Origin of the sequence: Pseudomonas sp. Leaf58, assembly GCF_003627215.1 — a bacterium.
In the GTDB taxonomy this organism is placed as follows: domain Bacteria; phylum Pseudomonadota; class Gammaproteobacteria; order Pseudomonadales; family Pseudomonadaceae; genus Aquipseudomonas.
The window spans coordinates 3,881,282-3,996,624 of sequence record NZ_CP032677.1 but is presented as its reverse complement, the minus strand read 5'-3'; the positions used below and the strand labels follow the sequence as shown (position 1 = coordinate 3,996,624).

General features: G+C 63.7%; 84 protein-coding genes and 1 pseudogene (1 of these 85 cut by a window edge). 45 read left to right on the top strand and 40 right to left on the bottom strand.

Translation table 11 applies throughout. The features are described from left to right. The 3 genes in view from DV532_RS18490 to DV532_RS18480 are tightly spaced (each overlapping or abutting the next) and all read left to right on the top strand, a layout consistent with a single transcriptional unit that may run on beyond the window. Positions 1-704 carry the 3' portion of a 5-oxoprolinase subunit PxpA gene (locus DV532_RS18490; protein ID WP_056804755.1) on the top strand. It extends 76 nt beyond the left edge of the window, so the window shows 704 of its 780 coding nt (coding positions 77-780); its start codon lies off the left edge, out of view; it ends in the stop codon at positions 702-704. Then, positions 701-1,387: a 5-oxoprolinase subunit PxpB gene (gene pxpB / locus DV532_RS18485; RefSeq protein ID WP_056804758.1), complete on the top strand. Its 687-nt coding sequence runs from the start codon at positions 701-703 to the stop codon at positions 1,385-1,387. The genes DV532_RS18490 and pxpB overlap by 4 nt, the downstream gene beginning before the upstream one ends. Then, positions 1,384-2,301 carry a biotin-dependent carboxyltransferase family protein gene (locus tag DV532_RS18480; protein WP_056804761.1) on the top strand — a complete coding sequence of 306 codons (918 nt, stop codon included), beginning with the start codon at positions 1,384-1,386 and terminating at the stop codon, positions 2,299-2,301. The genes pxpB and DV532_RS18480 overlap by 4 nt, the downstream gene beginning before the upstream one ends. Before the next feature lie 87 nt (positions 2,302-2,388). On the opposite strand, the gene DV532_RS18475 is transcribed toward DV532_RS18480, so the two are convergent. From DV532_RS18475 to DV532_RS18465, 3 genes are all read right to left on the bottom strand, one after another. Next, positions 2,389-3,567: a VWA domain-containing protein gene (locus DV532_RS18475; protein WP_056804763.1), complete on the bottom strand. Its 1,179-nt coding sequence runs from the start codon at positions 3,565-3,567 to the stop codon at positions 2,389-2,391. Positions 3,568-3,580: 13 nt separating this feature from the next. Then, complete coding sequence (locus tag DV532_RS18470) at positions 3,581-4,426, bottom strand: MoxR family ATPase (RefSeq protein WP_056804766.1); 846 nt, start codon at positions 4,424-4,426, stop codon at positions 3,581-3,583. A gap of 158 nt (positions 4,427-4,584) precedes the next feature. Next, positions 4,585-5,658 carry a DUF748 domain-containing protein gene (locus DV532_RS18465; protein ID WP_056804768.1) on the bottom strand — a complete coding sequence of 358 codons (1,074 nt, stop codon included), beginning with the start codon at positions 5,656-5,658 and terminating at the stop codon, positions 4,585-4,587. A gap of 134 nt (positions 5,659-5,792) precedes the next feature. Here DV532_RS18465 and cysK point away from each other — a divergent pair, with 134 nt between their 5' ends. Both cysK and DV532_RS18455 read left to right on the top strand, forming a co-directional pair. Next, on the top strand, positions 5,793-6,767 hold the full coding sequence (cysK, locus tag DV532_RS18460) for a cysteine synthase A (RefSeq protein ID WP_056804770.1): 975 nt from the start codon (positions 5,793-5,795) through the stop codon (positions 6,765-6,767). 172 nt (positions 6,768-6,939) lie between these two features. Further along, entirely contained in the window at positions 6,940-7,875 is a 936-nt protein-coding gene (locus tag DV532_RS18455) for an aspartyl/asparaginyl beta-hydroxylase domain-containing protein (protein ID WP_056804773.1), read from the top strand. A gap of 58 nt (positions 7,876-7,933) precedes the next feature. Here the strand turns inward: DV532_RS18455 and DV532_RS18450 are convergent, their stop codons facing one another. The 3 genes from DV532_RS18450 to azu form a co-directional block, all read right to left on the bottom strand. Beyond that, positions 7,934-9,091 (bottom strand): hypothetical protein, encoded by a 1,158-nt coding sequence (locus DV532_RS18450; protein ID WP_056804779.1) that lies wholly within the window; start codon positions 9,089-9,091, stop codon positions 7,934-7,936. 157 nt (positions 9,092-9,248) lie between these two features. Next, positions 9,249-10,901, bottom strand: coding sequence for a cyclic peptide export ABC transporter (locus DV532_RS18445; protein WP_056804781.1), 1,653 nt, complete (start codon positions 10,899-10,901; stop codon positions 9,249-9,251). 34 nt (positions 10,902-10,935) lie between these two features. Beyond that, positions 10,936-11,385 (bottom strand): azurin, encoded by a 450-nt coding sequence (gene azu, locus DV532_RS18440; protein ID WP_056804784.1) that lies wholly within the window; start codon positions 11,383-11,385, stop codon positions 10,936-10,938. Between the two features lie 180 nt (positions 11,386-11,565). Between azu and DV532_RS18435 the strand changes: the two genes are divergently transcribed. The 4 genes from DV532_RS18435 to DV532_RS18420 all read left to right on the top strand — a co-directional run bounded on the left by DV532_RS18435 (position 11,566) and on the right by DV532_RS18420 (position 40,623). Then, complete coding sequence (locus DV532_RS18435) at positions 11,566-12,549, top strand: TauD/TfdA family dioxygenase (protein ID WP_056804785.1); 984 nt, start codon at positions 11,566-11,568, stop codon at positions 12,547-12,549. Between the two features lie 706 nt (positions 12,550-13,255). After that, on the top strand, positions 13,256-19,723 hold the full coding sequence (locus DV532_RS18430; protein ID WP_056804788.1) for a non-ribosomal peptide synthetase: 6,468 nt from the start codon (positions 13,256-13,258) through the stop codon (positions 19,721-19,723). Position 19,724: 1 nt separating this feature from the next. Continuing rightward, positions 19,725-32,042 carry a non-ribosomal peptide synthase/polyketide synthase gene (locus tag DV532_RS18425; RefSeq protein ID WP_120715363.1) on the top strand — a complete coding sequence of 4,106 codons (12,318 nt, stop codon included), beginning with the start codon at positions 19,725-19,727 and terminating at the stop codon, positions 32,040-32,042. Positions 32,043-32,112: 70 nt separating this feature from the next. Next, positions 32,113-40,623: an amino acid adenylation domain-containing protein gene (locus tag DV532_RS18420; protein WP_372340003.1), complete on the top strand. Its 8,511-nt coding sequence runs from the start codon at positions 32,113-32,115 to the stop codon at positions 40,621-40,623. A 72-nt stretch (positions 40,624-40,695) separates the two neighbouring features. On the opposite strand, the gene DV532_RS18415 is transcribed toward DV532_RS18420, so the two are convergent. Next, complete coding sequence (locus tag DV532_RS18415) at positions 40,696-43,155, bottom strand: TonB-dependent siderophore receptor (RefSeq protein ID WP_056804796.1); 2,460 nt, start codon at positions 43,153-43,155, stop codon at positions 40,696-40,698. A 126-nt stretch (positions 43,156-43,281) separates the two neighbouring features. Further along, positions 43,282-44,142 (bottom strand): formylglycine-generating enzyme family protein, encoded by an 861-nt coding sequence (locus tag DV532_RS18410; protein WP_177339544.1) that lies wholly within the window; start codon positions 44,140-44,142, stop codon positions 43,282-43,284. Positions 44,143-44,610: 468 nt separating this feature from the next. Here DV532_RS18410 and DV532_RS18405 point away from each other — a divergent pair, with 468 nt between their 5' ends. After that, positions 44,611-45,492, top strand: coding sequence for a DMT family transporter (locus DV532_RS18405; RefSeq protein WP_056804801.1), 882 nt, complete (start codon positions 44,611-44,613; stop codon positions 45,490-45,492). A gap of 3 nt (positions 45,493-45,495) precedes the next feature. Here the strand turns inward: DV532_RS18405 and DV532_RS18400 are convergent, their stop codons facing one another. Further along, complete coding sequence (locus tag DV532_RS18400) at positions 45,496-45,954, bottom strand: DUF4265 domain-containing protein (protein WP_056804803.1); 459 nt, start codon at positions 45,952-45,954, stop codon at positions 45,496-45,498. Between the two features lie 12 nt (positions 45,955-45,966). Further along, positions 45,967-46,842, bottom strand: a complete 876-nt coding sequence (locus DV532_RS18395; RefSeq protein ID WP_056804806.1) for a DMT family transporter — start codon at positions 46,840-46,842, stop codon at positions 45,967-45,969. Between the two features lie 248 nt (positions 46,843-47,090). Here DV532_RS18395 and aceK point away from each other — a divergent pair, with 248 nt between their 5' ends. Next, a complete protein-coding gene (aceK, locus tag DV532_RS18390) occupies positions 47,091-48,806 on the top strand; it encodes a bifunctional isocitrate dehydrogenase kinase/phosphatase (RefSeq protein ID WP_056804809.1) in 1,716 nt (571 codons plus the stop codon). Positions 48,807-48,852: 46 nt separating this feature from the next. Here the strand turns inward: aceK and DV532_RS18385 are convergent, their stop codons facing one another. Then, positions 48,853-49,713: a DUF6279 family lipoprotein gene (locus tag DV532_RS18385; protein ID WP_056804812.1), complete on the bottom strand. Its 861-nt coding sequence runs from the start codon at positions 49,711-49,713 to the stop codon at positions 48,853-48,855. A gap of 131 nt (positions 49,714-49,844) precedes the next feature. On the opposite strand from DV532_RS18385, the gene DV532_RS18380 reads away from it, so the two are divergent. Continuing rightward, positions 49,845-50,681, top strand: a complete 837-nt coding sequence (locus DV532_RS18380) for a S1 RNA-binding domain-containing protein (RefSeq protein ID WP_056804815.1) — start codon at positions 49,845-49,847, stop codon at positions 50,679-50,681. A gap of 5 nt (positions 50,682-50,686) precedes the next feature. Here DV532_RS18380 and DV532_RS18375 read toward each other — a convergent pair whose 3' ends face one another. Continuing rightward, on the bottom strand, positions 50,687-51,067 hold the full coding sequence (locus tag DV532_RS18375; protein WP_056804818.1) for a hypothetical protein: 381 nt from the start codon (positions 51,065-51,067) through the stop codon (positions 50,687-50,689). 186 nt (positions 51,068-51,253) lie between these two features. Here DV532_RS18375 and DV532_RS18370 point away from each other — a divergent pair, with 186 nt between their 5' ends. From DV532_RS18370 to def, 3 genes are all read left to right on the top strand, one after another. Beyond that, positions 51,254-51,433, top strand: a complete 180-nt coding sequence (locus DV532_RS18370) for a CsbD family protein (RefSeq protein WP_056804821.1) — start codon at positions 51,254-51,256, stop codon at positions 51,431-51,433. A gap of 179 nt (positions 51,434-51,612) precedes the next feature. Further along, the gene (locus DV532_RS18365; protein ID WP_056804824.1) at positions 51,613-52,572 is read left to right on the top strand and encodes a YihY/virulence factor BrkB family protein; all 960 of its coding nucleotides are present in this window, start codon (positions 51,613-51,615) and stop codon (positions 52,570-52,572) included. Then, positions 52,569-53,105, top strand: a complete 537-nt coding sequence (gene def, locus DV532_RS18360) for a peptide deformylase (protein ID WP_056804827.1) — start codon at positions 52,569-52,571, stop codon at positions 53,103-53,105. Before DV532_RS18365 ends, def begins: the two co-directional genes overlap by 4 nt. Here def and DV532_RS18355 read toward each other — a convergent pair. After that, complete coding sequence (locus DV532_RS18355) at positions 53,060-53,428, bottom strand: GNAT family N-acetyltransferase (RefSeq protein ID WP_056804830.1); 369 nt, start codon at positions 53,426-53,428, stop codon at positions 53,060-53,062. The two genes, def and DV532_RS18355, sit on opposite strands and share 46 nt — an antisense overlap. Before the next feature lie 354 nt (positions 53,429-53,782). On the opposite strand from DV532_RS18355, the gene DV532_RS18350 reads away from it, so the two are divergent. The 7 genes from DV532_RS18350 (at position 53,783) to DV532_RS18315 (ending at position 59,434) form a co-directional block, all read left to right on the top strand. Continuing rightward, on the top strand, positions 53,783-54,040 hold the full coding sequence (locus DV532_RS18350; protein WP_056804833.1) for a DUF2790 domain-containing protein: 258 nt from the start codon (positions 53,783-53,785) through the stop codon (positions 54,038-54,040). Positions 54,041-54,266: 226 nt separating this feature from the next. Then, on the top strand, positions 54,267-54,908 hold the full coding sequence (locus DV532_RS18340; RefSeq protein ID WP_056804835.1) for a LysE family translocator: 642 nt from the start codon (positions 54,267-54,269) through the stop codon (positions 54,906-54,908). 318 nt (positions 54,909-55,226) lie between these two features. Further along, positions 55,227-56,599 (top strand): IS3 family transposase gene (locus DV532_RS18335; RefSeq protein WP_372339974.1). Its coding sequence is split into 2 segments (ribosomal slippage): positions 55,227-55,692 and positions 55,692-56,599, totalling 1,374 coding nucleotides; the frame shifts between segments, so codons are not numbered across the junction. A 277-nt stretch (positions 56,600-56,876) separates the two neighbouring features. Further along, positions 56,877-57,302 carry a nuclear transport factor 2 family protein gene (locus DV532_RS18330; protein WP_056804840.1) on the top strand — a complete coding sequence of 142 codons (426 nt, stop codon included), beginning with the start codon at positions 56,877-56,879 and terminating at the stop codon, positions 57,300-57,302. Positions 57,303-57,346: 44 nt separating this feature from the next. Beyond that, positions 57,347-57,691 carry a YciI family protein gene (locus DV532_RS18325; RefSeq protein ID WP_056804843.1) on the top strand — a complete coding sequence of 115 codons (345 nt, stop codon included), beginning with the start codon at positions 57,347-57,349 and terminating at the stop codon, positions 57,689-57,691. Positions 57,692-57,710: 19 nt separating this feature from the next. After that, positions 57,711-58,196 carry an SRPBCC family protein gene (locus tag DV532_RS18320; protein ID WP_056804846.1) on the top strand — a complete coding sequence of 162 codons (486 nt, stop codon included), beginning with the start codon at positions 57,711-57,713 and terminating at the stop codon, positions 58,194-58,196. Further along, entirely contained in the window at positions 58,196-59,434 is a 1,239-nt protein-coding gene (locus DV532_RS18315; RefSeq protein WP_056804849.1) for an RNA polymerase sigma factor, read from the top strand. Before DV532_RS18320 ends, DV532_RS18315 begins: the two co-directional genes overlap by 1 nt. An 83-nt stretch (positions 59,435-59,517) precedes the next feature. On the opposite strand, the gene DV532_RS18310 is transcribed toward DV532_RS18315, so the two are convergent. Together DV532_RS18310 and DV532_RS18305 are read right to left on the bottom strand one after the other, a co-directional pair. Then, positions 59,518-59,988 carry a MaoC family dehydratase gene (locus DV532_RS18310; RefSeq protein WP_056804852.1) on the bottom strand — a complete coding sequence of 157 codons (471 nt, stop codon included), beginning with the start codon at positions 59,986-59,988 and terminating at the stop codon, positions 59,518-59,520. 34 nt (positions 59,989-60,022) lie between these two features. Beyond that, positions 60,023-60,967 (bottom strand): alpha/beta hydrolase, encoded by a 945-nt coding sequence (locus DV532_RS18305; RefSeq protein WP_056804855.1) that lies wholly within the window; start codon positions 60,965-60,967, stop codon positions 60,023-60,025. 221 nt (positions 60,968-61,188) lie between these two features. On the opposite strand from DV532_RS18305, the gene fadD2 reads away from it, so the two are divergent. Next, positions 61,189-62,877, top strand: a complete 1,689-nt coding sequence (gene fadD2 / locus DV532_RS18300; RefSeq protein ID WP_056804858.1) for a long-chain-fatty-acid--CoA ligase FadD2 — start codon at positions 61,189-61,191, stop codon at positions 62,875-62,877. Positions 62,878-63,167: 290 nt separating this feature from the next. Then, a complete protein-coding gene (gene fadD1 / locus DV532_RS18295) occupies positions 63,168-64,865 on the top strand; it encodes a long-chain-fatty-acid--CoA ligase FadD1 (RefSeq protein WP_056804860.1) in 1,698 nt (565 codons plus the stop codon). Positions 64,866-64,992: 127 nt separating this feature from the next. Here the strand turns inward: fadD1 and DV532_RS18285 are convergent, their stop codons facing one another. After that, entirely contained in the window at positions 64,993-66,300 is a 1,308-nt protein-coding gene (locus tag DV532_RS18285; protein WP_056804863.1) for an FAD-binding oxidoreductase, read from the bottom strand. Positions 66,301-66,324: 24 nt separating this feature from the next. Next, positions 66,325-67,689: a glutamine synthetase family protein gene (locus DV532_RS18280; protein WP_056804866.1), complete on the bottom strand. Its 1,365-nt coding sequence runs from the start codon at positions 67,687-67,689 to the stop codon at positions 66,325-66,327. Positions 67,690-68,213: 524 nt separating this feature from the next. On the opposite strand from DV532_RS18280, the gene hrpA reads away from it, so the two are divergent. Beyond that, a complete protein-coding gene (gene hrpA, locus DV532_RS18275) occupies positions 68,214-72,119 on the top strand; it encodes an ATP-dependent RNA helicase HrpA (protein WP_056804870.1) in 3,906 nt (1,301 codons plus the stop codon). A 218-nt stretch (positions 72,120-72,337) separates the two neighbouring features. Continuing rightward, on the top strand, positions 72,338-73,459 hold the full coding sequence (locus DV532_RS18270) for a beta-ketoacyl-ACP synthase III (protein ID WP_056804873.1): 1,122 nt from the start codon (positions 72,338-72,340) through the stop codon (positions 73,457-73,459). Between the two features lie 186 nt (positions 73,460-73,645). Here the strand turns inward: DV532_RS18270 and DV532_RS18265 are convergent, their stop codons facing one another. After that, complete coding sequence (locus tag DV532_RS18265; RefSeq protein ID WP_056804876.1) at positions 73,646-74,890, bottom strand: putative porin; 1,245 nt, start codon at positions 74,888-74,890, stop codon at positions 73,646-73,648. 264 nt (positions 74,891-75,154) lie between these two features. On the opposite strand from DV532_RS18265, the gene DV532_RS18260 reads away from it, so the two are divergent. Beyond that, on the top strand, positions 75,155-76,282 hold the full coding sequence (locus DV532_RS18260; protein ID WP_056805409.1) for a GNAT family N-acetyltransferase: 1,128 nt from the start codon (positions 75,155-75,157) through the stop codon (positions 76,280-76,282). A 105-nt stretch (positions 76,283-76,387) separates the two neighbouring features. Here DV532_RS18260 and DV532_RS18255 read toward each other — a convergent pair whose 3' ends face one another. The 4 genes from DV532_RS18255 to DV532_RS18240 all read right to left on the bottom strand — a co-directional run bounded on the left by DV532_RS18255 (position 76,388) and on the right by DV532_RS18240 (position 80,584). Continuing rightward, a complete protein-coding gene (locus DV532_RS18255) occupies positions 76,388-78,220 on the bottom strand; it encodes an ABC transporter ATP-binding protein (protein ID WP_056804877.1) in 1,833 nt (610 codons plus the stop codon). A 63-nt stretch (positions 78,221-78,283) separates the two neighbouring features. Further along, positions 78,284-78,841, bottom strand: a complete 558-nt coding sequence (locus DV532_RS18250) for a peptidylprolyl isomerase (protein ID WP_056804879.1) — start codon at positions 78,839-78,841, stop codon at positions 78,284-78,286. Continuing rightward, positions 78,835-79,647, bottom strand: coding sequence for an alpha/beta fold hydrolase (locus DV532_RS18245; RefSeq protein WP_056804882.1), 813 nt, complete (start codon positions 79,645-79,647; stop codon positions 78,835-78,837). The genes DV532_RS18250 and DV532_RS18245 overlap by 7 nt, the downstream gene beginning before the upstream one ends. Positions 79,648-79,660: 13 nt before the next feature. After that, entirely contained in the window at positions 79,661-80,584 is a 924-nt protein-coding gene (locus tag DV532_RS18240; protein ID WP_012273620.1) for a LysR family transcriptional regulator, read from the bottom strand. Between the two features lie 48 nt (positions 80,585-80,632). On the opposite strand from DV532_RS18240, the gene DV532_RS18235 reads away from it, so the two are divergent. The 4 genes and pseudogenes from DV532_RS18235 (at position 80,633) to DV532_RS18220 (ending at position 83,221) form a co-directional block, all read left to right on the top strand. Further along, positions 80,633-80,947 (top strand): hypothetical protein, encoded by a 315-nt coding sequence (locus DV532_RS18235; protein WP_056804885.1) that lies wholly within the window; start codon positions 80,633-80,635, stop codon positions 80,945-80,947. Positions 80,948-81,055: 108 nt separating this feature from the next. Beyond that, positions 81,056-81,655 carry an FMN-dependent NADH-azoreductase gene (locus DV532_RS18230; protein WP_056804889.1) on the top strand — a complete coding sequence of 200 codons (600 nt, stop codon included), beginning with the start codon at positions 81,056-81,058 and terminating at the stop codon, positions 81,653-81,655. Between the two features lie 114 nt (positions 81,656-81,769). Then, positions 81,770-82,072, top strand: a pseudogene (locus DV532_RS18225) (group II intron maturase-specific domain-containing protein); the annotation flags it as partial. Positions 82,073-82,345: 273 nt separating this feature from the next. Next, positions 82,346-83,221 (top strand): carboxylate/amino acid/amine transporter, encoded by an 876-nt coding sequence (locus DV532_RS18220; protein WP_056804894.1) that lies wholly within the window; start codon positions 82,346-82,348, stop codon positions 83,219-83,221. A 47-nt stretch (positions 83,222-83,268) separates the two neighbouring features. On the opposite strand, the gene DV532_RS18215 is transcribed toward DV532_RS18220, so the two are convergent. Further along, positions 83,269-84,570 (bottom strand): mechanosensitive ion channel family protein, encoded by a 1,302-nt coding sequence (locus DV532_RS18215; protein WP_056804897.1) that lies wholly within the window; start codon positions 84,568-84,570, stop codon positions 83,269-83,271. A gap of 103 nt (positions 84,571-84,673) precedes the next feature. On the opposite strand from DV532_RS18215, the gene DV532_RS18210 reads away from it, so the two are divergent. After that, positions 84,674-86,032 carry a DEAD/DEAH box helicase gene (locus DV532_RS18210; RefSeq protein WP_056804900.1) on the top strand — a complete coding sequence of 453 codons (1,359 nt, stop codon included), beginning with the start codon at positions 84,674-84,676 and terminating at the stop codon, positions 86,030-86,032. Positions 86,033-86,091: 59 nt separating this feature from the next. Here DV532_RS18210 and DV532_RS18205 read toward each other — a convergent pair whose 3' ends face one another. Then, positions 86,092-86,364, bottom strand: coding sequence for a hypothetical protein (locus DV532_RS18205; RefSeq protein ID WP_056804903.1), 273 nt, complete (start codon positions 86,362-86,364; stop codon positions 86,092-86,094). Between the two features lie 212 nt (positions 86,365-86,576). On the opposite strand from DV532_RS18205, the gene DV532_RS18200 reads away from it, so the two are divergent. Both DV532_RS18200 and DV532_RS18195 read left to right on the top strand, forming a co-directional pair. Beyond that, complete coding sequence (locus DV532_RS18200; protein ID WP_056804906.1) at positions 86,577-86,972, top strand: hypothetical protein; 396 nt, start codon at positions 86,577-86,579, stop codon at positions 86,970-86,972. 106 nt (positions 86,973-87,078) lie between these two features. Next, positions 87,079-88,005 carry a DMT family transporter gene (locus DV532_RS18195; protein ID WP_056804909.1) on the top strand — a complete coding sequence of 309 codons (927 nt, stop codon included), beginning with the start codon at positions 87,079-87,081 and terminating at the stop codon, positions 88,003-88,005. An 85-nt stretch (positions 88,006-88,090) separates the two neighbouring features. On the opposite strand, the gene DV532_RS18190 is transcribed toward DV532_RS18195, so the two are convergent. Next, positions 88,091-89,257 (bottom strand): MFS transporter, encoded by a 1,167-nt coding sequence (locus DV532_RS18190; protein ID WP_056804911.1) that lies wholly within the window; start codon positions 89,255-89,257, stop codon positions 88,091-88,093. A 106-nt stretch (positions 89,258-89,363) separates the two neighbouring features. Between DV532_RS18190 and DV532_RS18185 the strand changes: the two genes are divergently transcribed. Continuing rightward, positions 89,364-90,257 carry a LysR family transcriptional regulator gene (locus DV532_RS18185; RefSeq protein ID WP_056804914.1) on the top strand — a complete coding sequence of 298 codons (894 nt, stop codon included), beginning with the start codon at positions 89,364-89,366 and terminating at the stop codon, positions 90,255-90,257. 124 nt (positions 90,258-90,381) lie between these two features. Continuing rightward, positions 90,382-90,510 carry a PA1414 family protein gene (locus DV532_RS30975; RefSeq protein WP_009683677.1) on the top strand — a complete coding sequence of 43 codons (129 nt, stop codon included), beginning with the start codon at positions 90,382-90,384 and terminating at the stop codon, positions 90,508-90,510. A 107-nt stretch (positions 90,511-90,617) separates the two neighbouring features. On the opposite strand, the gene DV532_RS18180 is transcribed toward DV532_RS30975, so the two are convergent. Both DV532_RS18180 and speB read right to left on the bottom strand, forming a co-directional pair. Next, on the bottom strand, positions 90,618-91,997 hold the full coding sequence (locus tag DV532_RS18180) for a sodium:solute symporter (protein ID WP_056804917.1): 1,380 nt from the start codon (positions 91,995-91,997) through the stop codon (positions 90,618-90,620). 150 nt (positions 91,998-92,147) lie between these two features. Next, a complete protein-coding gene (gene speB, locus DV532_RS18175) occupies positions 92,148-93,098 on the bottom strand; it encodes an agmatinase (protein ID WP_056804919.1) in 951 nt (316 codons plus the stop codon). Between the two features lie 225 nt (positions 93,099-93,323). Here speB and DV532_RS18170 point away from each other — a divergent pair, with 225 nt between their 5' ends. The 3 genes from DV532_RS18170 to DV532_RS18160 all read left to right on the top strand — a co-directional run bounded on the left by DV532_RS18170 (position 93,324) and on the right by DV532_RS18160 (position 96,585). After that, entirely contained in the window at positions 93,324-94,217 is an 894-nt protein-coding gene (locus DV532_RS18170; RefSeq protein WP_056804922.1) for a LysR family transcriptional regulator, read from the top strand. Between the two features lie 137 nt (positions 94,218-94,354). Beyond that, entirely contained in the window at positions 94,355-95,920 is a 1,566-nt protein-coding gene (locus DV532_RS18165) for a PAS domain-containing methyl-accepting chemotaxis protein (RefSeq protein ID WP_056804926.1), read from the top strand. 65 nt (positions 95,921-95,985) lie between these two features. Further along, positions 95,986-96,585, top strand: coding sequence for a tRNA-uridine aminocarboxypropyltransferase (locus DV532_RS18160; protein WP_056804929.1), 600 nt, complete (start codon positions 95,986-95,988; stop codon positions 96,583-96,585). Positions 96,586-96,718: 133 nt separating this feature from the next. On the opposite strand, the gene DV532_RS18155 is transcribed toward DV532_RS18160, so the two are convergent. The 3 genes from DV532_RS18155 to DV532_RS18145 all read right to left on the bottom strand — a co-directional run bounded on the left by DV532_RS18155 (position 96,719) and on the right by DV532_RS18145 (position 99,365). Continuing rightward, positions 96,719-98,092 carry a TolC family outer membrane protein gene (locus DV532_RS18155; RefSeq protein ID WP_056804932.1) on the bottom strand — a complete coding sequence of 458 codons (1,374 nt, stop codon included), beginning with the start codon at positions 98,090-98,092 and terminating at the stop codon, positions 96,719-96,721. A gap of 312 nt (positions 98,093-98,404) precedes the next feature. Next, on the bottom strand, positions 98,405-98,770 hold the full coding sequence (locus DV532_RS18150; RefSeq protein ID WP_056804935.1) for a YbaN family protein: 366 nt from the start codon (positions 98,768-98,770) through the stop codon (positions 98,405-98,407). Between the two features lie 7 nt (positions 98,771-98,777). After that, positions 98,778-99,365, bottom strand: coding sequence for a YecA family protein (locus tag DV532_RS18145; RefSeq protein ID WP_056804938.1), 588 nt, complete (start codon positions 99,363-99,365; stop codon positions 98,778-98,780). A gap of 246 nt (positions 99,366-99,611) precedes the next feature. Between DV532_RS18145 and recQ the strand changes: the two genes are divergently transcribed. Together recQ and DV532_RS18130 are read left to right on the top strand one after the other, a co-directional pair. Then, positions 99,612-101,759: a DNA helicase RecQ gene (gene recQ / locus DV532_RS18135; RefSeq protein ID WP_056804941.1), complete on the top strand. Its 2,148-nt coding sequence runs from the start codon at positions 99,612-99,614 to the stop codon at positions 101,757-101,759. 150 nt (positions 101,760-101,909) lie between these two features. Further along, positions 101,910-102,347 (top strand): MarR family transcriptional regulator, encoded by a 438-nt coding sequence (locus DV532_RS18130; RefSeq protein ID WP_056804943.1) that lies wholly within the window; start codon positions 101,910-101,912, stop codon positions 102,345-102,347. A gap of 113 nt (positions 102,348-102,460) precedes the next feature. Here the strand turns inward: DV532_RS18130 and DV532_RS18125 are convergent, their stop codons facing one another. Beyond that, positions 102,461-104,647 (bottom strand): patatin-like phospholipase family protein, encoded by a 2,187-nt coding sequence (locus tag DV532_RS18125; protein WP_056804945.1) that lies wholly within the window; start codon positions 104,645-104,647, stop codon positions 102,461-102,463. A 67-nt stretch (positions 104,648-104,714) separates the two neighbouring features. Here DV532_RS18125 and DV532_RS18120 point away from each other — a divergent pair, with 67 nt between their 5' ends. Further along, on the top strand, positions 104,715-104,996 hold the full coding sequence (locus DV532_RS18120) for a SelT/SelW/SelH family protein (RefSeq protein WP_003259082.1): 282 nt from the start codon (positions 104,715-104,717) through the stop codon (positions 104,994-104,996). A gap of 1 nt (position 104,997) precedes the next feature. On the opposite strand, the gene DV532_RS18115 is transcribed toward DV532_RS18120, so the two are convergent. Both DV532_RS18115 and DV532_RS18110 read right to left on the bottom strand, forming a co-directional pair. Further along, entirely contained in the window at positions 104,998-105,888 is an 891-nt protein-coding gene (locus DV532_RS18115) for a DMT family transporter (RefSeq protein ID WP_056804948.1), read from the bottom strand. 215 nt (positions 105,889-106,103) lie between these two features. Further along, a complete protein-coding gene (locus DV532_RS18110) occupies positions 106,104-106,871 on the bottom strand; it encodes an AraC family transcriptional regulator (RefSeq protein WP_056804950.1) in 768 nt (255 codons plus the stop codon). Between the two features lie 127 nt (positions 106,872-106,998). Between DV532_RS18110 and DV532_RS18105 the strand changes: the two genes are divergently transcribed. Next, entirely contained in the window at positions 106,999-107,796 is a 798-nt protein-coding gene (locus DV532_RS18105) for a UDP-2,3-diacylglucosamine diphosphatase (protein ID WP_056804953.1), read from the top strand. Between the two features lie 74 nt (positions 107,797-107,870). Here the strand turns inward: DV532_RS18105 and DV532_RS18100 are convergent, their stop codons facing one another. Then, positions 107,871-108,182 carry a DUF962 domain-containing protein gene (locus tag DV532_RS18100; protein WP_056804956.1) on the bottom strand — a complete coding sequence of 104 codons (312 nt, stop codon included), beginning with the start codon at positions 108,180-108,182 and terminating at the stop codon, positions 107,871-107,873. 153 nt (positions 108,183-108,335) lie between these two features. Here DV532_RS18100 and DV532_RS18095 point away from each other — a divergent pair, with 153 nt between their 5' ends. Next, the gene (locus tag DV532_RS18095; protein WP_056804958.1) at positions 108,336-109,397 is read left to right on the top strand and encodes an AraC family transcriptional regulator; all 1,062 of its coding nucleotides are present in this window, start codon (positions 108,336-108,338) and stop codon (positions 109,395-109,397) included. Here DV532_RS18095 and DV532_RS18090 read toward each other — a convergent pair. Next, positions 109,354-110,808, bottom strand: coding sequence for a TrkH family potassium uptake protein (locus tag DV532_RS18090; protein ID WP_056804960.1), 1,455 nt, complete (start codon positions 110,806-110,808; stop codon positions 109,354-109,356). The two genes, DV532_RS18095 and DV532_RS18090, sit on opposite strands and share 44 nt — an antisense overlap. Positions 110,809-110,989: 181 nt before the next feature. Between DV532_RS18090 and DV532_RS18085 the strand changes: the two genes are divergently transcribed. Beyond that, positions 110,990-111,547, top strand: coding sequence for an NAD(P)H nitroreductase (locus tag DV532_RS18085; RefSeq protein ID WP_056804963.1), 558 nt, complete (start codon positions 110,990-110,992; stop codon positions 111,545-111,547). Between the two features lie 130 nt (positions 111,548-111,677). Here DV532_RS18085 and DV532_RS18080 read toward each other — a convergent pair whose 3' ends face one another. The 5 genes from DV532_RS18080 to DV532_RS18060 form a co-directional block, all read right to left on the bottom strand. After that, the gene (locus DV532_RS18080; RefSeq protein ID WP_056804965.1) at positions 111,678-113,018 is read right to left on the bottom strand and encodes a HAMP domain-containing sensor histidine kinase; all 1,341 of its coding nucleotides are present in this window, start codon (positions 113,016-113,018) and stop codon (positions 111,678-111,680) included. A gap of 60 nt (positions 113,019-113,078) precedes the next feature. Next, a complete protein-coding gene (locus DV532_RS18075) occupies positions 113,079-113,495 on the bottom strand; it encodes a Spy/CpxP family protein refolding chaperone (RefSeq protein WP_056804968.1) in 417 nt (138 codons plus the stop codon). A 113-nt stretch (positions 113,496-113,608) separates the two neighbouring features. Next, positions 113,609-114,286 carry a response regulator transcription factor gene (locus DV532_RS18070; RefSeq protein WP_056804973.1) on the bottom strand — a complete coding sequence of 226 codons (678 nt, stop codon included), beginning with the start codon at positions 114,284-114,286 and terminating at the stop codon, positions 113,609-113,611. Between the two features lie 143 nt (positions 114,287-114,429). After that, positions 114,430-114,729 (bottom strand): YciI family protein, encoded by a 300-nt coding sequence (locus tag DV532_RS18065; RefSeq protein ID WP_015271283.1) that lies wholly within the window; start codon positions 114,727-114,729, stop codon positions 114,430-114,432. 1 nt (position 114,730) lies between these two features. Next, the gene (locus tag DV532_RS18060; RefSeq protein WP_056804975.1) at positions 114,731-115,324 is read right to left on the bottom strand and encodes a septation protein A; all 594 of its coding nucleotides are present in this window, start codon (positions 115,322-115,324) and stop codon (positions 114,731-114,733) included. Positions 115,325-115,343: the final 19 nt, after the last annotated feature.

The following is a 115,343-nucleotide window of genomic DNA, read 5'->3' as shown; positions in this document are numbered from 1 at the left end:
GGCGCATGGGCCTGGATGCCGAGGTAATGCCCTACATCGATTGCGCCAACATTGCCTGCGGCTACCACGCCGGCGACCCCAGCATCATGCGCCGCACCGTGGCGTTGGCGCTGGAGCACGGGGTCACCCTGGGTGCGCACCCGGCCTACCCGGACCTGGTCGGTTTTGGCCGCCGTTCGATGGCCTGCAGCCCGGAAGAAATCCGCGACCTGCTGCATTACCAGATCGGTGCGTTGGACGGCATCTGCAAGGTGCTGGGTGGCCGGGTGGCCTACGTGAAACCGCATGGCGCGCTGTACAACGACATGATGGCCGACCCGCTCAAGCTGCGTACCGTAATGGAGGCCATGGCCGCCTATGGCGGCGACCTGCCGCTGATGCTGATGGCCACCGCCGACAACCGCGCCGCCCAGGCGCTGGGCGACGAAATCGGCGTGCCGCTGTGGTTCGAGGCGTTCGCCGACCGTGCCTACACCGCCACAGGCCACTTGGTGGCGCGGCGCTTACCGGGTGCGGTGCACCATGACCCGGCGCTGGTGGTGCAGCAGGCCGTGCGCCTGGCGCGTGGCGAAGCGCTGGTGGCCGACGATGGCAGTGCGTTGCAGTTGGCAGCCAGCACCCTGTGCGTGCATGGCGACAACGACAGTTCGGTGGCAGCGGTGCGGCAGATCCGCCAGGCCCTTGATGCGCTGGGGGCGCGATGAAAGCGCGCATAGAAGTGGTGGCCATCGACAGCCTGATGGTGCGCCTGTTCGAGGGTATCGACGAGGCCAACATGCCGTGGGTGCTCGCTGCCAGCCAGCGCCTGCGTGCGGTGTTCGGCGCGCACTTGCTCGACCTGGTGCCGTCCTACACTACGCTGATGGTGCAGTTCGACCTGCCACCGGCGGCGGCCAGGGCGTTGATCCGCCAGGCGCTAGACGGTTTGCAGGCAGATGCCGGTAGCGGCGGTCGCTGCCATGAAATCCCGGTGTGGTACGACGCCAGCGTCGGCCCGGAACTGCCGGTGCTGGCGGCCCGCTGCGGCGTGACTGAAGCCGAGGTGATCCGCTTGCACAGCCAGCGCGAATACCCAGTGTTCGCCCTGGGTTTTGCCCCCGGTTTCGGCTTCATGGGCCTGGTCGACGAACGCCTGGCCAGCCCGCGCCTGAGCACGCCACGCAAACGCGTGGCAGCCGGCAGTGTCGGCATTGCCGAGCGCCAGACGGCCGCCTACCCAGCAGTATCACCGGGTGGCTGGAACCTGATTGGCCGTACCCCGGTGCGCTTGTTCGAGCGTGAACGCGAGGGCTACAGCCTGTTGCAAGCCGGTGATCGGGTGCGCTTCGTGCCCATTTCGCGCAGTGAGTTCGTGGCCTTGGGCGGTGATGTGGAGGCGCAAGGATGAAGCAGTTGAAGATCGAGGCCAGTACACCGCTGTGCCAGTTGCAGGACGCCGGGCGCTTTGGCGTGCGTCACCTCGGCGTGACCCAGGGCGGGGCGTTGGATTGGGTGGCGATGCACTGGGCCAACTGGCTGCTGGGCAACCCGCTAGCGGCGCCGGTGGTCGAGGTGGCGCTGGGTGGTTTTTGCCTGGTAGCCGAACAGGATTGTGTGCTGGCCCTTGCCGGTGCCGACCTGGAGGCGCGGGTTGATGACCAGCCGTTGGGGCCCTGGCGTAGCTTTGCCCTGGCCAAGGGGCAACGCTTGAGCTTGAGGCAGCCGAAGCAGGGTGTGCGGGCTTATCTGGCGGCACCTGGCGGGTTCCTTGGCGAGGATGTGCTGGGCAGTTGTGCCACGGTGGTGCGGGAAGCACTGGGTGGTATCGATGGCCTGGGTGCTGCACTCGGTAAAGGCCAGGCGCTGACATTTGCGGGTAGTGCAGCAACCCTGCGCGAAGTACCCGCGAAACTGCGTCCGCAGTATGCGTCAAAACCCGTGCTCGACCTGGTAATGGGCGCGCAGATCGGTGATTTCAGCGGCAGCAGCCTGTTCGAAGCATTTAACCGCGATTGGACGCTGGACAGCCGGGCTGACCGCATGGGCATCCGCCTGCTGGGGCCGCAACTGGTGTACCAAGGCGCGCCGATGATTTCCGAAGGGATTCCACTGGGGGCGGTGCAGGTGCCGCCGGATGGGCAGCCGATCGTACTGCTCAATGACCGGCAGACCATTGGCGGCTATCCGCGGTTGGGGGCGTTGACGCCGTTGGCGCTGGCGCAACTGGCGCAGTGCATGCCGGGGGCGCTGGTGCGGTTCAGGGCGGTGGTGCAGGACGAGGCCTACCGGGAGCAGCAGGCATACCTGAACCGTTGGCGGTAAGGCGACGGGCCTGTTCGCGGGTAACCCCGCACCTACACATACCCTGTAGGTGCGGGCTTGCCCGCGAACAGGCCGGTACCGGCAACATCACTTGGACAGGTAACGCATCCCTTCTTCCAACCCCTGCAAGGTCAGCGGGTACATCTTGTCCTCGATTAAATCCCGCACCAAATGGGTCGATGCGGTGTAGTCCCAAGCCTGCTTCGGGTACGGGTTGATCCAGATGATCTTCTTGAATTTCTCCATGAAGCGCTGCATCCACACATACCCGGCCTCTTCGTTCCAGTGCTCCACGCTGCCACCCGGCTGGGTAATCTCATAGGGCGCCATGGCCGCATCGCCGACGAACACCACTTTGTAGTCATCGCCATACTTGTGCAGCAAGTCGAAGGTGGAATACCGCTCCGAAGTGCGGCGCAGGTTGTTCTTCCACACCGACTCGTAGACGAAGTTGTGGAAGTAGTAGTACTCCAAGTGCTTGAACTCGGTCTTGCACGCCGAGAACAGCTCTTCACAAACCTTGACGTGGGCGTCCATCGAGCCGCCGATGTCGAACAGCAACAGCAGCTTCACCGTATTGCGCCGCTCGGGGCGCATCTGGATGTTCAGCAGCCCGGCGTCCCGCGCGGTGTGGTCGATGGTGCCGTCGATGTCCAGCTCTTCGGCAGCGCCTTCACGGGCGAACTTGCGCAGCCGGCGCAGGGCCAGCTTGATGTTGCGTGTGCCCAGCTCTACCTGGTCGTCCAGGTTCTTGTATTCGCGTTGGTCCCACACCTTCACCGCCTTGCCCTGGCGTTTACCGGCCTCGCCCACGCGGATGCCTTCGGGGTTGAAACCGCCCGAGCCGAAGGGGCTGGTGCCGCCCGTGCCAATCCACTTGTTGCCACCGGCGTGGCGTTCCTTCTGTTCTTCAAGGCGCTTCTTGAATGCTTCGATCAGCTTGTCCAGGCCACCCAGCGACTGGATCTGCGCGCGCTCTTCATCGCTGAGCGAACGCTCGAACTCCTTGCGCAGCCAGTCATCTGGGATCAGCGCCTCAATGTGCCGATCGAGGTTTTCCAGGCCTTTGAAGTAGGCGCCGAAGGCCCGGTCGAACTTGTCGAAGTGGCGTTCGTCTTTCACCAGGATGGCGCGGGCGAGGTAGTAGAACGCGTCCATGTCGGCGAACACCACGTGCTTTTGCAGGGCCTGGTGCAGGTCGAGCAGTTCACGCACCGACACCGGCACCTTGGCCGCACGCATTTCATTGAACAGGTTGAGCAACATGGCCCGGCTCCCGTCAGCGGTTGCCGCGCCGGCTCATGAAGGCCAGGCGCTCCAGCAGTTGCACGTCCTGCTCGTTCTTCACCAGCGCACCAGCCAGCGGCGGGATAGCCTTGGTCGGGTCGCGTTCGCGCAGTACCGCTTCACCGATGTTGTCGGCCATCAATAGTTTGAGCCAGTCGACCAGTTCGGAGGTTGAGGGCTTTTTCTTCAAGCCCGGCACTTTGCGCACGTCGAAGAACACGTCCAGTGCCTCGCTGACCAGCGTTTGACTGATGTTCGGGTAGTGCACGTCGACGATCTGCTGCAGGGTGGTGCGGTCGGGGAAGGCGATGTAGTGGAAGAAGCAGCGACGCAGGAAGGCGTCCGGCAGCTCTTTTTCGTTGTTGGAGGTGATGATGATGATCGGGCGCTGCTTGGCCTTGATGGTCTCGTCGATTTCGTAGACGTAGAACTCCATCTTGTCGAGTTCTTGCAGCAGGTCGTTGGGGAACTCGATGTCGGCCTTGTCGATTTCATCGATCAGCAAAATGACCCGCTCTTCGGCCTCGAAGGCTTCCCACAGCTTGCCCTTTTTCAGGTAGTTGCGCACATCGTGGACTTTTTCGGTGCCCAGCTGCGAATCCCGCAAGCGGCTGACCGCGTCATACTCGTAAAGGCCCTGGTGGGCCTTGGTGGTGGACTTGATGTGCCAAGTGATCAGGCGCGCACCGAACGAGGCCGCCAACTGCTCGGCGAGCATAGTCTTGCCAGTGCCAGGCTCGCCCTTGACCAACAACGGGCGTTCGAGGGTGATGGCCGCGTTTACCGCCAGTTTCAGGTCGTCTGTGGCGACGTAGTCGCGGGTGCCTTCGAACTTCATGGGTCTGTCCTCTGCTATCAGCCTGGCTGGGCGTCTTCGCGGGCACGCCCGCGAAAGGCCCAGCACCGGTTTTCGATTTGTTACCGACTATAACGCGGGGTTTGGCGGCTGGAAACGCAGACCGGGTATTCAGTCCCTGAATGCCCCGTCACGCCTGCTCAGTCAGACTTCGGCTTCGGTTGCTCGTACTGCGCATTGAACGCCTGGATAAACCCATTGCGCAGGATCTGCAAAAACGCCTCGAAGGCGCTGATGTCCTGCTTGTGCACGCTGCCACTGAGTTCCACGCGGGTGGCGAACTGGTTTTTCGGTTGGTTCTTCAGCACCGACTGGGTTGCGCCCACCAGCGCCTCCCACACCGAGCGGAAAAAGCCTTTGTCCTTCTCTTGCACATCCTGCTGCCAGTTGAACACGTCGACATCGCGCAGCAACGGTTTTATATAGCCGGTAAGCCGGCCGTTCTGGGCTTGGGCTTCGATTACCAGGTCACCGTGCCCGGCATTGAAGTCGAACTTGCCGTAGGCGCTGGAAAAGTCATTGAGCTTGCGCAGTTCGATGCCCGTGGCGCGCAGGCGGAACTGGAAGTCGTCAAAGTCGCTGAACGGGTCGAAGGTGGCACGGCTTTCTACCTTGGCATCGCCCAGCAGCAGGGCGCTGGCGTCCAGGCTGGCGTCGCGCCGGCCCTTGTTGTTGCGCACATTGGTCAGGTTGCGGATGTTGGCATCCAGCTGGGTGGCCTTGAGATGGACCGGTGGCTTGGCGTTGAAGTTGTGGAAGTTCAGCACGCCGTTGTCGATACGCACTTCGTTGAGGGTGATTGGCAGCAGTTTCTCCAGCTGTTGCCGCCAGTCTGTCCCCTGGCCGGTCTGTGACGTCTGTTTGCTAGCGCCGTCGACAAAGTTCAACTCGGGGCGCACGAAGGCCACCTCGGCCACCACGGCGCGGTCATACCACAGCGAGTGCCAGCTCACCGACAGGTCGATCAGCGGTGCGTCAAGGAAGGGTACTGGCACCTTGCCGCTGGTCTTGACGATCTTCAGCCCGTTGATCTGGTAGGCGCCACGCCACCAGGCCAGGTCCACGTCGGCCACCTGGCCACGGTAGTCGCCCATGTCGGCCAGTTTGTCGTTGAGGTAGTCGCGCACCAGATAGGGCAGGGCCATGTGCAGCGCCACCAGCACCACCACCAAGCTGGCCAGGCCGATCATTGGCCAGCGATAACGGGCTCTCATCGGGGTGTCTCCAATGTGGGATGTGCGGTTGACCGCAATGCGCCCGGCGGAGTTCGAACAGGCTTTACTGGCCACTGGCCCAGGCTTACCCTTGAGGTCTTTCCCTGCTTGTTTTCATGCCTAGGACCCCTGCCATGAGCCGTATCTTCGCAGACAACGCCCACTCCATCGGTAACACCCCGCTGGTGCAGATCAACCGCATTGCCCCGCGCGGCGTGACCATCCTGGCCAAAATCGAAGGGCGCAACCCGGGCTATTCGGTCAAATGCCGCATCGGCGCGAACATGGTCTGGGATGCCGAAAGCAGCGGCAAGCTCAAGCCGGGCATGACCATCGTCGAACCCACCTCGGGCAACACCGGTATCGGCTTGGCCTTCGTTGCCGCCGCCCGTGGCTACAAGCTGATGCTGACCATGCCCGCCTCGATGAGCCTGGAGCGGCGCAAGGTGCTGAAGGCGCTGGGCGCCGAACTGGTGCTGACCGACCCCGCCAAGGGCATGAAAGGCGCCATCGAAAAGGCCAACGAAATCGTCGCCTCCGACCCGGCCCAGTACTTCCTGCCGGGCCAGTTCGAAAACCCGGCCAACCCGGCGATCCACGAGAAGACCACCGGCCCGGAAATCTGGAACGACACCGATGGCGCGGTCGACGTGCTGGTGGCGGGTGTGGGTACCGGCGGCACCATTACCGGTGTATCGCGCTACATCAAGCACACCCAGGGTAAGGCGATCCTGTCGGTGGCCGTCGAGCCAGTGTCCTCGCCGCTGATCAGCCAAACCCTGGCCGGCGAAGAACTCAAGCCCAGCCCGCACAAGATCCAGGGCATCGGCGCCGGCTTCGTGCCGAAAAACCTCGACCTGTCGATTGTCGACCAAGTGGCGACGGTAACCGACGAAGAGTCCAAGGCCATGGCCATCCGCCTGATGCAGGAGGAGGGCATTCTTTGCGGCATTTCCTGCGGCGCGGCAATGGCAGCAGCCGTACGCCTGGCCGAAAAACCGGAAATGCAGGGTAAGACCATCGTCGTAATTTTACCTGACTCGGGTGAGCGTTACCTGTCGAGCATGCTGTTCGCCGACATGTTCAGCGAGCAGGAAAACCAGCAGTAATCGGCGTTGCCGCTGATCCGGCGCAACGTTTGCTGGCTGGGTTCATTGCAAAATCGTCATGACTGAGTTGCCGCCCAGGTTGTTTTTACCCCGGCGGCATCAGTTTATGATGGCAGGATGATTTACAGGAGAGCCGTGCGCGTGGCGTGGCTTTTCCTCAAGGAGTGAATGCATGACCTTTTCCTTTGCAGCCAAGGCGGGTGTCTTGCTGGTGTTTTTCGGCAGCGTGCTGTTCGTGCACCTGCGCGGCAAGGCCCGCCTGCCGGTGTTGCGCCAGTTCGTCAACCATTCGGCGTTGTTCGCCCCCTACAATGCCTTGATGTATTTGTTTTCCGGCGTGCCGTCCAAACCCTACCTGGACCGCCAGCGCTTCCCCGAGCTGGATGTGTTGAAAGACAATTGGCAGGAAATCCGCGAAGAGGCCATGCGCTTGTTCGATGAGGGCTACATTCGTGCCGCCGAGAAAGACAACGACGCCGGCTTTGGGTCGTTCTTCAAAAAAGGCTGGAAGCGCTTTTACCTGAAGTGGTACGACAAACCGCTGCCGTCGGCCGAAACCCTGTGCCCGCGCACGGTCGAGCTGGTTAGCAGCATCCCCAACGTCAAGGGCGCGATGTTTGCCCTGCTGCCGGGTGGCAGCCACCTCAACCCGCACCGCGACCCTTTCGCTGGCTCGCTGCGCTATCACCTGGGGCTGTCCACCCCCAACTCCGATGCTTGCCGCATCTACGTCGATGGCGAGGAATACGCTTGGCGTGATGGCGAGGATGTGATGTTCGACGAAACCTACGTGCACTGGGTCAAGAATGAAACCGACGTCACCCGGGTGATCCTGTTCTGTGACATCGAGCGCCCGCTGAGTAGCCCGCTGATGGCCCGCGTCAACCGCAACGTCAGTGCCTTCCTCGGCCGCGCCACTGCCCCGCAGAACACCGACGACGAGCGCGTGGGTGGGATCAACCAGGCCTATGCCTGGAGCAAGCGCTTCAGCAACAAGGTCAGTGGCCAGGTGAAGCAGTTCAAGCGTGCCAACCCCAAGGCCTACCGTGTGCTGCGACCGGTGCTGGCGGCGGCGGTGGTGTATTTGTTGTATCACTGGTTGTTCTGATTCCAGTTTGCTCACAGCGCCAGGTTGGCCTGGCGCTTACGAGCAGATCCTGGCCTACTCAAGCAAGACCTTCCAGCAAACCATCGGCGCGCACTAGATCGACTATCACCTGTTCATCTACCGCGTACACCCCCCGCGATGCTTTCCACACCAGGTTCTTGTCCTGCAAGGCGATGAGAGCTTGCTGTACCCCCGGCACCTCGGCCTTTACTTCGCTTGCGTCCACGCCTGCCTGTTCCATCGCCTTGGCGTACAGTGCCAGGGTTGGGGCCTCGAACGGCGCGTAGTCGTTACCCTTGACGCACATGACACGCAACACAGCAGACTGAATAGGGGTGAGGCTATGGATCACTTTTCTCATGTTTGCGTTCAAGTCACTGGCTTGTGCCTGAACAAGTTCGCTGAATCGCGCCGGAATGGCCTCGGGCGCAATGCTGAAGTCGAAGCGGATTTCATCCGCTGCTGCGCCCAATAGTTCTGGGCGGTAGCCGCTTTCGCGGAACAGTTGGAATACCTCCGCGGGGTCGAGTGCGCAGGGCAAGTCGATATTGGCGCAAAGCCAATCGATGAAGTCCTGGTCCAGCGTTGGGAACTGCACCATGGAAGCACCGAAGAATGCCTGATCCTTGCTGTTGCGCAGCATGGCCAGCTTGTCCCGGTTTGAACCCGTGCAGACGACGCGCAGGCCATGATGCTTCGAACTGTTGAGTTCGTCTCTGGCTGCCTTGAGGGCGAACAGGGCTGCTATGCCTTGTTCCGTGGTGATTGCATGCTGCGCTTCGTCGATGATCAGGACGATGATCCTGCGGGACTCATCAGAGAGCGCCACCAGGGCGGTGGTCAGGTCGATATCTTGCCCGAGTCCGATCTTGTCCAGGCTGAAGTTCAGCCCGCCGACAGTGACTTTTTCCATACCTGACGACTTTGCCAGGCGCGTGATGAAGCCTTCGTTGCGAGCGACCGCTTCACGCACAGCTTCCACGATGACCTGGCCTGGGTCTTTGGTCAGGTCTTTCCACAGGTCGGCATACAGCACTATTGCCCCGGCTGCTTCGAGGGCAGGGCGCAGGTCTTCGCGGGCAAAAGTGGATTTACCGGTGCGTCGTGGCGCAGCGAGAAACACACCTGAGCTTGCTGCACTGCCCACGGCGACTTGCAGGATCAGTTTCGACAGGCGGGAGGCGAGGGCCGGGCGGTGGTAGACGGTTTCAGGCATTTCTGCCCCTCCACTAGAATTTATAGCCAATTATAGAGTGATTATAGGGATATTATAGACTTCCCCGGGAGCGTTGTTTATAGCGAATTATAGAAAGATTATAGAGTGATTATAGGCGGTGGTTGATGAAGGGGCTGCGCAGCAACCCCTGGCTGTTTCAGGCTGGCTCCACCGCCTCGACCACCTTCCCACGGCTAAGGTGCACCACCTTGTCCGCCGTATCGAAATACCGGTCGTCATGCGAAATCACGATGATGGTCTTGCCCATGCGCTTCAGGTCCGGCAGCAGTTCGGTGTAGAACACCCTGCGGAAGGTCGGGTCTTGGTCCGCCGCCCATTCGTCGAACACCAGCACCGGCCGCCCGTCCAGCCAGGCATTGACCAGCGCCAGGCGCTTGCGTTGCCCGGTGGACAGGTCGGTGGTGGTGAAGGCGCCGTCGCGCACGCTCACCTTGTGCGCAATCTCCAGCCGTTCCAGGTAGCGCGTGGCATCACTGGGCAGGCTGTGTTCGTGGTCGGGCAGGTCTTCGAACAGGTAATAGTCGGCGAACACCGTGGTGAACAGCTGGCGGTAGTCATCCAACGCCTCTGGGCCGACGGCCGTGCCGTTCAGGCGCACTTCGCCGCGCTGCGGGGTGTACAGGCCCAGCAGCAGCTTGATCAGCGAGGTCTTGCCGCAGCCGTTTTCGCCGACGATGAACAGGATCTCGCCCGGCGCGATGCTCAGGTTCACCGGCCCCACGCGGAACGGCTCGTTGCCGTCCACCGGCGGGTAGGCGTATTCGACGTTGTGCAGCTCCAGGTGCGCAGTAGCCGGGGCGGTACGCGTGACCGGCGGTGCCAGCAGCAGGTGCGGCTCGGGTGAGGCGAAGCGCTCGGACAGGTCGGCAATGCGGCGGAACGCAATCTGCGCGCGGCCGAGAATCGGCAGGTTGCCGATCAGGGTTTCCAGCGGGCCCTTCATGTACAGCAGCACCAACACGAAGCCGCTTATCACCGCCGGGTCGTTGCTCGGCCACAGCGACTGCAAGGCCAGAGTCAGGCCGATGACCACGAAGAACAGCATCGACCCTAGGCTTTTGGCCGCGACGAAGATATTGATGGCGCGGATATGCGTGTTGGCAATGAAGTCGGCGGTGCCCTGAATGTTACGCGTCAGCATGGTGTGGCGGCGGCGGCGGTCGATGCGCAGTTCCTTGGCCCCTTCGGCGATGGCCGAGTAGTGCTTTTGCAGGTTGTCTTCGGCGTCGCGCGCGGCGTTGAAACCGGCCACGCCCTTCTGCCGGGCGATGTACTGCACGCCGCTACCGATGCCAATGGCTGCCAGGGTGATGAGGAAGATCGGCCACGACAGCCAGGCCAGGTAGGCCATGCAGCCGGTCACCGTGGTCAGCGAGATGGCCAGCGGGGCAAAGGCGAAGGCGAAGTCGCTAATGGTGTCGACATCGCGGGTCAGCACCGGGATCAGGCGGTGGCTGCGGTAGCGCTCGATCTGTTCGATGGGCGCCGACAACACCTTGGCGCCCAAGTCCTTGCGCAGCCTTGCGATGACTTTCTGGCCGACGTAGTTGGTACCGCTGTCGGCAGCCACGCTACTGACCAGGGCCAGCACGCACAGGCCGGCGAAGGCCAGGATCACGCCGTGGCTCATGCCGCCTGCCGCGTGCAGGCCTTGGTTGACGGTGGCTAGCAAGGCGGTCACGGCCAGGCCGCCGACCATGCCCAGCAGTACCGAGCCGATGACCGCCGGGCGGTAGGGTTTGAGCAGGCCCAGCAATTCGCGGATGGCCCCAGGGGAGGAGGTTTTCATGAAGCATGATCTCGCTGGTGGAGTGGGGGCGGGGTCAGCTGCCGAGGGTCAGGGTGCCCTTCATCAAGGTGCTGTGGAACGGGAACGAGCAGTAGAAGCTGTAGGCGGTACCGCCTTTCAGCGCTCGAGTGTCAAGGGTGACGCTGGCCTGTTCGCCGCCGCCGATCAGGCGCGTGTGGGCGATGACGCGGGCGTCGCCGGGCTTCACGTAGCCCTGCGCCTCACCGGCTTTCTGGCCGTCGTCGAGCACGCCCTGCATGTCGGCCTGGGTGCTCAGCACCCAGTTGTGGCCCATCACGTTCTTCGGCATGTCGCCAGGGTGGGTGAGGGTGACGGTGAACGCGGTGCAGGCCGTGGGCACGCTGATGGCAGCCTTGTCGAAAGCCATCTGGTCGGTGCCATGGATTTCCACGGCGCATGGCTGCGCCGACCAGGCGGCAGGGGCCGCGGCGAGCAGGGCGAGGAGCAGGAGCTGGCGAGTCATGTACGGTTCCTGGGCGATAAAAGGGTGCACATCGTTCAGACGAACCGAGCCGCCGCGGCTTTACCTGGGTGAGCTGCCCGGGTGAATTTCCCGCTGGCCTGCTCGTTCACCTAGTCAGGCGCTGCCATGGCGCACATCCGATTTTGCCGCCAACGCGGCCCTGGCTTGAGGTGACCGTACATGAGTGAACTGCTGCGCTTTGCGATCGAACCGCTGGATGCCGCGCGCGGCAACCTGCCGCTGCTGGTGCGTGCGCCAGCGCCGGGTATCGACTTGTTGCAAGCCTTTGCTGAGTTGCAGCCGCTGGTGGAGCGGCACCTGCTGCAGGCTGGCGGCATTCTGTTCCGCGGCTTCGAGGTAGGTGGTGCCGAGGCTTTCCGCCAGTTCGCCGGTGCTTTCGGCCACCCGCTGCTCAACTACGAGTTCGGCTCTACCCCGCGCAGCAACGTGACCCAGGGCGTGTACACCTCCACCGAGTACCCGGCGCACCAGAGCATCCCCCTGCACAACGAGCAGGCCTACACCTTGGAATGGCCAATGAAGATCTGGTTTTACAGCGTGATCCCCGCCCAGACCGGTGGCGAAACGCCGATTGCCGACAGCCGCGAGGTGTACCGGCGCATGCCGGTGCGCATTCGCCAGCGGCTGGAGGAGAAGGGCCTGATGTATGTGCGCAACTACGGCAACGGTTTGGATGTGGAGTGGTCGCAGGTGTTCAACACTGAAGACCCACGCCAGGTCGAAGCCTATTGCCGGGCGCATGCCATCGAGTGCCTCTGGAAGGATGACGGTGAACTGCGCACCCGCCAGCGCTGCCAGGTAGTGGCCCGGCACCCGGTGACCGGGGATGACGTGTGGTTCAACCAGGCGCACCTGTTCCATGTGTCGAACCTGCAGGCAGAGGTGCGCGAGTCGTTGATGGACATTGTCGAGGAAGAGGATCTGCCGCGTAACGTGTATTACGGCGATGGTTCGATCATTGAGGACTCGCTGCTCGATGAAGTGCGCGGGGTGCTGGATGAATGCACCATCAGCTTCCCCTGGCTGGCGAACGATGTGTTGATGCTCGACAACATGCTGGCGGCGCATGCGCGGTCGCCGTTTACCGGCAGGCGCAAGGTGGTGGTGGCGATGGCGCAGGGGTATTCCGAGGTGTTGCGCTGATTTTTTTTGGGGGGGTGTATTAGGGCCAGCAGGTGTCGGGGATTGGATTGGGGTAGGGCATCAGGTGTCCGGCATTGGATTGGGTTAGGGGCATCAGGTGGTAGGCATTGGATTGGGTTAGGGGCATCAGGTGTCCGGCATTGGATTGGGTCAGGGCCACCAGGTGTCCGGCATTGGATTGGGTCAGGGCCACCAGGTGCCTGCCTTGAGAGGTGTAGCGCCTGTGAGATCGAGCGCCGCCCGCGCGGCGCTTCGCGGGGCAAGCCCGCTCCTACGTTTGTTTCGGGCCAGTCCATCCTGGGCCAGCGCGCGCGACCGCCTTGGCGCATGGCGCGATATTGGATGTCACAAACAAGGCGGCCGCGCGCGCATGTCACAGGCGTTACTGGCCCGAAACAAACGTAGGAGCGGGCTTGCCCCGCGAAGCGCCGCGCGGGCGGCGCTCGATCTCATAGGCGCTACACCTCTCAAGGCAGGCACCTAGTGGCCCTGACCCAATCCAATGCCGGACCCCGGACCCCGGACCCCGGACCTCGGACCCCGGACCCCGGACCCCGGACCCCGGACCTCGGACCCCGGACCCCGGACCCCTGATGCCCCTGACCCCATCCAGCCCCAGGCACCTGTCCCCCCAGCCAATCCCCTAAATCATCCCCCCACACCTTCGTCTGACAGTTACCGCTCGACTGCCAGGACACCGCTCGACATGAACGCCGATCAAACGCTCAAGCTCGCCCGCCGCTTCATCGAACTCAGCCCCGACAAGCGCCGCCTGTTCCTCAAGGCGCTGCAGGGCGAGGGCATGGACTTTTCCGTGCTGCCGATCGCGCCCGGCGTGGCGGTGGCCGAGCGCGACCAGCTGTCGTACGCCCAGCGGCGCATGTGGTTCCTCTGGCAGCTCGACCCGCAGGGCGCGGCGTACAACCTGCCGATGGCGGTGCGCCTGCACGGTCCGTTGGACCTGGCCGCCCTGCAGCACGCCTTCGATGCCCTGGTGGCCCGCCACGAAACCCTACGCACCCGCTTCGTCGCCGACGGCGATGATGTGCGCCAGCAGGTAGACGCCGTCGCCGCACCACTGCAACTGCGTCAGGACAGCCTGATCCACCTGGATGAAAACGCCTGTCAGGCCGCCATCGAAACCCTCGCCGAAGCCGAAGCCCTGGCCCCGTTCGACCTGGCCAGCGGCCCGCTGCTGCGCGTGCGCCTGCTGCAATTGGCGACGCAGGAGCACGTGCTGCTGCTAACCCTGCACCACATCGTCGCCGACGGCTGGTCGATGAACGTGCTGATCGACGAGTTCCTGCGCCTGTACGACGCCGCCGTGGCCGGCACCGAAGCCACCTTGGAGCCGCTGCCGATCCAGTACCGCGACTACGCCCTGTGGCAGCGCAGCTGGCTGCAAGCCGGCGAGCAGGAGCGCCAGCTGGCTTACTGGCAGGCACGCCTGGGCGACGACCATTCACCGCTGGAACTGCCACTGGACCGCACCCGTCAGGGCCGGCCCAGCTACCGTGGCGCGCGCCACACGTTCCCCATCGCCGCCGATGTCGCCGAGCGCCTGCGCGGCCTGGCCCGCAAGCACAACGTCACCCTGTTCATGGTCCTGCTGGCTGCCTTCAAGCTGTTGCTGCAGCGCTACAGCGGCCAGGCGGCGATCCGCGTCGGTGTGCCTATCGCCAACCGCAACCGTGGCGAAAGCCAGGGCCTGATTGGCTGCTTCATCAATACTCAGGTGCTGCACACCGAGATCGACCCGCTGCTGGATATCGCCGGCCTGCTGCAGCGCGTGCGGGAAACCGCCGTGGGCGCGCAAAGCCACCAGGACTTGCCGTTCGAACAGCTGGTCGAAGCCCTTGAGCTGCCACGCAGCAGCGACAGCCCGTTGTTCCGCGTGCTGTTCAACCACCAGGCGCAGGTGGCGGATGTGCAAGCCCTCGAGACCCGCTCTGGCTTGAGCCTGGCACCGATCGAGCTGGCTAAGCACAGCGCCCGCTTCGACCTGGCACTGGATACCCACGAGCGCGCCGGGCAATTGCAGGCGGCGTTCACCTACGCCACCGATGTGTTCGACACAGCCACCGTCGAAGCCCTTGGCGAGCAGTGGCTGGCGCTGGTGCAGGCCCTGGCCGCTGAGGCAGCTGGCGCCGTTGGCGAGCTGGCCTTGCCGGGCCTTGCCCCTGCCATTGCCGCGCCGGTGCAGGCGGACCCATCGCTAATGGTGCAGCAACGCTTTGCTGCTGCAGCCAGCCGTCACCCTGAACGCACTGCAGTGATGGCTGCGGGCGAGCAGGCCAGCTTCGCCGAACTCGATGCCCGCGCCGAGGCCATCGCCAACCGCTTGGCCGCAGCCGGCGTGGGGCCGGACACACCGGTCGGCGTGCTGGCCGACCGCAGTGTCGGCATGCTCGCCAGTATCCTCGGTGTGCTCAAAGCCGGTGGCGCCTACCTGCCCCTGGAGCCTGAGCAGCCTGCCGAGCGCTTGGCCTACATGCTGGCCGACAGCGGCACACGCCTGGTCCTGGCCCCCGGCAACTGGCAGGCCGCGCTGCCCGGCCAGGTGCAGCACCTGGATTGGGCGCAAGCCGGCAGTCGCAGCGCCAGGCGCATCGCCCCGCTGCCGGCCAACCTGGCCTACGTGATCTACACCTCCGGCACCACCGGCCAACCCAAGGGCGTGGCGATCAGCCACGCTGCCTTGGCCAACTATGTCGACGGCATCACCGCACGCCTGCCGGTCGAGCGCATCCGCAGCATGGCGCAGGTCTCGACCCCGGCAGCAGACCTTGGCCACACCATGCTGTTCAGCGCCTTGTGCGGCGGCCACACCCTGCACCTGCTGCTGCGTGAGCAGGTGCTGGATGCCGAAGGCTTTGCCGCTTACCTGGCCGAGCACCAGGTGGATGCGTTGAAGATCGTGCCATCTCACCTGGAGGCCATGTTGGTGGCAGGCCGTGCGGCCTTGCCGGCGCAGTGCCTGGTGCTCGGTGGCGAGGCCATCAGCCCGGGCCTGCTGGGCAAGCTCCGCCACCTGGCGCCGGCGCTCAAGGTGTTCAACCACTACGGCCCGACCGAGACCACCGTCGGTGTACTGGTCGCTGAACTGAACGCGCAGCCCAGCCTCGGCCAGCCGCTGGCCAACACCCACGTCGCCGTCCTCGACCGCTGCCTGCAAGCGCTGCCGGCCAAGGCCAAGGGCGAACTGTACATTGGCGGTGCCGGCCTGGCCCGTGGCTACCTGAACCGCCCGGCACTCACCGCCGAACGCTTCGTCCCCGACCCGCACGGCAGCCATGGCCAGCGCCTGTACCGCAGCGGTGACTGGGTGCGCCAAGGCCGCGAGCTGCACTTTGCCGGGCGTATGGATGGCCAGGTGAAAATCCGTGGTTACCGGGTGGAGCTGGGCGAAATCGAAAACCAGCTGCGCGCACTGGACGGCATCGCCAACGCTTTGGTGCGCGTGCATGGCCAGGCGCCGCAGCAGCAACTGGCCGCCTGGTTGGTGCCCAGCCAGCTGCCAGTAGACAGCCAGGCCTGGTTGGACACGATTCGCGCCACCCTCAAAGGCCTGCTGCCCGAGCACATGCTGCCGAGCCAGCTGATGCTGCTGAAGCACTTGCCGGTGACGGCCAATGGCAAGGTCGACGTCAAGGCATTGCCAGAGCCGGTTGCCAGCCAGGCTGGTTATCAGGCGCCGCAGACGCCGCTGCAGGTGCAAGTGGCGCAGATCTGGGCCGAAGTGCTGCACGTGCCGCAGGTCGGCCTGAGCGACAACTTCTTCGCCCTCGGCGGGCATTCGCTGCTGGCCACCCAGGCCGTGTCGCGGGTGCGCAAGCAGTTGGGCGTGGATATCCCGCTGCGCACCCTGTTTGACACCGTCGACCTGCAGGCCTTCGCCCTGGCAGTGGCCGAAGGTGAGCAGGGCGCGGGCCTGGACATCGAAATCCTCGACCGCCAGCAGCCATTGCCGGTGTCCCGTTCGCAAAACCGCCAATGGCTGTTCTGGAAGCTCAACCCCAAAAGCTTGGCCTACCACACGCCGCTGGCCGTGCGCATGCAGGGCCACCTCGACCACACCGCCATGCAGGCCGCGCTGGACGCCTTGGTGGCCCGCCACGAATCGCTACGCACGGTGTTCGTCGAAGCCGATGGCTTGCCCTGGCAGCGCATCCTGCCAGCGGCCACGGTACCGATCGGCTTCGACGACCTTAGCGGCCAAGACCACGCCGCGCAGTTGCGCAGGTTGGAAGCCGAAGCCTTCGTGCCGTTCGACCTGGAGCACGGCCCGCTGCTGCGTGCGCGCCTGTTCAAGGTGCATGCGCAGGAACACCTGTTGTCGCTGACCTTGCACCATATCGTCTCTGACGGCTGGTCGATGAGCCTGCTGGTGCGCGAGTTCGCCGCCGCCTACAACGCCGCTGCCACTGGCCAGGCGCAAGCCATCGAGCCGCTGCCGGTGCAGTACGCCGACTTCGCTGCCTGGCAACGCAAGTGGTTGGCCGAGGGGCAGATGCAGGCGCAGATCGACTACTGGAAGGCCCGCCTGGAAGACGACTTCGAAGTGCTGGAGCTGCCCGCCGAGCGCATTCGCCCGCAGGTCAAGAGCTACCAGGGCAGCCGCTTCGACGTGCGCCTGCCGCAGGCCCTTACCGAGCGCCTGCGCGCACTGGCGGTGGCGTCCAACGCCACGCTGTTCCATGTATTTCTGGCGGCCTATGCCATTGTGCTGTCGCGTTACAGCCGCAAGGGCACGCTGAACATCGGCGTGCCGGTCACCAACCGCAACCGCCTGGAGCTTGAAGGGCTGATCGGCTTCTTCATCAACGTGGTGGTAGCCCGTATCGCTGTCGACCCCAGCCAGCCGTTCCCGCAACTGCTGGCTGCCATCAAGGAGACCACCTTGCAGGCCCAGGCCAATAAGGACGTGCCGTTCCTTGAAGTGGCCGAAGCGCTGTACCCGGACCGCGACCAGGGCGTGAACCCGTTCTTCCAGGTGCTGTACAACCACCTGCGCGACCTGGGCGAGCAGGTGTCCAGCGATGCCCTGCATGGCCTGCAGGTCAGGGAAGTGGACTTGCTGGAGCCGGGCGCGCAGTACGACATCTCGCTCAACACCCTGGAGCGCGCCGATGGCGTGACCGCTTCGTTCAACTATTCCACCGACCTGTTCGACGCAGCGCGGATCGAGCGCATGGCCGGGCACTGGCAGGCGCTGCTGGAAGCCATCTGCGCCCAGCCGCAGCGCTGCATTGCCGAGCTGGACTTGCTCGGCCGCGCCGAACGCCAGCAGTTGACCCACGGCTGGAACCCCGTGCCCCAGGCCAACAGTGGCCTGTGCGCACACCAATTGCTGGAGCGCCAGGCGCATGAACGGCCAGGCGCGCTAGCGTTGATTTTCGACCACCAGCAAATGACCTACGCCGAGTTGGACCGCAGCAGCAACCAGTTGGCGCACCGCCTACGGGCGCTGGGCGTGGGGCCGGATCGCCTGGTTGGTGTGGCTGTCGAGCGCGGCCTGGGCATGGCCTTGGCGCTGATCGCGATTCACAAGGCCGGGGGTGCCTACGTGCCGCTGGACCCCGATTACCCGCAAGACCGCCTGGCCTACATGGTCGAGGACAGCGGCATCGGCCTGCTGCTGGCTGACGCGCCTTCGCGTGAGCGCCTGCAACTGGGCAAGCAACTGCCCTGCGTGGTGCTGGAGCCCGGCACCGAGTGGCTGCAAGCCTGGCCTGGCGAGCCGCTGGTGAACCTGGCGGCGCCGCAGCACCTCGCCTACGTAATCTACACCTCCGGCTCCACCGGCATGCCCAAAGGCGTGGCCATCGATCACCACGCCCTGTCGATGTTCTGCCAGGTGGCCGCCGACTATTCGCGCCTTGGCCCGGACGACCGCGTGCTGCAGTTCGCTACCGTCAGTTTCGACGGCTTCATCGAGCAGTTCTTCCCGCCGCTGGCCCAGGGCGCCTGCGTGGTGCTGCGCGACCTGCGGCTGTGGGACACCGCCACCTTGCTGGCCGAGATCAACCGCCACGGCGTGACCGTGGCCGACCTGCCGGCAGCTTACTGGCGCCTGCTGGCGCTGGAGCGCCGCACGCCCGAGGCCTATGGCCGGCTGAAGCAGATTCACGTCGGCGGTGAGGCGGTGCCGGAAGACGGCCTGCGCGCCTGGCTGGCCGATGGCCCGCCAGCGGTGCGCCTGCTGAACACCTACGGCCCGACCGAAGCCACCGTGGTCGCCAGCACCTATGACTGCTCGGCGATGACCGTGGTGCAGCTCAGCCAGGGCGGCGTACCGATCGGCCGCGCCTTGCCAGGCCGTACCCTGTACGCGCTGGACGATGGCCTGGCGCCTACCCCGGTGGGCGTGCCCGGCGAGCTGTTCATTGGCGGCGCGGGGTGCCTGGCGCGTGGTTACCACCAGCGGCCGTCGCTCACTGCCGAGCGCTTCATCCCCGATCCATTCGACCCGGTTGGCGGTGGCCGCCTGTACCGCACCGGCGACCTTGGCTGTTACGACGAAAACGGCCAGCTGGCCTATCGCGGCCGGGTCGACCACCAGGTGAAAGTGCGCGGTTTTCGCATCGAATTGGGCGAGATCGAGCAGTACCTGCGGGCCCACCCGGGCGTGCGTGAAGCCACCGTGCTGGCCATCGACCTGCCCGGTGGCAAGCAGCTGTGCGCCTACGCGGTACCGGCGGAGGGCCAGCGTGGCGACCTGCGCCTGGCCTTGAAGCAGCACCTCAAGGCCAGCCTGCCGGACTACATGATCCCGTCTTATCTGGTGACCCTGCCGAGCATGCCGTTAACCCCCAGCGGCAAGCTCGATCGCAAGGCCCTGCCGCTGCCCGAGCCGAGCCAGCCGCAACAGGACTACCAGGCGCCACAGACCGAGCGGCAACAGCAGCTGGCGAGCATCTGGACACAGTTGCTCAACGTTGCCCGGGTCGGCCTGAACGACAACTTCTTCGAGCTGGGCGGCCACTCCCTGCTGGCTGCCCAGGCGGTGTCGCGCATTAACGTAGAGCTGGGGCTGGACGTGCCGCTGCGGCTGATCTTCAGCCACCCCGAATTGCGCGCGTTCGCCCAGGCGCTGGACGAGCAGGGGCTGTCGCTGAGCGATGACGGCTTGAGCGATATCGAACACATGATGAACGCATTCTCAGAGGCCTGACATGGAACTCACCGCAGCACAACGCATCGCCCAACGTTTCGTCGGCCTTCCCGTCGAGCAACGCCAGCAGATCCTGGAAAAGATGCAGGCCAGCGGGCAGAGCTTCCGCCTGCTGCCCATCGTACCGGCGCGTCAGGGCCTGGCGCGCATTCCGCTGTCGTATGCCCAGCAGCGCCTGCTGTTCCTCTGGCAGCTGGAGCCTGACAGCTCGGCCTACAACGTGCCGCTGGCCGTGCGCCTGAAAGGCGCGCTGGACCAAGCGGTGCTGCAACAGGCACTGGACGCGCTGGTGCAGCGTCACCAATCACTACGGACGCGCTTCGCCGCGCAAGAGGGTGAATTCCACCAGGAAATTCTCGACCACTGCCCGCTGCCGATCGAGCTGGTGATGTTCGACGGCGCTGCCGATGAAGCCACGCTGAGCGTGGCCGTGGACGCGGCCCTCAAGCAGCCCTTCGACCTGCTGTCCGGCCCGCTGCTGCGGGTGACCCTGCTGCGCGTCGAGGACCAGCACCATGTGCTGGCGCTGAGCATGCACCACATCATTTCTGATGGCTGGTCCAGCGATGTGCTGGTGCAGGAGTTCATCCAGCTGTACACCGCCTTGGCCGAAGGCAGGCAGGCCGAGTTGCCAGCGTTGCCGATTCAGTACGCCGACTACGCGATCTGGCAGCGCGCCTGGCTAGAGGCCGGTGAAGCGCAGCGCCAGTTGGCCTACTGGCAGGCCCAACTGGGCGATGAGCAGCCGGTGTTGAGCCTGCCGCTGGACTTCCAGCGCCCAGCCACGCCCAGCCAGCGCGGTGCAGTGGTGCGCGTGGACATCGGCGCCGAGCAGGCCGAGGCCCTGCGCAGCCAGGCGCGCAAAGCTGGCCACACGCTGTTCGTGTTGGTGCTGGCGGCCGTGGCGGTGGTGCTGTCGCGCTACAGCGGCCAGGCCGACATCCGCATCGGCGCACCCAACGCCGGGCGCAACCGCAAGGAACTGGAGGGCCTGATCGGTTTCTTCATCAACACCCAAGTGCTGCGCGTGCAGGTGGACGAGCGCGCCACCTTCGCCGCGCTGCTGGCGCAGTGCAGGGACGTGATCGGTGGCGCCCAATCGCACCAGGAGCTGCCGTTCGAGCACCTGGTCGATGCCTTGCTGCCCGAACGCAACCTGGCCCACAACCCGCTGTTCCAGTTCAAGATCAACCAGCACGTGGCCGCCAGTGACACCGGCCGCAAGCGCCTGGGCCCGCTGGAAGTGGCAGGTTTTGCCCGGGACGGTGGCGATGCCCGCTTTGACCTGGCGTTCGACTTCTCCGACAAGGCCGATGGCATCGAAGGCTACTTCACCTACGCTACCGACCTGTTTGAACGGGCTACCATCGAGCGCATGGCTGGCTCACTGCGCCAGGTATTGAACGCGCTGATCTGCGACCCGCAGCAAGCCATTGTCGACTGCCGGGAAATGGCCGCTGCGCTGCCGGCCACCACGCGCAGCTACCCGTGCAGTGACTTCCTCGCCCTGTGGCGCCAGGCAATGGCGCCAGGCCAGGCCAGCGGCGGTGTGCGTGCCGGTGAGCGGTTCATGACCCAGGCCGGGCTGGAGGCAGGGTCCAACCGCCTGGCCGACTACTTGCGCCAGCGTGGCGTCGGTGCGGGTAGCATCGTTGCCCTGTGCCTGCCGCGTTCCATCGAGTGGGTCAGTGCCTTGCTGGCGGTACTCAAGAGCGGCGCCGCCTTCTTGCCGCTGGACACCCAGCAACCGCAGGAGCGCCTGCAACAACTGGTCACCGACAGCGGTGCCGTGGTGCTGCTGCACGAACCGGGTGATGACCGCTTCGCCGGCCTGAAGGGCGTGCAGGTGATAGCCTGCGACCCGGCCAACTGGGCTAGCTGCAGCGAGCGCCCGGTCGAGCTGGCCATTGTCGCCGAACAACCGGCTTACCTGATCTACACCTCAGGCTCGACGGGCCAGCCGAAAGGCGTGGTGGTCAGCCACGGGGCGTTGGCCAGTTACACTCAGGCGATGCTCGAACGCCTGCAACTGCCGGCTGCGGCAAGCATGGCGATGGTGTCCACCACGGCTGCCGACCTGGGCCACACCGTGCTGTTCGGCGCCCTGGCCTCGGGCCGCCTGCTGCACCTGCTGCCACAGGAACTGGCGTTCGACCCGGATGGCTTCGCCAGCTACATGGCGCAGCATCAGGTCGGCGTGCTGAAGCTGGTGCCAAGCCACCTGCAAGGCCTGCTGCAAGCAGCTCGCGCGGCTGAGGTGCTGCCTGCCGAAGCGCTGATCCTGGGTGGCGAAGCGTGCAGCTGGGGGCTGTTGGAAAAGGTCCGCGAACTGCGCCCAAATTGCCGGGTCATCAACCATTACGGGCCGACCGAAACCACCGTCGGGGTGCTCACCTTCGAGCCGGCTCAACCACTGCCAGGCTGCCGCACGGTGCCGGTCGGGCGCCCGCTGGGCAATGCCTGCGCGCAGCTGTTGGACGGTTACCTCAACCCGTTGGCGGCGCAGCTGGCCGGTGAACTTTACTTGGGCGGGCAGGGCGTCGCTCAAGGCTACCTGGGCCAGCCAGCGCTGACCGCCGAACGCTTCGTGCCCACCGCGGGCGGGGCCCGCTTGTACCGCACCGGCGACCGTGCGCGGCTGACCGCCGATGGCTTGATCGAGTTCATTGGCCGCGCCGACGACCAGGTGAAGATCCGCGGCTACCGGGTAGAGCCGGGTGAAGTCGGCCGGGTGTTGGCCGGCCTGCCGGGTGTCAGCGAAGCGGTGGTGCTGGCATTGCCGCTGGAAGGTGACGCCGAGCGCCTGCAACTGGTGGCTTATGCCGTGGCCGCTGGCGGGGTGACTGTGCAGCAGTTGCAGGCGCAACTGCAAACACGCCTGCCGGACTACCTGGTGCCGGCGCAGATGCTGCTGCTGGAGCGCCTGCCGCTGACCGCCAACGGCAAGCTCGACAAGCGTGCGCTGCCGACGCCAGGCGCGGTCAGCCGTGGCTATGTGGCGCCGGTCGGTGCAGTCGAGGAAGCCCTGGCCGCGGTGTGGGCCGATGTGCTCAAGCTGGAACGGGTTGGCAGCAGCGACAACTTCTTCGAACTGGGTGGCGACTCGATCCTTAGCCTGCAGATCATCGCCCGGGCCAAGCGCCAGGGCATCAGAATTACCCCCAAGCAACTGTTCGAGCAACAGACCATCGCCCAGCTGGCCCAGGTGGCCAAGCGTATCGAGGCCAAGCCGGCAGTCGCCATGGACGCCGCCATCAGTGGCGAGGCCCTGTTGTTGCCGGCGCAGGCGCGGTTCTTCGAGATGGATATTGCCCACCCGGCGCACTGGAACCAGTCGGTGTTGCTCAAACCGGCCAGCCCGCTGCAGGTGCAGCAGCTGGAGGCAGCCCTGCATGCGGTGGTCGCACAGCACGATGCCCTGCGCCTGCGCTTCAGCGCTGGCGATGGGCAATGGCAGGCACGCTTCCAGCCGTTGGATAGTGCACCGCTGCTGCACCAGCGCCACCTGGCCGCGCTGGACGAACTGGACGCCGCTGGCAATGAGCTACAAGCCAGCCTGAACCTGCAGCATGGGCCGCTGCTGCGCGCCGGACTGTTCGATTGCGCCGATGGCCAACAGCGTCTGCTGCTGGTGGTCCATCACCTGGTGGTCGATGGCGTGTCGTGGCGTGTCCTGCTGGAAGACCTGCAGGCAGCCTACCAGCAGTTGCTGAACGGCCAGGCCGTGAACCTGCCGGCCAAGACCACCCCGGTAAAAACCTGGGCCGAGCGCCTGGCCAGCCACGCCGGTAGCCCGGCGCTGCACGCGCAGCGCGACTACTGGTTGCAGGCGCTGGCAGGCGACACTGCCGAGCTGCCGCGGGACAACCCGCAGGGCAGCCTGGACAACCGCCATGCCCGTACCGCTGCCACGCGGCTGGATGCCGCGCGCACCGCCAAGCTGCTGAAGCAGGCCCCGGCCGCCTACCGTACGCAAATCAACGACCTGCTGCTGACGGCGCTGGCACGCACCCTGTGCCAGTGGGGCGCACAGGACAACGTGCAGGTCCTGCTGGAGGGCCACGGTCGCGAAGACCTGTTCGACGACCTCGACCTCAGCCGCACCGTGGGTTGGTTCACCAGCCTGTTCCCGGTGCGCCTGACGCCAAGCCACGACCTTGGCCAGTCGATCAAGGCGATCAAGGAGCAACTGCGCGCGGTGCCGGACAAAGGCCTCGGCTATGGCCTGCTGCGCTACCTGGGTGATGCCGAGGTGCGTGGGCGACTTGCGGGTGCCAGCCAGGCCCGCGTCACCTTCAACTACCTGGGCCAGTTCGATGCCAGCTTCGCTGCCGAGGCCGGCGCACTGTTCACCCCTAGTGGGGAAAGTGCAGGCCGCAACCAATGCGCCGGCGCGCCGCTGGGTAACTGGCTGAGCATCACCGGCCAGGTGTATGGCGGCGAGCTGTTCCTGGAGTGGACCTACAGTACCGATATGTACCAGCCGGCCACCATCGAACAGCTGGCCAAAGCGTATGAGCAAGCCTTGGCAGAACTGGTCGAGCACTGCTGCGATGCCCGCCACCAAGGCCTGACGCCGTCGGACTTCCCGCTGGCCGCGCTGACCCAGGCGCAACTGGACAGCCTGGCGCTGGAGGCGGCGCAGATCGCCGATGTCTACCCGCTGTCACCGATGCAGCAGGGCATGCTGTTCCATACCCTTTACGACCAGCAGGCCGGCAACTACATCAACCAGCTGCGCGTGGAGGTGCATGGGCTGGATGTGCAGCGCTTCAAGCAGGCTTGGCAGGCCACGCTTGATACCCATGCCATCCTGCGCACTGGTTTTGTCTGGCAGGGCGAACTCGAGCAAGCCGTGCAGGTGGTGCGCAAGGCCGTCGAGCTGCCGTGCAGTGAGCATGACTGGCGAGGCCAGCCAGCGCTGGCGCAGGCCCTGCAGACGCTGGCCGAAGATGAGCGCCAACGCGGCTTCGACCTGGCTGCCGCACCGCTGTTGCGCCTGGTGCTGGTGCGCACGGGCGATAGCAGCCACCAGCTGATCTACACCAACCACCATATCCTCATGGACGGCTGGAGCACCTCGCGCCTGCTGGGCGAAGTGCTGCAGCGCTATGCCGGCCTGGCACCGCAGGCCCCGGCCACGCATTACCGCGATTACATCGCCTGGCTGCAAGGCCAGGACGCGGCGCTTGCCGAAGCCTTCTGGAAGGCCCAGCTCGCCGGCCTGGACGAACCGACCCGCCTGGCCCAGGCCATCACCGGCAGTGCGGGCGCGAGCGGCGCCGGTTACGGCGACCACCGGCTGGCCTTCGACCGCGAACAGACCGCGCGCATCGCAGCCTTCGCCCGGGCCAACCGGGTCACGGTCAACACCCTGGTGCAGTCGGCCTGGTTGCTGCTGTTGCAGCGCTGCACCGGCCAGGCCAGCGTGTGCTTTGGCGCCACTGTAGCCGGGCGCCCGGCTGACCTGCCGGGGGTGGAAGAACAGATCGGCCTGTTCATCAACACCCTGCCGGTGATTGGCGCGCCGCGTGCTGAACAGCGCGTGGCCGAGTGGATCGGCCAGGTGCAGGCCGGCAACCTGGCCCTGCGCGAGTTCGAGCACACCCCGCTGTACGACGTGCAGCGCTGGGCCGGGCAGGGCGGTGACGCCTTGTTCGACAGCATCCTGGTGTTCGAGAACTACCCGGTGGCCGAAGCGCTGCAACAGGGTGCGCCCGGTGGCCTGCGCTTTGGCGAGGTAACCGTACAGGAGCAAACCAACTACCCGCTGACCCTGGTGGTAGAACTGGGCGCGACGCTGTCGATGCAGTACAGCCATGACCGCACGCTGTGGAGCGACGAGACCATCGGCCGCCTGGCGGGCTACTTTGCCAACTTGCTGCAAGCGCTGGTGGAAAATGCTGACAGGGTAGTCGGTGAGTTGCCGATGCTGGGCCAGCCGGAACAGCAACAGATGGTCGAAAGCTGGAACCACACTCAGGCGGCATACCCTGACGCGCGCAGTATTCATCAGCTGATCGAAGCCCAGGTGTTGGCCACCCCGGATGCGCCTGCGCTGGTGTTTGGCGAGCAAACCCTGAGCTATGCCGAGCTCAACCGCCGGGCCAACCAGCTGGCGCACAAGCTGCGCGAACTGGGCGTGGGGCCGGACGTATTGGTGGGCATCGCCATGGCGCGCAGCCTGGAAATGGTCATCGGCCTGCTGGGTATCGTCAAGGCCGGTGGCGCCTATGTGCCACTGGACCCGGAATACCCCCAGGACCGCCTGAGCTACATGTTCGAGGACAGTGGCATCGCCTTGCTGCTGACCCAGTCACACCTGCGCGCAGCCCTGCCGATTCCGAGCGGCCTGCGCAGCCTGGACCTGGACACCGAGCGCCTCGACGGCTACCGCGATGCCAACCCGAACATCGACGTGGCGCCGCTGAACCTGGCCTACGTGATCTACACCTCCGGCTCCACCGGCCGCCCGAAAGGCGCCGGCAACAGCCACCAGGCGCTGGTCAACCGCCTGTGCTGGATGCAAAAGGCCTACGGCCTGGGCGCCCGCGACAGCGTGCTGCAGAAAACCCCGTTCAGCTTCGACGTGTCGGTGTGGGAGTTCTTCTGGCCGTTGATGGCCGGTGCGCGGCTGGTCATGGCCCAACCAGGGGCGCACCGCGACCCGCAGCTGCTGGTCGAAACCATCAACCACTACGGCATCAGCACGCTGCACTTCGTGCCGTCGATGCTGCAGGCGTTCATGACCCACGAAGCGGTCGAGAGTTGTGTCAGCCTCAAGCGCGTGGTGTGCAGCGGTGAAGCGCTGCCCGCTGAGCTGGCCCGGCACACCTTGCAACGCCTGCCCACGGTGGGCCTGTACAACCTGTACGGCCCGACCGAAGCGGCGATCGACGTTACCCACTGGACCTGCCAGGCGGACGAAAGCATCAGCGTGCCGATCGGCCAGCCGATCGACAACCTGAAGACCCATATCCTCGACGCCAGCCTGCAACCGGCGGTGCGCGGCAGTGCCGGTGAGCTGTACCTCGGTGGCGTTGGCCTGGCGCGTGGTTATCACCAGCGCCCGGCGCTGACCGCCGAGCGCTTCGTGCCAGACCCGTTCAGCGCCCACGGCGGGCGTCTGTACCGCACTGGCGACCTGGCGCGCTACCGCGGCGACGGCGTGATCGACTACGCCGGGCGCATCGACCATCAGGTGAAGATACGTGGCCTGCGCATCGAGCTGGGCGAGATCGAAGCGCGCCTGCTGGAGTTGCCGAGCGTGCAGGAAGCGGTGGTGCTGGCCCAGGACGGGCCGAGTGGCAAGCAACTGGTGGGCTATGTGGTGCCTGCCCATAGCACGCAAGACGAAGGCGCAGTGCGCGACAGCCTGCGCGAAGCCCTGAAGGCTAGCCTGCCGGACTACATGGTGCCGGCGCACCTGTTGCTGCTCGACAAGCTGCCAGTGACGCCGAACGGCAAGCTGGACCGCAAGGCCCTGCCACAGCCGGATGCCAGCCAATTGCAGGGCGAGTACATCGCCCCGCAGAGCGCGCTGGAGCAGCAAATCGCGGCGATTTGGGCGGATGTGTTGAAGTTGGAGCGGGTCGGCCTGAACGACAACTTCTTTGAGTTGGGCGGCGACTCGATCATCTCGTTGCAGGTGGTTAGCCGTGCACGCCAGGTGAATATCCAGTTCACGCCCAAGGAGCTGTTCGAGGCCCAGACGGTGCGCGGGCTGGCCAGGCTCGCCAGCCGCGGTGAATGTGGCGTGATCGATCAGGGCGCAGTCACGGGCGCGACACAGCTCACACCTATCCAGCACTGGTTCTTCGAACAGCCCATTGCCGTGCGCCATCACTGGAACCAGTCGGTGCTGCTCACGCCAGCTGAAGCGCTCGACCCCGCGACGCTCGATGCCGCATTGCAGGCATTGCTGGGGCACCACGACGCCCTGCGCTTGCGCCTGTTCGGCCATGGGGCGCACTGGCAGGCGGAATTTGCCGAGACAGGTTACACCCAGCTGTTGTGGCATCGCGATTTCGCCAGCGTCGAGCACCTGCAGCAAAGCGCCCGTGAAGCCCAGCGCAGCCTCGACCTTGAGCACGGTCCGTTGCTGCGGGCCATGCTCGCCGCGCTGCCTGACGGTAGCCAGCGGCTGCTGTTGGTCATCCATCACCTGGCGGTAGACGGTGTGTCGTGGCGTGTGCTGCTGGAAGACCTGCAGCAGGCTTACCAGGCACTGGCTGCCGGGGAGCGGTTGCAACTTCCGGCCAAGACCAGTTCGTACAAGGCCTGGGCCGAGCGTTTGCAAACGTATGCCGCTGCACCACAGCTTCGGCAGGAACTGGGTTATTGGCAGGCGCAATTGCACGGGGCCAGCGAAGTGCTGCCCTGTGACAACCCACAAGGCAGCCGGCAACTGAAGCATGCTGCTTCGGTCAGCACGCGCCTGGATGTGGAAAGCACCCGACGGCTGTTGCAGGAATGCTCGGCGGCCTATCGCACGCAGATCAACGACCTGTTGCTGACGGCGCTGGCGCAGGCGGTCAGCCGCTGGAGCGGCCAGCCTGAAGTGCTGGTACGCCTGGAAGGGCATGGCCGCGAAGACCTGTTCGCAGGTATCGACCTGACGCGCACGGTGGGCTGGTTCACCAGCCTGTACCCGGTGAAGCTGAGCCCGCAGGCGGACCTGGCAAGTTCAATCAAGACCATCAAGGAGCAGCTGCGCGCCGTGCCTGATAAAGGCCTGGGCTATGGCGTTCTGCGCTACCTCGGCGATGCGGTGAGCCGCGAGGCCCTTGCCGCGTTGCCTGTAGGGCAGATCGTTTTCAACTATCTCGGGCAGTTCGACGGCAGCTTCGATGGTGAAACAGGGTTGTTCACCCCCGCCAGCGAGAACCATGGTGCCAGGCAGGACGCCGAAGCACCGTTGGCCAGCCTGTTGACTGTCAACGGCCAGGTGTATGGCGGCGAGCTACGCCTGGAGTGGACCTTCAGCCAGGACGTACATCGCCGGGAAACCATCGAGCAATTGGCCCAGGCTTACCAGCAGGCCTTGGCTGCGATCATTGAGCATTGCTGTAACGGTGGGCATCGCGGCCTGACCCCATCGGACTTCCCGTTGGCCAACCTGAGCCAGACACAGCTCGACCAGTTGCCGGTTGCCGTGGCGGAGATCGCCGATGTCTACCCGTTGTCGCCGATGCAGCAGGGCATGCTGTTCCACAGCATCTATGAGCAAGGCAGCGGCAACTACATCAACCAGATGCGCGTGGATGTGGATGGCCTGGATGTACCGGCCTTCAGGCAGGCCTGGGCTGCTGCCCTGCAGGCCCACGACATCCTGCGTAGCAGCTTCATCTGGCAGGGTGACCTGGGCCAGGCGGTGCAGGTGGTGCGCAAGCAGGTGACACTGCCGTTCAGCGAACATGACTGGCGTGCCGAGAATGAGCTGGCACGGGCGCTGAGCAGCCTGGCGGAGGCCGACCGGCAGCGTGGCTTCGAGCTGGTCGAGGCGCCCTTGTTGCGCCTGGTGCTGGTGCGTACGGGGGCGGCACGTCATCACCTGATCTTCACCTGCCATCACATCCTGATGGATGGCTGGAGCACCTCGCAGTTGCTGGGTGAAGTGCTCCAGCGTTATGCCGGTCAGCCTGTGCGGGCAGCGGCGGGCAGCTACCGTGACTACATCGCCTGGTTGCAGCGCCAGGATGTACTGCAGGCCGAAACCTTCTGGCGGGGCCAGATGGCCGAGTTCCACGAACCGACGCGCCTGGCCCAGGCCGTGCGCAGTGGTGAGCATGAGGGCCAGGGCCACCAGGTGCATCACCAGCTGTTCGATGCCGGGCTTACCGCGCGAGTCGAAGCCTTTGCCCGCGCCCAGCGCGTCACCGTCAACACCCTGGTACAGGCCACCTGGCTGTTGTTGATGCAGCGTTATACCGGGCAGTCTGCGGTCTGCTTCGGCGCCACGGTCGCGGGCCGGCCGGCGCAACTGGCGGGCGTGGAAGCGCAAATCGGCTTGTTCATCAACACCCTGCCGGTGGTCGGTGCAGCGCAGTGCGAGCAAAGCGTCGCGCAATGGATCGGGCAGGTGCAGGCGAGCAACCTGGCCATGCGGGAATACGAACATACACCGCTGTACGACGTGCAGCGCTGGGCCGGCCTTGGTGGTGAAGCGTTGTTCGACAGCCTGGTGGTATTCGAAAGCTATCCGGTCTCCGAAGCCCTGCAGCAGGGCATGCCAGGTGGTTTGGCGTTTGGCGCTGTCGAGGTCCGCGAGCAGACCAACTACCCGCTGACCCTGTTGGTGAGCCTTGGCGACAGCCTGGCGATCCAGTACCGGCATGACCGCGCGTACTGGCGTGGCGAGGCGATCGAGCAGTTGGCCCATCACTTCGCTACGCTGCTTGACGCCATGGTGAGCGACCCAGCTGCTGCCGTGGGCGATCTGCCGCTGCTCGATGCCGCCCAGCATCAGCTTATCGTGCAGGACTGGAACCAGACGGCGGCCAGTTACCCGGCCGACCGTTGTATCCACCAGCTGTTCGAAGCCCAGGTGGCTGCCGCACCAGGCGCCGTTGCGCTGATCCATGGTGAGCAGACCCTCAGCTATGCCGCGCTCAATGCACGGGCCAACCAACTGGCACACAAGCTGCGCGAAGCGGGTGTGGGCCGGGAGGTGCTGGTGGGGGTGGCCATGGAGCGTGGCCTGGACATGGTGGTGGCGCTGATGGCGATCCTCAAGGCGGGTGGCGCCTATGTGCCGCTCGACCCGGGCTACCCGCAGGAGCGCCTGGTGTACATGCTGGAAGACAGCCAGGCGATCCTGCTGCTGTCGCAATCACACCTGCGCGAACGTGTACCGGCCAGCTTCCAGGCGCGCACGCTGCTGGTCGACCAACTGCAGCTTGGTGGCTACGAGGTGAGCGACCCGGTGTGTGTGACCACACCGGACAACCTGGCGTACTGCATCTACACCTCTGGCTCCACCGGCAAGCCCAAGGGGGTACAGATCGAACACCGCAGCGCTGTGGCAATGATCGGTTGGGCGCAGTCGGTGTATAGCCAGCAGGACCTGTGCGGCGTGTTGGCGTCGACGTCGATCTGTTTCGACCTGTCGGTCTGGGAGCTGTTCGTCACCCTCGGCTCGGGTGGTTATGCGGTGCTGGCGGCCAATGCCCTGGAGTTACCGCACCTGCCGGCCAGGGACCAGGTGCGCCTGGTCAACACGGTGCCCTCGGCCATCAAGGTATTGCATGAGACCGGTCAGTTGCCGCCCAGCGTGCGCATCATCAACCTGGCGGGGGAGGCGCTCAAGCAGGGGCTGGTCGACGCGCTGTACGGCACTGGGCATGTGCTCAAGGTGTACGACCTGTATGGGCCCTCGGAAGACACTACCTATTCCACCTTTGCCCTGCGTACGCAAGGTGGCCGAGCGAATATCGGCCGGCCGCTTTCCAACAGTGCCGTATACCTGTTGAGCGAGGCCGGGGCGCCGCTGCCGATAGGGCTGGTGGGGGAGCTGTACATGGCGGGTGCGGGCCTGGCTCGTGGGTACCTGGCGCGGCCTGGGCTTACCGCCGAGCGCTTCATCCCCGACCCGTTCGGTGGGCACGGTGGCCGCCTGTATCGCACCGGCGACCTGGCGCGCCAGGACGCCGACGGGGTCATCGAATACGTTGGGCGCATCGACCATCAAGTGAAGATCCGCGGCTTCCGTATCGAGCTCGGCGAGATCGAGGCGCGCCTGCAACACCTGGATGCGGTCCGCGAAGCGCTGGTGCTGGCGCTTGATGCAGCGGGCGGCCAGCAACTGGTGGGCTACGTGGTGCCAGCTGATGCGCTGTCAGTCGCTGACGAGGCGGCCCAGGCAGCGCTGCGCGAAACCCTGCGCGCCGAGCTGAAGGCCAGCTTGCCGGAGTACATGGTGCCTGCGCACCTGTTGGTGCTGGAAAGCCTGCCACTGACCCCGAACGGCAAGCTGGACCGCAAGGCCCTGCCGCAGCCGGACGGCAATCAGCGTCAGGCGGGCTACAGGGCGCCGGAAACCGAACTGGAGCGTCGGATCGCAGCGATATGGGCTGAAGTTCTGTGCCTGGAAAACGTCTCTCTTACCGACAACTTCTTCGAGCTGGGGGGCCACTCCTTGCTGGCAACCCAGGCGGTAGCACGGCTGCAGATCGAACTGGGGACGAACCTGCCACTCGCGTTGTTGTTCCAGACAGAGAACCTGCAGGCCTTTGCACAAGCGGTCGGCAGTCTCGGTACCCGAAACGACGGAGACCTGGATGAGCTCCAGGACTTCATGGCAGAGCTCGAGGCGGTTTGAGATGCACACGGACAACAGAAACGCAGACTTGGTTTATCGCTTTATCCGTCTGCCCCAGGCACAGCAGAAAGTGTTTCTCGAAAAACTGGCGTCCAAGGGCGTCACGCTCGCGCAACTGCCCATCCCGGTGGTCAGGAACGACGTCGAGCGCCCTGTGCTGTCCTATGCCCAGCAACGCCAGTGGTTTCTCTGGCAGCTGGAGCCGGCCGGCTCGGCCTACAACATTCCGACCGCGCTCAGGTTCAGGGGGGCGCTCGACTTGGCTGCCGTGCAACGCAGCTTCGAGACGCTGATTCAACGCCATGAAGCCCTGCGCACGACCATTGGCGAGGAAGATGGCCAACTGATGCAGGTCATCCACCCGAGCCTGCCGTTCCAGTTGGCCCGCCAGGCCCTGGGGGCAGTGGACGAGCAGGCTTTGCAGGCGCAGGTTGCGTGGGAAGTTCAGCAGCCGTTCGACCTGGTCCATGGGCCGCTGTTGCGGGTGAAATTGCTGGAGCTGGTGCAGGATGAGCATGTGTTGGTGCTCACCTTGCACCATATCGTTGCTGATGGCTGGTCGATGCCATTGCTCATCGATGAATGGGTGCGCCTTTATGAGGGCTATAGCCAAGGCCGTGAGGTGGTGCTGGCCGAACTGCCGATCCAGTACGCAGATTATGCGATCTGGCAGCGTGCCTGGATGGACGCCGGCGAGCGCGAACGGCAGTTGGCGTACTGGACGGCGCAGCTCGGTGATGATCACCCGGTGTTGGAGTTGAGCACTGACAGGCCGCGCCCGGCGCTGCAAAGCTACCGGGGCGAGCGGGTCAACGTTGAGCTTGGCGAGGCGTTGAGCCAGTCCCTCAAACAGCTGGCGCAGCGCCAGGCGGCGACACCCTTCATGCTGCTACTGGCGAGTTTCCAGGTGCTGTTGCACCGTTACTCTGGGCAGGCCGAGGTGCGCGTGGGTGTGCCCATCGCCAACCGTAACCGGGTAGAGACCGAGCGGCTGATCGGCTTTTTCGTCAACACCCAGGTGATGCGCGCCGAATTCGACACGCAGCTGACCTTTACCGAGCTGTTGGCGCAAGTGCGGCAACGAGCCTTGGACGCGCAGGTGCATCAGGACCTGCCATTCGAACAGCTGGTCGATGCCTTGCAGCCTGAGCGCAGCCTGAGCCACAGCCCGTTGTTCCAGGTGATGTACAACCATCAGACCCGAGGCAAGGGTGAGCGCCGCAGCTTGCCTGGCCTGGAGGTGGAGAGCCTGCAATGGAACGTGCATGCAGCGCAGTTCGACCTCACGCTGGACAGCTTCGAGCATGAGCAGGGCATCAGCGCCACACTGACCTTTGCAACCGACCTGTTCGATGCCTCGACCATCCAGCAGATGGCGCGGCACTGGCTGAACCTGCTGCACGGCATCGTCGCCAACCCTGGCCAGCGGGTGGCCGAGCTGCCATTACTGGATGACGGTGAGCGGCAGCAGATCGTGCAGGGCTGGAATGACACCCAGGCGGCATACCCGGACGAGCGCGGCATTCATCAGCTGATCGAAGCCCAGGTAGTCGCCACCCCGCATGCCCCGGCGCTGGTATTCGGCGAGCAGACCCTGACCTATGCCGAGCTCAATCGCCGCGCCAACCGCCTGGCGCACTGCTTGCGCCAGCAGGGCGTGGGCCCGGACGTGCTGGTGGGTATCGCCATGGCGCGCAGCCTGGAGATGGTCGTCGGCCTGCTGGGCATCGTCAAGGCCGGCGGCGCCTATGTGCCGCTGGACCCGGAATACCCCCAGGACCGCCTGCGCTACATGTTCGAGGACAGCGGCATTGCCTTGCTGCTGACCCAGTCACACCTGCGCGAAGCCCTGCCGATTCCGAGCGGCCTGCGCAGCCTGGACCTGGACACCGAGCGCCTCGACGGCTACAGCGATGCCAACCCGAACATCGACGTGGCGCCGCTAAACCTGGCCTACGTGATCTACACCTCCGGCTCCACCGGCCGCCCGAAAGGCGCCGGCAACAGCCACCAGGCGCTGGTCAACCGGCTGTGGTGGATGCAGAAGGCCTATGGGCTGGACGCCAGCGACAGCGTGCTGCAGAAAACCCCGTTCAGCTTCGACGTGTCGGTGTGGGAGTTCTTCTGGCCGCTGATGACCGGCGCGCGCCTGGTCGTGGCCCAGCCGGGGGCGCACCGCGATCCGCAGCTGCTGGTGGAAACCATCAACCACTACGGCATCAGCACGCTGCACTTCGTGCCATCGATGCTGCAGGCGTTCATGACCCACGAAGCAGTGGAGAGCTGCCGCAGCCTCAAGCGCGTAGTGTGCAGCGGTGAAGCGCTGCCCGCCGAGCTGGCCCGGCACACCTTGCAACGCCTGCCCGCGGTGGGCCTGTACAACCTGTACGGCCCGACCGAAGCGGCGATCGACGTTACCCACTGGACCTGCCAGGCGGACGAAAGCATCAGCGTGCCGATCGGCCAGCCGATCGACAACCTGAAGACCCATATCCTCGACGCCAGCCTGCAACCGGCGGTGCGCGGCAGTGCCGGTGAGCTGTACCTCGGTGGCGTTGGCCTGGCGCGTGGTTATCACCAGCGCCCGGCGCTGACCGCCGAACGCTTCGTGCCAGACCCGTTCAGCGCCCACGGCGGGCGCCTGTACCGCACTGGCGACCTGGCGCGCTACCGCGCCGATGGCGTGATCGACTACGCCGGGCGCATCGACCACCAGGTGAAAATCCGCGGCCTGCGCATCGAGCTGGGCGAGATCGAAGCGCGCCTGCTGGAACTGCCGAGCGTGCAGGAAGCGGTGGTGCTGGCCCAGGACGGGCCGAGTGGCAAGCAACTGGTGGGCTATGTGGTGCCTGCCGACAGCACGCAAGACGAAGGCGCAGTGCGCGACAGCCTGCGCGAAGCCCTGAAGGCTAGCCTGCCGGACTACATGGTGCCGGCGCACCTGTTGCTGCTCGACAAGCTGCCAGTGACGCCGAACGGCAAGCTGGACCGCAAGGCCCTGCCACAGGCGGATGCCAGCCAATTGCAGGGCGAGTACATCGCCCCGCAGAGCGCGCTGGAGCAGCAAATCGCGGCGATTTGGGCGGATGTATTGAAGTTAGAGCGGGTCGGCCTGAGCGACAACTTCTTCGAGTTAGGCGGCGACTCGATCATCTCGTTGCAGGTGGTTAGCCGTGCACGCCAGGCGGACATACGGTTTACCCCCAAGCAGCTATTGCAGCATCAGACCGTGCAGGGCCTGGCCTCGGTCGCCCGGCGCAGCGAAGTTCAAGCGCTGGAGCAGGGCGCGGTCAGCGGGCCTCTGCCACTGATTCCGGTGCAGCAGTGGTTCTTCGAACAGGCGCTTGCCGTACGTGACCACTGGAACCAGTCGGTGCTGCTCGAGCCTCGCCAGGCACTGGATGCACGCTTGTTGAGCATGGCGCTGGGCAACCTGCATGCACATCACGATCTGCTGCGTCTCAATGCCTGGCAGCGTGATGGCCACTGGCAAGCCGCGATTGGCGCGCCGGTATCGACCGAGCTGCTGTGGGTACGTGAATGCGCTGATGGCGAGGCGCTGGAGCGCTTGGCTGGTCAGGCCCAACGCAGCTTGAGCCTGGCTCAGGGGCCACTGTTGCGCACCGTCCTGGCAACGCTGGCAGACGGCAGCCAACGGCTGCTGCTGGTCATTCATCACCTGGTAGTGGATGGCGTGTCATGGCGGATTCTGCTCGAAGACCTGCAACAGGCCTACCAGGCGCTGGCCCTCGGGCAGCCTGCGCGGCTGCCGGCCAAGACCAGTTCATTCAAGGCTTGGGCCGAACAGCTACAGGCCTACGCCGCCAGCCCAACGCTGCAACATGAGCTGCACTACTGGCGTGATCAACTAACAGACGCCAGCGACGCCTTGCCTTGCGATCACCCACACGGCGAAAACCGCCAGAAGCATGCTGCAACCGTCAGCACCCGCCTGGACCCAGCCTGGACCCGCAAGTTGTTGCAACAGGCACCCGCGGCTTACCGTACGCAGATCAACGACCTGCTGTTGACCGCGTTGGCCCGTGTGGTCAGCCGTTGGACCGCGCAGCCGCAGGTGCTGGTGCGCCTGGAAGGCCATGGCCGCGAAGACCTGTTCGACGGTATCGACCTGAGCCGCACGGTGGGTTGGTTCACCAGCATGTACCCGGTCAAATTGAGCCCACAGCCGGAGCTGGCAAGCTCGATCAAGACGATCAAGGAGCAACTGCGCGCTGTACCCAACAAGGGGCTTGGCTACGGTGTGCTGCGTTACCTGGCGGCTGGCGAAGGGCAGGAGAGCCTGGCAGCGCTGGCCAAGGGCGCGATCGTCTTCAATTACCTGGGGCAGTTCGACGGTAGCTTCGACCAGCAGGCCAGTCTGTTCAAACCGGCCAAGGAGAGCGCTGGCCAGAACCAGGATGAGGACGCGCCGTTGAGTGGCCTGCTGGCGCTGAACGGCCAAGTGTATGGCGGCGAGCTGACACTGGGCTGGACGTTCAGCCGTGAGGTCTTCGACCCTGCGACCATCCAGCACCTGGCCGATGCCTATGCAGAGGAACTCCAGGCCTTGATCGGCCATTGCTGCCAGGCTAACACCCGGGGCCTCACGCCATCGGACTTCCCCTTGGCCCGCCTGAACCAAGTGCAACTGGACTGCCTGCCGGTACCCGCTGCACAAATAGCCGACATCTACCCGCTGTCGCCGATGCAGCAGGGCATGCTGTTCTACACCTTGCAGGAGTCTGAAGCCGCGCTGTACATCAACCAGACGGCAGTCGATGTACAGGGCCTGGACATCGACCGTTTCGTCGCGGCCTGGAACCAGGTGATTGCCCGCCACGACATCCTGCGCACGGTCTTCCTGACATCGGCCCAGTGGGCCGAGCCGCTGCAGGTGGTGTTACATCAGGCCCGTCTGCCGCTGCGCGTGCTCGACTGGTGTGGGCGTAAGGTGAGCAGCGACGCCTTGCAGGCGCTGGCAACCGGAGATGCCGTCGAAGGCTTCGATCTGGCCTGTGCGCCGTTGATGCGGTTGACCGTGGTTCAACTGGATGAGCAGCGCCTGCACCTGATCTGGTCGCGCCATCACATCCTCATGGATGGCTGGAGCAATTCGCGGTTGCTGGGTGAGGTGTTGCAGGTTTATCACGGCCGGCCTGTCAACCATGCGGGGGGGCGCTTTGGCGACTACATACGTTGGCTCGGCGAACAGCCGATGGGCAAGTTGGAGCAGTTCTGGCGCGCGCAACTGCAGGCCCTGGAGGGCCCGACGCTGTTGGCCGACAGTGTTACCCCGCAAGCGGACGGCAAGCTTTCCGGCCACCATGCGCTGTACCTGCGTTGGGATGCGCAGCGCACGCAACTGCTGCGTGACCAGGCCCGGCGCCTGAGGGTCACCCCCAATACCTTGGTCCAGGCCGCCTGGCTGTTGCTGCTGCAACGCTACACCGGCCAGGCCACCGTGTGCTTCGGCGCCACGGTGGCCGGGCGCCCTGCCAGCCTGGCGGGTGCAGACGAGATGCTGGGGCTGTTCATCAATACGTTACCGGTGGTGCAGGCACCGCAACCCCAGCATATTGTCAGCGACTGGTTGCATCAGCTGCAGCAGTACAACCTGGAGCTGCGCGACCACGAGCACGCGGCGCTGGCCGATGTGCAACGCTGGGCCGGGCGGCCAGGGCAAGCGCTGTTCGACAGCATCGTGGTGTTCGAGAACTACCCGGTTGACGACCGCTTGCGCGAGGGCGGCGGAGGCACGTTGCGCTTTGGCGAAGTACGCAATCGCGACGTCACCAACTATGCCATGGACCTGGCCGTTCAATTGGGCGACACCTTTTCGGTGGAGTTCCTGTACCTGCGCAACCGCTTTAGCGAAGCCGCTGTCGAGTGCTTGCGCGGCAGTTTCGAAAGCCTGCTGAGTGCCATGCTAGACAACCCCCAGGCCACGCTGGGCAGCCTGGGCATGCTGACGCCGCTGCAGGTACGGCAGGCCGACCTGCGCAACCAGCTGGCCGCACCTGGTTGCGAGCAGCCGCTGCTCGCCGCGCGTATCGCCGGGTATGCCCGTGAGCGCGGTGAGGCCGTGGCGGTGATCTGTGGCGGCCAACAGTTGACCTATGCCCAACTGGACGCGCGCGCCAACCGTCTTGCCCAGCACTTGATCGCCCAGGGCGTACGCCCGGAAACCTGCGTAGGTATCGCCCTGGAACGGTCGGTAGAGGTGATCGTGGCCTTCCTGGCGGTGATGAAGACCGGCGCCGCTTATGTCCCCTTGGATATCGACTACCCGCAGGAACGCCTGCAGTGGATCGTCGAGGATTCGGCGATGCACCTGCTGGTCACCAGCAGCAGCCTGCGCCAGCGCTTTACCCAGGTAACGCAGTGCGTCGAACTCGACCAGCAAGCGCTGGACCATTTGCCAGCAACCGTACCTGAACAGCACGCCTGCGCGGATAACCTGGCCTACCTTATCTACACCTCGGGCTCTACCGGCAAGCCCAAAGGCGTGGCGGTGAGCCACGGCCAGATTCGCATGCACTGCCGGGCAATTGCCGGCCTGTACGAGATGGACCTGCAGACCCGCGAGCTGCTGTTCATGTCGTTCGCCTTCGACGGCGCCCAGGAGCGCTGGCTGTCGACGTTGTCCGCGGGCGGTTGCCTGGTGGTGCGCGACAACCGGCTGTGGACGGCCGAGGAAACCTGGCAGACCTTGCATGCGCAGCGCATCGATATCGCCTGCTTCCCGCCGGCCTACCTGCAACAGTTGGCCGAATTCGCCGAACGCCAGCAGCAACCCGCGCCTGCGGTGCGGGTGTACTGCTTTGGCGGCGATGCGGTACCGGATGCCTTGTTCGAACAGGTCAAGCGCACGCTGCGTCCGCGCTGGTTGACCAACGGCTACGGGCCGACGGAAACCGTGGTCACGCCGCTGCTGTGGAAAGTGCCCGCGCAGCAAACCTGTGGGGCGGTGTATGCGCCGATCGGTAACCGCGTGGGCGAGCGCACACTGCACGTGCTGGACCCGCACCTCAACCGGCTGCCCGATGGTGTGGCCGGTGAGCTTTACATCGGCGCAGAGGGTGTGGCGCGTGGCTATTACCAGCGCGCGGCACTCACGGCGGAGCGTTTCGTGGCCGACCCGTTTACCCAGGGTGGCCGCCTGTACCGCACCGGCGACCGGGTGCGTCGCCGCGCCGATGGCGTCATCGACTTCCTCGGGCGGTTGGACAACCAGCTGAAGATTCGGGGGTTCCGCATCGAACCTGGGGAAATCGAGGCCCGTCTGCGCAACCTGGCTGGGGTGCGCGATGCCGTGGTGGTGGCGCGTGACATCAGTACGGGCAAGCAACTTGTCGGTTATGTGGTGACGGCCAGCACCGATATCCGTGCCGAGCACTTGCGCGATGCTTTACGCGCCGACCTGCCGGACTACATGGTGCCGGCACAGCTGGTGCTGATGCCGGCGCTGCCGCTCACGCCCAACGGCAAGATCGATCGCAATGGCCTGCCGGCACCGGAGTTCGCTACAGGGCGGGCGTGGGTGGCCCCGCGCAATGCCATCGAGCAGGCGCTGGCGGAGATCTGGCAACAAGTGCTGGAGGTGGAGCAGGTGGGGGTCGATGACAACTTCTTCGAACTGGGTGGGGACTCGCTGCGCGTGCTGAAGATGTTGTCCAAGGTGCGTGCCCGCGAGGATTTGCCTATCGAACTGAAACTGCGTGATGTGATTGCCCGGCCGACCATCGCCGAGTTGTCGGGTTATGCCGCTAACGACGCCAGCCTGGACCCGCTGTTGCTGCTCAGCAGCCGAGTGAACGCAAGTACGCCGCTGTTCTGCCTGCATGCCGGGTTCGGCACGGTGTTCGATTACGAGCCATTGGCGCGCCGGCTGGACGGCCGTTGCACGGTTTATGGCCTGCAATGCCGGATGCTGTTGGATCATGCCTGGGTGGACGATTCGCTCGAAACGATGGCTATCGATTACGCACAATACATTCGTCAGAAGCAACCCGAAGGCCCTTATCAGCTGGCCGGTTGGTCGCTTGGCGGCACCTTGGCGGTGTTGGTGGCCAAAGAGTTGGAAAGCCAGGGGCAGCGGGTTGCCGTGCTGGCCTTGGTGGACAGCTTTGTACCCTCGGCCGGGCAGGCCGTGCAACAGGGGGACTGGAGTGCCGACCTGCGCGGCTTCCTGGCAGTGATTTTTGGGGTGTCGGCTGATGCCCTGGCCCTGCCGGCGGTAACGCCAGGCAGTGCTCAGGAGGCCCTGGAACGCGTGATCGAAACGGCACGTGCCAGCCAGGCTGCAGCGTCGGCCTATGCCGAGATTGGCAACGCTGAGCTGGCGCAGACCTTTGTCGTGGCCATGAAGCTCAAGGACCTGTCGCGGCAGTTGCGCCAGCTACCGGCTACCGAGGCAGCCGCGAGTTGCTGGTGGGCGGGAGAGGGCGCGCACGTGGGGAGCATTGCAGGTAGCTGCCAGGACATCGGTGTCGATGCGGGGCACTATGACATCCTTGAGCATGCGGATGTCCTTGAGGGGATGACTGCCAGGCTGTTGCTGGCAGACACGGTCAGCCAGTAAACCCGCCTTGAACATGCAGACAGTGCAGGCATGAAAACGGCGACCCTGAGGTCGCCGTTTTCATTTCTCCGATCAGAAATCGTAGCGCAGGTTCAGCGTCGCGTTTCGCGGCGCGCCATAGTGGCCATAGTTACCGGCCAGGCCCGCGTAGTACTTCTTATCGAACAGGTTGTCCACGTTCAGCGTGGCGGCCAGGTGCTCGCTGATCTTGTAGCGGGCCATCAGGCTGGCCACGGCATAGTCTTCCTGGGTTATACGGGTGCTGTAGCGGGTGGCCAAGGATTGCTCGGAGTTCCAGTTGACCCCACCACCGACGGTCAGGCGCTCCCATTCGCCGGGCAGGCGATAGGTGGTCCACAGGCGGAACGTATCCAGCGGCAATTGCGAGGTCATGCGCGTGCCGTTGGCATCCTCCGTGCGTGAATGGCTGTAACCGGTATGCAGTTCCAGCCCGCGCGCCACTTCGCCGGACAATTCAAGGTCAATACCCTTGGTTTCGGCACCGCTTACCGCGCGGTAAGCCGTGGAGTTAGGCACGCCCGGTACACCGAAACCGGTGTCTTCCTCGGCAAGGTTGTCGCGCTTGATCAGGTAGATCGCAGCGCTGGTGTTCAGGCGGCCATCGTAGAACTCACCTTTCCAGCCCATTTCATAGTTCTGCCCAATGACCGGGTCAAGCACTTTGCCGGTACGGTCGCGGCTGGTCTGGGGCTTGAAGATATCGGTGTAGCTGGCGTACACCGATTGCTCAGCGGTCAGGTCGTAGATCAGACCGGCATAGGGTGTTACTTCTCCGCGCTCCTGCAAGTGCGAGGGGTTGCCGGCGCCAGTGGTCAACACGACTTGGTCGGAGTCTGAACGGTAACTGGTGGTGCGGGCACCGAGGATCATGTGCAGGTCGTCGGTGAAGTTGAGCCGGGTGGCAATGAAGTAACCGGTCTGGCGGACGAACAGGTCATAGTCCAGCAAAGGCGAATAGCTGCCAGGTTGCGGTATGCGGTTGCCCCAGGTGTAGAAGTTGAAGTCGACGGCACCGGCCGTTCCAGTGAAGTGGTTGTTTTCATAATCCATGTAGTCGAAGCCGGTGACCAGTTCATGGGTCTGGCCTAACAGCTCGAAAGGCCCCTGCAGTGTGACGTTCATGCCACGTTGAACCTGGTGGGCATCGACTTGCAGCAGGTCGGACTTGGCATTGCCGGTGGCCTGGTCGAGCGTGGATACCCCCGCACCGGTGCGGTAGAACGCCGACAGCGAGTCGCGATCGACATCCATGTAGTTGCCCGCCACTTTCAACTGCCAGCCATGACCCAGCTCTTGGTCCAGGCCGAAGGAGTAGTTCTTGGTGGTGTAATCTTCATACATCCAGCGCGGGCCAGAGCTGGTCGAGCGGGAGAAATTGGTGGGTTGGCCATTGCTGAAAAACAGCGGCACGCCCGGTGCCCCGTTGGCGTCGTAGGTTTGGTAGTCCATGCCCAAACGCACGGTGGTAGTGTCGGTCAGGTCTGCCTCGAGCACGCCGTAGACCAGGTCACGGTCCTGGCTGTACCAATCCATGTAGCTCTGGTTGCTCTGCTTGGCAGCCACCAGGCGGCCTCGCAGCTTGCCGCTTTCGATCAGCGGGCCGGACACGTCGGCCTCGGTGCGGTAGTAGTCCCACGAGCCCACTCCAGCCTGCACATAGGACTGGAATTCACGCGTGGGGCGCTTGCGCACCATGTTGACCACACCGTTGGGCTCGCCGGCGCCGGTCATCAGGCCAGTGGCGCCGCGCACGATTTCGATGCGGTCGAACATGGCCATGTCCATCAGGGTGTTGGGCATGTTGCGCGTCAGATAGTCCTGCGTGGTGTTCACCCCATCAAGCTGGTAGGTGCTGATTTCCGAGCCGCGCGAATAGATGTGAAAGCGCTCGCCACCGTCCTGGGACATGGTGATGCCCGGGTTCTGCTTGAGCACGTCGGTAATGGTCGCCAGGTGCTGGTCGTCCATTTGCTGGCGGGTGATGACGCTGATGCTTTGCGGTGTTTCGCGAATCGACAGGTTCATGCGCGTGGCGGTGCTGGTCACGCCGGTGGTGTAGGACCCTGTGCCTTCGGTAGTGGCGCCCAGGCCCACGCTATTGACGTTGGTCGCCGAAAGCTCGACCTGGCCGTCCTTTGCGGCAGAACCCGCTGTGATGGTCACGCTGTTGCCGTCGATCTGGTAACGCAGCCCGCTACCACCGAGCAGGATGCGCAGTGATGTAGCAAGGTCGTGGCGCCCTTTCAGTGCGGCGGAACGCAGGCCGCCGATATCTTCTGGGCTGTACAGCAGCTGGGTATCGGTTTGCTTGGCCAGAGCCTGTAACGCCGAATTCATCGACTGCGCGGGAATGTCCAATGTCCACTCCTGTGCCTGCACCTGGGCTACTAGCGCAGCGGACATCGCCAGGCCCAGGCCGGCGCGTGTCAGCGCGCGCTGGGGGCGAAGGGAATGACGGATCAGTAATGCTTTGGCGAGCGGGTTGAGCGGGCCGGGAAGGGACTTGGACATCTATTGCGGTCTCGTTGGCAGAGGGGTTTTTTCTATGTCAGCTATAGGACGCAGCACCTGTGAAAAACCGGAACGATTCTTATTGGCGGCTTTTTTAGCGGGTGCTGCGTTAACCGCGTCACACCTTCACAGCGCGCGTGCTACGCGAAAGCCGAGGAAGTCACCACGCGTGGTTTTGAGGCGGTCGTTGCGGTTGGCCGAGCGGGAGAAAATCGGCGGCTCGCCCCAGTCATTGCCACGCATGTGCGCGCGGATGCAGGTCGGGTCTTGGACCCAGGCGCTGCCGTCACTGGGGGCGCCCTCGTAGCTGTCGTGGTAGCAGTCGGCGACCCATTCGTAGACATTGCCGTGCATGTCGTACATGCCGAAGGCATTGGGCGGGTAGCTGCCCACCGGGGCGCTGAAGGCATAACCGTCCTTGGGGCCGTAGGTGTTGGCGTGCTGGCTGATCTCGTACTTGCCCGGTGCGTCGAAGGGGAACGGGAATGGGCCGCTGGAGCCGCCGCGGGCGGCGTATTCGCGTTCCGCCTCGCTGACCATGCGATAGGGCTTGCCGGTGGTCTTGGCCAGCCACTGGGTGTAGGCCTGCACTTCGTCGTAGTCCACGCATACCGCCGGTTGGCGGGGGCCTTGCGGGTAACTGGGCTTGCTGGCCTCGCACCAGCGACCGGGGCGGTCGTCGCCACTTTTGATGACGGTGCCGGTGGCCTTGATGTAGGCGTCCAGTTCGGCGGCGGTGACCGGGTAGCGGCTCATGGCGAAGGGCTTGGCGAAGGTCACGGTATGCAGCGGGCCTTCGTCGGGCTGGCGACCGACTTCGTCGTCGGGGGCGCCCATCACATAGCTGCCGGCGGGCAGCACGACCATCTCGGGGCAGTCCTTGCAGTCTTTGAACACCTCGCCTGGCTTGGCGGCGTGGGCGTAGGCGCTGACCAGCAGCAGGCAGGTGACCTGGGCTGGCCGGTAGAGCCAGGTGGAAACGTTCATCGGCGGTCCTCGGGAAGGGTGAATGCGGGCTGCGTTTCGCATTCAGACGAGTTGGGGCGGTGAAAAATTAGCCAGTGGATGTTCAAGCGCCGCGCCTACACGGGATCGTGTCTGGCGGGGGAGGTTGCCTGGCAGGAAGTACCGGGCTATATTCCAGGCCACTGTTCTCTTCCTGAAGACCTGCTCATGCCAGCCAGCCCTTCCACCACCTGCTTTGCCATCGCGCCAGTCGCGGGCATGGTCGTGCGTGGCAGCCAGCAGCCGGCCATGATCAGTCACGCTCCACCACCACCTGTCAGTGGCGTCGTAGGCGGCGTAGCTCCGCCTCCTTGCGTGGTCGTACTGGGCTGAACGGCTTCTAGGCCGCCCCCTTTCGCACACGCAACCTACTGAACACGGTCGGCGACTTCCCACACTGAAGCGCACGCCCTCCGTTTGGCTTTTTCGCCTTACATCAGGTGGCAATACATGTCTGTCTTTAACAAAGCATCCGTGGCCTCGGCGGCCACTACCAGCCTGTTCGTCCTGCTGTGGAGCAGCGGCGCGATCGTCTCCAAGCTGGGCCTGGCACAGGCCAGCCCGTTCGCCTTCCTGCTGTTGCGCTCGGCCCTGGCCCTGGCCGGCCTACTGCTGATCGGCCCGCTGCTGGGGCTGCGCTGGCCACGCCGGCGTGGGGCCGTCCTGCGTGCCCTGGGCACTGGCTGTGTGCTGCTTGGCGCCTACCAGATCTTCTACCTGCTGGCACTCAACACCCATGTCACCCCCGGCGTGATGGCCACGGTGATGGGGGTACAACCGATCCTCACCGTGGTGCTGATGGAGCGCCAGCGCTCGTGGAGCCGCTTGTTCGGCTTGGGCTTGGGGCTGGGTGGCTTGATCATGGTGGTTTACCAGGGCATCAACCTGGGCGGGGTGTCGCTGGCGGGCATGCTGTTCGCCCTGCTGGCGCTGGCCAGCATGACGCTGGGCTCGATCCTGCAGAAGCGCATCACCGACAACCCTATGGGCACGTTGCCGCTGCAGTACCTGGCCGGCTTTGCCCTGTGCGCACTGTTCGCGCCGCTGCAGCCGCTGCAGGTGCAGTGGAGCGGTAGTTTTGTCGGCGCGCTGCTGTGGATGGGCCTGGTGGTCTCGCTGCTGGCGACCCTGCTGCTGTACCGGCTGATCGCCAAGGGCAACCTGGTCAATGTCACCAGCCTGTTCTACTTGGTGCCGGCAGTGACCGCGGTGATGGACTTGATGATCTTCGGTAACCGCCTGGCACCGCTCAGCCTGCTGGGCATGGGGCTGATCGTGGTCGGCTTGCTGTTCGTGTTCCGCAAGCCCGTCGCGCGCCCGGCCGAGGCCTGAGGCTTAGCGGAACTCTTCGGGGATGGCGTGGCGCAGTACGCCTTCCTCGAAGTCCAGCAGGCCGGCTTCGCGCTGGGTGAGCAGGTAGTACAGCAAGGTGTCGAGCGAGCGCTGCGGCGGGAGCTCGACCGCCAGCATCTTCACTGCCTGCTCGGTTTCGCAATTGCAGCCGAAGTCCAGCAAGGCCGCGCGTACCTGGTCCAGGGTTTCCGGCGGTTTGACGACCACCCGGAACACCGAGCTGCCGCTGCTGCTGCGTAGTTCGGTGAACCAGGTTTCGCCGGCTTGTTCATGGGTGCCGATGACGTCGCCCGGGGCGATGCCGTAGACATGGAAGGGAATGTTGTCGACGGCATAGCCGCCTGCCACGGCCTTTGCCCACAGCCCCTCGACCGAGGCCGGTGGGTAGCCGTTTGCGTCCTGTTCCAGGCGGAACAGGACCTTTTTGTACGCGCTGTCCATCGTGTACCCCCTTCAGCTACGCGCTGGGCGCAGCACCAGCCACAATGCCATGCCAATCAGCAGGCCGCCGTACAGGTGCGCCATCGACAGCGGTTCGTCCAGCAGCCACGCCCCCCACAATACGCCGAATACCGGAATCAGAAAGGTCACGGTACTGGCCTTGACCGGGCCGATTTCTTCCAGCAGGCGGAAGTACAGGATGTAAGCGAATGCCGTACACAGCAGGCCCAGGCCCAGCAGCGACAGCCACACCTGCCAGCCGCCCCAGCTGGCGGGCGGCTGGCTCAGTGCGCTCCAGGCGAACAGCGGGCTCAGCATCAGGGTGGCGCCGAGCATGCTGCCCAGTGCCGACAGGCGGCTGTCCAGGCCGCTGACCCAACGGCGCGCGAGGAAGCCGGCAAAGCCGTAGCAGGTGGTGGCCGCCAGGCAGGCGAGCGCGCCTTGCAACAGGGCCATGTCCAACGCCACCGGCCCGGCGCCGCTGAGGATGCCGACGCCGAACAGGCCCAGGAAGATGCCGCAGAGCTTGGCCAGGGTCATCGGTTCGCGGAAGAACAGCACGCCGACCAGCACGCCCATCAGCGGTGTAGTGGCGTTGAAAATGGCTGAGTAGCCGGCCGGCAGCACTTGGGCGGCGACGGAATAGAAGGTGGCGGGGATGCCGGAGTTGATCATGCCCAGCACCAGGCAGGCGCCGAGCTTGCCCTGGAAGTCCCAGCGTACACGGGCGGCGGCGAGCAGCGCGACCAGGCCCAGGCAGGCGATGGACACGCGCAGGAACGCGGTCGGCACCGTGCCCAGCTCGGGGGCGATGATACGCATGAACAGAAAGCTCGCCCCCCAGACGGCGGCAAGGGTCAACAGGCGGGCTAGGGCGATGGGGCTCACAACGGTCTCCGGGGTAGGGCAGGGGCGCGAGTGTACGCCAGGGGGCGGGGGGATTCTTGTGCTTTCTTGCGCTGTAAACCTGCTTTGGCCCAATCGCCGGCAAGCCAGCTCCCACAGGATCACCGCAGGGCTGAATACTGTGGAGTACTTGTGGGAGCTGGCTTGCCGGCGATTGGGACAGTACAGCCACCGAAAAACCCAAGGGACGGCTAAGCTCTGTATTTCGCCCAGCACCCGAGGCCCCCCGCATGCCCCAGCCCTGGCCCGCCGTCGAAATCGCCCGGATGATCCTCGCCGGCTTCGACGATTACCGCGACCACTTCCAGCGCATCACCCTCGGTGCTCGCCAGCGCTTCGAGCAGGCGCGCTGGCAGGATATCCAGCGCGCCGCCGCCGCACGTATCAACCTCTATGAAGAAAAGGTCGCGGAGGTCAACGGCTGGCTACGCCAGGGCTTTGCCGAAGACGTGCTGCTGGCCGTTGAGCAATGGCCGCTGGTGAAGAACGCCTACATCCACCTGATCGACCCGCGGCTGGACGACGAGCTGTCCGAGACCTGGTACAACTCGCTGTTCTGCAGCTTGTTCAGCCACGACCTGATCAGCGATGGCTGCATGTTCATCCACACCACCCGGCCCTCCCTGCGCAGCCGCGAGCGCGCCGCGCAAACCCGCACCTACCGGCCAGACGCTGGGCTCAAGGGCCTGCTGCGGGCGGTGTTCACCGATTACCCGTTCGATGTGCCCTACGGCGACCTGGAAGGCGACCTGACGCGCTTGGAAGAACACCTGCGCGATTGCCTGCCCGACTGGGTGTGCAAGGACCCGTCCCTGGCGGTGGAGCTGTTTTCGCCGGTGCTGTACCGCAACAAGGGCGCCTACCTGGTCGGCCGGCTATTCAACAGCGATGAGCAGTGGCCGCTGGTAATCCCGCTGCTGCACCGTGAAGGGCACGGCATCGAGGCCGATGCACTGATCACCGACGAGGCTGAGGTGTCGATCATCTTCTCCTTCACCCGTTCGTACTTCATGGTCGATGTGCCGGTGCCGGCGGAGTTCGTCAACTTTCTCAAGCGCATTTTGCCGGGCAAGCACATTGCCGAGCTGTACACCTCCATCGGCTTCTACAAGCATGGCAAGTCGGAGTTTTACCGGGCGCTGATCAACCACCTGGCCAACAGCGACGACCGCTTCATCATGGCGCCCGGGGTGCGCGGCATGGTCATGAGCGTGTTCACCCTGCCGGGCTTCAACACCGTGTTCAAAATCATCAAGGACCGCTTTGCGCCGTCGAAGACGGTCGACCGCGCCACGGTGATCGACAAGTACCGGCTGGTGAAAAGTGTCGACCGCGTCGGGCGCCTGGCCGATACCCAGGAGTTCGCCGACTTTCGCTTCCCGCGCAGCAAGTTCGAGGCGGAGTGCCTGGCCGAACTGCTGGAGGTGGCGCCATCGACCGTGGCGCTGGAGGGCGACACGGTGTTGATCCGCCACTGCTGGACCGAGCGGCGCATGACGCCGCTTAACCTGTACCTGGAGCAGGCCAGCGAGGGCCAGGTGCTGGAGGCGCTGGAGGATTACGGCCTGGCCATCAAGCAGCTGGCAGCAGCGAACATCTTCCCTGGCGACATGCTGCTGAAGAACTTTGGCGTTACCCGGCATGGCCGGGTGGTGTTTTACGACTATGACGAAATCAGTTTTTTGACCGAGGTAAACTTCCGCCACATCCCACCGCCACGTTACCCGGAAGACGAGATGTCGGGCGAGCCGTGGTACTCGATTGGGCCGCATGACATGTTTCCTGAGGAGTTCCCGCCGTTCCTGTTTGCCGATATCGGCCAGCGGCGATTGTTCAGCCGGTTGCATGGGGAGCTGTATGACGCGGATTACTGGAAGGGGTTGCAGGCGGCGATACGCGAGGGGAAGGTGATCGATGTGTTCCCGTATCGGCGCAAGGTGCGGTGATCTTGTTTTAGCAAGCCTGCGGAGAGGCGGGGCCTGCTGTTCACCGTCACCCCTTCAAACACTTCATCTCACTGAAATCCGTGCGCACCTTGCTCAACCGCTCCTGCAAAAACCGCCGCTGCTGCGGGGTGCTCTGCTGCACCAGGTCCACCAGCAAGCTGCGTGCCTGTTGTTCGGTATTCTGAAACGCCGCCCGGTACGCTGGCGTCCACAAACTTTCCTTGCGCTGCAGCAACGTTGCCAGGCGCGGCTCGAAGCTGGCGTCGTTACGCTGGTTCATCGCCAGCAGCAGTTGCTGCTGCCAGTGAGCACGGTTGGCGATCGATTCGCGGTTCTGGTCGCCCAACGCCTGGGACCAGGCCTGCACCCGCTGCTGCTGCACCGAGGTCAGCTCGCCAAACCACGGGGTGAGGCGTTTTTCCATGCGTTCGGCGCGGCGCGCAATCTGTTTGGACAACGGCGTGTCCAGATAAAGTTTCTGCCGTTCGTTGATGTCGTCGCGGAACGCGTCGCGCATCTCCGCCACCTGGGCGTCGCTCATGCCGCGCAGCAATTCAGTGGCTGATGGGGTGATTTCCTCGGCCACCCGGCCTATCGCCTCGCGGGCTTCGCGGGTGCGTTGCTGCAGGGCCTGGTCGGTCACCTGGCCGTCGGCGACCATGGCGCGCACCCGGTCCAGCCAGTCGAGATAGCCGGGCAGCTGGGTTTTGCAATGCCAGGCCAAGTGTTGGCGCAGCCGGTCGTCGAGCAAGGCCTTCTGCTCCCGGTTCATGGCCAGGTAGTCACCCAGTGACCACGGCACCAAGCGGTCGAGGTTGCGGTAGGCCAGGTCGATACGGCTGCAGGCGGCCAGTGCCAAGGCCAGGCCGATGGCGATGAGCAGGGCTTTGGGCAGGCGTAGCGGCATGTGCTGTTCCTTGCTGAGGCAGGCCAGACGGTAGACGCAAGGGGGAGGCTAGCGGTTCCACTGCATCAGCGGTCGGGCGGTGTGCTGGCTTCAGGTGTAGAATAGCCGCCTTGTCTTGAGGATCATCGGAAATGGCTCTGCTTGGGCGTTACAACAGTTTGCAAATCGTGAAACACGTGGACTTCGGCCTGTACCTGGACGGCGGCGCCGACGGCGAGATCCTGCTGCCCGGGCGCTACATACCGAAAAACGCCGAAACCGAAGTCGACGACTGGCTGAACGTGTTCATCTACCTGGACAGCGAAGACCAGCTGATCGCCACCACCGAGAAGCCCAAGGTGCAGGTCGGTGAGTTCGCCAGCCTTAAGGTCAAAGACATCAACGGTGCCGGTATTTTCCTGGACTGGGGCTTGTCCAAGGACCTGCTGATGCCGTACTCGGAAGAGGCCCGGCAGCTGAAGGTCGGCGATTACTGCGTGGTGCACGTGTACCTCGACAAGCGCACCCGTCGCATCACCGCCACCTCGCGCCTGGACCGTTACCTTGACCTCACCCCAGCCGACTACAAGGTGGGGCAACCGGTTGAACTGCTGGTGGCCGGCGAAACGCCGATGGGCTTCAAGGCCATCATCAACAACCGCCACTGGGGCCTGATCCACAAAAACGAGGTGTTCAAGTTCCTGCGTTCAGGCATGCACGAGAACGGCTTTATCAAGGAGCTGCGCCCGGACGGCAAGATCGCCTTGAGCCTGCAACCGGTGGGCGCGGCCCTGGCCGACAGCCTGCAGGAACAAATCATGGCGCGCCTGGAAGCCGAAGGCGGGGTGCTGGGGGTGTGCGACAAGAGCGACCCGGCGCTGATCAGCAAGCTGTTCAACGTCAGCAAGGGCAACTTCAAGAAAGCCATTGGCGGCTTGTTCAAGCAGGGCTTGATCGTCATCCATGACGATCGCATCGAAAAGGCCTGATCGGCTCAGGCCTGTACGAAGGTACGGAAGTCCAGCTGTTCGCCACCCGGGCGGGTGTCGCGCAGCAGCGAGTCGCGGTCGGCGCTGAGGGCCAGGCTGATGGTCGAACGGCGCTTGCCAGGCTTGCGCACTTCCATCTGCTCCAGGTGAGCCTTGAGGAAGTTGGTGGGCACCTTCAGGTGCTGCAGTTCATCGCTTTCTGGCGTGTGCAGCAACAAGTTGACCCAGTCGGCCTGGCCCTTGCCCAGCAGCGCCACCGGCACTTCGAACCACCACAGGTTGCGTTTGTTGTCCAGGATGGCGAACAGCGTATTGCTGCTGGTCAGCACCGGGCGGGCCAATGCTTGGTTGCGCCGGGCGATGGCGGCGGGTTTGTCGAGTTTCATGCAGGTTCCTGCGGGTTGACGCTATGAAGGCCTGCATTGTGAGGGGTGGCGGGTAGCGGGGCAAGGTTCGCACGCAATTCTGCCGCTCGGCTTATGGGCGAAAAATCCGTTGAAACTCCTGGCGAGGGCGGTTGGTCCACCGACTGTCGACACGGTCCACGTGTCTCCCATTGCAGGAGTTTTGCCATGAGCGGTACTAAAGACAAAGCGAAGGGGCTGGCCAACGAAGCGATCGGTAACATCAAGCAGGGCGTTGGCAAGGTGACCGACAACGACAAGCTGCGGGCCGAGGGCAAGGCGCAGGAGCTGAAAGGCGAGGGGCAGCAGATCAAGGGCGATGTGAAGGACGCGGTTAAAAAGCCTTGATGTGAGCTAGCCAGTACCGGCTTCTTCGCGGGCAAGCCCATGCCATAAGGGCGAGCTTGCTTGGGAAGAAGCCGGAACGGGCGTAAGTAAATTCTTGCTGCATGGCTGGGAGCAGTACAGCGCCGGCAGGGTCTATTAAACTTGTCTGTTGTATCGATCAAGCGGCGAAAGGAGACGCTATGATTTTCCCCGACCTGCGCGGCCTGCCCCTGCACCGCGTGCTGGTACGCACCGTCAAGGAATTCCTTGATGACGAGATGTCTACCTATGCCTCTGCGCTGGCGTATCAAGCGCTGTTCTCGCTGTTCCCTTTCCTGCTGTTTCTGATCGCCCTGATCGGTTTCCTGCACCTGCCGGATTTCTTTTCCTGGCTGCGCCTGCAATCCGAGCTGGTGCTACCGCCCCAGGCGCTGGAGCAGGTGAACCCAGTGATCGACCAGTTGCAGCAATCCAAAGGCGGGCTGCTGTCGGTCGGTATCGTGATTGCCCTGTGGACGGCCTCGGCCGGCGTGCGGCTGATGATGAGCGCGATGAACGCTGCCTATGACGTGCCCGAAGGCCGCCCGGTGTGGAAGCGCTTTCCGCTGTCTATTTTTTACACCATTGGCTTGGCCGGCATGTTGCTGGTGGCCGCAGCGCTGATGGTGCTGGGGCCGCAGGTGATGGAGTGGATTGCCGCCCAGGTCGGCATGCAGGAGTTCATCGTCACGGTGTGGACCATCCTGCGCTGGCCAGCGATCATCATCCTGATGATGGTGGCAGTGGCGCTGATCTACTACGTGATGCCCGACGTGAAGCAGCAGTTTCGCTTCATTACCCCAGGTTCGGTGCTGGCGGTGGTGGTGTGGATCGTCGCCTCGCTGGGCTTTGCCTACTATGTGAAGACATTTGCCGACTACAACGCCATGTACGGCAGCATTGGTGCAATCATCGTGCTGTTGCTGTATTTCTATATTTCCGCTGCGGTGTTGCTGTTGGGTGCGGAAATGAACGCGGTGATCGAGCATATGTCCAGCGAAGGCAAGAACCCTGGCGAAAAGGATGTCGGTGAGCACAAGCCTCACGAAACCATTACCGTGCTAGGCCATGAACACCCGATACCGAGCGAGCCTCAACCTTCCGAGCCGAACCCCCGATGATCCGTGACATTCTCAAAATGGGCGACGAGCGCCTGCTGCGCTGCGCCCCACCGGTGCCTGAACACATGCTCGGCAGTGCCGAACTGCAGCAGCTGATCGACGACATGTTCGAAACCATGCAGCACGTCGGTGGCGTGGGCCTGGCCGCGCCGCAGATCGGTGTCGACCTGCAACTGGTTATTTTCGGCTTCGAGCGTAGCGAGCGTTACCCCGATGCCGAGGCGGTGCCGCAGACCATCCTGCTCAACCCAGTGATCACGCCCACGTCCACCGAGCTCGAGGACGGCTGGGAAGGTTGCCTGTCGGTGCCCGGCCTGCGCGGCGTGGTGCCACGCTTCAAGCATATCTGTTACCAAGGCATCGACCCTCAGGGCAACCCGATCAACCGCTTTGCCGACGGCTTCCACGCACGGGTGGTGCAGCATGAGTGCGACCATTTGATCGGCCGGCTGTACCCGTCGCGCATTCAGGACTTTGCCAGGTTCGGCTATACCGAGGTGCTATTCCCCGGGCTCGACGTCAGCGACGACTGACCCCGCTGCAGCGCTACCAAGCGTTTGCTGCGCTGGTAGCGCTGCAGGCGGCCCGCCAGGGCTTCCGGCAGTCGCCCGGCCATGTCGAAGCCCTGGCGTTGGTAGAAGGGCACGAGGTCCGGGTGGCAGAACAGCCAAGTGGGCCCGCCAGCCTGTGCCAGCGCCGCCTCGATCAACTGCCCGGCCACACCCTGGCCGCGCCGCTGCGGGTCGACCAACAGCCCGGTCAGCCAGAAGCCCTCGCCCACTGCGCTCAGGCTCAAGCCCGCAATGATGCCTGGGCCCCGCGCCACCCACAGCTCAGCATCGCCTGCGGCACGCATTCGCGAACCGTGCTGGCGGTAAAAGTGATCCAGTAGCCGGCGTTCTGTGTGCGAGAGTTTTGAACAATACAATTTTTCAGAAATGGCGCGTGCTCCACTGCAAGGCGTCGAGAGGCTCTGGGCCGATGTTTTGCGGTCAATTTGTCGCAGATTGTTGCATATCCGACAAGGGTGAATGTCCGAGTTCGGGGTTCAACTATTAGCCAGCGGGAGTAGACTTTTAAGCGTCCCCCCTGGCAGTACGAAGCGGGATCGGTACTTCGTGCCATCTTCAGCGTCGATGGCAACTTCTCCGCGCCGGTTACGGCATTAGAAGTCAATCGATCAGCTTGAATGCTCAAAAGGCAAACCCACATGAAACCATTACTGATTCTTGCATTGGTCGGTATGTCCTCGTTCGCCCTTGCCGATGAGGCCAAACCTGTCTCCAACGAGCCTGTGGCCCAGCAGTACGACTACTCCATGAACTTGGACATCAAGCGGGTGATCCACCTGTCGACCATCCCCAACGTCTGCGAAGTGGTGCCTGCGACCATGACCTACGAGGACCATCAGGGCCAGGTGCACACCATCCAGTACCGGGCCATGGGTGAAGGTTGCCAGCAGGGTTGAGCCCACTTGCGCAAACGCTTGAAGCTCATTCAAACCCCTGTAGGAGCGGCTTTAGCCGCGAACACCGGCGCAGTCGGTGCCAGCCACGGCGGTGGCGGGTTCGCGGGCAAGCCCGCTCCTACAGGCTATTGCATAGCGGCAATGGCCTGAATCCGCCGCACTTCCCATCCGCTGCGCACTCATGGCAGGCTCTACGCCGCCCTCTTGAACCGCAGTCGAGCCTTCAATGCCTTTCTCCAACGGTTTCCTTCTCAGCCTGTCCCTGTGCCTGGATATCGGCATCGCCAATATCGCCATGATCACCCTGGCCATGCAGCGTGGTTTTCTGCAGGGCTTCTGGCTGGGCCTGGGTACCTGCGTGGGCGACCTGTTGTATGCCATCGCTGCACTGGCCGGGATGACCGTGCTGCTGCAGTTCGAAAGCGTGCGCTGGGCGCTGTGGCTGGGTGGTTCGGTGCTGCTGGTGTGGTTCGCGGTGAAAATGCTGCTGGCTGCGTGGCGTGGCGGGCATATGGAGGCACGGAGCGAGGTCGTGGTGGAGCCGGGTTGGCGCGAATTCTTGCGTGGCATTTTCCTGGCCATGTCGTCGCCCAGCGCCATCCTCTGGTTCGCCGCAGTCGGTGGCGTGCTGATCTCCCGTTCCGGGGGTGGCAGCCTGCTCGACGCCGGGCTGTTTCTCGGTGGCTTTTTCGCGGCCGGGTTGGTGTGGTGCATCAGCTTGTGCGGCATTGCCAGCCACGGCGGGCGCTTGCTGGGTGACCGCTTGCTGACCTGGTCGTACCTGCTGTCGGCGGCGATTTTCTGCTATTTCGCGGTTTATGTGATTGTGTCGGGTTATCGGGAATTCATTGTCGCTGGGGCGGGGTGATTGAGAGGGGCATGCCTGGCGATGGCGTCAGGGCGGCCATGTGCCTGCCACAGTATTTTCAGCGCCTGTGAGATCGAGCGCCGCCCGCGCGGCGCTTCGCGGGGCAAGCCCGCTCCCACATCTGTTTCAGGCCAATGAGTCCTGTGCCAGGTGGGTTGCAGCCTTGGTGCATGGCTGAAGATTGATAAGCAGCAGCGGCGTCCCCCTCGATATCGAATGGAACAAACAAGGCGGACAGAGGTGAACTCACAGGAGTGACTGGCCTGAAACTGAACTGCGCCCCAGATGTTGGACACCCGTCCATCTTCTGGGGATTTTATGAGCAAATATCCAAAGCAGTTCAAGCTGTCAGCCATCCAGGCATTTCTCGATCGCGGGCGAGGCTTTCGCCACATCGCCGCGCAGTTCCAGATGGACCCGACCCTACTTCGCCGCTGGGTCGTGGCCTACCGCGTGCACGGTGAGGCCAGCCTGGAGAAACCAGGCGGCCAGTACAGCGTCGAATTCAAACTTTCCGTTATCCATCGCAAATGGCGCGAAAACCTCTCGTTACGCGCCACGGCAGCGCTTTTTAACCTCGGCAACTCGACGCTGGTTCGCAGGTGGGAAGAACAGTATTACAGTGGCGGGCGTCAGTCCCTGTCCACCCGTAAAGAGATGTTGGTCACCGCGATGTCCAAAGCCCCACGCAAGCCTGTAGAAACTGCGTCCAAGCCCATTGAGGAACTCACCCGTGCGGAGTTGCTGGTCAGGCTGGGTCAGCTTGAAGCGGAGAACGCCTACCTAAAAAAGCTCGAGGAGCTAGACGAGGAGAAGGCGCGGCTGAAGAAAGCCAGGAAAAAACCCGGCTAGTGGCGGCACTGCGTAAGCGTTACTCGCTTACTTGGCTGCTCAAGGCTGCCGAGCTGCCGCGCAGCACTTACTACTACCAGCTTGGCGTGCTTGCGGCCGGGGATCGGTGTGCCTCGCTCAAGGCCTCGATCCAGGACATCACTCACCGGCACCGAGGCCGCTATGGCTATCGGCGAGTCACCTCTACGCTACGTAGCGAAGGGCAGCTGGTTAACAGTAAAAAGGTACGCCGTCTGATGGCTGAGCTGGACCTCAAAAGCACCGTGCGCCCCAAGAAGTACAAGTCTTATCGGGGGCTAATGGGGGAAGCGGCACCGAACATTCTAAAACGCGGCTTCCAGGCCGAACGGCCTAATCAGAAATGGGTGACAGACGTCACCGAGTTCAAAGTGGCGGGTGAGAAGCTGTACCTCTCTCCAGTGATGGATCTGTACAACGGCGAGATCATTGCGTACCACACCGACACCCGGCCACGCTTCACACTGGTAGGGGAGATGCTGGAAGCGGCGATTAATCGGCTTCCAGCCGGTAGCAGCCCGCTTTTGCACTCCGATCAAGGGTGGCACTACCGGTATCCCGATTACTGTAAGCGGTTAAAAGAGGCAGGGCTTGAGCAAAAAAGCATGTCACGTAAGGGCAATTGCCTGGACAACGCCGCGATGGAGAGCTTTTTCGGGACGCTCAAATCGGAATACTTCTACCGGGAGCGCTTCGGAAATGTCGCCGAGCTTAAGGCGGGACTGGATGAATACATCCATTACTACAACCATGATCGGATCAAAATGAAACTCAACGGCCTGAGCCCTGTGGCTTACAGGACTCAGGCTGAGCTAGGCTAGCGCCGACTGTCCAACATCTGGGGCGCAGTTCAAACAGATGTGGGAGCGGGCTTGCCCCGCGAAGCGCCGCGCGGGCGGCGCTCGATCTCACAGGCGCTGAAAATGTTGTGTCAGGCACCCGGCAGCCCTGGTGCGTTCCCAGGCCTGCACCTCCAAGCCATCAAAAACCAGAAAAAATCACCAAGCCCTGTCGATTCCTCCGGCCCCCGTTCGACCATAGGTGAAGGCACGCAGCACCGTGTGCCTAACCACCTATGACCTGTCGGAGGAGTCCCCGATGAGCACCGCAGCCGAAACCGAGATCCGCCAACTGATCGAGCGCTGGATGCAGGCCGTGCGCGACCGCGACATCCCCAACATCACCGCCCCCTATGCCGACGATATCGTTGCTTTCGACGCCATCCAGGCACTGCAATTCAAAGGCAAGGCCACCTACACCGCGCACTGGGAAATGTGCATGGGCCTGTGCCCCGGCGCCATGGTCTTCGAGCTGGCCGAACTGACCGTGCACGCCTCTGGCGACCTGGCCCTGGCCCACTGGCTGAACCGCTGTGGCCCGGCAGACGACCAAAGCCAGTGCGGCTTCATGCGTGCCAGCGTGGGCTATCGTCGTCAAGGTGGCCAGTGGCAGGTAATCCACGAACACTGGTCGGCGCCGTTCGACATGGCAAGCCAAAAAGCCCTGTTCGATCTCAAACCCTGAGCCGTTATCGCCAAACGCACGTTGCCAATGCCCTGGAGGCGACCATGAAATACCTGTGCCTGGTCTATTGTGACGAGGGGCTGCTGCACAGCCTGCCCGACAGCCCGGAAGATGCCGAATGCATGGCGTACGCCGAATCCATCCACGGCTCTGGGCGAATGCTGGCGGCCGAGGCGCTGAAGTCGGTGCAGACCGCCACCACGGTGCGCATGCGCAACGGGCACATGAGCCTGACCGACGGCCCGTTCGCCGAGACCAAGGAGCAACTGGCGGGCTTCTACCTGGTAGAGGCCCGCGACCTGAACGAGGCACTGAACATCGCCAAGGGCATCCCCGCCGCACGGGTTGGCAGTGTCGAGGTGCGGCCGGTGCGCGAACTGCAACCCTGACCGAAGGAGAACCACCAGCATGAGCCTTGCACCCCCTGCGCAAGCGCAACACGAACTGTCGATAAACCGCCTGATCGACGCGCCACCGGCCAAAGTGTTCCGCGCCTGGACCGACCCGCAGTGGTTGATGCAGTGGTGGGGGCCGCATGGCATGACCACCCCGGAGTGCGAAATGCAGTTGTGGGCCGGTGGCCTGTTCCGTACCTTGATGCGTGCACCGGATGGCAGCGAGTACCCGAACCAGGGCGTGTTCCTGGAAATTGCCGCACCGCACCGGCTGGTGTTTACCGATGCCTTTGGCCCAGGCTGGGTACCTTCGGACAAGGCCTTCATGACCGCTGTGATCAGTTTTGACGAGGAGCAGGGTAAAACCCGCTACACCGCGCGCGCCTGGCACTGGAGCGCCAGCGACTGCCTTGCCCATGAAGAAATGGGCTTCCACCAGGGCTGGGGAGAAAGCCTGGACCGCCTGGTGGAGGTGGTGACCCTGCGGATGCCCGACTGATGACGGCAGGGGCGCAGGTACGTGCCGAGGTCGAGGCGGTTTACCGGCGGGAGTCACGGCGCATCCTGGCGACGCTGATCGGCCTGCTGGGCGATTTTGATTTGGCCGAGGAGGCCATGCACGATGCCTTCTTCATTGCCGTCGAGCGCTGGCAACGCGACGGCATCCCCGCCAACCCACGGGCGTGGCTGGTGTCCACTGGCCGCTTCAAGGCCATTGATGCCCTGCGCCGGCGTGCCCGTTTCGACCGCTCCCAGGCAGACCTGAGCATGCTGCTCGAAGCTCAGGCACAGGGCCCCAGCGAAGAGCAACTGTTGGCGGACGACCGCCTGCGGCTGATCTTCACCTGCTGCCACCCGGCTCTGGCGGCCGATGCCCAGGTGCCGCTGACCCTGCGCGAAGTCTGCGACCTGACCACCGAGCAGATCGCTCGCGCTTTTTTGCAAAGCCCGGCCACCATTGCCCAGCGCATCGTGCGTGCCAAGGCCAAGATCCGCGATGCCGGTATCCCTGACCAAGTTCCAGAGCTGAACGAGCTGCCCGAGCGCCTGGAGAGCGTGTTGCGGGTGATCTACCTGGTGTTCAACGAAGGCTATTCGGCGTCGTCGGGCGAGGCGCTGTTACAGCAGGCGTTGAGCGATGAAGCCATTCGCCTGGCGCGGCTGCTGGTGCAGCTGCTACCCGACCCGGAGGCGGTCGGCTTGCTGGCCTTGATGTTGCTGCAGGCGTCTCGGCAGCGGGCGCGCACCGACGCCGAAGGCAACTTGGTGTTGCTGGAGCAGCAGGACCGTAGCCTGTGGGACCGGCAACGCATCGACGAAGGCTGTGAGCTGGTGCGCCAGGCCCTGCAAAGCCGGGGCTTTGGTGCTTATACCGTGCAGGCGGCGATTGCCGCGGTGCATGCCGAAGCGGCGACGGCCGAGGCTACCGACTGGGCGCAGATCGTTGGGTTGTATGACGTGCTGCAGCGGCATTGGCCGTCAGCTGTGGTGGAGCTTAACCGGGCGGTGGCGCTGGCGAAGCGGGATGGGCCGGCGGCTGGTTTGCGGGCCGTCGAAGCGATTCTGGCGCGGGGGGAGTTGCTGGATTATCACTTGGCGCATGCGGCGCGGGCCGAATTGCATTACCAGCTGGGGCAGGTGGAGCAGGCACGTGCGGCATGGCGGCAGGCACTGGCGCTGACCCAGCAGGCGCCGGAGCGGCGGCATATCGAGCGGCGGCTACAGGCCATTGAGTGATGTTGCGGGCAAGTACGCTCTTACAAAGATTGTTGTAGGAGCGGGCTTGCCCGCGAAGCGGCCGGTACTGGCTACATCAATCTTCAGCTAGCCACGAAATTCGGCGGCGACACCAGCTCGACGGTCTGCTGCTTGCGCGGCGCCAGGATTTCGGCCTCACCCTCGACCACCAGCTCATCGTTCTGGTTGTACACATTGGTGGCGATACGCACCTTGAACTTGGGCAGCTTCTCGAGAATCTCCAGGCGCACAGTCAGCGAGTCGCCGATCTTCACCGGCTTCTGGAAGCTCATTTTCTGGCCCAGGTAGATGGTGCCCGGGCCTGGCAGGGTGCAGGCCACTGCAGCACTGATCAGCGCACCGCTGAACATGCCGTGGGCGATGCGCTCGCGGAACATGCTCTTGGCAGCGAATTCGGCATCCAGGTGCACCGGGTTGTGGTCACCGGACATGGCGGCGAACAGCTGGATGTCGCGTTCTTCGACGGACTTTTTGTATTCGGCCTTCTGACCTACTTCGAGGGCTTCGTAAGGCGTGTTGGTGACCTGGGACATCGTGGCTTCCTTAAGCGGTAGGCGAGGGTGGCTATCATTCATTGCGCACAGAGCGGCCAAGGGCCAGTGCCTGTTCAAGCCAGCCGAGAATATCGGCGATGACCTCGTCACGGTTGGTTTCGTTGAGTACTTCATGGCGCGCTTCAGGGTAGACGCGCAGTTGTACATGCCGGTTGCCGGTCGCGCGCAGGGCGTCGGCCAGATGGGTGAGACGCTTGCCGGCACTGACCGGATCACATTCCCCACCAATCACCAGCAGTGGCAGGTTCGGATCGATCTGCGCGAGGTTACTCGGCTGGCTGATTTGCGCCAAGCCTTGCAGCAGGTCGAGCCACAATTGGTTGCTGCAACGAAAGCCGCACAACGGGTCGTCGACGTACAGGTCGACCTGTGCCGGGTCGCGGCTGAGCCAGTCGAACGCCGTGCGGTTGGGTTTGAACGCCTTGTTGAACGACCCGAACGACAACCATTCGATCAGTGCACTTTTACCCAGCGGCCCTTGGCGCCAGGCTTCCAGCCGGGCAATTAGCCGCGCCACGCGGTACAGCGCCGCCGGCTGGTAGTTGGAACCACTGAGAATCGCCCCATGCAAGCTGCCGCTGTGGTGCAGCAGGTAGGCCTGGGCGATGTAGCTGCCCATGCTGTGGCCGAACAGGAACAGCGGCGTGCACGGGTACTGCTGGCCGATGTGCTGGGCCAGCAACCCAAGGTCGTTGACTACGGCATTCCAGCCATGGTTGCGGGCGAACAGGCCGAGGCTGCCGAGCTCGGCGGTGCGCCCGTGGCCGCGTTGGTCGGCGGCGAACAGGGCAAAGCCCGCCTCGCTCAGGGCGTGGCCCAAGCGTTGGTAGCGCCCGGCATGCTCGGCCATGCCGTGGGCCAGCAACACCGCGGCTTTTACCGGCGTGGCCGGCAGCCATTGGTGTACATACAGGCTGCAGTGCTCACTGGCGGGCAGCCAGAAGGCGTCGTGAGGCATGGCGGGTCCTTGTGCGCGCAGGTACCCGAACAGTGTATGCACAACCGGCCGAATTGCAGGAAGGGCACAAATAAGATTCACAATGTTAATGGCGGCACTTGGCGTATATGCCACCTTGGGCTTACCTGCTAACGTCGGGTCAACGCCTTTTCGCTTTCGCCGCGAGCAGGTCAAAGGACTATAAGGACACCCAGCGGGTCCAGGCAGAGGAACAATAATAAATGCAAGCCGACTTCTGGAATGACAAGCGCCCGGCGGGCGTGCCTTCCACCATCGACATCAATGCCTATACCTCGGTGGTCGAGGTGTTCGAGCGCTCCTGCAAGCGCTTTGCCGACCGCCCGGCCTTCAGCAACTTGGGGGTGACCCTGACCTATGCGGAGCTGGAGCGCCATTCGGCGGCCTTCGCCGCCTGGTTGCAGCAGCATACCGACCTCAAGCCGGGGGAGCGCATCGCGGTGCAGATGCCCAACGTGCTGCAGTACCCCATTGCCGTGTTCGGGGCCCTGCGCGCAGGCCTGATCGTGGTCAACACCAACCCGCTGTATACCGAGCGCGAGATGCGCCACCAGTTCAAGGACAGCGGCGCGCGTGCGCTGGTGTACCTGAACATGTTCGGCAAGCGCGTGCAGGAGGTGCTGCCCGACACCGGCATCGAGTACCTGATCGAGGCCAAGATGGGCGACCTGCTGCCCACTGCCAAGGGCTGGCTGGTAAACACTGTGGTCGACAAGCTGAAGAAGATGGTGCCGGCCTACCAGTTGCCCCAGGCGGTGCCGTTCAAGCAGGTGCTGCGCCAAGGCCGCGAGCTGTCGCACAAGCCGGTGCCGCTGAGCCTGGACGACATCGCCGTACTGCAATACACCGGCGGCACCACTGGCCTGGCCAAGGGCGCGATGCTTACCCACGGCAACCTGGTGGCCAACATGCTGCAGGTGCTGGCGTGTTTCTCGCAGCACGGGCCGGACGGGCAAAAACTGATCAAGGACGGCCAGGAGGTGATGATTGCCCCGTTGCCGCTGTACCACATCTATGCCTTTACCGCGAACTGCATGTGCATGATGGTCACCGGCAACCATAACGTGCTGATTACCAACCCTCGGGATATTCCCGGCTTCATCAAGGAGCTGGGCAAATGGCGTTTCTCCGCCTTGCTGGGCCTGAACACGCTGTTCGTCGCGCTGATGGATCACCCGGGCTTCCGCCAGCTGGACTTCTCGGCGCTGAAGGTCACCAACTCGGGTGGCACGGCGCTGGTCAAGGCTACCGCTGAGCGCTGGGAAGCACTCACGGGTTGCCGCATCGTCGAAGGCTACGGCCTGACTGAAACCTCGCCGGTGGCCAGCACCAACCCTTATGGCACCCAGGCGCGCCTGGGCACGGTGGGCATCCCGGTGGCGGGCACCGCGTTCAAGGTGATCGACGACGACGGCAACGAGCTGCCGCTGGGCGAGCCGGGCGAGCTGTGCATCAAGGGCCCGCAGGTGATGAAGGGGTACTGGCAGCAGCCCGAGGCCACGGCCCAGGCCATGGATGCAGAGGGTTGGCTCAAGACCGGTGACATCGCGGTGATCGACCCGGACGGCTTCACCCGCATCGTCGACCGCAAGAAGGACATGATCATCGTCTCGGGCTTCAACGTGTACCCCAACGAGATCGAGGACGTGGTGATGGGCCACCCCAAGGTCGCCAACTGTGCAGCTATCGGCGTGCCGGACGAGCGTTCCGGCGAAGCGGTGAAGTTGTTTGTGGTGCCGCGCGAGGGCGGCTTGAGCGTCGATGAGCTCAAGGCCTACTGCAAAGCCAACTTCACCGGCTACAAGGTGCCCAAGCACATCGTGCTACGCGAGTCGCTGCCAATGACGCCGGTGGGCAAGATTCTGCGGCGGGAACTGCGGGATATCGCTTGAACCCGCTTCACGACTCAAGCGACAAGTCAGCGCCCTGGACACGCTCTAGCTTGCCGCTTGAAGCTCAAAACGCGGGGGTCTAATGTAAATACTCTAAAAATGACCCGTATTCTTCATTGAGTCATTTTTGTGACCGTGAGGCCGGTTTTGGCCTCTAGGCGACCCTAGGCAAAGCTGTTACTCTCGGCCCGCTTTCAGATGATCCGGTTTGCAACGAGCCGGCATCTCATATCAATAATAAGCGCATCGACGCGTATCGAACTTCGCTGTTGCTGAAGGAGTGGGCTTCCATGATCGAAAATTTTTGGAAGGATAAGTACCCAGCCGGGATTACGGCGGAAATCAATCCTGATGAATTCCCCAATATCCAGGCGGTACTCAAGCAATCCTGCCAACGCTTTGCAGACAAACCGGCCTTTAGCAACCTGGGCAAGACTATCACTTATGGCGAGCTGTATGCGCTGTCTGGGGCGTTTGCCGCCTGGCTACAACAGCATACCGACCTCAAGCCGGGTGACCGCATTGCCGTGCAGCTGCCCAATGTATTGCAATACCCGGTAGCGGTGTTCGGCGCTATGCGTGCCGGGCTGGTCGTGGTCAACACCAACCCGCTGTACACCGCGCGGGAGATGGAACACCAGTTCAACGACGCCGGTGCCAAAGCCCTGGTGTGCCTGGCCAACATGGCCCACTTGGCGGAAAAGGTGGTGCCCAAGACCCAGGTCAAGCACGTCATCGTCACCGAAGTGGCCGACTTGCTGCCGCCACTCAAGCGCCTGCTGATCAACAGCGTGATCAAGTACGTGAAGAAGATGGTACCGGCCTACAACCTGCCGCGCGCTGTGCGCTTCAACGATGCGCTGGCGCAGGGCAAGGGCCAGCCGGTAACCGAGGCCAACCCGCAGGCCAACGACGTGGCGGTGTTGCAGTACACCGGTGGTACCACCGGCGTGGCCAAGGGGGCGATGCTGACCCACCGCAACCTGGTGGCCAACATGCTGCAGTGCCGGGCACTGATGGGCTCCAACCTGCATGAAGGTTGCGAAATCCTCATCACCCCGCTGCCGCTGTACCACATCTATGCCTTTACCTTCCATTGCATGGCGATGATGCTGATTGGCAACCACAACGTGCTGATCAGCAACCCACGTGACCTGCCGGCCATGGTCAAGGAGCTGGGCAAGTGGAAGTTCAGCGGCTTTGTCGGCCTTAACACCCTGTTCGTTGCCTTGTGCAACAACGAGGCTTTCCGTGCCCTGGACTTCTCGGCGCTGAAAATCACTTTGTCTGGCGGCATGGCCTTGCAACTGAGCGTGGCTGAACGCTGGAAGGCCGTGACCGGCTGCGCCATCTGCGAAGGCTACGGCATGACCGAGACCAGCCCGGTGGCGGCGGTGAACCCGTCGGAGGCCAACCAGGTCGGCACCATCGGTATCCCGGTGCCTTCCACCCTGTGCAAGGTCATCGACGACGCCGGCCACGAGTTGGCGCTGGGCGAGGTGGGCGAGCTGTGCGTCAAGGGCCCGCAGGTGATGAAGGGCTACTGGCAGCGCGAGGACGCCACTGCCGAGATCCTCGACAGCGAAGGCTGGCTGAAGACCGGCGACATCGCCTTGATCCAGCCGGACGGCTACATGCGTATCGTCGACCGCAAGAAGGACATGATTCTGGTCTCGGGCTTCAACGTGTACCCCAATGAACTGGAAGACGTGCTGGCGGCCCTGCCCGGCGTATTGCAATGCGCGGCTATCGGCGTGCCGGACGAGAAGTCCGGTGAAGTGATCAAAGTGTTCATCGTGGTCAAGCCGGGCATGACCGTGACCAAGGAGCAGGTGATGGAGCACATGCGCGCCAATGTGACCGGCTATAAGGTGCCGCGCCAGATCGAGTTCCGCGATTCGTTGCCGACCACCAACGTGGGCAAGATCCTGCGCCGCGAGCTGCGTGATGAAGAGCTGAAGAAGCAGGGCTTGAAGAAGATCGCCTGATCTTCTGAATCTCGGCTGGCTTTACTGGCCTCTTCGCGGGTGAACCCGCTCCCACAGGTTCTGTGCAACTCTCAAGGGTTGTGCAATACCTGTGGGAGCGGGTTTACCCGCGAAGAGGCCAGTGAAATCAGCGCAGTTTCTCAAGCATCTGGTAATACCACATCCCCGCCGCCAGCAGCGGGTTGCCCAGCAAGTCCCCCATCGGCACCCGCACATGTTTGCATTGGGCAAAGGTGTCGAACTTCTCCAGCGTCCCGGTCAACGCCTCGGCCATGATCTCGCCCATGATGTGGCTGGTGGCTATGCCGTGCCCCGAGTACCCCTGGCAATACCACACGTTGTCCGACAGCTTGCCCAACTGCGGAATGCGGTTGACCACGATGCCCATGGCGCAGCTCCACTGGAACTCGATCGGTACGCCTTTCAACAGCGGGAAGGTACGTTCGATGCATGGGCGCAGTTCGCCTTCGATGTCCCGTGAATCGCGGCCGGAATAGTTGGCACCACCGCCGAACAGCAGGCGCTTGTCGGCGGTCAGGCGGTAGTAGTCGAGGACAAAGCGGCAGTCGTACACCGCCAGGTCCTGCGGGTTGATTTGCTCGGCCAGGTCACCCAGGGGGGCGGTGGTGACGATGCCGCCCATGGCCGGGAAGATCTTGCCCTTGAGCTGGCGTTTTTCCAGTTTGTGGTAAACATCGCCGGCCAGCATTACCTGGCGCGCCTCGACCCGGCCGTGGGCGGTGACTACCGCTGGGCGTGGGCCGTGGACGATGTCCAGCACTTCGGAATTTTCAAAAATCAGCGCACCCAGGCTGTGCGCAGCCCGGGCCTCGCCCAGGCACAGGTTGAGCGGGTGCAGGTGCAGGTTGCGCAGGTTCTTCAGCGCGCCCAGGTACAGCGGGCTGTGCAGGTGCTCGGCCACGGCATTGCGGTCCAGCAACTGCACCTGTTCGCCCATGCCCCGGCGCCGGGCTTCAGCCTCGAATGCGCGCAGCTCGTCCATGTGCGAGGGCTTCATCGCCGCATGCAGGTGGCCGTGCTTGAGGTCGCAGTCGATGCCATAGCGCGCCACGCGCTGCTCGATCACTTGGTGCCCGCGCCAGCGCAGGTGCCAGATGAAATCGTCGACCTCGGCACCCAGCCGGTTGCGCATCTGCGTGCGCATGGCTTCGTCACCCGACAGGCTCCCGGTAACCTGGCCGCCATTGCGCCCGCTGGCGCCCCAGCCGATCCGGTTGGTTTCGACGATGGCCACCTTCAGGCCCCGCTCGGCCAACTCTACAGCGGTGGCCACGCCGGTGAAGCCGCCGCCGATGATAGCGACATCTACCTGCACCGTGCCTTTGAGCTGCGGGTACTCGGTATGGTCGTTGAGGGTGGCGCTGTAATAGGACGGCGCGCGCTGCGCCGGGCCTTTGTTCAATGCTGCATTCATGGGTGTTCCTTGTTAGGTAGGGGCTCAGGCCTGGTGCAGGTACCAGCGCCAGTCCTGCTCGCTGACTTCGGCCATGAACTGGCGGTACTCGGCGCGCTTGACCTTCAGGTACACGCCCAGGAAGTCTTCGCCCAATGCTTCGCGAGCCCAGCTGGAATGCTGCAGGGCGTCGAGGGCCGTCAGCCAGTCGGTGGGCAGGTGCTCGGTGGCCTGGGCATAGCCATTGCCTTCGACCGGTGCCCCCGGGTCCAGCTGTTCGCGAATGCCGCGATGGCTGGCTGCCAGGATCGCTGCGGCGGCCAGGTAGGGGTTGGCGTCGGCGCCGCAGATGCGGTGCTCCACATGCCGGCTGTTGGCCGGGCCGCCCGGCACGCGCAGGCTGACGGTACGGTTGTCCACGCCCCAGGTTGGGGCCAGCGGCGCATAGCTGTTGGCCTGGAAGCGGCGGAACGAGTTGGCGTTGGGGCAGAACAGCAGCAGCGAGTCACGCAGGTGGCGCAGCATGCCGGCCACGGCCTGGCGCAGCAGTGGGGTGCCGGCTTTGTCTTCACTGGCGAACAGGTTGTTGCCAGCGCTGTCGGCCAGGCTCAGGTGCATGTGCATGCCGGTACCGGCCAGTTGCGCGAACGGCTTGGCCATGAAGCAGGCCTGCATGCCGTGGGCATGCGCCACACCTTTTACCAGGCGCTTGTAGCGCACGGCCTGGTCCATCGCCTGCAAGGCGTCGCCGTGCTCGAGGGTGATTTCCACCTGGCCGGGGGCGTATTCCGAAATCGCGGTGCGGGCGGGGATGCCTTGGGCCTTGCAGGCGGCGTACAAGTCGGCGAGGAACGGTTCGATCTGTTCCAGTTCACGCAGGCCATAGACCTGGGTGGTGCGTGGGCGGCCACCATCGTTGTCCAGCGCCGGTTGCGGGCGGCCCTGGGCGTCACGCTGCTGGTCGAGCAGGTAGAACTCCAGTTCGCAGGCCATCACCGGGTGATAGCCGTCGGCCTTCAGCGCCTCGATGGTGCGCAGCAGCACATGGCGCGGGTCGGCGATACTGGCGGGCAGGCCTTCGCTGGGGTGCATGCTCACTTGCACCGCGGCGGTCGGCACCCGGCGCCAGGGCAGGCGCACCAAGCTGCCTTCCAGCGGGTAGGCGCGGCAGTCGATGTCGCCGACGTCCCACACCAGGCCGGAGTTTTCCACGTCGTCGCCGTTCAGGGTCAGGCCGAGGATGGTGCTGGGCAGCGGCCGGCCAGTTTGGTACACGGCCAGCAGTTCCTCGCGGTGCAGCAGCTTGCCGCGCGGTACGCCGTTGGCGTCGAGGATGAACAGTTCGAACAGCTCGATATCGGGGTTGTCGGCCAGGAAACGGCTGGCTTGCTCTACAGGGGCAAAGTGCATGATGGATTCGCTCATGGGCGCACAGGGCCACCGCGCATGCAGGCGGCCCAGCTGAGTCAAACGGCCAGGTGGCGGCCGGGTTTGGTCACAAAGGCGTCAGCGAAGTGTCCGGTGGGCGCGCGTGGCGGCAATGCCACAAGGCCCAGAAGGCGAGGATGATGTGCACCAGCGGATTTTCCCCGGCACGGCTCCGGGCCTTCGGTAGCGAAGGGCGGGACGACGGTGGGGCGATGGGCTGGGCGGCAGTCATGGCTTTGATACTCACATGCGGCGTAAGGTTGATTAAAGCAGTGAATAGCAACCTTTACATCGTGCTTGGCTAAACATTTGGGTTGTTGCTGCTGGCCTTTTCGCGGGTAAACCCGCTCCTACGGGATTGCATTAGGGTTGAATGTTGTGCGCAGCGGGTTCACCCGCGAGGAGGCCGGCACAGGCAGCAGAGAACCGGCAAATCTGCGACAATCGCGCATCCTTCGAATGCCGATCATGAAAAAGCAGGCTCACCTGCATCACTAAAAAGCCCCATGACTGACCACGCCATCGACAAACTGCTGCAAAACCTCGACCACGCCATGATCGCCGACCGCCATCGTCTGCGCCGGCAATTGCACGAACTGCGCAAGCGCCCCGACGAGGCGAAGCTGGCGCAGTGGGTGGAAAAGGTGCAGGCCTCCTGTGCCCAGGTTACCGCGCGCCAGCAGAGCGTGCCGACCGTGCGCTACGACGACAGCCTGCCGATCGCCGCCAAGCGTGACGAAATCAAAAAGGCCCTGGCCGAACACCAGGTGCTGGTGATCGCCGGCGAAACGGGCTCGGGCAAGACCACCCAGCTGCCGAAGATCTGCCTGGAACTGGGCCGCGGCAGCCATGGCCTGATCGCCCACACCCAGCCACGCCGGATCGCTGCCCGCAGCGTCGCCGCGCGGGTCGCCGAAGAACTGGGCACGCCGCTGGGCGGGCTGGTCGGCTACCAGGTGCGTTTCGAGGACCAGAGCGACGCCAACACCTTGGTCAAGCTGATGACCGACGGAATCTTGCTGGCCGAAACCCAGCATGACCGCTTTCTTGAGCGCTACGACACGATCATCGTCGACGAAGCCCACGAACGCAGCCTGAACATCGACTTCCTGCTTGGCTACCTGAAGACCCTGCTGCACCGCCGCCCGGACCTGAAGCTGATCATCACTTCGGCGACCATCGACCTGGAGCGTTTCTCCAAGCACTTCGACGGTGCGCCGATCATCGAGGTGTCGGGGCGCACCTTCCCGGTCGAAACCTGGTACCGCCCGCTGGCCAGCGAACAGGACGAAGAAGGCAACCAGATTGAGGACGACCTCACCGTCGACCAGGCCATCCTCGCCACCCTCGACGAGTTGGCGCACCACGAGCGCAGCGAAGGCAAGGGGCCGGGTGATGTGCTGATCTTCCTGCCGGGCGAACGGGAAATCCGCGATGCCGCCGAGATCCTGCGCAAGGCGCAATTGCGCCATACCGAGATCCTGCCGTTGTACGCGCGCTTGTCGCCTGCCGAGCAGCAGCGCATCTTCCAGTCGCACACCGGGCGCCGGGTTATCCTGGCCACCAACGTCGCCGAGACCTCGCTGACGGTGCCTGGCATCCGCTATGTGATCGACACCGGCACTGCGCGCATCAGCCGCTACAGCTACCGCGCCAAGGTTCAACGCCTGCCCATCGAGGCGGTATCGCAGGCCAGCGCCAACCAGCGTAAAGGCCGATGCGGCCGGGTCGAACCGGGCATCTGCGTACGGCTGTACAGCGAAGAAGACTTCAACGGCCGACCTGCGTTTACCGACCCGGAGATCCTGCGCACCAACCTGGCGGCGGTGATCCTGCAAATGTTGCACCTGCGCCTGGGGGCCATCGATGCTTTCCCGTTCATCGAGCCGCCAGACGGCAAGGCCATCAGCGACGGTTTCAACCTGCTGCAGGAGCTGTCGGCGGTCAACCGCGAGAACCAGCTGACACCGCTCGGCCGGCAACTGGCGCGCTTGCCCATCGACCCGCGGCTGGGCCGCATGCTGCTGGAGGGGGCCCGCCAGGGCAGCCTGCAGGAGGTGCTCATCGTCACCAGTGCGTTGTCGGTGCAAGACCCGCGCGAACGCCCGCCAGAGCGCCAGCAGGCCGCCGATCAGGCACACGCGCAATGGAAGGACGTGGACTCCGACTTCGCCGCTCTGGTCAACTTGTGGCGAGGTTTTGAAGAGCAGCGCCAAGCGCTGACCGCCAACCCGCTGCGCAACTGGTGCCGCAAGAATTTCCTGAATTACCTGCGCCTGCGTGAATGGCGCGATGCTCATCGCCAGTTGGCGCTGATCTGCCGTGACCTGCAGCTGACGGTGAACAAGGAACCGTCCGATTACCAGAAGATGCACAAGGCCATCCTCAGCGGCCTGCTCAGCCAGATCGGCCAGAAGACCGAGGAGGGCGACTACCAAGGCGCCCGGCAACGGCGCTTCTGGGTGCACCCGTCATCGGGCCTGGGGCGCAAGCGCCCGCAGTGGGTGATGGCTGCCGAACTGGTCGAGACCACCAAGCTGTACGCGCGCATGGTGGCCAAGATCGAACCGGACTGGATCGAGCCGCTGGCCGGCCACCTGGTCAAGAAGAACCACTTCGAACCGCATTGGGAGAAGAAGCGCGGGCAGGTGGTGGCGTATGAGCAGATCACCTTGTACGGCTTGATCTTGGTCGGCCGCCGCCCGGTGCACTTTGGCCCGATCGACCCGGTAACCTCGCGCGAGCTGTTCATCCGCGAAGGCCTGGTGGGTGGCGAAATCCAGTCGCGGGCCAAGTGCCTGGCGGCCAACAAACGCCTGTTGGAGCAACTCGACGAGCTGGAAGCCAAGGCCCGCCGCCGCGATATCCTGGCCGATGAAGAAACGCTGTATGCGTTCTACGAGGCGCGCCTGCCCGAGGAGATCCACCAGACTGCGACCTTCGACGCCTGGTACCGCATGGGCAGCCAGAAGGACCCCAGCCTGCTGATCATGCGTGAGGAAGACGTGCTGGCCCGCGAGGCCAGTGAAGTTACCGCCGCACAGTACCCCGACAGCCTGCAGGTGGGCGAGCTACGCCTGCCGCTGAGCTACCACTTCGAGCCCGGCCACCCCCGCGATGGCGTGACCGTACGGGTGCCAGCGCCATTACTGCCGAGCCTGCCAGGGGAGCGCCTGGAGTGGTTGGTGCCGGGCCTTTTGGAAGCCAAGTGCGTGGCACTGGTGCGTAACCTGCCCAAGGCCCTGCGCAAGAACTTCGTGCCGGTGCCGGACTTCGTCAAGGCTTCGCTGGCGCGCATGACCTTCGGCCAAGGGGCATTGCCACAGGCCCTGGGCCAGGAGCTGCTGCGCATGACCGGTGCGCGGGTGTCCGACGAGGCCTGGGACGAGTCGATCAACCTGGTTGAAGGCCACCTGCGCATGAACATCGAGGTGGTCGATGGCCAGGGCAAGTTCCTTGGCGAGGGCCGCGACCTGGCCGAACTGACCGCCCGCTTTGCCGCCGCCAGCCAGGCTGCGTTGGCCGTGCCGCGTGACGCCAAAAGCGAGCAGCCGGTGCAGGCCAAGGCCTTCAGCGAAGTGAAGCAAACCGCCCAGCAGAACATCGCCGGGCTGTCGATGACCGTGTACCCGGCGCTGGTGGAAGACCACGGCAGCGTGCGCGAAGGGCGTTTTTCGACCCAGGCCGAAGCCGAGTTCCAGCACCGCCGCGCCTTGCAGCGCCTGTTGCTGCAGCAGTTGGCCGAGCCTGCCAAGTTTCTGCGTGGCAAGTTGCCGGGGCTCACCGAGTTGGGCCTGCTGTACCGCGAGCTGGGGCGAGTCGAAGCGCTGGTCGAAGACATTCTGCTGGCAAGCCTGGACAGCTGCATCCTGGAAGGCGAAAGCCCGTTGCCGCGTGACGGCGCGGCGCTTGCCGGGCTGGCCGAACGTAAGCGCAGCAACTGGGCCGAGCATGCCGAGCGCCTGGCACGCCAGACCCTGGAAGTGCTGAAGCTGTGGCATGGGTTGCAGAAGCGCTTCAAGGGCAAGATCGACCTGAGCCAGGCGGTGGCGTTGAACGACATCAAGCAACAGCTGGGCAACCTGGTGTACCCCGGCTTTGTGCGCGAAACGCCGGGGGCCTGGTTCAAGGAGCTGCCGCGTTACCTCAAGGCGGTGGAACTGCGCCTGGAGAAGCTCGGTTCGCAGGTGCAGAAGGACCGGGTGTGGAGCGGTGAGCTGGCCAACTTGTGGGCGAAATACAAGGCTCGGGCCGACAAGCATGCGCAGGAAGGCAAGCGTGATGAGCAACTGACCCTGTACCGCTGGTGGCTGGAGGAATATCGGGTGTCGTTGTTTGCCCAGCAGTTGGGCACCAAGGTGCCGATTTCCGATAAGCGCTTGAGCAAACAGTGGAGCCAGGTGGAAGGCTAACCTGCCTGATTTGTGGCAAACTTCAGGCAGTTTGGGGCCGCGTTGCGGCCCTTCGCGGGCAAGCCCGCTCCTACAGTGGGAACGTATACCGTGTAGGGGCGGGTTTACCCGTGAACGAGGGCGCAGCCCTCGCCCTTTAATTGGTACTAAGGTGCCATAAACCTGTCATATTTCCAGCCAACGCCCCGTGGCGATGGCCTTTGACCAGAGGAACGACCGTGCATAACGTCGTGATCAGCGGCACCGGCCTGTACACCCCGGCCCAGAGCATTTCCAACGAAGAACTGGTGGCTTCCTTCAATGCCTGGTCGCAGCAGTTCAACCAAGACAACGCCGGCGCCATCGAGCGCGGTGAAGTCGAGGCGGCGCCGCTGTCCGACGCGGCGTTCATCGAAAAGGCCTCGGGCATCAAGAGCCGCTTCGTCATGGACAAGGCCGGCATCCTTGACCCACAGCGCATGAAGCCGCGCCTGCCCGAGCGCGCCAACGAGCAGCCCTCGGTGCTCTGCGAAATGGCCGTGGCCGCTGCCCGCCAGGCCCTGGAGCGCGCCGGCCGCACCGCTGCCGATGTCGACGGGGTGATCGTTGCCTGCTCCAACCTGCAGCGCCCATACCCGGCCATCGCTATCGAAGTGCAGCAGGCGCTGGGCATCCAGGGCTTTGCCTTCGACATGAACGTGGCCTGCTCGTCGGCCACCTTCGGCATCCAGACCGCCGCCAATAGCGTGGCCCTGGGGCAGGCGCGTGCGGTGCTGATGGTCAACCCAGAGGTCTGCACCGGGCACCTGAACTTCCGGGACCGCGACAGCCACTTCATTTTTGGTGATGCCGCCACTGCAGTGCTGCTCGAACGTGCCGATCAGGCCACCTCGGCGCACCAGTTCGACATTGTCAGCAGCAAGCTGTGGACCGAGTTCTCCAACAACATCCGCAACAACTTCGGCTTCCTCAACCGCGCAGCGGAAGAGGGTGAGGGCGCTGCGGACAAACTGTTCATTCAGGAAGGCCGCAAGGTGTTCCGCGAGGTGTGCCCCAAGGTGGCCGAGCTGATCGGTGAGCACCTGCAGGAAAACGGCCTGCAACCGAGCGATGTGAAGCGCTTCTGGCTGCACCAGGCCAACCTCAGCATGAACCACCTGATCGTCAAGAAACTGCTGGGACGTGAAGTGGCCGAAGAGGATGCCCCGGTGATTCTCGATCGCTATGCCAACACCAGTTCGGCGGGCTCGGTGATTGCCTTCCACCTGTACCAGGACGACCTGGCCAAGGGTTCGCTGGGGGTGTTGAGCTCGTTTGGTGCGGGGTATTCGATTGGTAGCGTGATCCTGCGCAAGCGCTGATTTACCGGGCGCTTGTTCCGGCCGCTTCGCGGGTAAACCCGCTCCTGCATCTAAGGCGTCACGCCGCCCGTGTAGGAGCGGGTTTACCCGCGAAGCGGCCGACGCATTGCTACCAGGCAAAAAAAAGCGGGAAACGCCGGATGGGGTCGGCATTTCCCGCTTCAGGTGAAGCAGTGCAGGGTGTCCTTAGAACTTGGCTTCCAGGTCTACCTGTAGCGTGTCTACGTCAGCATCGCTGTTCGGCAGGTTGGAGTAGTCGGTCTTGGCCATCATGTAAGCCGCGCCTAGGGCGAAGTTCTTGTCGATTTCGTAACCCACCTTGAACTTGTGACCACGCGAACCTGTGAAGCCGTTACCGAAGTCGGAGTCGGTGAACAGGCTGACCACTGCGTTACGTTGCACGTCGCGGTAGTTGTAGTCCAGGCTCCAGGCGCCAACCTTGGTCTTCAGACCGGCCAGCCAGGCCTTGTCTTTGCCGTCGGTGCTTTCGGTGTTCTTGACGAACTGGCCGTAGGTCGACAGCGGGATGGCGAAACCGGTGAAGTCGATCTGGCCGAAACCTTCCGCCAACTGGAACTCATTGGTGGTGTTACCCAGCGAAGCCAGGGCAGCGGACTCCTGGTCGTTGTCGTAGGCGTAGAGGCTGCCACCGACGGTGACCTTGACGGTGTCAGCCGCGTTGAACTTGGTCCCCAACTGGCCGTGGTACAGCTGAGCGTCGTGCTTGAACTGCACGCCGTCGCCGTCGACGTTGTCTTTCAGGTTGTAGTGGCCGAGGCTGCCGAACACTTCGGCCGGGCCAAGGTTGGTCTTGTAGGTGACGGCCAGGCCTTCCGGGTTGATGTCGCTGTCCCAAATGATGTCGCCCATGCTCACCCATGGCTGCATCATCTTGCCGCCGATCAGGTGCAGGTTCGGCACGGCAGTCGGGTGCCAATCGAGGTAGGCCAGGTCGACCCACAGCGATTTCTTCTCGAAGTAGTTGTCCAGGCTCTGGTTGGTCGAGCGAGCATCGGCGCTGCTGCCGGTGGCCACGCGCACACCGGCGTCGACTTGCGGGTTGATCTCGCTGTAGAAGCCAACACGGGCACGGACGCGCTCGCGGTCCTGGTTGTTGCTGCGCGCGATTGGGTTGTCGACGTTGACGTCCTCGTAACGCAGGCGCACATCGCCCTTGATCTGGGTCTTGGCAGCCCATGCCACTTTTTGTTCGAAGGAGCTCATACGTTCGGACTGAGCTTTCTGGTCGGCCTTTTCCTTGGTTTCTTTTGCCAGGTCACCCTGCAGTTCGTTGTACTGCGCCTGGTTGATCGAGCCGTTGGCGCGGAGCATTTCGAGCAGCTTGGCGTCGACAGCAGCACTGGCCGGGGCACTCAGAGCCAGCATCATGCCGGTGAGGCTAACTCCGGTAAGTGTAGAAACAAGACGCATAAGGTTCTCCCTACTGAAAAAAATGGGGGAGGCTCAAGCGCCTGCCCCTGCATTGGCATGTCTTCGGAAAGGGCCTGAATAGACAGGTTCTAGGGTTCCGGAAAACAGGCGCAAGTATTGCGGGGGCGAATGACAGATTAATGTCTAATTAATGGCACTGCGGTTAAGTAATTGAGAATAAAAGGATCTGTGCGCTGCGCTGGCGATTTGAGTAGCAGGCCTTCCTTGGCGATACTGGGTGCCTTCAGACAGCGAGCCGACACCGTGACCAGCCTGTACAGCCTTGCCCATTTGCATGATCTTCCGGCGGCCACTTGGGATGCCCTGGTGCCGGCCGGCCAACCCTTCCTGCGTCATGCCTTTCTCAGCGCCCTGGAGGACAGCGGCAGCGTCGCGCGCAGCACCGGTTGGGCCGCCGAGCACTTGGTACTGGAACGCGATGGGCAGGTGCGGGCGCTGCTGCCGGCGTATCGCAAGTGGCACTCGTTTGGCGAGTACGTGTTCGACCATGGCTGGGCCGACGCCTGCGAACGGGCCGGCATTGCCTACTACCCCAAGCTGCTCGGTGCCGTGCCGTTCAGCCCGGTCAGTGGCCCGCGCCTGCTGGCGGCCGACCCTGCCGATGGCTTGCTGGTGTTGCAGGCGTTGCCGGAATACCTGGGCAAGGGCGGGCTTTCTGGTGCGCACATCAATTTCACTGACCCAGCGTTGGACCAACAGCTTGCTGGCCAGCCTGGCTGGATGGAGCGGCTGGGCTGCCAGTTTCATTGGCGCAATCACGGCTACCGCGACTTCCAGGACTTCCTCGACAGCCTCAGCTCCCGCAAGCGCAAGCAAATGCGCAAGGAGCGCGAGCAGGTGACCGGGCAGGGCATCGACTTCCGTTGGTACGGTGGCGCTGAACTGGACCAGGCGCAGTGGGATTTCGTCTACCGCTGCTATGCCAACACCTATGCGGTGCGGCGCCGTGCGCCGTACTTGACGCGTGAATTTTTCAGCCTGTTGGCCGAGCGCATGCCCGAGGCGTTGCGTGTGGTGATGGCGCGACAGGGTGGGCGTGATGTGGCCATGGCCCTGAGCTTGGTAGGGGGCGACAGCCTGTTTGGCCGTTACTGGGGTTGCCTGGACGAATTCGACCGCTTGCACTTCGAGACGTGTTTCTACCAGGGCATGGACTTTGCCATTGCCGAAGGGCTGCAGCGCTTCGACGCCGGGGCGCAGGGCGAGCACAAGCTGATTCGTGGGTTTGAGCCGGTATTGACGCGGTCGTGGCACTACCTGCTGCACCCGGGGTTACGGCGGGCGGTGGAGGATTTTCTGCAGCAGGAGCGGGAAGGGGTAAAGGGGTATGCCGAGGAGGCGCGGGGGATGTTGCCTTACCGCCGGGACTGAGGGATTTATTTGGCCTGTGCCGCCTCTTCGCGGGTGAACCGCTGCTACAACGATAGCGAAACCGAGGTAGGAGCGGGTTTACCCGCGAAGAGGCCGGTGCAGGTGTCAGTCGACCCCGACAAACCCCCCAGTCTGGTGGTGCCACAACCGGGCATACAGCCCTTGCTGCTCCAGCAATTCACTGTGGCTGCCACTCTCGACAATGCGCCCTTTGTCCAGCACCACCAGCCGGTCCATCCGTGCAATGGTGGACAGCCGATGGGCAATGGCGATCACCGTCTTGCCCTGCATCAGCGTCTCCAGGCTTTCCTGGATTGCCGCCTCGACCTCCGAGTCCAGCGCCGATGTCGCCTCGTCCATGATCAGGATTGGCGCATTCTTCAACAGCACCCGGGCAATGGCGATGCGCTGGCGCTGGCCGCCTGACAGCTTTACCCCACGCTCGCCCACGTGCGCATCGAAACCGGTGCGGCCTTGGGCGTCGGACAGCTGCGGGATGAACTCGTCGGCGCGGGCACGGCGCACCGCTTCGTGCAAGGCCGCCTCGCTGGCGCCCGGGCGGCCATACAGCAGGTTGTCGCGAATCGAACGGTGCAGCAGCGAAGTGTCCTGGGTGATCATGCCAATTTGCGCGCGCAGGCTGGCCTGGCTCACTTCGGCAATGTCCTGGCCGTCGATGAGAATGCGCCCACCCTGCACGTCATACAGCCGTAGCAGCAGGTTGACCAGGGTCGACTTGCCGGCGCCGGACGGGCCAATCAGGCCGATTTTTTCGCCAGGCCGAATGTCCAGGTCGAGCCCTTCGATCACGTTCGCGGCCTTGCCGTAGTGGAAGTCTACGTCATCGAAGCGCACCGCCCCGCGGCTGACCTTGAGCGCCGGCGCGTTGGGCTGGTCGGTGACGGTGACTGGCTGGGCAATGGTCTGCAGGCCATCCTGGACCATGCCGATGTTCTCGAAAATGCCGTTGACCACCCACATGATCCAGCCCGACATGTTGACGATGCGGATCACCAGGCCGGTGGCCAGGGCAATTGCGCCGACGGTGATCTGCGACTGGCTCCACAACCACAGCGCCAGGCCCGTGGTGGCGACCACCAGCAGGCCGTTGAGGGTGGTGATGACCACGTCCATGCTGGTGACTACGCGCGCAGCCAGCTGGGTTTTCTCGGTTTGCTCGCGGATCGCTTCACGAGCGTATTGCTGTTCGTAGTCGGTGTGGGCGAACAGCTTGAGGGTGGCGATGTTGGTGTAGCCATCGACGATACGCCCCATCAGCTTGGAGCGGGCGTCGGAGGAGATCACCGAGCGTTCCTTCACCCTTGGCACGAAGTAGAAGAGCGAGGCGATATAGCCGACGATCCACAGCAGCAGCGGCAGCATCAGGCGCCAGTCAGCCTCGGCGAACAGCACCAGCGAGGTGATGGCGTAGATCAGCACATGCCATAGCGCGTCTACCGCCTGCACGGCGGAGTCGCGTAGCGAGTTGCCGGTCTGCATGATGCGCTGGGCGATGCGCCCGGCGAAGTCGCTCTGGAAGAAGTTCAGGCTCTGCTTGAGCACATAGGTATGGTTTTGCCAGCGGATCAGGCTGGTCATGCCGGGGTTGATGGTCTGGTGCACCAGCAGGTCGTGCAGGCCGAAGAACAACGGTCGCAGCAGCAGGATTACCACCAGCATCCATATCAGCTCAGCGCTGTGCTCGCTGAAGAAGTTGGCGTTCGGCGTACCCTGGGCCAGGTCGATGATACGGCTGAGGTAGCTGAACATCGCCACCTCGATCAGCGAGGCGAACAGGCCGACCACCAGCAGGGCGAGAAAGCTCGGCCAGACCTGGCGCAGGTAATACAGGTAGAACGGCCACACCTGGCCGGGCGGTGCTTCGCTCGGTGCTTCGCGAAAAATATCGATAAGTTGTTCGAAACGACGGTACAGCATGGGTGACGACACTCCTGTTCCATCCGGCCCTCAGGCGGTTTCACGTCCTTGTGAAGCCTGCGGTCAGTCGATGCGTTTGGCCGACTTGATGTAGACCGGGTCGGCCGGTACATCACGCATGCCTTTTTTCACGGTAGTTGGTGAATTGACGATCTGGTCGACCACCTCCATCCCCTTGGTCACTTTGCCGAACACGGCGTAACCGGCGTCGCGGCCCGGGTTGAGGAAATCGTTGTCGGCAACGTTGATGAAGAACTGACTGGTGGCCGAGTTCGGGTTGGAGGTGCGCGCCATCGATAGAGTGCCGCGGGTGTTCTGCAGGCCGTTGCTGGCTTCGTTACGGATCGGGTCTTTGGTGTCTTTCTGCACCATCTGGTCAGTGAAACCACCGCCCTGGACCATGAACCCCGGGATCACCCGGTGGAAGATGGTGTTGTTGTAGAAGCCGCTGTCGACGTAGTCCAGGAAGTTCTTGGTACTGACCGGTGCCTTCTCGGCATTCAGCTCGATTTCGACCTGGCCGAAGCTGGTGTCCAGCAGTACGTGCGGGGTCTTGTCGGAAGCCATGACGCTGGTGGCGAAGGCGACCGAGCAGGCGGTGAGCAGAAGTTTTTTCAGCATGGGCTCAAAGATCCTTGAGAGGTGGAAGCGGCTGCAAGGAACTGCAGCAGGGTCTGGTTGAAGACCTCGGGTTGGTCGAGGGGGGTAGCGTGCCGGGAATCGTCGATGACCACCAGCTTGGCGTGGGGCATCAGGGCGACGTAGCGTTGTTTCAGTTCTATCGGGGTGTAATCGTGGTCGGCAGCGATGACCAGGGTAGGACATTGAATGTGCCCGATGCGTTCCTGCACGCCCCAGTCGACGATGGCGTCGAAACTCTTGAGGTAGGCACGCTTGTCGTTGCGTGCCCAGCGCTGGGCCATCTTCTGCCGCAATTCAGCTTGCTGGGGCTTGGGGAACAGGCGTTCGGCCAGGCCCTTGCCAACGGTTTCGACACTGAGCAAGCGCGCCAGGCCCCAGCGCTTGAGCCACCAAGCCCAGTCACTGCGCGTGCGGCGCTTGACTTCAGGGGCGCTGTTGACGATGCACAGGCTGCGAAGCCACTGCGGGTGGTCGACAGCGAACTGGAAGCCGACCATGCCGCCCATGGACAGGCCCACCACGTGTACCGGGCCGCTGTGCAGGTGCTCGAGCAGGGCCAGCAGGTCGGCGCTGAAGGTCGCGATCTGGTAACCATCGCGCGGCTTGTCGGAGCGGCCGTGGCCGCGAACGTCCATCAGGATGACCCGGTAGTAGCGGCTGAGCGCCGGCACTTGCATTTCCCAATCCTGGCAGCTCGAACCCAAGCCATGCAGCAATACCAGGGGTTCGCCCTGGCCATATTCCTGGTAATGCAGTGCGCATCCTTCGTGTTCGAAATAGGCCATGGGCGCGGTCCTCTCAGGCTTGTGGGGGGGCTGCGAAGGGCACGTCCAGTGGCGCGGTGTCGAAATTGCGCAGCAGGTCGATGAGAATCTGCGTAGCCGGGCCCAAGGTCTTCTCTTTGCTCGAATAAAGGTAGAACAGTGGGTGGCGACTGCCACCCTGATCCAGCGGCAACGGCTTGAGCACGCCTTCGCGCAGTTCGCGCTCAATCATGTGCCGAGGTAGCCAGGCAAAGCCCAGGCCACTGCTGACGAAGGTGGCGGCGGTGCCCAGGCTGCCGACGGTCCAGCGCTGCTCGGCGCCCAGCCAGCCGACGTCGCGCGGTTGGGCACGGCCAGAGTCGCGGATCACCACCTGCAACTGGCTTTCCAGGTCCTGGAAGGTAAGCTCGCGGCCCAGGCGGTGCAGGCTGTGTTCGGGGTGGGCGACGGCGACGAACTCCACCGCGCTCAGTTCGGCGCCCAGGTAGCCGCCAATGCTATAGCTGCTGATGGCCAGGTCGGCGATGCCTTCGTGCATCACTTCTTCGACGCCAGACAGCACTTCTTCCCGCAGGCGTACCCGGCAACCGCGGCTCTGCGGCATGAACGCGGCCAGCGCGCGCACCAGGCGGGCACTGGGGTAGGCGGCATCGACCACCAGGCGCACTTCGGCTTCCCAGCCCTGTTCCATGTGGTGGGCGAGGTCTTCGAGTTGGCTGGCCTGCTTGACCAAGTGGCGCGAACGGCGCAGCAGGACGTTGCCGGCTTCGGTGAGCACCGCCTTGCGGCCGTCAATGCGCAGCAGCGGTACGCCCAATTGTTCCTGCATGCGGGCCACGGTGTAGCTGACCGATGACTGCGAGCGGTGCAGTGCCTCGGCGGCCTGGGCAAACCCGCCGTGATCGACCACTGCTTGCAGGGTTCGCCACTGGTCAAGGGTTACGCGCGGCGCTTTCATCTTTCGCTCCTGTTGTCCTAAGCTGCGCTCTTTCAAGGAGAGCGGCCCATGAAGAAATGTTGTGCGGCAATACTGATGTGCCTGCCCCTCGGGGCCATGGCGTATCCCATCGATGTTGAGAAGGAACTGACGGGGGTCAAGCTCGACTACACCGCCTATGACACCGCCTACGACATTGGCGCCATCACCCTCAACAACTATGGGCAGGTAGCGGCAGCGTGCAAGGTGACCTTCCGCAACGGCCCGGAGGCACCGCGGGTGCGCCGGGTAAACGTGCCGGCCGGTAAAAGCGTCGATGTCACCGCCAAGTTCAACCGGCAGATCATCAAGCTACGGATCGCCTTGAACTGCAGCGCAGAATAAACTGATAAATCGATAGATTGAACCCACTTTTTACGCTTTTTTATCGATAGGTCAAGCCTTAATCTCACCTCCATCGAATCGCAACCCTTTTCGCCGATGGAGGCACCCATGTCCCGCGTACTGATCATCGAAAGCAGCGCCCGCCAGCAGGATTCCGTTTCCCGTCAGCTGACCCGTGATTTCATCCAACAATGGCAGGCCGCTCACCCGGCCGATCAGATCAGCGTGCGTGACTTGGCCGTGAACCCCGTGCCGCACTTGGACGCCAACCTACTGGGTGGCTGGATGAAGCCCGAAGAGCAGCGCAGCGCCGACGAACTCGAGGCGTTGGCCCGGTCCAACGAGTTGACCGATGAATTGCTGGCTGCTGACGTGTTGGTGATGGCCGCGCCGATGTACAACTTCACCATCCCCAGCACTCTCAAGGCCTGGCTGGACCACGTGCTGCGTGCCGGCATCACCTTCAAGTACACCCCTACCGGCCCGCAGGGCTTGCTGACCGGCAAACGCGCGATTGTGTTGACTGCCCGTGGTGGCATCCACGCCGGTGCCAGCAGCGACCACCAGGAACCGTACCTGCGCCAGGTGATGGCTTTCATCGGCATTCACGATGTCGACTTCATCCATGCCGAAGGCCTGAACATGAGTGGCGAGTTCCACGAGAAAGGCCTGAACCAGGCCAAGGCCAAGCTGGCAGCGGTGGCCTGAGGCTTAGCGAATTCCCAACCCTGGCACCTGTTTTTGCTCCTTTGGGTGTACCTGCCCGGCCATTGGCCGGGCTTTTTTATGTGCGCCAGAGCCGAGGGTGATGCCCGACAGTGATGGGCGAGCTACTTCAAGCTCAGCCAGAGCAAGCATCCGCTTGAGGAGTTGGATGGGTGGGTCAGGCATAAGCTCCGCTGCGCGATCTGGCGTCAATGGAAGCAACCTCCCACGAGAGTGCGGAACCTGATGCGCTTAGGCCTTAGCGAGGAGCGAGCCCGAAAATCGGCTTTCAATGGCCGGGGGCCATGGTGGAACTCGGGGGCGCAGCATATGAATCACGCACTGCCGAAGAAGCTGTGGGGACGGCTCGGACTGGTCTCGATACTGGATACGATCAACCGGCTTAGCCGCATGACCTGAACCGCCGTGTACGGAACCGTACGCACGGTGGTGTGAGAGGACGGCGGGTGTGAGCCCGCCTCCTACTCGATGCCTGCAATTTATCGGGTGCCAGTACCGGCCTCTTCGCGGGTAAACCCGCTCCTACACGGACACTACAGGCCTCGGTGCAGTGATACCCCTGTAGGCGCGGGTTTACCCGCGAAGAGGCCGGTACAGCCCTTACATTCCTCATGCTTGAACTCAGTTACCGCAACCCGCTAAGGTCGCGGCCTTGATCCACGAGAGGCAACCATGGGCTACCTGATAATCGTCGCGCTGATCCAGGCGTTTTCCTTCAGCCTGATCGGCGAGTACCTGGCCGGGCACGTCGACAGCTACTTCGCTGTGCTCGCACGCGTGGTGCTGGCTGGCCTGGTGTTCCTGCCGCTGACACGCTGGCGCCAGGTAGCGCCGCGCTTCATGCGCTCGATGCTGTTGATCGGCGCGCTGCAGTACGGCATCACCTACGTCTGCCTGTACCTGAGCTTCCGCGTGCTCACTGTGCCGGAGGTGCTGCTGTTCACCATCCTCACGCCGTTGCATGTGACGCTGATCGAAGACGCCATGAACCGGCGCTTCAACCCGTGGGCGCTGCTGGCCGCCTTGGTGGCTGTGGCCGGCGCAGCGGTGATCCGCCTTGACAGCATCAGCGGCGAGTTCTTCGTCGGCTTCCTGTTGCTGCAACTGGCCAACTTCACCTATGCCGCCGGGCAGGTCATGTACCGCCACTTGGTTGCACGAAACCCCAGCGACCAGCCGCACTATGCCCGCTTCGGCTACTTCTACCTCGGCGCCTTGCTGGTGGTGCTGCCGGCCTTCCTGTTGTTCGGCAATGCCCAGCATTTGCCGAGTACGCACGTGCAATGGGGGGTGTTGCTGTTCCTGGGCCTGTGCCCGACGGCACTGGGCCTGTACTGGTGGAACAAAGGCGCGTGCCTGGTCTCAGGCGCCACGCTGGCGGTGATGAACAACCTGCATGTGCCGGTAGGGCTGCTGCTGAACCTGCTGATCTGGAACCAGCACGAACCGCTGGGACGGTTGTTGATCGGCGGCGCGATCATCCTCGCGTCGGTGTGGCTGAGCCGCCTGGGTGGGCGCGCGCAGGCATCGCTGGCCGGCAAGGCCTGACACAAGCTGGCTGGCCTGCGATGGGCTGCAAAGCAGCCCCGGTATTCTCAAGCCTCGCTCATCTCTGCTTGTTGGCGCGGTACTGGCTCATGCGCCGCGCGCCCCGCCAGCCCCACCCGCATGTCATTGCCACTGGGCTGCTGGTACAAGCTCAGTCCAAACTCCGGCAGCACTGCCAACAAGTAGTCGAAGATGTCCCCCTGGATCCGCTCGTACTCCGCCCACGCCGTGGTGGTGGTAAAGCAGTAGATCTCCAGCGGCACGCCCTCGGCGGTGGTCTGCATCTGCCGCACCATGCAGGTCATGTTCGGGTGCACGTTGGGGTGGTTCTTCAAATAGGCCAGGGCAAACGCGCGGAAGGTGCCGATGTTGGTCAACCTGCGCCGGTTGGCCGACAGCTCGGCCACTGGGCCCAAAGCTTCGTTCCAGCGCTGCAGTTCCTGGCGCTTGCCGGCCAGGTAGTCACCCAGCAGGTGCACGTGGGTCAGGCGCTGTTCCTCCTCACGGGTGAGGAAACGCACCCCGGCGGCATCGATGAACAGGCTGCGCTTGATCCGCCGGCCACCGGACTGCTGCATGCCGCGGTAGTTGCGGAACGACTCGCTCATCAGGCGCCAGGTGGGGATCGAGACGATGGTTTTGTCGAAGTTTTGTACCTTCACCGTGTGCAGGGTGATGTCCACCACATCGCCATCGGCGCCCACCTGCGGCATTTCGATCCAGTCACCCACGTGCAGCATGTCGTTGCTGGTCAGTTGCACGCTGGCGACGAACGACAGCAGGGTGTCCTTGTACACCAACAGCAACACCGCCGACATGGCACCCAGGCCCGACAGCAGCAACAGTGGCGAACGGTCGATCAGGGTGGCGACGATGACGATGGAGGCGAAGATCCACAGCATCATCTTGGCCAGTTGCACGTAGCCCTTGATGGAGCGGGTGCGCGCGTGTTCGGTGCGGGCATAGATGTCGAGCAGGGCGTCCAGCAGGCACGACAGCGCCAAGGTCATGAACAACAGGGTAAAGGCCAGGGCGACATTGCCGAGGAAATGCTGGGCGGTGTCGGACAGTTCCGGCACTAGCTTCAGGCCAAATTGCAGCACCAGTGATGGCGTGGTTTGCGCCAGGCGGTGGAACACCTTGTTGTGGCGCAGGTCGTCCAGCCACTTCAAGGCTTGCTGGCGGGCCAACAGACGGGCGCCGTGCAGCATCAGGAAGCGCGCCAGGCGGCCAACCACTACGGAAATCAGCAGCAGCACGGCTAGGCCAATGGCGGCGTGCAGCATGGGATGTTGGTCGAGGGTGCCCCACAGGTCGAGGGAGTCACGCCAGATTCGTTGGATATCCATGGGCTTGCGTACAGTCTTATTGCCAAACGAAGCGCCATTAGAGCGCGGATGGCGGCAAAGTTGGCAAAAGAAATTCGGCTAAGGCGGCAGAAAACGTTACCCTATGCAACTGAATTTCCCGCACTTGCCTGAGGTTACCTCCGTGTTCTCCCAATTCGCCCTGCATGAACGCCTGCTTAAAGCCGTGGCCGAGCTTAAATTTGTCGAGCCAACCCCGGTGCAGGCCGCGGCCATCCCCTTGGCCCTGCAAGGGCGTGACCTGCGTGTGACCGCGCAGACTGGCAGCGGCAAGACCGCAGCGTTCGTGCTGCCGATGCTCAATCGCCTGGTTGACCTGAGCGGCCCGCGGGTTGAAATCCGCGCGCTGATCCTGCTGCCTACCCGTGAGCTGGCCCAGCAAACCCTCAAGCAAGTGCAGCTGTTCTCGCAGTTCACCTACATCAAGGCCGGCCTGGTTACGGGCGGTGAGGACTTCAAGGAACAGGCAGCCATGCTGCGCAAGGTGCCGGACGTGCTGATCGGCACCCCTGGCCGCCTGCTCGAGCAGCTCAATGCCGGCAACCTCGACCTGTCCCACGTGCAGGTGCTGATCCTCGACGAAGCCGACCGTATGCTGGACATGGGCTTTGCCGAAGACATGGAGCGCCTGTGCAAGGAGTGCGAAAACCGCGAGCAGACCCTGCTGTTCTCGGCAACCACTGGCGGTGCAGCGCTGCGTGAAATGATCGGCACGGTGCTGAAAGACCCTGAGCACCTGATGCTCAACAGCGTGTCGCAACTGGCTGAGGGCACTCGTCAGCAAATCATCATGGCTGACCACGACCAGCACAAAGAGCAGATCGTGCAGTGGTTGTTGGCCAACGAAGCCTTCGACAAGGCGATCATCTTCACCAATACCCGCGTTCTGGCCGACCGCATCTACGGTCACCTGGTGGCCAAGGACGTGAAGGCGTTCGTGCTGCACGGCGAGAAGGACCAGAAGGACCGCAAGCTGGCCATCGAGCGCTTCAAGCAGGGCAGCTCCAAGGTGCTGGTGGCCACTGACGTGGCGGCCCGTGGCCTGGACATCGACGGCCTGGACTTGGTGATCAACTTCGACATGCCACGCAGCGGCGACGAGTACGTGCACCGCGTGGGCCGTACCGGGCGTGCCGGTGGCGAAGGCTTGGCGATCTCGCTGATCACCCACAACGACTGGAACCTGATGTCGAGCATCGAACGCTACCTCAAGCAGCAGTTCGAGCGCCGGGTGATCAAGGAAGTGAAAGGCACCTACAGCGGGCCTAAGAAGGTCAAGGCTTCGGGTAAAGCTGTTGGGGCCAAGAAGAAAACGGGCGACAAGAAGGGCGACAAGAAGACCGTTGCCAAACGCAAGCCTACCGCCAAGCCGCGGCCTAATGCGCCACTGGCCAGCGCCGATGGCCTAGCGCCGCTGAAAAAGCGCAAGCCGGCTGCTGAGTAAGTAACGGTCTGGGGCCCTATCGCTGGCTTGCCGGCGATAGGGCCACTGAAGACAACCCATCAATCAGCCTTTTTCTCCGCCGCTTTCAACTCCTTGATCCGCGTGTCGATCAACTGGCACTTGTCGGGCAAATCCTTGCTCGCCGTCCCCAACTCCATCCCCTGAAGCTCGTCATTGATCTCCTTGGCCTTTTGCGGGTTCTGCTCGGTCAACTGGGTGACCAACCCGGCCAGTTCTTCACGTTTCTGCGTCGCCTCTTCCGGTGTGCAGGCCCAGGCGGGCAGGGCGCAGAGTAGGGCGGTGGCGCAGGCAATGGGCAGCAGCGGTTTCATCCTTTCTACCTCCGGCGGTGGTGATGCTCAGTGGAGGCTTACCCGTGGCCGTTAGTTCAGCACCTTCGACCGGTGGCTATACCCTGCGTGCAATTAGCTGCGTCAGTACATGCTGGCGCAACAACGCCAGCGCTGATCTTTCGGAACGCTCGGCAATGCCGAGAGGTCCCAAGCTGTGTACCCCCTTCCGTCCACAGCAGGAGCCGGTAGCCATGAGCATTGCCTACGACTGGGACCTGATCGAACGCTTGCTGCACGAGGTGCAGAACGGCGCCGGTCACAGCTTTACGCCACGCCCCTATGCCGAGCAGCACGCCGCGGCGCTGGCCGCCAAGGGTGAGCCACTGGGCGACATCGATCATCTTAAAACCCGTGCCTGCGAGTACGAAAAACTGCTGTTCGAGCGTGGCTTTATCGAAAGCCGGCCCGAAGCGGATGGCGGTAATGGCGAGAACTTCGTGCTGACCGAACGCGGCTCGCGCCTGATGAGCCTGATCGACAGCAGCATCCCCGGCTTCGAGCACCCGCGCCAGGTGCTGGATGAGCAAGAGGATGCGCTGGACGAAACCACCTTCGACCAGGTGTCGGCGAAGGCGCAGATCGCTTGAGGTCGTTTTGAGACTGGCAATGGCAGCCACGGAAACCCGATAATCGGTACAACCTGAACAGTGCCGAGTTCCTGCCCATGCCCACGATCACCCTACAGGCCCGCCCATGAGCGCGGTCCGCAAGAACCCTGACGCCTTCGCCTTGCAGGTGATGCTGGGGCTGTGCTTGATCTGGGGCTGCCAGCAAGTACTGATCAAGTTTGCCGCCGGCGACATTGCGCCGGTGATGCAGGCGGCCCTGCGCAACGGCATCGCCGCTGTGCTGGTGGGCTTGATGCTGTGCTGGCGAGGGGGCTGGGAGCAAGTCGGCAGCACCTGGCGGGCTGGGCTGGTGGCCGGTGGGTTATTCGGTGTGGAGTTCTTGTTCATTGCTGAAGGGCTGAAGCTAACGTCGGCCGCGCACATGTCGGTGTTCCTTTATACCGCGCCGGTGTTCACCGCCTTGGGCCTGCATTTCAGGTTGCCCAGCGAACGCTTGCGGCTGCTGCAGTGGCTGGGGATTCTGCTGGCCTTCGGCGGCATTGCCATGGCTTTCGCCGGCGGCATGTCGTTGCAAGGCATGGATGGCCGCACCCTGCTGGGCGATGCCTTTGGCGTGATTGCCGGGCTGGCGTGGGGCGCGACCACGGTGGTGGTGCGCTGCTCGCGGCTGTCGGAAGCACCGGCGACCTTGACCCTGTTCTATCAACTGGCGGTGGGTTTTGCCGGGCTGCTGCTGATCGCCTTGCTCAGCGGGCAGATCGGCGCGGTGTCGCTGACGCCGCTGGCGTTGGGCAGCGTGCTGTTCCAGGGGATTGTGGTGTCGTTTGTCAGTTACCTGACCTGGTTCTGGTTGCTGCGTAAATACCTGGCGTCGAACCTGGCGGTGTTTTCGTTCATCACCCCGCTGTTCGGGGTGACCTTTGGCGTGTTGCTGCTGGGTGAGCCATTGAGCGTGAATTTCGTGGTTGGCGCGTTGATGGTGTTGCTGGGGGTGGTGCTGGTGAGTGCCGAGCCGTGGGTGAAGCGGCAGTTGCGGCGGTATGTGGGTTGACTGGGCGGGCAACCCCGCCCCCACAGGAGATATCCCTGTAGGAGCGGGTTTACCCGCGAAGAGGCCAGTACAGGCAACCTCAAACTCAGGATGTAACCTCGGCCTGGCAGGCATTGCTCAGCCGTGCGTTACTCGCCAACTGCACCAGCCCCCCCGCCACCACTAACCCGCCGGCCGCTACCATCAGCGCCGGTTGCAGCCCGCCGCTGTAATGGCTGCTGAGCGCCGCCAGCAACGGCCCGCTCAACTGCCCCAAGGCGAAGCACGCGGTCAGTAGCCCGGCATTGCGCTGCGTAGCATGCGGCGCCAACTCCCGAGAATGCTGCATCACCAACTGCATGCAGGCCAGGAACGGCCCGCCACACAGCACCACCCCCAGCGCCAGCCCAACCCCTCCACCTATCAAGCAGGCCAACACCCCCAGCCCTTGCAGCCACAGGGTAGCGGTCAGCCAGGTTGAGGTGCGGCCGCCACGCCGCAGGCTCACCAGCAGCACACCCAGCGCAGCGGCCAGGCCGAACGCCGGCCAGAACAGGTCGGCCAGCCATTGCCCGCGGAACTGCTGGTTGGCCATCTGCGCCAGGAAGGTGGCCGGCAGGATATAACCCACGCCATACAGCGCATACACCAGCCCCAGGCGGCCGATGCCGACACTGCGTGTGGGGCCCTGGCGTATAGCCGACGGCGCCGCTTGCAGCGCGCGGGGCAGCCAAGGCCGTACCGCCAGCAGCATCAGCAGGGCCGTCACGGCATAGATCAGCCACAGTGCGGCCGAACTCAGCCCCATCCGGTGCGCCAGCAGTGCCAGCAGCCCAGTCACGGCGATGCCCAGGCCCGGCCCTGCGAACACCAGCGCGCCCAGGCGCTGGCGGTTGTGGGCATTGGCTACCTGCTGGCTGAGGCTGGTGATCATCACCAATACCCAAGCGCTGGCCACACCGGTGCCAAAGCGCAACAGCAGGTGGCTGCACAACCCGTCGGCGGCCCATGAGGCCAGGGTCAGCAGCACGCACAGCCACAACCCGCCATGCAGGCGCAGGCGCACCTGGCCTGGCGAACGGGCGAACATGGCGTCGACCGCGCCAACGAAGTAACCCAGGTAGTTGGCCGCCGCCACCAGCCCGGCGACCGTCAGGTCGAACTGGCCTTCGGCGATGAGTTGCGGCAGCTGCGGGGTAAGGGCAAAACGGCCGATGCCCATGGCCATCATCAGCGCTACGGCGCTGGCCAGCAGTTGCATGAGTGGCGACATGAGAAAGCTCCTGCACGGATGTAAGCGAGAGTTGGCAGGTTAGGGCGGTTTATTTTTCAATAAAATTGAATAATGATGATCAAGTTATTCTGTTTTGGAGAATGCTGTGGAGTTCAGCCAACTGCGAATCTTCCAAGCCGTCGCTGAAGAGGGCTCGATCACCCGCGCAGCAGAGCGCCTGCACCGCGTGCCGTCGAACCTGTCGACGCGGCTGCGTCAGCTTGAGGAGCAACTGGGCATCGAGCTGTTCCTGCGCGAACGCCAGCGTTTGCAGCTGTCGCCGGCGGGCAAGGTGTTGCTGGACTACGCCAGCCGCCTGTCCGCCTTGCACGACGAGGCGCTGGCGGCCGTGCGTGGTGGCCAGCCAGCCGGTGACTTTGTGCTGGGGACTATGTACAGCACAGCGGCTACCCATTTGCCGGGGTTACTGGCGCGTTATCACCAGGCCTACCCGGCGGTAAACCTGCAGGTGCGCGCGGCGCCCAGTGGCGAGTTGCTGGAGGGCCTGCTCAACCACCGCCTGGACGCGGCTTTGGTGGACGGGCCGCCGAGCCTGGCCGGGCTGGATGGCGTGCCGCTGTGCGATGAGCAACTGGTGCTGATCAGCAGCCCCGAGCACCCCGCGGTGCACACCGCCAAGGACGTGGCGGGCAAAGCGGTGTTCACCTTCCGCCAGGGCTGCTCGTACCGCATGCGCCTGGAGGCCTGGTATGCCCATGCCCATACCCCCATGGGCCGGGTAATGGAGATCGAGTCGTACCAAAGCATGCTGGCCTGCGTGATCGCCGGCGCTGGCGTGGCCATGATGGCGCAGTCGATGCTCGACAGCCTACCTGGGCGCGACCGGGTGCGGGTGCACCGGCTGCAGGCGCCGTTCGATCAGGCGGTTACCTGGTTGATGTGGCGCCAAGGCATGCGCGGGGCAAATTTGCAGGCCTGGATCGATCTGCAACAAAGCGAAACGATTAACCAGTCGTCGGAATGCGCCGTTACGGCTTGATCCGTATCAAAATGGCCCGTATCTGTAGGAGTAGAGGCATGCGTAATACAGGACATGGGGCTATGATCTGTATGAAGCATCGCAGGATTGAATTGCCGTGAGGCTGACCCGTAAAGGGGGCATTATGAATAAACCACTGTCCAACTGGCTCCACGACCTGGCTGTCGCCTTGGGGCTGATTCCACCACCTTTGCAGCCGGTGCCGATCCCGACTGATGAAGAGCAGCGCAAACGCCAACCGCGTCGCCGCTGATTAAAAACAAGGGCCGCTGCACCTGGGTGGGTGCAGCGGCCTTTTTGTAGCCGTGAATTTGCTGTTGCCTGTACTGGCCCTGTCGCCGGCCAGTACAGGGTTGTCGATCAGGCCAGCTTCACCGCCGCCACCGATTTGCGCGACATCAAGCTCACCACCACAAAGCTCACCAAGCCAATCGCCAGGCTGTAATAGATCGGCGTATTGGCCTCCAGCCCATCCTTGAACATGAACAGCAGCGCGGTGGCAAAGCCCAGCGACATGCTGGCGATAGCGCCGGCAGTGGTCGCGCGTTTCCAGAAGATCGCCCCGATCAGCGGGATCAGCATGCCGCCGACCAGCAGGTTGTAGGCCAGCGTAAGGGCGTTGATCACATCGTTCACCATCAGCGCGATGCCCAGCACCACCAGGCCGGTGAGCAGGGTGAACAGGCGGCTCATGCCCAGGCTCGATTGCTTGCCGCCACGCAGCTTGGGCAGCAGGTCTTCGGTCACTGTGGTAGAGGCTGCCAGCAAGCCGGCGCTAGCGGTGGACATCATCGCCGCCAGGGCTGCTGCCATCAGCAGGCCACGAATGCCGTCGGGCAGGGTGGTCTTGATCATTTCGGCAAAGGCGTTGTTCGGGTTGGCCAGGTCGGGCATCAGCACATGCGCGGCCATGCCGATCGCCGCGCAGGCCAGGCCGTACAGCACGCAGTACACACCTGCGACGCTACCGGCACGCTGGCAAACCTTCTCGTCACGGGCGGTGAACACCCGCTGCCAGATGTCCTGGCCGATGAGGATGCCGAAGAAGTAGATCAAGAAGTAAGTGATGATGGTGTCCCAGCCAATGGTGGTGAGCTGGAAGCTGGCCGCCGGCAGCTTGGCCACCAGAGTGTCCCAGCCACCGGCCTTGTACAGGCACACTGGCAACAGGATGAACATCAGGCCGACGGTCTTGATCACGAACTGGACGATGTCGGTGAGGGTCAACGACCACATGCCGCCGATGGTCGAGTACAGCACCACCACACCACCGCCCAGCAGCAGCGAGGCCCAGAATGGCAAGTCCAGCAGCACCTGCAATACGGTAGCCATGGCCAAGGTCGAGGTGACGCCGATCATCAGTGCGTAGGCCAGCATGATCACGGCGCTGGCTTGGCGTGCAGTCGGGTTGTAGCGCTGCTCCAGCACCTGGGTGACGGTGAAGATGCGTAGGCGCAGCAAGGGTTTGGCCAGGAACAGGTTGATGGCGATGATGCCCAGGCCCAGGGCTGCACACAGCCAGAAGCCGGAGATGCCATGGACATAGCCCAGGCGCACGGTGCCGACGGTGGAAGCGCCGCCGAGCACGGTGGTCGCCATGGTGCCCATGTACAGGACCGGGCCAAGGTTGCGCCCGGCTACCAGGTAGTCTTCATGGGTTTTTGCGCGCCGCATGCCATACCAGCCTAGCCCGAGCATGCCAGCGGTGTAGATCATTACAACAATGATGTCCAAGGCCATTTGGGGTCTCCCGATTATCTTTATTATGGCGAGATCGACCACCCGGGCGGGGTTCACGGCGCCCGGCGGTCTTGTTGTGTGTTGGCGGGCCTCAGTGGCCCTCCCTCATGGCTCCTGCCGGGGTGTAGCGAGTGCTGCAGCGGCCGCCGTTTAGCGGCGGGCCACGCCGGGCAGCACGCAGAGCATTTCGAACAGCAGGTTGGCACCGAGCAGCGAGGTGTTGCCGGTGGTGTCGTAAGGCGGGGAGACTTCGACGAGGTCACAGCCGATCAGGTCCAGGCCGTGGCAGCCGCGAATGATCTCCATCGCCTGGATGGTGGTCAAGCCGCCGATTTCCGGGGTGCCGGTGCCAGGCGCCCAGGCCGGGTCGATACCATCGATGTCGAACGACAGGTACACCGGGCCACCGCCGACCTTTTCCCGCACTTCGGCCATCAGCGGCGCCAGCGACTTGTGCCAGCACTCTTCGGCTTGGACCACGCGGAAACCCTGGCGGCGGCTCCAGTTGAAGTCATCAGCGGTGTAGCCCTGGGCGCGCAGGCCAATCTGCACGACGCGGTCGCAATCGAGCAGGCCTTCTTCGACGGCGCGGCGGAAGGTGGTGCCGTGGGCGATCTTCTCGCCGAACATGTGGTCGTTGACGTCGGCGTGGGCATCGATGTGCACCAGGCCGATCTTGCCGTGCTTTTTGTGCAGGGCGCGCAGGATCGGCAGGGTGATGGTGTGGTCGCCACCCAGCGTCATCGGGATGACATTATGCTCGACGATTTCATCGTAGGCTTCTTCGATGATGCGCACGGCGTCCAGCAGGTTGAAGGTGTTGATCGCCACATCACCGATGTCGGCCACCGACAGCGAGTCGAAGGGGGCGGCCCCGGTGGCCATGTTGTACGGGCGGATCATGACCGATTCGGCGCGGATCTGCCGTGGGCCGAAGCGGGTGCCGGAGCGCAGCGAGGTGCCGATGTCCAGCGGCACGCCGATGAAGGCGGCGTCCAGGCCTTGGGCACTTTGCAGGTGGGGCAGGCGGAGCATGGTGGCGATGCCGCCGAAACGCGGCATTTCGTTGCCGCCCAGTGGTTGGTGGAGAGTCTTGTCCACGGTGGGCCTCATCAGTCGGTCGATTGTTGTGTTTGTTCGAACCTGTGCCGCCGCGCGCCTTTCACGTAGGGTCTTGCTGGCGGGCAGGGACATTTCGGCCAAGTCTGCTGAAGGCAGTGCCGGGGAAGAATCGCTACCGGCAAATACTTAGTTCAGGAATTTCTAAACTAAAGCCCGGCGCAGCGGTTAGACTGCGCGCAAATACTGTTGTGGAACCGCTGCACCATGGCCTCGACCTTGCCCGACCTGAAACTGCTGCGCATCTTCATCAGCGTGGTGCGCCACCAAGGCTTCGCCAATGCCCAGCGCGAACTGAACCTGTCTACCTCGGCCATCAGTACCTACATGAGCCAGTTGGAAGGCGCCTTGGGTATCGTGCTGTGCCACCGCGGGCGGGGCGGTTTCAGCCTGACCAGCAAGGGCGAACTGTTCCACCAGGAGACCTTGCGCCTGTTGGCCGAGCTGGACGGCTTCGAGCAGTATGCCGCGGCCCTCAAGGGCGAGTTGCGCGGCACCCTTAACCTGGGCGTGATCGACTCCACGGTCGGTGACCGCGCCTTGCCGTTGGCCGAAGCCATTGGTGCCTACAGCCAGGAGCACCCAGCGGTGCACCTGCACCTGTCTGTGTCCAGCCCTTACGAACTGCAACTGGGTGTACAGGACAACCGCCTCGACCTGGCCATCGGGGCGTTTTCTTCGCGCATGAGTGGGCTGCTCTACCAGCCGCTGTACCGTGAGCAGCACTGGCTGTACTGCAGCAGCCGGCACCCGTTGTTTGTTGAGCGGCGCATCCCCGAGCAGGTGGTGACCCAGCAGCGCATGGTCGGGCGCGGCTACTGGAGCCAGGCCGAACTGGCCCGGCATGGCTTCAAGCACAGCGCGGCGACGGTGGAGAGCATGGAGGCGCAGTTGATCCTGATTCTCTCTGGCGCCTATATCGGTTACCTGCCCGAACACTATGCCCAGGCTTGGGTCGACAAAGGCGATTTACGCGTGCTGTCGCCGTCGACTTTCGGCTATCAGGCGCCATTTTCGCTGATTATTCGCCGCGGGCGCAGCCGCGAGCCGTTGATCCAGACCTTCCGCGACCTGTTGAAAAGCCAGCTCAACGTGGGCTGATAAACAAGGCGTTCATACATTTTCGTCGGGAGGCCCTCAATTCCTTCAAAAGCGGGCCGCTAAAGTGATAGCGCCCTGCTACATATCAACGTGCGCTGATGATTTCCCATCATTTCATCCTGCAAGGAGCGCCCACGATGCGCATGAACTTGCCCGTCACTGAGCACGAAAGAACCTTTTCCAGCGATCAACGCCTGATTTCCACCACCGACCTGAACAGCCGCATCACTTACTGCAACGACGCCTTCGTGGCCATCAGCGGGTTCACCTACGACGAGCTGGTCGGCCAACCGCACAACCTCGTACGTCACCCGGATATGCCGCCGGCGGTGTTCGGCCACATGTGGGAAACCATCAAGCAAGGCAAACCCTGGATGGGGGTGGTCAAGAACCGGGCGAAGAACGGCGATTACTACTGGGTCAGCGCTTATGTCACGGCCATTTACGAGCAGGGCCGCATCAGTGGTTATGAGTCGGTGCGTTCGGTGCCCACGCGTGAGCAGATCCGCCGTGCCGAGGCGTTGTACGCGCGCTTGCGCGACGGGCGCGCCCCGGTACCGTGGGCAGCCCGCCTGGGCCACGGCCTGGGCCACGGTTGGCCATTGATCGGCGCCGGCCTGCTGTCGGCGGTGGGCTACCTGTGGCTACCGCCCTATGCGGCGCTGGCGGTGCTAATGGCCAGCTTGCTGGTGGCCTGGTACGCGGTCGAATACCGGCAGAACCAGGCTGTCCGCCGCACCCTGGCCGAGCACCCCAAGGCCTTCACCAGCCCGCTGGTGGCGTTGACCTACAGCGACAACCCTGGCCTGCAAGGCCAGCTCGACCTGGCCATCATCAGTGAGGAAGCGCGCTTGCAAACGGCCCTGACCCGCTTGGTGGACGCCGGGGTCGGGGTGAAGTCGCGGGCGGCGCAGTCGTCCAATTTGTCCGATGCCCAGGCACAAATGCTCGACCGCCAGCGCAGCGAGACCGACCAATCCGCCACCGCTATCGCACAGATGGCGGCGACCATCCAGCAGGTGACGCACAATGTGCAAAGCACAGCGCATGCGGCAGGTGATGCCGACCAACTGGCGCAGCAGGGCAGTGAGCTGGCGCTGCACAGCCTGAAAGCCATGGGCAGCATGAGCGAGGCCGTCAATGACATAGGTCAGGCAGTCAATGCCTTGGCCGAGCAGACCCAGTCGATCGGCAGCGTGGTGGACGTGATCACCTCGATTGCCGAGCAAACCAACCTGCTGGCGCTCAACGCCGCCATTGAAGCGGCGCGCGCCGGTGAGCAGGGGCGCGGGTTTGCCGTGGTGGCGGATGAAGTGCGTTCGCTGGCCCAGCGCACCCGCGCCTCGACCCAGGAGATCCATCAGATCATCGCCTCGTTGCGCGCCGGGGCCGAGCGGGCAGTAAGCACCGCCAGCCGTGGTGAGCAGATCTCGCGTGACAGTGTGCACAGTGTCGAGGCGGTGCAGGCGGCGTTGAACGGGATTGCCCAGGCGGTCAGCCGCATCACCGGCATGAGCCAGCAGATGGCGACGGCGTCGGAGCAGCAGAGCCATGTGGCCGAAGACATCAACCAGCAGATCGTGAGGATTGCCCAGCTGTGCGACCAAAGTGCCGGGCAGGCCAGGCAGGGCGCGCAAATCAGCCAGGACCTGGAGCGCATGGCGGAGTACCTGCATAGCCTGGCGGAGCGGTTCAACCGTTGATATCGCCGGGGCCTGCTAAGCGGGCCCCGGTTCTGTGGCACACTGTTCCCGCCAAGGAGAACCCCATGCCCAGACCCCGCTGCGCGCGCTGTCAGCGCCCGCTCGACCATTGCCTTTGTTCACTGATCCCCGCACTCGACAGCCGCACCCGCGTCATCCTGCTGCAGCACCCCAGTGAAACATCCCATGCCCTGAACACCGCCCGCCTGGCCGCCCTTGGCTTGCGCAACGCCGAGTTGCGAGTAGGTGAGGTGTTCGATGACCTGAGCGCCTTACTGGCTACCCCTGGTTACCGGCCGGCCTTACTGTTCCCGGGCGATGACGCCCAGGTGCTGACGGCCTATGGCGAGGCGGGCGACAAACCCTTGCTGCTGATCGTGCCCGACGGCACCTGGCGCAAGGCGCGCAAGCTGCTGTACCTGAACCCTTTGCTGGAGGCATTGCCGCGGGTGACGCTGGGTGCTGTTGCGCCTTCACGCTATCGCTTGCGCAAGGCACCGGAGGCGGGGGCGTTGTCGACCATCGAGGCGGTGGTGGGGGCACTGAATGCGCTGGAGCAGCCGGCTTGCTTCGATGCGCTGCTGGCGCCGTTCGAGGCCTTGATCGAGGGGCAGATCAGGGCCATGGGTGATGAGACGTTCCAGCGCAATCATAGCGAGGGGTGAGGTGGCAGTGAGGGCCCCATCGCCGGCAATCCAGCTCCTACAGGTACAGTACGAGGACTGAAGCTTGTGCTGTAGCTGTGGGCGCTGGCTTGCCGGCGATGGGCCGCAGCGGCCCCAAAAAACTCAAAGCCGATCAACGCATCTCAGGCAAATGCGCCTCGGTGCGTACCTCGGTGGTGGCCAGCGCCTCTGGCGGCAGCGAAATACGCTGCTTGCTCAGCAGTTCACCCATGGTCGCCAGCAAGCGGTAGCGGGAGAACTCTTCGGTATAGCGCACCTCGGTGTAGCGGCGGTCGGCGTTGTACAGCTCGTTTTCACTGTCGAGCAGGTCGAGCAGGGTGCGCTGGCCCAGGCCGAACTGGTCCTGGTAGGCGGCACGCACGCGCTTGGTGGTTTCGGCGTATTCGCGCGCGGTCGGCAGCTGCTTGCTGGCGTTGGTCATGGCGTTCCATGCCAGGCTCAGGTTTTCGGTCAGCTCACGCAGGGCGTTGTTGCGGATGTCCAGGGCCTGGTTGACCTTGTGCGCGTCGGACTGCAGGCGAGCCTTGTCGCTGCCGCCGCGGAACAGGTTGTAGTTCATCTCCACGCCAGCCTGCCAGTCGTTGTTGCTGTGGCCTTTCTCGCCGCCGGTGTTGTTATTGGCGCCGGTGGCCAGAATGGCGTCGACACGTGGGTAGAAGGTCGACTTGGCCACTTCGTATTGCTGCTCGGCAGCATTCACGTCAGCCTGGGCCGACTTGATGTACGGGTTGTTCTGGCGCATGTCGGCGCGGGCTTCGTCGAGCGTGCCAGGCACTTCGCCCTTGATGGTTTGCGGGCTTTCCAGCTCATCCGGCATACGGCCGATGACGCTGAAGAAGTTGGCCTCGGCGTCGGCCAGGTCGACTTCGGCGGTGTCCAGGTTGTTTTCTGCCAGGGCGCGACGTGCGCGCGACTGGTCAAGGTCGGCGGTGCTGCCGACGCCGCGCTCGTTGCGCAGGCCGATTTGGTCGTTGACCCGCAGGTGGGCCTGCAGGTTGTTCCTGGCCAGGGCTACCAGTTCACGGCGCTTGAGCACTTCCAGGTAGACCTCGACGGCCCGCAGGGCGACGTCCTGGGCAATGGCCTGCGTATAGTAGGCGCGGGAAGTGGAGACTGCTTCGGTGCGGCCTACTTCGTTCGAGGTGTTGAAACCGTCGAAGATCATCTGCCGCAGGCGCAGTTCGGACTGGGTGTAGTTGAGGGTTTCTTTATTGTGGTTGCGCGTACCGTCAGTGTTCACGCCGCGCGTGTTGTTGTTGTCGGAACGCTGGCGGCCGTAGCCGGCAACCAAATCCACGGAAGGGTAGTAGCCACCACGCGCAAACTTCACGTCTTCATCGGCCGACAACTTGCTGTTGCGGTTGGCGCTGACTTGCGGGTGGTAGTCCACAGCGCTTTGGACAGCCTCGGTGATCGACATCGCCTGTACGTTGGCACTCGCCAGGGCCAACAATAATGCACTGGTGATGGGGTTCAAAACGCGCATGGTACATCTCCCTGATCCTGGAATTGATCCTGTTGCTCGCCAAAAAAATGACGATAAAATTATCGCGTATAGTGTTGCAGGTTTTTAACAAGACAGCTAAGTACATTCAACGCGATATGTAAGAAGATTTCTTCATATCAAATTGACATACAAGACTTATATTGTCTAATTGGCACGACTAAACATGCAGCCTGTGGTTGCGAAAACAAACCGTCAAACCCAATGAATGCGGGGCTTTGGCTGGGTTCAAGAATTATTTTAAATAAGTAAGGCGCAGTTTAGGCGAAAGTGATATTTGGCGACAAAAAATTGTCACTTTGGCTTGTAAAGGGTTTTTTGCTTGAGGATATACAGGCTGACCAGCACGGCGCTGCTCAACATGAAGGCGCGCGCCCAGAACAGTGGCACCAGATAGCACGACAGGCCGATGCTGGCCCACATCAGGCCGATGGCGTAGACCTTGCCCTTGAGGGGGATGCCTTCACCACTGAGGTAATCGCGGATCCATGGCCCAAGCTTTGGGTGATGGACCAACCAGTGGTGAAAGCGCGGCGAGCTGCGGGCAAAGCAGGCTGCCGCCAGCAGCAGGAACGGGGTGGTGGGCAATACCGGCAGGAAAATCCCCAACACCCCCAGCGCGACGCTGAGCCAGCCGGTGGCCAGCAGCAGGTAGCGCACCGGCGACTTAGTGGTGGCGTGGCTTGAGCAGCGCCGGTTTTTCGTCAGGAGCGTGCAGCAGCAAGAACAACGCGGTCAGTGCCTCTGGGATCTGTACGATCATGTCGTCTTGCAGGTTGGCGTTGCTGGCGATGTCGGCGAATTCAGGCTGTTCGTCGAACAGGCCCGAGCCAACCATGATCGGCAGCAGCATTTCGCTGACTTCTTCTTCGTCGCGGTCAAACCAGGCCTCTTCACGCAGGAACACGCCTTCCATGAAGCCGATGCACCAGCCGCGCAGGTCGGAGTCGTCCGGCTCTTCAGTCAGGTCGAGCTCGCAAGGCAAGTCGAATTCTTCTTCGCTGGCCAGCTGGCGGGCGATGTGCGCCTTCAGCGCCACCAGGGTGGCTTCGATCTCGATGCGCTGAGCGTCGCTGGTGTAGTGCGGCTCTTCGGCGAACAGGGCGTCGATCCACTCGCGCTCAGGCACTTCTTCGGCGTTGATCGAGAGGGCGGTCAGGTAGCCATGGGCGGCGACATAGTCCAACGCCTCTTCGTGCAGCTCGTCGGCGTCAAGGAAGGCTTGCAGGCGGGTAAGTTGCTCGGCGAAGGACATTACAGGGCTACCTTGGAGAATAAACGATAACGAATTCTAGCACCTTGCAGCGGTGGCGGGGTAAAGGGAACGTCTATCGCCGTGCTGCCCTGCGCGGGCCGGAGCTGCGGTATACTCCGCGATTTTTCAAGCAGGGGCGGCGTTTGCCAGCCACCTGGCAAAAACCGCTTACGCATTTGGCGTGTGCGGGGCGGGTTTTTCGTCCAGCCTGTATCCAGGATGGTACGGCGATTTGTGGAGTTGCACATGCTCGAACAGGCTCAGCGCGTTCTCAAGGACATCTTCGGCTACGACAGTTTCCGAGGGCGCCAGGCAGCGATCATTGAATGCGTGGCCAATGGCGGCGATGCCCTGGTGCTGATGCCCACCGGCGGCGGCAAGTCGTTGTGCTTCCAGGTGCCGGGGCTGTTGCGCCCGGGCCTGACGGTGGTGGTCTCGCCCTTGATCGCGTTGATGGACGACCAGGTCGCCACGCTCGACGAACTGGGCGTAGCCGCCGCCGCGCTGAACTCCACGCTGACTGTTGAGCAGCAGCGGGAGTTGGCCGGGCGCCTGCGCCGTGGCGAGGTGAAGATGCTCTACCTGGCGCCGGAGCGCCTGGTGCAGCCACGCATGCTCGACTTCCTGCGGGACCTGGACATCTCGCTGTTCGCCATCGACGAGGCCCACTGCGTGTCGCAATGGGGTCATGACTTCCGCCCCGAGTACCTGCAACTGGGCCAGCTGGCCGAGCTGTTCCCGCATGTGCCGCGCATTGCGCTGACCGCCACCGCCGACATGCGTACCCGCGAAGAGATCGTCCAGCGCTTGCACCTGCAGGGCGCCGAGCGTTTCCTGTCGAGCTTCGACCGGCCCAACATTTTTTATCGCATCGTGCCCAAGGAGGCGCCGCGCAAGCAGCTGATGGCCTTCCTCAGCGAGCGCCGCGGCAACGCTGGCATCGTCTATTGCTTGTCGCGCAAGAAGGTCGACGAAACGGCCGCTTTCCTCTGTGAGCAGGGTTTCCCGGCGCTGCCTTACCATGCCGGTCTGGCTGCCGAGACGCGGTCTGCCAACCAGCACCGTTTCCTCAACGAGGAAGGGCTGATCATGGTCGCCACCATTGCCTTCGGCATGGGTATCGACAAGCCCAACGTGCGCTTCGTCGCCCACCTCGACCTGCCCAAGTCGCTCGAGGCCTACTACCAGGAAACCGGCCGTGCCGGCCGTGACGGCCTGCCGTCCGATGCCTGGATGGCCTACGGCCTGCAGGACATGGTGATGCTCAAGCAGATGCTGCAGAACTCCGAAGGTGACGAACGCCACAAGCGTATCGAGCAGCACAAGCTCGACGCCATGCTCGCCCTGTGCGAAGAAACCCGCTGCCGTCGCCAATCGCTGCTGGCCTATTTCGACGAAACCCTCGAGCAGCCGTGCGGGCATTGCGACAACTGTGTCGACCAGGTCCAAACCTGGGACGCCACCGAGCCGGCCCGCCAGGCGCTGTCGGCGGTGTTCCGCACCGGCCAGCGCTATGGCGTTGGCCACTTGGTCGACGTGTTGCTGGGCAAGGACACCGAGAAGGTGCGCAATTTCGGCCACCAGAAGCTGTCGGTGTTCGGCGTCGGCAAGGGCCTGGCCGAGGTCGAGTGGCGTTCCCTGTTCCGCCAGCTGGTAGCGCGCGGCCTGGTCGATATCGACCTGGAAGGCTACGGCGGCCTGCGCCTGTCCGACAGCTGCCGGCCACTGCTGCGCGGTGAGGTGACCTTGCAATTGCGTCGCGACCTCAAGCCGCAGACCACAGCCAAGACTTCGTCGTCCAGCGGTGGCAGCCCCGCCAGCCAGCTGGTGCGCGCCGAAGAGCGCGAGCTGTGGGAAGCATTGCGCACCCTGCGGCGCAAGCTGGCCGAAGAGCACAGCGTGCCGCCTTACGTCATCTTCCCCGACTCGACCTTGCTGGAGATGCTGCGTAGCCAGCCGGCCAGCCTCAGCGACATGGCCCAGGTCAGCGGCGTGGGCGCGCGCAAGCTGGAACGCTACGGCCAGGCCTTCCTCGAGGTGTTGAACAACAGCGGTGGCACCGACGAGGCGCCGAAAGTGGTGCTTGATCTGCGCCACGAACTGGTCAGCCTGGCCCGCGCCGGCATGACCCCGGCGCAGATCGCCGGGCAGCTCAACTGCAGCGAGAAGAACGTCTACAGCCTGCTGGCCGAGGCGCTGGGCCGCCAGGAGCTGAGCCTGGACCAAGCGCTCGACCTGCCGGAGGACCTGATGATGGAGGTGCAGGATGCCTTCCTCGACGGTGAAGGCGAGCTGCCGCCGGTATCGGCTATTGCGCCGCAGTTCGGGGCGCGGGTACCCGAGGGCGTGCTGTATTGCATCCGTGCAGCCTTGGCCGCGGAATTCGAGCTTTGAACGTCGGCAGGATCGAGGGCAGCAGCGCCATCTGCTGACCTTTGTCATGCTTTTTGACGATTATCGAACAACCAAGTGTGTGCGAGCCTTGCCTCGTGCTGCGCGGCATGGTTAGCTGCCTAATAATTAGATCCATTCAATGAGTTGCCTATGCCCCTGACCGACAACCAACACCGCTTCGGCATGCAGCTGGCCCAGATGTCCCGGGGTTGGCGTGCCGAACTGGACCGCCGCCTGGCCGGGCTCAACCTGTCCCAGGCGCGCTGGCTGGTGTTGTTGCACCTGGCCCGTTTCGAAGAAGCCCCGACCCAGCGTGAGTTGGCCCAGAGCGTCGGCGTCGAAGGCCCGACCCTGGCGCGCCTGCTCGACAGCCTGGAAGCCCAAGGGCTGGTGCGCCGGCAGGCGGTGCTGGAGGACCGGCGGGCGAAGAAAATTGTGCTGTGCCCACCGGCCAAACCGTTGATCGAGCAGATCGAGACCATTGCCAACCAGTTGCGGGTCGAGCTGTTTACCGGGGTGGACGAGGCGGACCTGCAGGTGTGCATGCGTGTGCATGCGAAAATCCTCGCCAACCTCGAGAAATCCTGAGGGTCCTGGCGGCCTGTAGGAGCGGGTTTACCCGCGAACACCGGCGAAGCCGGTGCCATGCACCGCGTTGCCTGCTTCGCAGGTAAACCCTCTTCTACAGGAAGGGCGACGGCTCAGAAGGTGTGCCCCAGGTTCAGGTACACCGCCTGCTCATGCGCACTGTTGGCCCCATAACTCAGGTTCAACGGCCCCAGCGGCGTCTCCAGCCCCAGGAAGATACTCGCCGCATTGATATAGCCACTGTCGAACTCGTTATCGTTGTTCCATGCTCGCCCACGTTCCAGCGAACCGCCGATGTAAAGCGGGAAGTCCAGCGGCACGTAGGCCCGTGGCGTCAGCCGGCGATAGTAGACCATGCGCATCAGGCTCACGTTCTGCCCCGACACCGAGTCTTGGCGGAAGCCTGACAACTCCCGGGCGCCGCCCATCACGAAGCTCGACGTCACCACTTCGGTAGCGTCCAGCGTGCGCCCGTAGCGCCCGCCCAATACAAAGGTGTTAGGCCCGCTGCTGATAGCCTTGTCCAGGTTGAACATCCACTGTCGGTAATCTTGGTCGGAGTCCAGTGACTTGTCGTACTTGCGCAGGGTCAGGCCGATGTCTTCACCGCGGTGCGGGAAGTACACGTTGTCGAGGGTGTCGAACGAATACTTCAGCTCGTAGAAGCCCTCGTTGAAACTGACTGTGGGCAGGTCCTGGTCGCCGATGCGCACCTCGGCCTCGCCCCAGGCCTTGCCTACACCCAGGCGCACTTCACCGTTGGTGCCGATTTGCCGCCCCACGTTCAGGCCAAAGCCGTAGCGCTCCAGGCGGTACTCGGCGATGGGGTCGTTGTCCAGAGTGGCTTCGATGTTCTGCGAGCCGAAGGCCAGGTACGGGGCGATGAAGTAGCGTGAACCCACGTCTAGCGGTTGGTAGAACTCGCTATACAGCTCTTGCTGGTCACCGATTTGGCCACGGGTCAGCCATTCGGCACCGAGGCTGTTGATGCCGTTGACCCGGTAGCTGGCGCCCAGGTTGAAGGCGCTGTCGCCACGCAGGTCGTCCGACAGGTTCAGGCCGAGGCGCAGGTAATCGGTGCCACCACGGCGGCCCCGGGCGTTGATTACCAAGGTGTTGGCGTCGCCCTTGTGCACCACGCGGTACTGCACACGGTCGAAGTAGTCCAGGCCATACAGCGTGCCCATGTCAGTCTGCAGGCGGTCCAACTCCAGCGGTGCATCGATCGGCTGGCGAATGTACGAGCGGATCACGTCGTCGCTGACCTTGGAGTCGTTCTCGATCCTGATCGCGGTGATCATCGGCGTGCGTTGGCGCGGCGAGCGGGCCACGGCCAGGCTGCTGTCGCCCTCGGGCTGGCGTAAGGCGGCGAGGCGCGGGTCGAGCAGGCGGGTGGCGCGGTAGCCGGCGTCGATCATTTCCCGGGCACGGCCGAAATCGGTCACGCCGAAGGCGGTCAGCGAGGGCTGGATGAGAATATCGTCGCGGTGCAGGCTGGCCAGTTGTTCTTCGGAGTTGCGCCGGGTCATCAGGGTGATCGACTGGTTGAGCACGTCGACCACCGTGGCCAATTGCTTACGGTCACGCAGCGGGGTGCCGATGTCGACCACGATGGCCAGGTCCACGCCCATTTCGCGGGCCACATCCACCGGGATATTGTCGACCATGCCGCCGTCCACCAGTAGCCGGCCGTCCAGCTCGACCGGCGCAAACACCGCTGGGATCGACATGCTGGCGCGGATTACCTGGGGCAGGTGGCCACGGCGAAACACTACTTTTTCGCCACTGGCGATGTCGGTAGCCACTGCCCGGAAGGGGATAGGCAGCTTGTCGAAGTCACGGGTGTCGGCGGTGTGTGCCAGTTTGCTTTCCAGCAGCAGCGCGAGGTTTTGCCCCTGAATCACCCCCAGTGGCAGGCCTAGGCTACCGTCGTCGCGAAAGCTGAGCTTCTGCTTGACCAGGAAGTCGCGGTCATCCTGCTTGCGCCGGAACGGCACGTCCTTGCGCGGCGGGGCATCGGACAGCGCCTGCTGCCAGTCGAGGGTGGTGGCGAGCTTTTCCAGCTCTTCGACACTATAGCCCGAGGCGTATAGCCCGCCGACCACCGCGCCCATGCTGGTGCCGGCAATGGCGTCGATGCGCACACCCTGTTCCTCCAGCGCCTTGAGCACACCGATGTGGGCCAGGCCACGGGCCGCGCCGCCAGACAGCACCAGGCCAACCTTGGGCCTGGCCGGTTCGGCGGCGAATGCCGTGAGGGAGGTGAAGGCGAGCAGAAAACAAAACAGCAAACGGCGCATCCTGAGTCTCAAACCGTGGGCTAAAGACCGCTAGTATAAGCGGCCCCTTACCTGGAGATGCTTCACCATGGCCGACAGCAAACCGGAAATCGTCATCACGTATTGCACGCAGTGCCAGTGGCTGCTGCGTGCTGCCTGGCTGGCCCAGGAACTGCTCAGCACCTTCGCCGACGACCTTGGCCGGGTAGCGCTGGAGCCTGGTACCGGCGGTATCTTCCGCATTACCTGCAATGGCGTGCAGATCTGGGAGCGCAAGGCCGACGGTGGCTTCCCTGAGGCCAAGGTGCTGAAGCAGCGGGTGCGTGACCAGATCGACCCACAGCGTGACCTTGGCCACAACGATCGCTGAATCAGGCGCCCTCGGCCAGTGGCCGCTGCTTGGGCGGTTGCTCGGCGGCCAGGCGGCTGGACAGCACGATGGCGAAGATGATCAGCGCGCCACCCAGCAGCATGCGCAGGGTCGGAGTTTCGGCGAACACCGCCCAGGCCACGGCAATGCCGTAAACCGGCTCCATGGCAAACACCACAGCGGCGGTGCGCGCCTTGATCACTGCCAGGCTGGCGACGAACAGGCTGTGCGCCACGCCGGTGCAGAAGATGCCGAGCAGGGCAATCCACAGCCAGTCCATGGCTGCGACGCCGGCCAGGCCAGGGGCGGCGAACAGCAGCAGGCACAGGCCGACCACCAGGTTCTGCCACAGCGCCGCCTGCACCGCCGGCAGGCGGCCGGAGCCGGCACGGTTGGTGAGTGACAGCAGCGAGAACAGCAGCCCCGAGAGCAGTGCCCAAAGCAAGCCGCTGGTGGCCTCGCTGGCCAGGTCGAATGCCGGCGTAACCAGCACCAGGCCGATGCTGACCAACAGTACCAGCACGGCCTCGTTGCGGCGGATGCGTTCGCGGAACAGCAAGCCTTCGAGGATCACGGTAAAGGCTGGGAAGCTGGCGAAGCCGAGGGTGGCGATGGCTACGCCGCCGACCTTGACGGCGATGAAAAAGCTGACCCAGTGGCTGGCCAGCAGCACCCCGCCGAGCAGCAGGCGGCGCACGTCCTGGCCGCTCAGGCGTTGCCAGCCTGGGCCGGCCAGGCTAGCGAACAGGGCCAGGGCGATAACGGCGAAGGCGGCGCGGCCGAACACGATGATCGCCGGGCTGGCACTGGCGGCCAGCTTGCCGAAGACGCCGGTCAGGCCGAAGAACAGTGCGCCAATGTGCAGGGCGCCTAGGGCGGTGCGGTGGTTCATTGAAGGTCCTTGCTCAAGATCTCTACTGACAGTACCGGCCTCTTCGCGGGTGAACCCGCTCCTACGCCGATTGCAGTGGCCTTGAATGAGGTGATGGGGGTGTACGCGGTCTAACGGCGAGCAGCTTTCTTTGTAGGAGCGGGTTTACCCGCGAAAGGGCCGGCACAGGCAAAGTGTAAAGGCTCTGGCCAGCAAGTTCTGTCGCAAGACTGCTGTCAATTGTCGCCAGGCTCTCGCCGCAAAGCCAAAGGCGTACAACCAAACGCCCGCAGCATCGCCGCCGAAAACGCACTCTGCGAGCTGTACCCCACCTGCGCAGCAATCTCACCCATCGGCAGCAGGCTCTGCACCACCAGCCGCCGCGCCTTGAGCAAGCGCCGCTGGCGAATGTAGTCCATCGGTGTCATCCCGCATTCCACAGTAAAGCGCGCATGCAACCGAGTACTGGATAGCCCGGCAATGCGCGCCAGGTCGGCGACCTGCAGCGGGTAGGCGGCATGTTGCTCGATATGCGCATCGAACGCGGCATAGGGCAGGCGCTGGCTGGCGCGGACGCTGGCGGCTGCCGTGGGGGTGAGGCTGGCGAGCAGCAACGCCGCGCCTTGCCGGGCAATCAGCGGGTCGTTTATGGGGCTGGCTGCCAGCCAGTCCACCAGCTGCTGCTGGCGGTCATCCAGGCCCAGCGCGGCGGGGCGGTCGAGCAGGCGGCGGCTGGCATCGGCATGCTCGCCCAACTGCTCACGCAACCAGTGTTCCCCAGGTACATCGAGCACCAGGCAATCGCTGCCGCCATCACTGGCGCAGGTGTGGTGAGCGCCGGCCGGCACCACGATCAACGCTTGCCGATCGACCCCGGCGCCATGCCCCTGTACCTCGAATTCCAGGCGGCCGCGCAGGCCAAACACCAGTTGCGGGTGTTCGTGGCTGTGGGCAATCAGGCTGTCGCGGTAATGGCGCAGCGAGAGGATCGGGCCGGCAGTCATGAAAGGGTCCTCGCGAGGCAGGCAGGTATTGTGCCTCAATCCTGGCAGCCCATCACTCGTCACTGTTTTGCCACTGCAGTGTCATCCACACCTGCCAGTCTCCAGCAAATTGCGCTGGAGCCTACCCATGACCCATGCCGAACTGTCCCGCCCCTCGCGCAAGCAGCGGGTGCGTACCTTGTGGATCTCCGATGTGCACCTGGGCACCCGCGACTGCCAGGCCGCACACCTGGCGCAGTTTCTCAAAGGCCACCAAGCCGACCGCGTCTACCTGGTGGGCGACATCATCGATGGCTGGAAGCTGCGCAGCGGGATCTACTGGCCGCAAGCCCACACCAATGTGATCCGTCGCCTACTGACCATGAGCAAGCGCGGCACCGAGGTGATCTACGTCACCGGCAACCACGATGAATTTCTGCGCCGCTATTCCAAGCTGATGCTGGGCAACATCCAGCTGGTGGACGAAGCCGAGCACCTGACCGCCGATGGCCGCCGCCTGCTGGTGATCCATGGCGACCAGTTCGATGTGATTACCCGTTACCACCGCTGGCTCGCCTTCCTGGGTGACCGTGCCTACGCGTTCACCCTGGTACTCAACCGCTGGCTCAACCATTGGCGTGCACGGTATGGCTATGGTTACTGGTCACTGTCGGCATACCTCAAGCACAAGGTGAAAGGCGCGGTGAGCTTCATCAGCGACTTCGAGGATGCCATTGCCCACGAGTGCACCCGGCGCGGCTTTCATGGCGTGGTATGCGGGCATATCCACCATGCCGAGATCCGCAAGGTGGGGGCGGTGGAGTACCACAATTGCGGGGATTGGGTGGAGTCGTGCACGGCGTTGATCGAGCATTGGGACGGCACGATCGAACTGTACCGGCTGGCGCAGGCGCAGGCAGCAGCGGCAGTGCGCGAGCCGGCGTAGCGGGAGGCTGGGGTTGCTTTGCAGCCCAGCGCGACACAAGGCCGCTGCCACAGGCCACCGCGCGGCGGCAAAAGCTAAAGACTGATCTTGCCCAGCAGGATATCCCTGAACATCACGAAATCCCCGATCAGGCTGTACAGCGGATAGGTAAAGGTCGCAGGCCGGTTTTTTTCGAAAAAGAAATGCCCGACCCAAGCAAAGCCATAGCCGAACAGCGGCACGGCCAGCAGCAGCCACCACTTGCCACTGCCGATGGTATAGGCCAGCAAAGCGATCACCAGGCTGGTGCCGACAAAGTGCAGGCGGCGGCAGGTGGGGTTGCTGTGCTCCCCCAGGTAATACGGATAGAACTCGGCAAAACTGCGAAACTGCGCTGTGCGGTTCATGGCAGTGCTCCGGAATTGATACTTCTGGACAAGATGTACGGCGTGGAGCCTGATTCGAGTCTAGAGTGATTGGCGGGGCCTACCAGTGACAATAGGCGCCAATTGAATATCCTTAGGGTTCACCGCTGGAGCGGTCAGCATAAGAAGCCTGTCATGAGCGAAAGAACCACGTCAGCCAGCTGGGCATCAGGGATTGTGAAGGCACTTGAACTGGAAGGGCTGGACTGCCGGGCCATGTTCAAGCAGCTGGGGCTGGACTTCGCGGCCCTCGACGACCCCGACGCGCGGTTCACTCAGGACTCCATGACCCGGCTCTGGCAACTGGCAGTAGAGCTGTCGGGCAACGAAGCCATTGGCCTGAACATGTCGCGGGTAGTGCGCCCGGCTTCGTTCCATGTGGTGGGCTATGCCTTGATGTCCAGCCGCACGCTGGCCGAGGGCTTCGAGCGCCTGGTGCGTTACCAGCGCATCATCGCCGAAAGCTCCGACCTCAGCTTCACCCTCGGCCCCGAAGGTTACTCGCTGATCCTCACCGTGCACGGTGACCATCTGCCGCCGACCCGGCACAGTGCCGAAGCGTCGCTGGCCTGTGCGCTGGCGCTGTGCAAATGGCTCAGTGGCCGCCCGGTGCAGCCGCTTCGGGTGCTGGTGCAGGGGCCGCAGCCAAAAAATATCGAGCCGTACAAAGTCGCGTTCCACTCGCCGCTGGTGTTCGGCGCGCCGCACGATGCGCTGGTGTTCGAGCGCGCCGACATGGAGGCCCCGCTGCCCACCGCCAACGAAGCCATGGCGGTGCTGCACGACCGTTTTGCCGGGGAGTATCTGGCACGCTTTTCTGAAAGCCGGGTCACCCACCGCGTGCGCCAGGTACTGTGCCGCATCCTGCCGCAAGGCGAGCCCAAGCGCGAAACCCTGGCCCAGGCCCTGCACCTGTCGCAGCGCACCTTGCAGCGGCGGCTACAGGAAGAAGGCACCAGCTTCCAGAGCCTGCTCGATGACACCCGCCGCGAACTGGCCGAACAGTACTTGGCCCAGCCGGGCATGACCCTGCTGGAAACCGCCTATCTGCTGGGGTTTGCCGACCCCAGCAACTTCTATCGGGCGTTCCGCCGCTGGTTCGATGCCACGCCCAGTGAATACCGCGCCCGCCTGGGCACGGACGCCGAGGTTGTCAGTGACGCCAGAACGCCGGCATACACAACACTAGCACCGTGATGATCTCCAGGCGGCCGAGCAGCATGCCGCTGGCGAGAATCCATTTGGCCGCATCCGGCAGCGTGGCGTAGTTGCCCGACGGGCCGATCACTTCACCCAGGCCAGGGCCTACCCCCGACACCGTGCCGGCTGCGCCGGTCAGGGCGGTCATCCAGTCTACGCCCAGCAACGACAGCAGCAGCGCCATCACGCAGATGGTGATAGCGAAGAAGAACGAGAAGGTCAGGATCGAGCGTACGATTTCTTCGTCGAGGCGGTGGCCGTTGTACTTCTGTTTGATCACCGCACGCGGGTGGATCAGCTGGTTGAGGCTGGCCTTGAGCAGAATGTAGGCAACCTGGAAGCGGAAGATCTTGATACCGCCTGCCGTCGAGCCGGAGCAGCCACCGACGAACCCCAAGTAGAAGAACAGCATCAGCGAGAAGTTGCCCCACAGGCTGTAGTCACCCAGGGCGAAGCCGGTGGTGGTGACCACCGAGGTCACGTTCAGTGCCACGTGGCGCAGGGCGTCGAGCCAGTGCAGGTTGGTGCTGTACCAGTACCAAGTGCCCAGCACCAGCCAGGTAACCAGCAACATGCCCAGCAAACCTTGCACCTGCTGGTCGCGGATCAGCGCCTTGCGGTTGCCCCGCAGGGTTGCCACATACAGCGTGAACGGCAGGCTACCAAGGATCATCACCACCACCGCGACCCAGTGCACGGCTGGGATGTCCCATTTCGCCAGCGACTGGTCGGAGGTGGAAAAGCCACCAGTGGAGATCGCTGACATAGCGTGGTTGATCGCATCGAACGGGCTCATGCCGGCCCACCAGAACGCTAGCGAACCCAGTATCGAGAAGCCGACGTAAACCCCCACGATCGACTTGGCGACCATGTGCGAGCGCGGCATGACCTTTTCCGAGCGGTCGGACGATTCGGTCTGGAACAGGCGCATGCCACCGATGCGCAGCAGCGGCAGGATCGCTACCGCCATGGCGATGAAACCAATACCGCCAAGCCAGTGCAGCATTGAACGCCACATCAGGATGCCCGGAGACATGCTGTCGAGCCCACTGAGCACGGTGGCGCCGGTGGCAGTGATGCCCGACATGCTTTCAAAGAAGGCGTCAGTGTAGCTGATGTGCTGGGTTAGCAAGAACGGTAGGGCGGCGAACACGCACACCACCAGCCAGCTGCTGACGGTTAGCAGGTACATGTCGCGCGGGCGCAGGTGTACATGCTCGGGGCGGCCCTGGACTACCAAGGCCAGGCCGGCAATGAACGTGATCAGGCTTGACCAAAGAAACGACGGCATGTCGCCGGTGCGTTCGAAAACCACCAGGGTCGCCATGGGCACAGCCATGCTGACGGCGAGCGTAATCAGGAAGATGCCGATGATGAAACCAATGATCCTTAAGGTCGGCAACGCCATGTGATCTGCTCTGACTCGAAACGGAAGGGCGCCATTCTACCTATGGGTTGGTCAGCTGCAAGCCACGCGCTACAAGCTGCAAGAAAAGGCGGCGTACGCCGGCCTGCTTTTGCTCGAAGCTTGCAGCTTGTAGCTAGCAGCTTGAGAATGGCCGCACATTCACCTGCCAGGAGGGTAGCCGATGGAGGCTCTCGACGCATTGCTCAACCGTGTTTCCGTGCCACGCCTGACCGACCCTGCGCCTAATGCCGCCCAGCGCGAGGCGCTGTTCCAGGCTGCCCTGCGCGCCCCGGATCACGGCCAGCTGCGGCCGTGGCGGTTCCTTACCATCGAAGGCCAGGGCCGCGACAAACTGGGCGAGCTGTTCGCCGAAGCGCTGCAGAACAAGGGGGATGCCAGCCAGGCTGCACTGGACAAAGCCCGCGCCATGCCGCTGCGGGCGCCGTTGCTGATCGTGGTGATTGCCAAACTGCAAGACCACTTCAAGGTGCCCAAGGCCGAGCAGCGCCTGGCGGCGGGCTGTGCCGCGCACGGCATTCTGATTGCGGCGCATGCGCAGGGTATCGGGGCGGTGTGGCGCACCGGTGACATGGCCTATGATGCCCACGTACACAAGGGATTGGGGCTGGCCGAGAACGAAGAACTGATCGGTTACCTGTATGTCGGTACGCCACTGACCGAGCCCCGTACGGCGCCGATTCTGGATACCGCTGAATTCGTCAGCGCCTGGGGCGAGTAACGCAGCCTTGGGCTGATTGCTGTATCAGGGCATCCGGCCCTTTCGCGGGTGAACCCGCTCCTACAACAGCATCGGCACCCCCTGTAGGAGCGGGTTTACCCGCGAAGAGGCCAGGTGCCCTCACAGCACATCAACTGCCGGCCGCATCAGCCAAGGGCAACTCCAGCTTCGCGACAAACCCACCCTGCGGATGGTTCTCCAGCACCAGGCTGCCGCCATGGCGCTCCGCCGCCTTGCGTGCAATCGCAAGCCCCAGCCCATGCCCTGGCGCCTGTTGCCCTGGGGCGCGGAAGAAGGGCTCACCCAACTTCGCCAAATGCTCTGCTGCCGCCCCCGGCCCGTGGTCGCGCACACTGATTACGATCCGTTCTTGCTCGCGTGCGGCGCGAACTTCGACTGGCTGGCCCAGCGGGTTGAAGCGTAGGGCGTTGCGCAGCAGGTTATCCACGGCACGTTCGATCAGCGTCGGCCAGCCTAGCAAGGTCAAGCCCGGCTGTGCCTGCAGGCGCACGTCCTGGTCGGGCGCGCTGAGCAGGGCGTCCTTGCGCACACTGCCGAGCAGCGCATTGAGGTCGACCGGTTCGGCATGCGCCTGTTCGGCATCCACCCGGGCCAGTTCGAGAATTTCGCTGATCAGGTCTTCCAGGCGATCGCACTCGCGGGTCAGGCGTGGCCATAGCGCCTGCCGCTGTTCGGGCTCGGCGCGTTCGGCCAAGGCCAGGGCGATACGCAGCCTGGCCAGTGGTGAGCGCAATTCATGAGAGACATCGCGCAGCAACTGACGCTGGCTGCCGATGGTGCTTTGCAGGCGCGCGCCCATCTTGTTGAAGTCCTTGGCCAGCACGCCGAATTCGTCGCGCCGCGCCGCCAGTTGGGCCAGGCTGTTTTGCTGATAGGTGGTCTGGCCCAGGTCATGCACGGCGCTGCGCAGGCGGCTGAGCGGGCGGGTGATGGACAGGGTCACCAGCAGGCTGAACAGGGTTAGCACCACCAGCGCGATGCCCAGGGCGCTGAGTGGCCACAGCAGGCTTTCGCGGTGCCAGGCATCCAGCGCCGGGTGGGGGATACGGTAGATCAGCAGGTAGGTTTGGCCTGTGTTGGGGCTGGTGTATTCCTCGGTCAGCCGGCGCCACGGCAGGCGCCGCTGGTCGTTGTGCTGGCGTGCCTCGAAGGCCGCCGCGCGGTGTGGGAAGGTGCCGGGCACCACGGCTTCGCCACTGTCGTCGAGCACCTGCACGTCGATCTTGTAGTGGTCTTTGCGCCGCTCCAGAAAGTGTTGTGCTGAAGCCAGGCCTTCCTGTTCGTAGTGCTGGGCCCACTTGCTGGCCAGGGTGTTCAGGCCCGGGTGGCGACTGAGGATCCAGGCGTCCTGGTTGAGCATGTGGCCGAGCAGGATGGACAGCCCCGCAACCAGGGTGATGGCCAGCCAGAAACTGGCCAGGATGCGCCAGAACAGTGAACGCAAGTGCACCTCCTGCAAACAAGAAAAGCCCGGCTCGCACAGAGGCGGGCCGGGCGTTGGGCGGACAGCTTACTGGGCCTTGTTGCCTTTTTCAGCTTTCCAGGCCTGGAATTCCTGCCACTCGGCCTTCTTGGCGGCGCGTTCTTTTTGCAGTTCGTCGAACTGTTTCTGCTGGTCTGGCTTGAGCAGGGCGCGGACCGCACTGTCGGTCTTGTCGCGGCTGGCCTTCAGCTCGTCTTTCATGGCCTGCTGGTCGGCGGCCGGCAGCTTGGACAGGTAGCGTTCGGTGATGTCCCGGCGCTGCTTCATTTGCTCACCCATCAGCTTGCCGATCTGTTGGCGCTGGTCACGGCTGAGGTCCAGTTGGTGGAAAGGCGCATCACCGCGATGATGCGGGCCGTCGTGGCGCGCGCCGCCTTCAGGCATGGCCATGGCCACGGTCGGCAGGGCGGCGGCGAACATCAGGGCGATAAGGGTCTTGCGCATGGTGTCTCTCCTTTCATAGGCCGGTAGTTACCGGATGAGCCCAGTTTAGAGAGAGCACCGTCAAGCGCAGTCAGCGGAGCGTAAAGGCTCGGTAAAGAATGGCTGCAAGCTGTTCACAGGCAGTAGTAATAGCCGCGGCTGCGCAGTGCCACGATGCGTGGCCGGCCATCGGCGTGTGGGCCGATCTTTTTGCGCAGGTTGCTGACATGCATGTCCAGGCTGCGGTCGTACAGGGTCAGCTTGCGGCCCAGGCCGATCTGCGCCAGTTCCTGCTTGTCCAGGGGCTCGCCGGGCTGGCGCAGCAGGGCTTCGAGAATACGGCTCTCGGACAGGGTCAGGGTCATTTCCCGGCCATCGATGCTAGCCACGCCACGTGCAGGGCTGTAGACCAGGTCGCCCAGTTCCATCTGGCTGGTGGTGGCGGTGGGGTGGCTGCGGCGCAGGACGGCACGCAGGCGGGCGGTGAGTTCACGCGGGTCGCAGGGCTTGGCCAGGTAGTCGTCGGCGCCCAGTTCGAGGCCGAGGATGCGGTCTAGCGGTTCGCCGCGGGCCGAGAGCATCAACACCGGCAGCTCGGCATGTTCGCTGCGCAACTGCTTGAGCAGTTCCAGGCCACTGCCGTCGGGCAGCATCACATCCAGTACCACGGCTGCCGGCGCATGCGCGGCCAAGGCCTGACGTGCGCTCTGGCCATCGTGGCAGGCACGCACGGTAAACCCTTCCTGGGTCAGCCAGCTGCCGAGCAGCTCGCACAGTTCCTGGTCATCATCAATCAGTAACAGCTCGCTCATGACTCACTCAATTCAACCATTGACGGCGGCTATTCGGCCCGCCAGTGGCAAAGATACCGCAGACTGATGGCAACCGTGTAATTGCCAGCACCGCGCCGCCTGCTTCGCGGGCAAGCCCGCGAAGAAGCTGACGCGGCCTCAGATCAAGGCAGCACTTGCTTGAATGGCTTCACTACAACCTTGTCGTACACGCCAGCGGCAATGTAAGGGTCGGCATCGGCCCAGGCCTGCGCCGCGGCCAGGGAGTCGAACTCGGCAACGATCAGGCTACCGCTGAAGCCGGCTTCGCCCGGGTCGTTGCTGTCGATGGCCGGGTGCGGGCCGGCCAGCACCACGCGGCCTTCAGCCTTCAACTGTTGCAGGCGTTCGATGTGCGCCGGGCGGGCGGCCAGGCGCTTTTCCAGGGAGTTTGCGACGTCGCTGGCGATGATGGCGTAGAGCATGTCAATCCTTGGGTTTGGAGGTAGAAGGGTCATCGTGCAGGTGGCGCGACAGGTATACACCCTGCGCCACCAGGAACATCACGGTCATGCCCAGGCTGCCGAACACCTTGAAGTCGACCCAGAAGTCCTGGAAGGTGAAGGCGACGAACAGGTTGGCCGCACCGCAGAACAGGAAGAAGCCGATCCAGGCCAGGTTCAGGCGGGCCCAGATGGCATCGGGCAGGCTCAGGGCATGGCCCATGATGCGCTTGATCAGCACCCGATCGCCCACGAAGTGGCTGCCGGCGAAGCCCAGGGCGAACAGCCAGTTCACCACTGGCGCCTTCCACTTGAGGAAGGTTTCGCTGTGAAAGGTGAGGGTCAGGCCGCCAAACACCAGGCAGGCCACCAAGGTCAGCCATTGGCCCTTTTCCAGCTTGCGCTGGCGCAGGAACAGCGCGCCGTAGACCACCAGCGAGCTGATGATCAGCATGGCCGTGGCGCTGTAGATGCCGCCGAATTCGAAGCTGTGGCCGGCGACTTCCATGGGGCGCGGGTCCAGCTTGTAGACGATGAAGAACAGCAGCAGGGGGATGAAATCGATGAATTGTTTCACAATGGCAGCCAGAATCGGG

Coding starts and splice junctions, on each gene's coding strand:
- pxpB (WP_056804758.1), top strand. CDS start 701: ATGAAAGCGCGCATAGAAGTGGTGGCCATCGACAGCCTGATGGTGCGC.
- DV532_RS18480 (WP_056804761.1), top strand. CDS start 1,384: ATGAAGCAGTTGAAGATCGAGGCCAGTACACCGCTGTGCCAGTTGCAG.
- DV532_RS18475 (WP_056804763.1), bottom strand. CDS start 3,567: ATGTTGCTCAACCTGTTCAATGAAATGCGTGCGGCCAAGGTGCCGGTG.
- DV532_RS18470 (WP_056804766.1), bottom strand. CDS start 4,426: ATGAAGTTCGAAGGCACCCGCGACTACGTCGCCACAGACGACCTGAAA.
- DV532_RS18465 (WP_056804768.1), bottom strand. CDS start 5,658: ATGAGAGCCCGTTATCGCTGGCCAATGATCGGCCTGGCCAGCTTGGTG.
- cysK (WP_056804770.1), top strand. CDS start 5,793: ATGAGCCGTATCTTCGCAGACAACGCCCACTCCATCGGTAACACCCCG.
- DV532_RS18455 (WP_056804773.1), top strand. CDS start 6,940: ATGACCTTTTCCTTTGCAGCCAAGGCGGGTGTCTTGCTGGTGTTTTTC.
- DV532_RS18450 (WP_056804779.1), bottom strand. CDS start 9,091: ATGCCTGAAACCGTCTACCACCGCCCGGCCCTCGCCTCCCGCCTGTCG.
- DV532_RS18445 (WP_056804781.1), bottom strand. CDS start 10,901: ATGAAAACCTCCTCCCCTGGGGCCATCCGCGAATTGCTGGGCCTGCTC.
- azu (WP_056804784.1), bottom strand. CDS start 11,385: ATGACTCGCCAGCTCCTGCTCCTCGCCCTGCTCGCCGCGGCCCCTGCC.
- DV532_RS18435 (WP_056804785.1), top strand. CDS start 11,566: ATGAGTGAACTGCTGCGCTTTGCGATCGAACCGCTGGATGCCGCGCGC.
- DV532_RS18430 (WP_056804788.1), top strand. CDS start 13,256: ATGAACGCCGATCAAACGCTCAAGCTCGCCCGCCGCTTCATCGAACTC.
- DV532_RS18425 (WP_120715363.1), top strand. CDS start 19,725: ATGGAACTCACCGCAGCACAACGCATCGCCCAACGTTTCGTCGGCCTT.
- DV532_RS18415 (WP_056804796.1), bottom strand. CDS start 43,155: ATGTCCAAGTCCCTTCCCGGCCCGCTCAACCCGCTCGCCAAAGCATTA.
- DV532_RS18410 (WP_177339544.1), bottom strand. CDS start 44,142: ATGAACGTTTCCACCTGGCTCTACCGGCCAGCCCAGGTCACCTGCCTG.
- DV532_RS18405 (WP_056804801.1), top strand. CDS start 44,611: ATGTCTGTCTTTAACAAAGCATCCGTGGCCTCGGCGGCCACTACCAGC.
- DV532_RS18400 (WP_056804803.1), bottom strand. CDS start 45,954: ATGGACAGCGCGTACAAAAAGGTCCTGTTCCGCCTGGAACAGGACGCA.
- aceK (WP_056804809.1), top strand. CDS start 47,091: ATGCCCCAGCCCTGGCCCGCCGTCGAAATCGCCCGGATGATCCTCGCC.
- DV532_RS18385 (WP_056804812.1), bottom strand. CDS start 49,713: ATGCCGCTACGCCTGCCCAAAGCCCTGCTCATCGCCATCGGCCTGGCC.
- DV532_RS18380 (WP_056804815.1), top strand. CDS start 49,845: ATGGCTCTGCTTGGGCGTTACAACAGTTTGCAAATCGTGAAACACGTG.
- DV532_RS18375 (WP_056804818.1), bottom strand. CDS start 51,067: ATGAAACTCGACAAACCCGCCGCCATCGCCCGGCGCAACCAAGCATTG.
- DV532_RS18370 (WP_056804821.1), top strand. CDS start 51,254: ATGAGCGGTACTAAAGACAAAGCGAAGGGGCTGGCCAACGAAGCGATC.
- DV532_RS18365 (WP_056804824.1), top strand. CDS start 51,613: ATGATTTTCCCCGACCTGCGCGGCCTGCCCCTGCACCGCGTGCTGGTA.
- def (WP_056804827.1), top strand. CDS start 52,569: ATGATCCGTGACATTCTCAAAATGGGCGACGAGCGCCTGCTGCGCTGC.
- DV532_RS18355 (WP_056804830.1), bottom strand. CDS start 53,428: ATGCGTGCCGCAGGCGATGCTGAGCTGTGGGTGGCGCGGGGCCCAGGC.
- DV532_RS18350 (WP_056804833.1), top strand. CDS start 53,783: ATGAAACCATTACTGATTCTTGCATTGGTCGGTATGTCCTCGTTCGCC.
- DV532_RS18340 (WP_056804835.1), top strand. CDS start 54,267: ATGCCTTTCTCCAACGGTTTCCTTCTCAGCCTGTCCCTGTGCCTGGAT.
- DV532_RS18330 (WP_056804840.1), top strand. CDS start 56,877: ATGAGCACCGCAGCCGAAACCGAGATCCGCCAACTGATCGAGCGCTGG.
- DV532_RS18325 (WP_056804843.1), top strand. CDS start 57,347: ATGAAATACCTGTGCCTGGTCTATTGTGACGAGGGGCTGCTGCACAGC.
- DV532_RS18320 (WP_056804846.1), top strand. CDS start 57,711: ATGAGCCTTGCACCCCCTGCGCAAGCGCAACACGAACTGTCGATAAAC.
- DV532_RS18315 (WP_056804849.1), top strand. CDS start 58,196: ATGACGGCAGGGGCGCAGGTACGTGCCGAGGTCGAGGCGGTTTACCGG.
- DV532_RS18310 (WP_056804852.1), bottom strand. CDS start 59,988: ATGTCCCAGGTCACCAACACGCCTTACGAAGCCCTCGAAGTAGGTCAG.
- DV532_RS18305 (WP_056804855.1), bottom strand. CDS start 60,967: ATGCCTCACGACGCCTTCTGGCTGCCCGCCAGTGAGCACTGCAGCCTG.
- fadD2 (WP_056804858.1), top strand. CDS start 61,189: ATGCAAGCCGACTTCTGGAATGACAAGCGCCCGGCGGGCGTGCCTTCC.
- fadD1 (WP_056804860.1), top strand. CDS start 63,168: ATGATCGAAAATTTTTGGAAGGATAAGTACCCAGCCGGGATTACGGCG.
- DV532_RS18285 (WP_056804863.1), bottom strand. CDS start 66,300: ATGAATGCAGCATTGAACAAAGGCCCGGCGCAGCGCGCGCCGTCCTAT.
- DV532_RS18280 (WP_056804866.1), bottom strand. CDS start 67,689: ATGCACTTTGCCCCTGTAGAGCAAGCCAGCCGTTTCCTGGCCGACAAC.
- hrpA (WP_056804870.1), top strand. CDS start 68,214: ATGACTGACCACGCCATCGACAAACTGCTGCAAAACCTCGACCACGCC.
- DV532_RS18265 (WP_056804876.1), bottom strand. CDS start 74,890: ATGCGTCTTGTTTCTACACTTACCGGAGTTAGCCTCACCGGCATGATG.
- DV532_RS18255 (WP_056804877.1), bottom strand. CDS start 78,220: ATGCTGTACCGTCGTTTCGAACAACTTATCGATATTTTTCGCGAAGCA.
- DV532_RS18250 (WP_056804879.1), bottom strand. CDS start 78,841: ATGCTGAAAAAACTTCTGCTCACCGCCTGCTCGGTCGCCTTCGCCACC.
- DV532_RS18245 (WP_056804882.1), bottom strand. CDS start 79,647: ATGGCCTATTTCGAACACGAAGGATGCGCACTGCATTACCAGGAATAT.
- DV532_RS18240 (WP_012273620.1), bottom strand. CDS start 80,584: ATGAAAGCGCCGCGCGTAACCCTTGACCAGTGGCGAACCCTGCAAGCA.
- DV532_RS18235 (WP_056804885.1), top strand. CDS start 80,633: ATGAAGAAATGTTGTGCGGCAATACTGATGTGCCTGCCCCTCGGGGCC.
- DV532_RS18230 (WP_056804889.1), top strand. CDS start 81,056: ATGTCCCGCGTACTGATCATCGAAAGCAGCGCCCGCCAGCAGGATTCC.
- DV532_RS18220 (WP_056804894.1), top strand. CDS start 82,346: ATGGGCTACCTGATAATCGTCGCGCTGATCCAGGCGTTTTCCTTCAGC.
- DV532_RS18215 (WP_056804897.1), bottom strand. CDS start 84,570: ATGGATATCCAACGAATCTGGCGTGACTCCCTCGACCTGTGGGGCACC.
- DV532_RS18210 (WP_056804900.1), top strand. CDS start 84,674: ATGCAACTGAATTTCCCGCACTTGCCTGAGGTTACCTCCGTGTTCTCC.
- DV532_RS18205 (WP_056804903.1), bottom strand. CDS start 86,364: ATGAAACCGCTGCTGCCCATTGCCTGCGCCACCGCCCTACTCTGCGCC.
- DV532_RS18200 (WP_056804906.1), top strand. CDS start 86,577: ATGAGCATTGCCTACGACTGGGACCTGATCGAACGCTTGCTGCACGAG.
- DV532_RS18195 (WP_056804909.1), top strand. CDS start 87,079: ATGAGCGCGGTCCGCAAGAACCCTGACGCCTTCGCCTTGCAGGTGATG.
- DV532_RS18190 (WP_056804911.1), bottom strand. CDS start 89,257: ATGTCGCCACTCATGCAACTGCTGGCCAGCGCCGTAGCGCTGATGATG.
- DV532_RS30975 (WP_009683677.1), top strand. CDS start 90,382: ATGAATAAACCACTGTCCAACTGGCTCCACGACCTGGCTGTCGCCTTG.
- DV532_RS18180 (WP_056804917.1), bottom strand. CDS start 91,997: ATGGCCTTGGACATCATTGTTGTAATGATCTACACCGCTGGCATGCTC.
- DV532_RS18170 (WP_056804922.1), top strand. CDS start 93,324: ATGGCCTCGACCTTGCCCGACCTGAAACTGCTGCGCATCTTCATCAGC.
- DV532_RS18165 (WP_056804926.1), top strand. CDS start 94,355: ATGCGCATGAACTTGCCCGTCACTGAGCACGAAAGAACCTTTTCCAGC.
- DV532_RS18160 (WP_056804929.1), top strand. CDS start 95,986: ATGCCCAGACCCCGCTGCGCGCGCTGTCAGCGCCCGCTCGACCATTGC.
- DV532_RS18155 (WP_056804932.1), bottom strand. CDS start 98,092: ATGCGCGTTTTGAACCCCATCACCAGTGCATTATTGTTGGCCCTGGCG.
- DV532_RS18145 (WP_056804938.1), bottom strand. CDS start 99,365: ATGTCCTTCGCCGAGCAACTTACCCGCCTGCAAGCCTTCCTTGACGCC.
- recQ (WP_056804941.1), top strand. CDS start 99,612: ATGCTCGAACAGGCTCAGCGCGTTCTCAAGGACATCTTCGGCTACGAC.
- DV532_RS18130 (WP_056804943.1), top strand. CDS start 101,910: ATGCCCCTGACCGACAACCAACACCGCTTCGGCATGCAGCTGGCCCAG.
- DV532_RS18125 (WP_056804945.1), bottom strand. CDS start 104,647: ATGCGCCGTTTGCTGTTTTGTTTTCTGCTCGCCTTCACCTCCCTCACG.
- DV532_RS18120 (WP_003259082.1), top strand. CDS start 104,715: ATGGCCGACAGCAAACCGGAAATCGTCATCACGTATTGCACGCAGTGC.
- DV532_RS18115 (WP_056804948.1), bottom strand. CDS start 105,888: ATGAACCACCGCACCGCCCTAGGCGCCCTGCACATTGGCGCACTGTTC.
- DV532_RS18110 (WP_056804950.1), bottom strand. CDS start 106,871: ATGACTGCCGGCCCGATCCTCTCGCTGCGCCATTACCGCGACAGCCTG.
- DV532_RS18105 (WP_056804953.1), top strand. CDS start 106,999: ATGACCCATGCCGAACTGTCCCGCCCCTCGCGCAAGCAGCGGGTGCGT.
- DV532_RS18100 (WP_056804956.1), bottom strand. CDS start 108,182: ATGAACCGCACAGCGCAGTTTCGCAGTTTTGCCGAGTTCTATCCGTAT.
- DV532_RS18095 (WP_056804958.1), top strand. CDS start 108,336: ATGAGCGAAAGAACCACGTCAGCCAGCTGGGCATCAGGGATTGTGAAG.
- DV532_RS18090 (WP_056804960.1), bottom strand. CDS start 110,808: ATGGCGTTGCCGACCTTAAGGATCATTGGTTTCATCATCGGCATCTTC.
- DV532_RS18085 (WP_056804963.1), top strand. CDS start 110,990: ATGGAGGCTCTCGACGCATTGCTCAACCGTGTTTCCGTGCCACGCCTG.
- DV532_RS18075 (WP_056804968.1), bottom strand. CDS start 113,495: ATGCGCAAGACCCTTATCGCCCTGATGTTCGCCGCCGCCCTGCCGACC.
- DV532_RS18070 (WP_056804973.1), bottom strand. CDS start 114,286: ATGAGCGAGCTGTTACTGATTGATGATGACCAGGAACTGTGCGAGCTG.
- DV532_RS18065 (WP_015271283.1), bottom strand. CDS start 114,729: ATGCTCTACGCCATCATCGCCAGCGACGTCGCAAACTCCCTGGAAAAG.